General features: G+C 74.3%; 113 protein-coding genes and 3 tRNA genes (1 of these 116 running past the window's edge). 60 read left to right on the top strand and 56 right to left on the bottom strand.

Annotated features, from left to right (window positions below; genetic code table 11):
- On the bottom strand, nt 1–210 hold a 210-nt coding region (locus tag PHY01_RS26600; RefSeq protein ID WP_218030196.1), incomplete at its 3' end, for a hypothetical protein.
- Here PHY01_RS26600 and PHY01_RS17005 point away from each other — a divergent pair.
- Nucleotides 188–958: a carboxypeptidase-like regulatory domain-containing protein gene (locus PHY01_RS17005; RefSeq protein WP_141279851.1), complete on the top strand. Its 771-nt coding sequence runs from the start codon at nt 188–190 to the stop codon at nt 956–958. The genes PHY01_RS26600 and PHY01_RS17005 overlap by 23 nt on opposite strands.
- A gap of 9 nt (nt 959–967) precedes the next feature.
- Nucleotides 968–1810: an alpha/beta hydrolase gene (locus tag PHY01_RS17010; protein ID WP_246085962.1), complete on the top strand. Its 843-nt coding sequence runs from the start codon at nt 968–970 to the stop codon at nt 1808–1810.
- A gap of 106 nt (nt 1811–1916) precedes the next feature.
- On the opposite strand, the gene PHY01_RS17015 is transcribed toward PHY01_RS17010, so the two are convergent.
- On the bottom strand, nt 1917–2618 hold the full coding sequence (locus PHY01_RS17015; protein WP_141279855.1) for an acetoacetate decarboxylase family protein: 702 nt from the start codon (nt 2616–2618) through the stop codon (nt 1917–1919).
- Between the two features lie 219 nt (nt 2619–2837).
- On the opposite strand from PHY01_RS17015, the gene PHY01_RS17020 reads away from it, so the two are divergent.
- Together PHY01_RS17020 and PHY01_RS17025 are read left to right on the top strand one after the other, a co-directional pair.
- Entirely contained in the window at nt 2838–3332 is a 495-nt protein-coding gene (locus tag PHY01_RS17020; RefSeq protein ID WP_170183857.1) for a cysteine dioxygenase, read from the top strand.
- On the top strand, nt 3329–3694 hold the full coding sequence (locus PHY01_RS17025) for a rhodanese-like domain-containing protein (RefSeq protein WP_141279857.1): 366 nt from the start codon (nt 3329–3331) through the stop codon (nt 3692–3694). The genes PHY01_RS17020 and PHY01_RS17025 overlap by 4 nt, the downstream gene beginning before the upstream one ends.
- Here the strand turns inward: PHY01_RS17025 and PHY01_RS17030 are convergent.
- Entirely contained in the window at nt 3691–4881 is a 1191-nt protein-coding gene (locus tag PHY01_RS17030) for an acyl-CoA dehydrogenase family protein (RefSeq protein ID WP_141279859.1), read from the bottom strand. The genes PHY01_RS17025 and PHY01_RS17030 overlap by 4 nt on opposite strands.
- 80 nt (nt 4882–4961) lie before the next feature.
- Here PHY01_RS17030 and PHY01_RS17035 point away from each other — a divergent pair, with 80 nt between their 5' ends.
- The gene (locus PHY01_RS17035) at nt 4962–5381 is read left to right on the top strand and encodes a hypothetical protein (RefSeq protein WP_141279861.1); all 420 of its coding nucleotides are present in this window, start codon (nt 4962–4964) and stop codon (nt 5379–5381) included.
- A 6-nt stretch (nt 5382–5387) separates the two neighbouring features.
- Here PHY01_RS17035 and PHY01_RS17040 read toward each other — a convergent pair whose 3' ends face one another.
- Complete coding sequence (locus PHY01_RS17040) at nt 5388–6170, bottom strand: phosphotransferase enzyme family protein (RefSeq protein WP_141279862.1); 783 nt, start codon at nt 6168–6170, stop codon at nt 5388–5390.
- Nucleotides 6160–7110: a sugar-binding transcriptional regulator gene (locus PHY01_RS17045; RefSeq protein WP_141279864.1), complete on the bottom strand. Its 951-nt coding sequence runs from the start codon at nt 7108–7110 to the stop codon at nt 6160–6162. The genes PHY01_RS17040 and PHY01_RS17045 overlap by 11 nt, the downstream gene beginning before the upstream one ends.
- A gap of 132 nt (nt 7111–7242) precedes the next feature.
- Here PHY01_RS17045 and PHY01_RS17050 point away from each other — a divergent pair, with 132 nt between their 5' ends.
- The 4 genes from PHY01_RS17050 to PHY01_RS17065 are packed head-to-tail and all read left to right on the top strand — an operon-like array spanning nt 7243 to nt 11385.
- Nucleotides 7243–8598 (top strand): ABC transporter substrate-binding protein, encoded by a 1356-nt coding sequence (locus PHY01_RS17050; RefSeq protein WP_141279866.1) that lies wholly within the window; start codon nt 7243–7245, stop codon nt 8596–8598.
- Nucleotides 8595–9521 carry a carbohydrate ABC transporter permease gene (locus PHY01_RS17055; protein WP_141279868.1) on the top strand — a complete coding sequence of 309 codons (927 nt, stop codon included), beginning with the start codon at nt 8595–8597 and terminating at the stop codon, nt 9519–9521. Before PHY01_RS17050 ends, PHY01_RS17055 begins: the two co-directional genes overlap by 4 nt.
- Nucleotides 9518–10402, top strand: a complete 885-nt coding sequence (locus tag PHY01_RS17060; RefSeq protein WP_141279870.1) for a carbohydrate ABC transporter permease — start codon at nt 9518–9520, stop codon at nt 10400–10402. The genes PHY01_RS17055 and PHY01_RS17060 overlap by 4 nt, the downstream gene beginning before the upstream one ends.
- Nucleotides 10399–11385, top strand: coding sequence for a zinc-dependent alcohol dehydrogenase family protein (locus PHY01_RS17065; protein WP_141279872.1), 987 nt, complete (start codon nt 10399–10401; stop codon nt 11383–11385). The genes PHY01_RS17060 and PHY01_RS17065 overlap by 4 nt, the downstream gene beginning before the upstream one ends.
- A gap of 31 nt (nt 11386–11416) precedes the next feature.
- Here the strand turns inward: PHY01_RS17065 and PHY01_RS17070 are convergent, their stop codons facing one another.
- From PHY01_RS17070 to PHY01_RS17095, 6 genes are all read right to left on the bottom strand, one after another.
- Nucleotides 11417–12304 carry an endonuclease domain-containing protein gene (locus PHY01_RS17070; RefSeq protein WP_141279874.1) on the bottom strand — a complete coding sequence of 296 codons (888 nt, stop codon included), beginning with the start codon at nt 12302–12304 and terminating at the stop codon, nt 11417–11419.
- A 115-nt stretch (nt 12305–12419) separates the two neighbouring features.
- On the bottom strand, nt 12420–16271 hold the full coding sequence (gene hrpA, locus PHY01_RS17075) for an ATP-dependent RNA helicase HrpA (protein ID WP_246085976.1): 3852 nt from the start codon (nt 16269–16271) through the stop codon (nt 12420–12422).
- Nucleotides 16272–16762: 491 nt separating this feature from the next.
- Complete coding sequence (locus tag PHY01_RS17080) at nt 16763–17023, bottom strand: DUF8836 family protein (RefSeq protein WP_141279878.1); 261 nt, start codon at nt 17021–17023, stop codon at nt 16763–16765.
- A gap of 472 nt (nt 17024–17495) precedes the next feature.
- Nucleotides 17496–17966, bottom strand: coding sequence for a GNAT family N-acetyltransferase (locus PHY01_RS17085; protein WP_170183858.1), 471 nt, complete (start codon nt 17964–17966; stop codon nt 17496–17498).
- Entirely contained in the window at nt 17963–18769 is an 807-nt protein-coding gene (locus tag PHY01_RS17090; RefSeq protein WP_141279882.1) for a serine hydrolase domain-containing protein, read from the bottom strand. The genes PHY01_RS17085 and PHY01_RS17090 overlap by 4 nt, the downstream gene beginning before the upstream one ends.
- Nucleotides 18762–19427 (bottom strand): SDR family NAD(P)-dependent oxidoreductase, encoded by a 666-nt coding sequence (locus PHY01_RS17095; protein ID WP_246085963.1) that lies wholly within the window; start codon nt 19425–19427, stop codon nt 18762–18764. The genes PHY01_RS17090 and PHY01_RS17095 overlap by 8 nt, the downstream gene beginning before the upstream one ends.
- Before the next feature lie 14 nt (nt 19428–19441).
- On the opposite strand from PHY01_RS17095, the gene PHY01_RS17100 reads away from it, so the two are divergent.
- A complete protein-coding gene (locus tag PHY01_RS17100; protein WP_141279886.1) occupies nt 19442–20266 on the top strand; it encodes a DUF72 domain-containing protein in 825 nt (274 codons plus the stop codon).
- Here the strand turns inward: PHY01_RS17100 and PHY01_RS17105 are convergent.
- Complete coding sequence (locus tag PHY01_RS17105) at nt 20230–21402, bottom strand: MFS transporter (protein ID WP_141279888.1); 1173 nt, start codon at nt 21400–21402, stop codon at nt 20230–20232. The two genes, PHY01_RS17100 and PHY01_RS17105, sit on opposite strands and share 37 nt — an antisense overlap.
- Nucleotides 21403–21489: 87 nt before the next feature.
- Here PHY01_RS17105 and PHY01_RS17110 point away from each other — a divergent pair, with 87 nt between their 5' ends.
- Nucleotides 21490–22365 (top strand): LysR family transcriptional regulator, encoded by an 876-nt coding sequence (locus tag PHY01_RS17110; RefSeq protein WP_170183859.1) that lies wholly within the window; start codon nt 21490–21492, stop codon nt 22363–22365.
- On the opposite strand, the gene PHY01_RS17115 is transcribed toward PHY01_RS17110, so the two are convergent.
- The 6 genes from PHY01_RS17115 to PHY01_RS17140 form a co-directional block, all read right to left on the bottom strand.
- Nucleotides 22272–22949: a UbiX family flavin prenyltransferase gene (locus PHY01_RS17115; protein WP_281283657.1), complete on the bottom strand. Its 678-nt coding sequence runs from the start codon at nt 22947–22949 to the stop codon at nt 22272–22274. The two genes, PHY01_RS17110 and PHY01_RS17115, sit on opposite strands and share 94 nt — an antisense overlap.
- An 8-nt stretch (nt 22950–22957) precedes the next feature.
- Nucleotides 22958–24304 (bottom strand): UbiD family decarboxylase, encoded by a 1347-nt coding sequence (locus PHY01_RS17120; protein WP_170183860.1) that lies wholly within the window; start codon nt 24302–24304, stop codon nt 22958–22960.
- Nucleotides 24301–25074 carry an SDR family NAD(P)-dependent oxidoreductase gene (locus PHY01_RS17125; protein WP_218030197.1) on the bottom strand — a complete coding sequence of 258 codons (774 nt, stop codon included), beginning with the start codon at nt 25072–25074 and terminating at the stop codon, nt 24301–24303. Before PHY01_RS17125 ends, PHY01_RS17120 begins: the two co-directional genes overlap by 4 nt.
- Nucleotides 25071–26435, bottom strand: coding sequence for an MFS transporter (locus tag PHY01_RS17130; protein ID WP_246085964.1), 1365 nt, complete (start codon nt 26433–26435; stop codon nt 25071–25073). Before PHY01_RS17130 ends, PHY01_RS17125 begins: the two co-directional genes overlap by 4 nt.
- Nucleotides 26432–27628: a cytochrome P450 gene (locus PHY01_RS17135; protein WP_246085965.1), complete on the bottom strand. Its 1197-nt coding sequence runs from the start codon at nt 27626–27628 to the stop codon at nt 26432–26434. Before PHY01_RS17135 ends, PHY01_RS17130 begins: the two co-directional genes overlap by 4 nt.
- 67 nt (nt 27629–27695) lie before the next feature.
- Nucleotides 27696–29303 carry an acyl--CoA ligase family protein gene (locus PHY01_RS17140; protein WP_141279894.1) on the bottom strand — a complete coding sequence of 536 codons (1608 nt, stop codon included), beginning with the start codon at nt 29301–29303 and terminating at the stop codon, nt 27696–27698.
- A gap of 96 nt (nt 29304–29399) precedes the next feature.
- Between PHY01_RS17140 and PHY01_RS17145 the strand changes: the two genes are divergently transcribed.
- Nucleotides 29400–30044: a class I SAM-dependent methyltransferase gene (locus tag PHY01_RS17145; protein ID WP_141279896.1), complete on the top strand. Its 645-nt coding sequence runs from the start codon at nt 29400–29402 to the stop codon at nt 30042–30044.
- Here the strand turns inward: PHY01_RS17145 and PHY01_RS17150 are convergent.
- The 4 genes from PHY01_RS17150 to PHY01_RS17165 form a co-directional block, all read right to left on the bottom strand.
- Entirely contained in the window at nt 30028–30219 is a 192-nt protein-coding gene (locus PHY01_RS17150) for a ferredoxin (RefSeq protein ID WP_141279898.1), read from the bottom strand. The two genes, PHY01_RS17145 and PHY01_RS17150, sit on opposite strands and share 17 nt — an antisense overlap.
- Before the next feature lie 55 nt (nt 30220–30274).
- Entirely contained in the window at nt 30275–30958 is a 684-nt protein-coding gene (locus PHY01_RS26905; protein WP_246085966.1) for a sortase domain-containing protein, read from the bottom strand.
- The gene (locus tag PHY01_RS27690) at nt 30955–31173 is read right to left on the bottom strand and encodes a hypothetical protein (RefSeq protein ID WP_141279900.1); all 219 of its coding nucleotides are present in this window, start codon (nt 31171–31173) and stop codon (nt 30955–30957) included. The genes PHY01_RS26905 and PHY01_RS27690 overlap by 4 nt, the downstream gene beginning before the upstream one ends.
- Nucleotides 31174–31359: 186 nt before the next feature.
- Nucleotides 31360–33237, bottom strand: coding sequence for a propionyl-CoA synthetase (locus tag PHY01_RS17165; RefSeq protein ID WP_141279902.1), 1878 nt, complete (start codon nt 33235–33237; stop codon nt 31360–31362).
- 186 nt (nt 33238–33423) lie between these two features.
- On the opposite strand from PHY01_RS17165, the gene PHY01_RS17170 reads away from it, so the two are divergent.
- Nucleotides 33424–33906, top strand: coding sequence for a BLUF domain-containing protein (locus PHY01_RS17170; RefSeq protein ID WP_141279905.1), 483 nt, complete (start codon nt 33424–33426; stop codon nt 33904–33906).
- Between the two features lie 34 nt (nt 33907–33940).
- Here PHY01_RS17170 and PHY01_RS17175 read toward each other — a convergent pair whose 3' ends face one another.
- Nucleotides 33941–34852: a LysR family transcriptional regulator gene (locus PHY01_RS17175; RefSeq protein WP_141279907.1), complete on the bottom strand. Its 912-nt coding sequence runs from the start codon at nt 34850–34852 to the stop codon at nt 33941–33943.
- A 116-nt stretch (nt 34853–34968) separates the two neighbouring features.
- Here PHY01_RS17175 and PHY01_RS17180 point away from each other — a divergent pair, with 116 nt between their 5' ends.
- Both PHY01_RS17180 and PHY01_RS17185 read left to right on the top strand, forming a co-directional pair.
- The gene (locus PHY01_RS17180; RefSeq protein ID WP_246085967.1) at nt 34969–36234 is read left to right on the top strand and encodes a Glu/Leu/Phe/Val dehydrogenase dimerization domain-containing protein; all 1266 of its coding nucleotides are present in this window, start codon (nt 34969–34971) and stop codon (nt 36232–36234) included.
- Nucleotides 36235–36476: 242 nt separating this feature from the next.
- Nucleotides 36477–37778: a GDSL-type esterase/lipase family protein gene (locus PHY01_RS17185; RefSeq protein WP_141279909.1), complete on the top strand. Its 1302-nt coding sequence runs from the start codon at nt 36477–36479 to the stop codon at nt 37776–37778.
- Here PHY01_RS17185 and PHY01_RS17190 read toward each other — a convergent pair.
- Nucleotides 37775–38146: a hypothetical protein gene (locus tag PHY01_RS17190; protein ID WP_141279911.1), complete on the bottom strand. Its 372-nt coding sequence runs from the start codon at nt 38144–38146 to the stop codon at nt 37775–37777. The genes PHY01_RS17185 and PHY01_RS17190 overlap by 4 nt on opposite strands.
- Nucleotides 38147–38186: 40 nt before the next feature.
- Nucleotides 38187–38408: a heavy-metal-associated domain-containing protein gene (locus PHY01_RS17195; protein ID WP_141279914.1), complete on the bottom strand. Its 222-nt coding sequence runs from the start codon at nt 38406–38408 to the stop codon at nt 38187–38189.
- Between the two features lie 192 nt (nt 38409–38600).
- Between PHY01_RS17195 and PHY01_RS17200 the strand changes: the two genes are divergently transcribed.
- The 8 genes from PHY01_RS17200 (at nt 38601) to mftR (ending at nt 42604) form a co-directional block, all read left to right on the top strand.
- Nucleotides 38601–38834: a hypothetical protein gene (locus PHY01_RS17200; RefSeq protein WP_141279916.1), complete on the top strand. Its 234-nt coding sequence runs from the start codon at nt 38601–38603 to the stop codon at nt 38832–38834.
- Between the two features lie 95 nt (nt 38835–38929).
- Nucleotides 38930–39002, top strand: a tRNA-Glu gene (locus tag PHY01_RS17205).
- Nucleotides 39003–39040: 38 nt separating this feature from the next.
- Nucleotides 39041–39114 (top strand) — tRNA-Asp (locus PHY01_RS17210).
- A gap of 33 nt (nt 39115–39147) precedes the next feature.
- Nucleotides 39148–39221: transfer RNA gene (locus tag PHY01_RS17215), tRNA-Phe, on the top strand.
- A 194-nt stretch (nt 39222–39415) separates the two neighbouring features.
- Nucleotides 39416–39844, top strand: a complete 429-nt coding sequence (locus PHY01_RS17220) for a BLUF domain-containing protein (protein WP_141279918.1) — start codon at nt 39416–39418, stop codon at nt 39842–39844.
- Between the two features lie 75 nt (nt 39845–39919).
- Nucleotides 39920–40483 (top strand): DUF7282 domain-containing protein, encoded by a 564-nt coding sequence (locus PHY01_RS17225; protein ID WP_141279920.1) that lies wholly within the window; start codon nt 39920–39922, stop codon nt 40481–40483.
- A gap of 159 nt (nt 40484–40642) precedes the next feature.
- Nucleotides 40643–41887 carry a GGDEF domain-containing protein gene (locus PHY01_RS17230; RefSeq protein ID WP_141279922.1) on the top strand — a complete coding sequence of 415 codons (1245 nt, stop codon included), beginning with the start codon at nt 40643–40645 and terminating at the stop codon, nt 41885–41887.
- A gap of 63 nt (nt 41888–41950) precedes the next feature.
- Nucleotides 41951–42604, top strand: a complete 654-nt coding sequence (gene mftR, locus PHY01_RS17235; protein WP_141279924.1) for a mycofactocin system transcriptional regulator MftR — start codon at nt 41951–41953, stop codon at nt 42602–42604.
- A gap of 22 nt (nt 42605–42626) precedes the next feature.
- Here the strand turns inward: mftR and PHY01_RS17240 are convergent, their stop codons facing one another.
- A complete protein-coding gene (locus tag PHY01_RS17240; protein ID WP_141279926.1) occupies nt 42627–43487 on the bottom strand; it encodes a hypothetical protein in 861 nt (286 codons plus the stop codon).
- A 585-nt stretch (nt 43488–44072) separates the two neighbouring features.
- Between PHY01_RS17240 and PHY01_RS17245 the strand changes: the two genes are divergently transcribed.
- Nucleotides 44073–44276: a cold-shock protein gene (locus PHY01_RS17245; protein WP_141279928.1), complete on the top strand. Its 204-nt coding sequence runs from the start codon at nt 44073–44075 to the stop codon at nt 44274–44276.
- A gap of 66 nt (nt 44277–44342) precedes the next feature.
- Here the strand turns inward: PHY01_RS17245 and PHY01_RS17250 are convergent, their stop codons facing one another.
- On the bottom strand, nt 44343–45251 hold the full coding sequence (locus PHY01_RS17250) for an NAD-dependent epimerase/dehydratase family protein (RefSeq protein WP_170183861.1): 909 nt from the start codon (nt 45249–45251) through the stop codon (nt 44343–44345).
- 274 nt (nt 45252–45525) lie between these two features.
- Between PHY01_RS17250 and PHY01_RS17255 the strand changes: the two genes are divergently transcribed.
- On the top strand, nt 45526–46044 hold the full coding sequence (locus PHY01_RS17255; protein ID WP_141279932.1) for a bifunctional DNA primase/polymerase: 519 nt from the start codon (nt 45526–45528) through the stop codon (nt 46042–46044).
- A 382-nt stretch (nt 46045–46426) separates the two neighbouring features.
- Nucleotides 46427–47674, top strand: a complete 1248-nt coding sequence (locus PHY01_RS17260) for a DUF445 domain-containing protein (protein ID WP_141280070.1) — start codon at nt 46427–46429, stop codon at nt 47672–47674.
- 7 nt (nt 47675–47681) lie between these two features.
- Here the strand turns inward: PHY01_RS17260 and crcB (PHY01_RS17265) are convergent, their stop codons facing one another.
- Nucleotides 47682–48035, bottom strand: coding sequence for a fluoride efflux transporter CrcB (gene crcB, locus PHY01_RS17265; protein ID WP_141279934.1), 354 nt, complete (start codon nt 48033–48035; stop codon nt 47682–47684).
- Nucleotides 48032–48445 carry a fluoride efflux transporter CrcB gene (gene crcB, locus PHY01_RS17270; protein WP_141279936.1) on the bottom strand — a complete coding sequence of 138 codons (414 nt, stop codon included), beginning with the start codon at nt 48443–48445 and terminating at the stop codon, nt 48032–48034. Before crcB (PHY01_RS17270) ends, crcB (PHY01_RS17265) begins: the two co-directional genes overlap by 4 nt.
- 113 nt (nt 48446–48558) lie before the next feature.
- On the opposite strand from crcB (PHY01_RS17270), the gene PHY01_RS17275 reads away from it, so the two are divergent.
- The 8 genes from PHY01_RS17275 to PHY01_RS17310 all read left to right on the top strand — a co-directional run bounded on the left by PHY01_RS17275 (nt 48559) and on the right by PHY01_RS17310 (nt 55484).
- The gene (locus PHY01_RS17275; protein ID WP_141279938.1) at nt 48559–49002 is read left to right on the top strand and encodes a helix-turn-helix domain-containing protein; all 444 of its coding nucleotides are present in this window, start codon (nt 48559–48561) and stop codon (nt 49000–49002) included.
- A gap of 5 nt (nt 49003–49007) precedes the next feature.
- Nucleotides 49008–49715 carry a hypothetical protein gene (locus tag PHY01_RS17280; protein WP_141279940.1) on the top strand — a complete coding sequence of 236 codons (708 nt, stop codon included), beginning with the start codon at nt 49008–49010 and terminating at the stop codon, nt 49713–49715.
- 99 nt (nt 49716–49814) lie between these two features.
- Nucleotides 49815–50117, top strand: a complete 303-nt coding sequence (locus PHY01_RS17285) for a DUF2516 family protein (protein WP_141280072.1) — start codon at nt 49815–49817, stop codon at nt 50115–50117.
- Nucleotides 50114–50662 (top strand): YbaK/EbsC family protein, encoded by a 549-nt coding sequence (locus PHY01_RS17290; protein WP_141279942.1) that lies wholly within the window; start codon nt 50114–50116, stop codon nt 50660–50662. Before PHY01_RS17285 ends, PHY01_RS17290 begins: the two co-directional genes overlap by 4 nt.
- Nucleotides 50663–50830: 168 nt before the next feature.
- Nucleotides 50831–53137 (top strand): endopeptidase La, encoded by a 2307-nt coding sequence (lon, locus tag PHY01_RS17295; RefSeq protein ID WP_141279944.1) that lies wholly within the window; start codon nt 50831–50833, stop codon nt 53135–53137.
- Nucleotides 53138–53255: 118 nt separating this feature from the next.
- Nucleotides 53256–54644 carry an FAD-binding oxidoreductase gene (locus PHY01_RS17300; RefSeq protein ID WP_141279946.1) on the top strand — a complete coding sequence of 463 codons (1389 nt, stop codon included), beginning with the start codon at nt 53256–53258 and terminating at the stop codon, nt 54642–54644.
- A 44-nt stretch (nt 54645–54688) separates the two neighbouring features.
- A complete protein-coding gene (locus tag PHY01_RS17305; protein WP_141279948.1) occupies nt 54689–55054 on the top strand; it encodes an ArsR/SmtB family transcription factor in 366 nt (121 codons plus the stop codon).
- On the top strand, nt 55038–55484 hold the full coding sequence (locus PHY01_RS17310) for an SRPBCC domain-containing protein (protein WP_141279950.1): 447 nt from the start codon (nt 55038–55040) through the stop codon (nt 55482–55484). Before PHY01_RS17305 ends, PHY01_RS17310 begins: the two co-directional genes overlap by 17 nt.
- A gap of 1 nt (nt 55485) precedes the next feature.
- Here the strand turns inward: PHY01_RS17310 and purU are convergent, their stop codons facing one another.
- On the bottom strand, nt 55486–56367 hold the full coding sequence (gene purU / locus PHY01_RS17315) for a formyltetrahydrofolate deformylase (protein ID WP_141279952.1): 882 nt from the start codon (nt 56365–56367) through the stop codon (nt 55486–55488).
- Nucleotides 56367–56873, bottom strand: coding sequence for a DUF2505 domain-containing protein (locus tag PHY01_RS17320; protein ID WP_141279954.1), 507 nt, complete (start codon nt 56871–56873; stop codon nt 56367–56369). The genes purU and PHY01_RS17320 overlap by 1 nt, the downstream gene beginning before the upstream one ends.
- A gap of 24 nt (nt 56874–56897) precedes the next feature.
- Between PHY01_RS17320 and PHY01_RS17325 the strand changes: the two genes are divergently transcribed.
- The 3 genes from PHY01_RS17325 to PHY01_RS17335 are packed head-to-tail and all read left to right on the top strand — an operon-like array spanning nt 56898 to nt 59338.
- A complete protein-coding gene (locus PHY01_RS17325; protein ID WP_246085969.1) occupies nt 56898–57911 on the top strand; it encodes a UDP-N-acetylmuramate dehydrogenase in 1014 nt (337 codons plus the stop codon).
- Between the two features lie 33 nt (nt 57912–57944).
- Nucleotides 57945–59099: a L,D-transpeptidase gene (locus PHY01_RS17330; protein WP_141279958.1), complete on the top strand. Its 1155-nt coding sequence runs from the start codon at nt 57945–57947 to the stop codon at nt 59097–59099.
- A 35-nt stretch (nt 59100–59134) separates the two neighbouring features.
- A complete protein-coding gene (locus PHY01_RS17335; protein ID WP_141279959.1) occupies nt 59135–59338 on the top strand; it encodes a hypothetical protein in 204 nt (67 codons plus the stop codon).
- A 3-nt stretch (nt 59339–59341) separates the two neighbouring features.
- Here the strand turns inward: PHY01_RS17335 and PHY01_RS17340 are convergent, their stop codons facing one another.
- Nucleotides 59342–60082, bottom strand: a complete 741-nt coding sequence (locus tag PHY01_RS17340; protein ID WP_141279961.1) for an SDR family NAD(P)-dependent oxidoreductase — start codon at nt 60080–60082, stop codon at nt 59342–59344.
- 14 nt (nt 60083–60096) lie between these two features.
- Nucleotides 60097–60339, bottom strand: a complete 243-nt coding sequence (locus PHY01_RS17345; protein ID WP_141279963.1) for a DUF2530 domain-containing protein — start codon at nt 60337–60339, stop codon at nt 60097–60099.
- 19 nt (nt 60340–60358) lie between these two features.
- On the opposite strand from PHY01_RS17345, the gene PHY01_RS17350 reads away from it, so the two are divergent.
- Both PHY01_RS17350 and PHY01_RS17355 read left to right on the top strand, forming a co-directional pair.
- The gene (locus PHY01_RS17350) at nt 60359–61816 is read left to right on the top strand and encodes an NCS2 family permease (protein WP_141279965.1); all 1458 of its coding nucleotides are present in this window, start codon (nt 60359–60361) and stop codon (nt 61814–61816) included.
- Between the two features lie 20 nt (nt 61817–61836).
- Nucleotides 61837–63105 carry an MFS transporter gene (locus PHY01_RS17355; RefSeq protein ID WP_141279967.1) on the top strand — a complete coding sequence of 423 codons (1269 nt, stop codon included), beginning with the start codon at nt 61837–61839 and terminating at the stop codon, nt 63103–63105.
- Between the two features lie 91 nt (nt 63106–63196).
- On the opposite strand, the gene PHY01_RS17360 is transcribed toward PHY01_RS17355, so the two are convergent.
- The 6 genes from PHY01_RS17360 to PHY01_RS17385 form a co-directional block, all read right to left on the bottom strand.
- Nucleotides 63197–63985 (bottom strand): glycoside hydrolase family 16 protein, encoded by a 789-nt coding sequence (locus PHY01_RS17360; protein ID WP_141279969.1) that lies wholly within the window; start codon nt 63983–63985, stop codon nt 63197–63199.
- A gap of 6 nt (nt 63986–63991) precedes the next feature.
- Nucleotides 63992–64576: a hypothetical protein gene (locus PHY01_RS17365; RefSeq protein ID WP_141279971.1), complete on the bottom strand. Its 585-nt coding sequence runs from the start codon at nt 64574–64576 to the stop codon at nt 63992–63994.
- 5 nt (nt 64577–64581) lie between these two features.
- Nucleotides 64582–65724 carry a VldE C-terminal domain-containing protein gene (locus tag PHY01_RS17370; protein WP_141279973.1) on the bottom strand — a complete coding sequence of 381 codons (1143 nt, stop codon included), beginning with the start codon at nt 65722–65724 and terminating at the stop codon, nt 64582–64584.
- A 3-nt stretch (nt 65725–65727) separates the two neighbouring features.
- Nucleotides 65728–66789, bottom strand: coding sequence for a serine/threonine-protein kinase (locus PHY01_RS17375; RefSeq protein ID WP_141279975.1), 1062 nt, complete (start codon nt 66787–66789; stop codon nt 65728–65730).
- On the bottom strand, nt 66786–67541 hold the full coding sequence (locus PHY01_RS17380) for a hypothetical protein (protein WP_141279977.1): 756 nt from the start codon (nt 67539–67541) through the stop codon (nt 66786–66788). Before PHY01_RS17380 ends, PHY01_RS17375 begins: the two co-directional genes overlap by 4 nt.
- A gap of 210 nt (nt 67542–67751) precedes the next feature.
- A complete protein-coding gene (locus PHY01_RS17385; RefSeq protein ID WP_141279979.1) occupies nt 67752–69260 on the bottom strand; it encodes a glutamate-cysteine ligase family protein in 1509 nt (502 codons plus the stop codon).
- A gap of 154 nt (nt 69261–69414) precedes the next feature.
- Between PHY01_RS17385 and PHY01_RS17390 the strand changes: the two genes are divergently transcribed.
- Nucleotides 69415–70227 carry a TrmH family RNA methyltransferase gene (locus tag PHY01_RS17390; protein ID WP_141279981.1) on the top strand — a complete coding sequence of 271 codons (813 nt, stop codon included), beginning with the start codon at nt 69415–69417 and terminating at the stop codon, nt 70225–70227.
- Between the two features lie 4 nt (nt 70228–70231).
- Entirely contained in the window at nt 70232–70798 is a 567-nt protein-coding gene (locus tag PHY01_RS17395) for a DUF2537 domain-containing protein (RefSeq protein WP_170183862.1), read from the top strand.
- Nucleotides 70799–70813: 15 nt separating this feature from the next.
- On the opposite strand, the gene sepH is transcribed toward PHY01_RS17395, so the two are convergent.
- From sepH to PHY01_RS17415, 4 genes are all read right to left on the bottom strand, one after another.
- Complete coding sequence (gene sepH, locus PHY01_RS27695) at nt 70814–72214, bottom strand: septation protein SepH (RefSeq protein WP_246085970.1); 1401 nt, start codon at nt 72212–72214, stop codon at nt 70814–70816.
- Nucleotides 72215–72427: 213 nt separating this feature from the next.
- Nucleotides 72428–73555, bottom strand: coding sequence for a phosphoserine transaminase (gene serC, locus PHY01_RS17405; protein WP_141279985.1), 1128 nt, complete (start codon nt 73553–73555; stop codon nt 72428–72430).
- Nucleotides 73556–73612: 57 nt separating this feature from the next.
- Complete coding sequence (locus PHY01_RS17410; protein ID WP_246085971.1) at nt 73613–73996, bottom strand: nuclear transport factor 2 family protein; 384 nt, start codon at nt 73994–73996, stop codon at nt 73613–73615.
- 5 nt (nt 73997–74001) lie between these two features.
- Nucleotides 74002–74355, bottom strand: a complete 354-nt coding sequence (locus PHY01_RS17415; protein ID WP_141279987.1) for a cupin domain-containing protein — start codon at nt 74353–74355, stop codon at nt 74002–74004.
- Nucleotides 74356–74450: 95 nt separating this feature from the next.
- Here PHY01_RS17415 and PHY01_RS17420 point away from each other — a divergent pair, with 95 nt between their 5' ends.
- On the top strand, nt 74451–77564 hold the full coding sequence (locus PHY01_RS17420) for an ATP-binding protein (protein ID WP_170183863.1): 3114 nt from the start codon (nt 74451–74453) through the stop codon (nt 77562–77564).
- Between the two features lie 49 nt (nt 77565–77613).
- Nucleotides 77614–78879 (top strand): MFS transporter, encoded by a 1266-nt coding sequence (locus tag PHY01_RS17425; protein WP_218030198.1) that lies wholly within the window; start codon nt 77614–77616, stop codon nt 78877–78879.
- A gap of 21 nt (nt 78880–78900) precedes the next feature.
- Here PHY01_RS17425 and PHY01_RS17430 read toward each other — a convergent pair whose 3' ends face one another.
- Complete coding sequence (locus PHY01_RS17430) at nt 78901–79974, bottom strand: citrate synthase 2 (RefSeq protein ID WP_246085977.1); 1074 nt, start codon at nt 79972–79974, stop codon at nt 78901–78903.
- A gap of 360 nt (nt 79975–80334) precedes the next feature.
- On the opposite strand from PHY01_RS17430, the gene pdxH reads away from it, so the two are divergent.
- Together pdxH and PHY01_RS17440 are read left to right on the top strand one after the other, a co-directional pair.
- A complete protein-coding gene (gene pdxH, locus PHY01_RS17435; protein ID WP_141279995.1) occupies nt 80335–80979 on the top strand; it encodes a pyridoxamine 5'-phosphate oxidase in 645 nt (214 codons plus the stop codon).
- A gap of 292 nt (nt 80980–81271) precedes the next feature.
- A complete protein-coding gene (locus PHY01_RS17440; protein WP_307723978.1) occupies nt 81272–82504 on the top strand; it encodes an MFS transporter in 1233 nt (410 codons plus the stop codon).
- A gap of 12 nt (nt 82505–82516) precedes the next feature.
- Here PHY01_RS17440 and speB read toward each other — a convergent pair whose 3' ends face one another.
- Complete coding sequence (gene speB / locus PHY01_RS17445; RefSeq protein WP_141279997.1) at nt 82517–83530, bottom strand: agmatinase; 1014 nt, start codon at nt 83528–83530, stop codon at nt 82517–82519.
- Nucleotides 83531–83641: 111 nt separating this feature from the next.
- Here speB and PHY01_RS17450 point away from each other — a divergent pair, with 111 nt between their 5' ends.
- The gene (locus tag PHY01_RS17450; protein ID WP_141279999.1) at nt 83642–84943 is read left to right on the top strand and encodes a citrate synthase; all 1302 of its coding nucleotides are present in this window, start codon (nt 83642–83644) and stop codon (nt 84941–84943) included.
- An 89-nt stretch (nt 84944–85032) separates the two neighbouring features.
- Here the strand turns inward: PHY01_RS17450 and PHY01_RS17455 are convergent, their stop codons facing one another.
- Both PHY01_RS17455 and PHY01_RS17460 read right to left on the bottom strand, forming a co-directional pair.
- Nucleotides 85033–86310: a TerD family protein gene (locus tag PHY01_RS17455; protein WP_141280001.1), complete on the bottom strand. Its 1278-nt coding sequence runs from the start codon at nt 86308–86310 to the stop codon at nt 85033–85035.
- Nucleotides 86311–86372: 62 nt separating this feature from the next.
- A complete protein-coding gene (locus PHY01_RS17460) occupies nt 86373–87509 on the bottom strand; it encodes an FAD-dependent monooxygenase (RefSeq protein ID WP_141280003.1) in 1137 nt (378 codons plus the stop codon).
- Between the two features lie 59 nt (nt 87510–87568).
- Here PHY01_RS17460 and PHY01_RS17465 point away from each other — a divergent pair, with 59 nt between their 5' ends.
- The 4 genes from PHY01_RS17465 to PHY01_RS17480 all read left to right on the top strand — a co-directional run bounded on the left by PHY01_RS17465 (nt 87569) and on the right by PHY01_RS17480 (nt 91703).
- Nucleotides 87569–88174, top strand: a complete 606-nt coding sequence (locus tag PHY01_RS17465) for a TetR/AcrR family transcriptional regulator (protein ID WP_141280005.1) — start codon at nt 87569–87571, stop codon at nt 88172–88174.
- A complete protein-coding gene (locus tag PHY01_RS17470) occupies nt 88167–89534 on the top strand; it encodes a cryptochrome/photolyase family protein (RefSeq protein ID WP_141280007.1) in 1368 nt (455 codons plus the stop codon). The genes PHY01_RS17465 and PHY01_RS17470 overlap by 8 nt, the downstream gene beginning before the upstream one ends.
- 409 nt (nt 89535–89943) lie before the next feature.
- Nucleotides 89944–90354 (top strand): sunset domain-containing protein, encoded by a 411-nt coding sequence (locus tag PHY01_RS17475; RefSeq protein WP_141280008.1) that lies wholly within the window; start codon nt 89944–89946, stop codon nt 90352–90354.
- A 161-nt stretch (nt 90355–90515) separates the two neighbouring features.
- A complete protein-coding gene (locus PHY01_RS17480) occupies nt 90516–91703 on the top strand; it encodes a glycoside hydrolase family 6 protein (RefSeq protein ID WP_246085972.1) in 1188 nt (395 codons plus the stop codon).
- On the opposite strand, the gene PHY01_RS17485 is transcribed toward PHY01_RS17480, so the two are convergent.
- The 3 genes from PHY01_RS17485 to PHY01_RS17495 form a co-directional block, all read right to left on the bottom strand.
- A complete protein-coding gene (locus PHY01_RS17485) occupies nt 91676–92905 on the bottom strand; it encodes an ABC transporter permease (RefSeq protein WP_141280013.1) in 1230 nt (409 codons plus the stop codon). The two genes, PHY01_RS17480 and PHY01_RS17485, sit on opposite strands and share 28 nt — an antisense overlap.
- Nucleotides 92902–93786, bottom strand: a complete 885-nt coding sequence (locus PHY01_RS17490) for an ABC transporter ATP-binding protein (protein ID WP_141280015.1) — start codon at nt 93784–93786, stop codon at nt 92902–92904. The genes PHY01_RS17485 and PHY01_RS17490 overlap by 4 nt, the downstream gene beginning before the upstream one ends.
- Nucleotides 93787–93858: 72 nt before the next feature.
- On the bottom strand, nt 93859–95739 hold the full coding sequence (locus PHY01_RS17495; protein ID WP_307723979.1) for a sigma-54-dependent Fis family transcriptional regulator: 1881 nt from the start codon (nt 95737–95739) through the stop codon (nt 93859–93861).
- A gap of 299 nt (nt 95740–96038) precedes the next feature.
- On the opposite strand from PHY01_RS17495, the gene PHY01_RS17500 reads away from it, so the two are divergent.
- The 9 genes from PHY01_RS17500 (at nt 96039) to PHY01_RS17540 (ending at nt 105757) form a co-directional block, all read left to right on the top strand.
- A complete protein-coding gene (locus PHY01_RS17500; protein ID WP_170183866.1) occupies nt 96039–97676 on the top strand; it encodes a ferritin family protein in 1638 nt (545 codons plus the stop codon).
- A gap of 112 nt (nt 97677–97788) precedes the next feature.
- Nucleotides 97789–98850 carry an FAD-binding oxidoreductase gene (locus PHY01_RS17505; protein ID WP_141280019.1) on the top strand — a complete coding sequence of 354 codons (1062 nt, stop codon included), beginning with the start codon at nt 97789–97791 and terminating at the stop codon, nt 98848–98850.
- Nucleotides 98847–100034, top strand: coding sequence for an aromatic/alkene monooxygenase hydroxylase subunit beta (locus PHY01_RS17510; protein WP_141280021.1), 1188 nt, complete (start codon nt 98847–98849; stop codon nt 100032–100034). Before PHY01_RS17505 ends, PHY01_RS17510 begins: the two co-directional genes overlap by 4 nt.
- Complete coding sequence (gene mimD / locus PHY01_RS17515) at nt 100031–100405, top strand: propane 2-monooxygenase effector subunit MimD (RefSeq protein ID WP_141280023.1); 375 nt, start codon at nt 100031–100033, stop codon at nt 100403–100405. Before PHY01_RS17510 ends, mimD begins: the two co-directional genes overlap by 4 nt.
- A 126-nt stretch (nt 100406–100531) precedes the next feature.
- Nucleotides 100532–102217: a chaperonin GroEL gene (groL, locus tag PHY01_RS17520; protein WP_141280025.1), complete on the top strand. Its 1686-nt coding sequence runs from the start codon at nt 100532–100534 to the stop codon at nt 102215–102217.
- Nucleotides 102218–103336 carry an amidohydrolase family protein gene (locus tag PHY01_RS17525; protein ID WP_141280027.1) on the top strand — a complete coding sequence of 373 codons (1119 nt, stop codon included), beginning with the start codon at nt 102218–102220 and terminating at the stop codon, nt 103334–103336. It begins immediately after the preceding gene.
- A 111-nt stretch (nt 103337–103447) separates the two neighbouring features.
- Nucleotides 103448–104770, top strand: a complete 1323-nt coding sequence (locus PHY01_RS17530; protein WP_246085973.1) for an MFS transporter — start codon at nt 103448–103450, stop codon at nt 104768–104770.
- A 99-nt stretch (nt 104771–104869) separates the two neighbouring features.
- Complete coding sequence (locus PHY01_RS17535) at nt 104870–105319, top strand: helix-turn-helix domain-containing protein (protein ID WP_141280029.1); 450 nt, start codon at nt 104870–104872, stop codon at nt 105317–105319.
- A 9-nt stretch (nt 105320–105328) separates the two neighbouring features.
- Complete coding sequence (locus PHY01_RS17540; protein WP_141280031.1) at nt 105329–105757, top strand: VOC family protein; 429 nt, start codon at nt 105329–105331, stop codon at nt 105755–105757.
- Here PHY01_RS17540 and PHY01_RS17545 read toward each other — a convergent pair.
- The 6 genes from PHY01_RS17545 to PHY01_RS17570 are packed head-to-tail and all read right to left on the bottom strand — an operon-like array spanning nt 105735 to nt 111298.
- Nucleotides 105735–106769: a gamma-glutamylcyclotransferase family protein gene (locus PHY01_RS17545; protein WP_141280033.1), complete on the bottom strand. Its 1035-nt coding sequence runs from the start codon at nt 106767–106769 to the stop codon at nt 105735–105737. The genes PHY01_RS17540 and PHY01_RS17545 overlap by 23 nt on opposite strands.
- A 20-nt stretch (nt 106770–106789) precedes the next feature.
- Entirely contained in the window at nt 106790–107686 is an 897-nt protein-coding gene (locus tag PHY01_RS17550; RefSeq protein WP_141280035.1) for a metal ABC transporter permease, read from the bottom strand.
- Nucleotides 107676–108905 (bottom strand): metal ABC transporter permease, encoded by a 1230-nt coding sequence (locus PHY01_RS17555; protein ID WP_141280037.1) that lies wholly within the window; start codon nt 108903–108905, stop codon nt 107676–107678. The genes PHY01_RS17550 and PHY01_RS17555 overlap by 11 nt, the downstream gene beginning before the upstream one ends.
- The gene (locus tag PHY01_RS17560; RefSeq protein WP_218030200.1) at nt 108905–109666 is read right to left on the bottom strand and encodes a metal ABC transporter ATP-binding protein; all 762 of its coding nucleotides are present in this window, start codon (nt 109664–109666) and stop codon (nt 108905–108907) included. The genes PHY01_RS17555 and PHY01_RS17560 overlap by 1 nt, the downstream gene beginning before the upstream one ends.
- Before the next feature lie 7 nt (nt 109667–109673).
- Nucleotides 109674–110609, bottom strand: coding sequence for a metal ABC transporter solute-binding protein, Zn/Mn family (locus PHY01_RS17565; protein ID WP_141280041.1), 936 nt, complete (start codon nt 110607–110609; stop codon nt 109674–109676).
- On the bottom strand, nt 110606–111298 hold the full coding sequence (locus PHY01_RS17570) for a metal-dependent transcriptional regulator (RefSeq protein WP_141280043.1): 693 nt from the start codon (nt 111296–111298) through the stop codon (nt 110606–110608). The genes PHY01_RS17565 and PHY01_RS17570 overlap by 4 nt, the downstream gene beginning before the upstream one ends.
- 100 nt (nt 111299–111398) lie before the next feature.
- Between PHY01_RS17570 and mtnA the strand changes: the two genes are divergently transcribed.
- Nucleotides 111399–112031, top strand: partial view of an S-methyl-5-thioribose-1-phosphate isomerase gene (gene mtnA / locus PHY01_RS17575; protein ID WP_170183867.1) — the 5' portion only. 309 nt of this gene lie beyond the right edge of the window; the window shows 633 of its 942 coding nt (coding positions 1–633); the start codon lies at nt 111399–111401; the stop codon falls past the right edge of the window.

Consider the following 112031-nt stretch of genomic DNA (forward strand, 5'->3'; position numbering starts at 1 on the left):
GGCGCCGACCGCGACCCCGGCGCCGACCGCGACCCCGGCGCCGACCGCGACCCCGGCGCCGACCGCGACCCCGGCGCCGACCGCGACCCCGGCACAGCCCTCCGCCCCGGCACCGCCCTCCGCCCCGGCACCGACCGAGACCCCGGCCGTCACCGAGGCCTCGGCCGGGACCGAGACCCCGGCCGCGGTGGAGGCGCCGGTCCCGACCACGTCCGAGCAGCCGGTCGAGTCGCACCTGACCGCACCCCCCGCGCCGACCGAGCCGACGTCACCGACCGAGCCGTCCTCCCGCCGCGCCCCCCGCGATCCGCAGCACCTGGCGGCCGAGCAGGCCGCCGCCGATCTCGCGCTGCTCCGGACGTTCGGCGACCCGTCGGCCCGTCCCGAGCGGGCACCGGTCGTCGCACTGGAGGGGGCCTCCCGACCCGAGGGTCCGCCGGCGGTCGGCGCGGCGCAGCCCGTCCGGTTCCGGGCGGTCCGCCGCGACGGCACGGCGGTCGCCGACGCCGCCGTCGCGCTGCTCGACGACCGCGGCCGCGAGGTCTCCACCGGCCGGTCCGGGGAGGGCGGGATGACCGCACCGCACCCCGGCAGCTACGTCGTCGTCGCGACCGCGCCCGACCACCAGCCCGGCGCGGTGGCGCTGACCGTCGGTGACGCCCCCGTCGACGTCGAGGTGCTGCTCGCCCGTTCCGCCGCGCTCGTCGGCACGGTGACCGGCGAGGACGGCCCGATCCGCGGCGCACGGGTGACCCTGGTGCAGGACGGGGAGGTCGTCGAGGTCGCGGAGACCGACGTCGACGGTGCCTACCTCGTCGCCGACCTGGCCGCGGGGGAGTACGCGGTGTCGGTGGCCGCCGCGGGCTGCGAGGCCGACGTCGTGCTCGTCGTCGTCACCGACGAGGCGGAGCGCGTGCACGACGTGGAGCTCGAGCCGGCCGGGGTGCCCGCCGGATAGGTTGTGCCGGTGACGGACACAGCGGATCGGGTCGAGGGCACGCTGCCCGGCGTCGGGGACGTCGAGCTGTTCTGGCGGGGCCGGCTTCCCGACGGGGAGCCGGCCGGGGTCCTGCTGGTCTGCCACGGCCTCGGCGAGCACTCCGGGCGCTACGGCAGCGTCGAGGACGTGCTCGTCCCCGACGGCTGGGCCGTCTACGGCCTCGACCACCGCGGCCACGGGCGGTCGACGGGTCGCCGTGCCCATCTCGACCGGTACTCCGACTGGCTCGCCGACTTCGACACCTTCCGCAGGCACGTCGCCGCGCGCCATCCCGGCCTGCCGCTGTTCCTGCTCGGGCACAGCATGGGCGGCCAGATCGCGCTGGCCTACGCGCTCGACCACGGCGCCGGGCTGGCGGGCCTCGTCCTGTCGGCGCCCGCGCTCGCCAGCAACGCGATCCCGAAGGCCGCCGTCCCGGTCCTCAGGCTGCTGGCCAGGGTGGCGCCCACGCTGCGCCCGGCCGGGATCGACGCCACGAAGATCAGCAAGGACACCGCCGTCGTCGCCGACTACCTCGGCGACCCGCTCGTGCACCACGGCCACCCGACGCTCGGCCTGTCCTCGGCGCTGTTCGCCCAGTTCGACGTCCTGCCCGGCCGGGCCCGTGAGCTGCGGATGCCGGTGCTCGTCCAGCACGGCACCGCCGACGTGCTCACCGACCCCGCCGGCACCCGCGCGCTGGAGCCGATGATCGGTTCCCCGGACAGCACGGTCCGTTGGTACGACGGGCTGTGGCACGAGATCTACCACGAGCCCGAGCGCGACCGTCCCCTCGGCGACCTGCGCGACTGGCTCGCCGCCCACCGCTGACGCCGGACTCGGGCACGGGAAACGGGGGACTCGCGGCCGGGGAACGGGGGACTCGCGGGGTCACCCCGCGAGTCCCCCGTTTCCCGGCCCCGAGTCCCCCGATCGCTCAGCGTGGGTGGGCGGTCGCCGGGTCCATGTCGAAGGCCACCCGCCCGGCCACGACGGTGAGGAGCGGGCGACGCGGGAGGCCGAGGGCGCGCAGCTCGTCGGCCATGGGGTGTCCGGAGCCCAGCGCCACCGACGCCCCGCGCCCGACCCGGATCCCGCCGATCCGCGCCCGCACGGCCGAGGCGAGGACGCCGCCGTCGTGCGGCGCCAGCGCCGTGACCGCGCCGCGCAGCGTGCCCGGCAGCCGCAGCGCGGCGTGCAGCGCGGCGGTCAGGACGGGGCGGCCGGTGTCGTCGGCGAGGTGACAGGTGGCGTCGGCGCCGTCGATGCCCAGCTCCGCCCGCGCGAGCCACTTCGGCAGCCCCCACAGCGCGCGCCCGGCCTCCATGGTGAACGTCTGCGTCACCGGGAGCTGGTGGATGTAGGTCCCGGTCCGGCCGCGGTGCCGGACCAGGAAGGCGACGCCGGCCTCGTCGTAGTCGCCCAGGTCGTTGACGCGGTAGTCGACCAGCACGAGGAACAGCGGCGTCCGCCCGGCCACCGACACCGGTTCCAGGCCGGTGCCGGTGAGCAGCGCGCGCACGCCCGCGGTCCGGACGAGGTAGGTGGCGCAGGCCGCGGAGGCCTCGCCGATCCGGACGGTGAACCGGAGCCGCCGGCCCTGGACCTCCCAGCTGCCGTCGTCGAGCTGAGTCGCCATGGCGCCATTGTGGACCCGTCGGACATTGCGCCGGACGCGTGTCCCACGCGATGGGAGCGGGTGGAGCCGCCGGGGCCGGTCGTGCTTTCCTTCGGGGCATGTCGCCCGCCGCCGTCCTCGGAGAGATCTGGGGCTGCCGCCGGGCCGACCACTTCGACCAGTGCTGTCGCGCGAGCTGACGATCCCGATCCGTCCGCTCCGCCCCCCACTGGAGTCCCCGTGCTGTCGCACGCCCCGCGTCGCCCCGCGCCCACGCCCCTGGCCCTCGCCGACCTGGTCGGCCTCACCCGTCGCGTCGCCGACGAGGTGCGTGCCGGGCGCCATCCCGTCGTCGTCGACCCGGAGCAGCGCTGGTACCGGCGCCTGCTCGGCGACGACTTCGTCGACGTCTGGCTGATCGGCTGGGCCACCGAGCAGGCCGCCGAGCTGCACGACCACGGCGGCTCGCTCGGCGCGCTCACCGTCGTGTCGGGCGGCCTGGTGGAGCGGCGCTGGGACGGCACGGTGATGCGGTCGCGCCCGTTGCGGGCGCGGCGCAGCGTCGGGTTCGGACTCGGGCACGTCCACGACGTCGGCAACCCGTCGACGGCGCCGGCGGTCAGCGTGCACGCCTACTCGCCGCCGCTGACCGCGATGTCCTACTACGCCGTGGACGGTGGCAGGCTGCGCCGCACGCGCAGCGAGCTGGTCGCGGCGGGGGAGGGCGTGGGATGACGATCGAGGAGATGCTGGCCGCGGCCCGCGCCCGGCTCGACCGCCCCGACCCGCCCCGCGCGGCCGAGCTGGTGGCCGACGGCGCGATCCTCGTCGACACCCGCCCCGGCTGGCAGCGCGAGCAGGAGGGCGGGATCCCGGGTGTGCTGGTCATCGAGCGCAACCACCTCGAGTGGCGCCTGGACCCCACCTCCGACGCCCGGATCCCGCAGGCCGTCGACCACGACGTCACCTGGATCCTGTTCTGCTCCGAGGGCTACAGCTCCAGCCTGGCGGCGGCGTCGCTGCAGGACCTGGGCCTGCGCAACGCCACCGACCTGGACGGCGGCTACCGGGCCTGGAAGGCCGCTTTCGGGGGTTAGGCGAACGCGCCGATGCCGGTGATGTCGCGGCCGACGATGAGGGTCTGCATCGTCTCGGTGCCCTCGAAGGTGTGGATGGCCTCGATGTCGGCCCAGTGCCGCACGACGTGGTGCTCCAGCAGGATCCCGTTGCCGCCCAACAGGTCCCGGGCCTCGGAGAGGATCTTGCGGGCGGTGCGGGTGTTGTGCATCTTGGCCAGCCCGGCGACGGTGGGGGACAGCCGCCCGGCGTCGGCGAGGCGGCCGAGCTGCATGCAGTAGAGCTGCATCGACGTCAGGTCGGCGAGCATGTGCACGAGCCGCTGCTGCACGATCTGGAACGAGGCCAGCGGCTTGCCGAACTGCTCGCGCGCCATGGCGTAGCGCATCGCCGCGTCGTAGCCGGCGGTGGCGTGGCCCAGCGCCATCCACGCGCAGATGCCGCGGGTGCTGGCCAGCACGCGCCCGCAGTCCTTGAACGAGTTCGCGTTCGCCAGCCGGTTCTCCTCCGGCACCCGGACGCCGGACAGCTCGATGTCGGCCTGCCACACCGACCGCAGCGACACCTTCCCCGGGATGACGGTGGCCGTGTACCCCTCCGCCGGGGTCTCCACGACGAACCCCTTGACGTCGCCGGAGTCGGTGTCGCGGGCCCAGACCGTGACGTAGTCGGCGATGGTCCCGTTGCCGATCCAGCGCTTGGAGCCGTCGAGGATCCAGTGGTCGCCGTCGCGGCGGGCGGTGGTCTCCAGCGCGATCGAGTCGGAGCCGTGGCCGGGCTCGGTGAGCGCGAACGCACCCACCTTGTCCAACGTGGACATGGCCGGGAGCCAGCGCTGCTTCTGCTCCTCGGAGCCGCACATCGCGATCGACTGCATCGCCAGCCCCGCGTGCACGCCGAGGAACGTGCCGAGCGAGCCGTCGCCGCGGTGCAGCTCCATGTGCACCAGGCCGCACGCCATCGGGCTCATCGCCGCGGCACCGTAGCCGTCGATGTCCTCGCCGACGATCTTCAGCTCGGGCAGCCTGCGGAACAGGTGCCACGGCAGCTCGGCCTTCTCCCAGTAGTCGCCGATGTCGGGCAGCACCTCGTCGTCGACGAACTTGCGCACCGCGATGAACTTCTCCCACTGCTCACCGGTGAACTGTTCGCGGACGGAGAAGAAGTCGGTACCCAGTGCTTCGCCCAAATGCGCGTATTCGGCCATTCGGGGATCGTGCCATCCGGGGCCCGACCGCGCACCGCGTCGCCCTTCCGGGCCGCCCGGTCGGGGAGCAGGATCGGCCCGTGGGCGTGGACCGGGCGGTGCGGGGCAGGGCGGTGCGGGGCAGGGCGGTGCGGGGCAGCGTCGCGACGGAGGGGTCGGTCGCGGTGCTCGGCAGCGCCGCCACGGCGGGCAGCGCCGGGGTGGTGGCCTCCTCGGCCACCGCGGGCAGCGTCGGGGTCGCCGCGGCCGCTGCGACGGCCGGGAGCGCCGGGGTGCTCGCGAGCGCGGCCACGGCGGGCGGCGTCGGCATCGTGGCGAGCGTGCTGACGATGCTGAGCGTCGGCCTGCTGGCCTGTGCCGGCTGCGTGGGCTGCGTGTTCTGCCGGCGGTGTGCCGGGTGCGTGGGCTGCATCGGGTGCGTCGACTGCGTGGGCTGTGTGGGGTGCGTGGGCTGTGTCGGGCTGCGCGGCGTGACCGGGCAGGTGGGGGCCGCGGCCTGACCGCGCTCAGGTCAGGGCCGCGGTGATCGCCCCGGACTCCCGCTCCAGCCAGGCCCGGGTGCGGTCGGCGCGGGCGCGGGCGCCGGGCGTCCAGTACTCGGCGAACCCGGGGACGCCGTTGCGGGCGCCGTCGCCGACCAGCGCGCACATCCACTCGTGGTGCCCGGCGGCGGCGGCCGCCAGCCGGGAGCGGCCGGCGTCGTCGAGGTCGTAGGCGTCGACGAGGATGCGCAGCCGGTCGAGCTCGCGGCGGCGCCGCCCGTCGGATGTGTCGACGGGGTCGCGCAGCGGTGCCCACAGCCGCGCGGTGCCCGCGACGTCCCACACCGGGTCGCCCGGGGCGGCGAGGTCGAAGTCGATCAGGGCGACGGCGTGCCCCCCGCGGAACACGACGTTGTCGAGGTTCGGGTCGTTGTGGGTGACGCCGCCCTCCGCGAACGGCTCGGGCACGGCCGCCGACCACGCGTGGGGGCGGGTGTCGAACCCGGCGACGGCGTCGTGGAAGCGCCGCAGCAGCCGACCGACGCTGCGCAGCGCCGCGTCCGTCAGGCCCCACGCCGGCGCAGGCGCCGTCACCGCCCGGCCGGGGATGTAGCTGAGCACCTCGCGCCCGTCGTCGTCGACGCCCAGTACGCGCGGCGCACCGTCGAAGCCGACGTCCTCGAGGTGGCGCAGCAGCGCGTGGACGGCGGGGGTGCTGCGGCGCTGCGGGCGGCGCACGGTGTCGCCCACGCGGTGCACCCGCCCGCGGTTGGCCGTGCCGCCCAGCAGCGGGATCTCAGGAGGCATCGGCGGCGGCGATCAGCGCGGTCGCGAGCGTGGAGTGGGTGACCAGGCTGTCGACGAGCCCCCCGCGCACGGCGGCGAGCGCGGCCTGCACCTTGCGCAGCCCGTAGACGATGCCGATCACCTCGGGCACCGCGCTCATCTGGGCGTGGGTGATGCCGATCATCCGGTCGGTCAGCGCGGCCGGGACGGCCGTGCCCGCGGCGTCGACCAGCACGCCCGAGACGTCGGCGCAGACGCCCGCGCGGGCCAGCGCCGCCCGCTCGGCCTCGCCGGTGGCGTCGTACAGCGTGGACTGCTCGGGCTCCCACGCCCCCACCCCCGCGACGGCGACGGTCACGGAGCTGATCAGCGAGAACGCCCGGGCCACCTCGGGCTGGCCCCGGAGCGCGCGGGCGGTGGCGGCGTCGGGCACGGCCATCGGGGCGTAGAAGAAGTACGCCGGCCCGCCGGAGACGCGGGCGACCTCGCGCACCAGCTCGATCGAGCTGTCGTCGACGCCCGGGCGGGCCAGCGCGCCGGTGAGCTGCACGACCGGCACCGGCGCCAGCTCCCGCAGCGCGGTGGCCATCGCCGAGACCGAGCGCGCCCAGGACAGCCCGAGCACGTCGTCCTCGCCGACGAGCTCGGTGAGCAGGTCGGCCGCGGCCGCGCCGAGGTGCTCGCGCAGCGCGGCGGGGTGCTCGTCGGGGGTGTCGGTGACGACGCAGTGGCGCAGGCCGAGCGCGCGCATGAGCCGCCCGGACAGCTCGACGTCGACGGTGCCGGGATGGCCGATCTCGATGCGCACCAGGCCGCTGGAGCGGGCGTCCTCCAGCAGCCGGGCGACCTTGAACCGGCTCAGGGCGAACTCCTCGGCGATCTCGACCTTGGACCGGCCGTCGAGGTAGTAGCGGCGGGCCACCGACGCGGTGAGGACGAGCTGGGCGGGGCCTCGGGGCATGGCGTTCTCCTGCTCATCTGAGCGCGCTGACGCCCATTCTTGCACAAGTCATTGACTGTACGTGAGCCCTGCCACACCCTGATCGTGTGATCGGACCAGCGCTCATCTGAGCGTTCGGCGGGGAGGGACGCGATGAGGCGGACACGAGCGGTACTGCTCACGCTGGCCGTGCTGGCCACCAGCTCCTGCGCGGGCTGGGGTGGGTCGGTGGGCGGGGGTGGGCCGGACAGCATCAACGTGCTGATGGTCAACAACCCGCAGATGGTGGACCTGCAGCGGCTCACCGCCGACAACTTCACCCGCGAGACCGGCATCACCGTCAACTTCACGGTGCTGCCGGAGAACGACGTCCGCGACAAGATCAGCCAGGAGTTCTCCAGCCAGGCGGGCCAGTACGACGTCGCCACGCTGAGCAACTTCGAGATCCCGATCTACGCCCGCAGCGGCTGGATCGCCCCGATGGACGAGTTCATCGCGAACGACCCGGGGTTCGACCAGGACGACATCCTCGCCCCGATGGTCACCTCGCTGACCGGCGACGACGGGCAGGTCTACGGCCAGCCCTTCTACGGCGAGTCGTCGTTCCTGATGTACCGCCGCGACGTCCTGGAGCAGGCCGGCATCACCATGCCGGCCAACCCGACGTGGCCGCAGGTCGCCGACATCGCCGCCCGCGTCGACGGCGCGCAGCCCGGCATGGCCGGGATCTGCCTGCGCGGCCAGCCCGGCTGGGGGCAGGTCTTCGCCCCGCTGACGACCGTGGTCAACACCTTCGGCGGCACCTGGTTCACCCAGGACTGGCAGGCGCAGGTCGACTCCCCGGAGTTCACCGAGGCCGTCCAGTTCTACGTCGACCTGGTCCGCGAGCACGGCCAGACCGGTGCCCCGCAGGCCGGGTTCACCGAGTGCCTCAACAACCTGATCCAGGGCAACGTTGCGATGTGGTACGACGCCACGTCGGCGGCGGGGTCGCTGGAGGCCGAGGACTCGCCGGTCCGCGGGCTGATCGGCTACGCGCCCGCGCCGGTCGTCGAGACCGACTCCGCGGGCTGGCTCTACGCCTGGTCGTGGGGCATCCAGGCGGCCAGCGAGCGCAAGGACGCGGCCTGGCGGTTCGTGTCCTGGGCGTCGGGCAGGGACTACGAGCGGCTGGTCGGCGAGCAGGTGGGCTGGTCGTCGGTGCCGGCGGGCAAGCGGGCCTCGACCTACGAGATCCCCGAGTACCTCGCCGAGGCCGGCGCGTTCGCCGAGCAAACGCAGGCGGCGATCGAGTCGGCCGACCCGCGCGACCCCGGCGTCCAGCCGCGGCCCGCGCTCGGCATCCAGTTCGTCGGCATCCCGGAGTTCCCGGACCTGGGGACGCAGGTGTCGCAGCAGATCAGCTCGGCGATCGCCGGGCAGGTGAGCGTGCCGGACGCGCTGGAACGCGGCCAGCAGCTCGCCGACGACGTGGCGGAGCGGTACCGGTCCCGGGAGGAAGGGTCATGACGACGACGCTGGAGAAGCCGCGGACGCAGCGCCCGGCGCTGCGCCGCAGCGGGGACTGGGCCCGCCGCGCCCCCCTGCTGCCCGCGCTGGTCTTCCTGATCATCGTGACGCAGCTGCCCTTCCTGGGCACGCTGGTGATCTCGTTCATGAACTGGAACGCCTACTACCCCGACGAGCGCGGGTTCGCCGGGTTCGACAACTTCGCGCGCGTGCTCACCGACGTCACCACCCGCGAGGCCATCGTCACCACGATCGTGCTGACGGTGTCGGTGGTGCTGATCAGCCTGCTGCTGGGCATGCTCGTCGCGCTGTTGCTGGACCGGGCGTTCCTCGGGCGCGGGATCGTCCGCACGATGATGATCACGCCGTTCCTGGTGGTGCCGGTCGCGGCCGCGCTGGTGTGGAAGCACGCGCTCTACAACCCGGAGTACGGCCTGTTCAACGGGCTGCTCACCGCGTTCCTCGGGCCGAACGCCCCCCAGCCGGACTGGGTCTCGACGCTGCCGCTGACCTCGGTCGTCGCCGCGCTGGTGTGGCAGTGGACGCCGTTCATGATGCTGATCATCCTGGCCGGGCTGCAGAGCAAGCCGCTCGACGTCATCGAGGCCGCCCAGCTCGACGGCTGCACGAACCTGCAGGTCTTCCGGCACATGACCTTCCCGCACCTGCGCCAGTACCTGGAGCTCGGCGGGCTGCTCGGGTCGATCTACATCGTCCAGAACTTCGACGCCGTCTTCACGATCACCTCCGGCGGGCTGGGCACCGCCAACCTGCCGTACACGATCTACCAGACCTTCTACAACGCCCAGGACTACGGCCGGGCGTCGGCCGCGGGCGTCGTCGTGGTGATCGGCACGATCCTGATCGCCACCCTGGCCCTGCGCACCGTGTCGTCCCTGTTCCGCGAGGAGGGTTCCCGATGACCGCGACCGTGGAGCGGGCCACGAAGACCCCGTCCGAGCTCGCCGTCGCGCCACCCCGGCGCAGGCGTTCGGGGGCGATGCTGGGCGTCGTCGCCTGGATCGTCGGCATCCTGTTCGTGGCGCCGGTGGTGTGGATGGTGCTGACCTCGTTCCACAGCGAGACCGACGCCGCCACCAACCCGCCGTCGCTGTTCGCGCCGCTCACCCTCGACGGTTACCTCAACTTCTTCGGCGCCTCGACGGGGGCGAGCCCGTGGCCGCCGCTGCTCAACTCGATGACGGCGAGCATCCTGTCGACGGTGCTGGTGCTGATCCTGGCGATCCCGGCGGCCTACGCGCTGTCGATCCGGCCCGTCCGCAAGTGGACCGACGTGCTGTTCTTCTTCCTGTCCACGAAGATGCTGCCGGTCGTGGCGGGCCTGCTGCCGGTGTACCTGATCGCGCAGGGCATCGGGATGCTGGACAACATCTGGCTGTTGATCGTGCTCTACACCTCGATGAACCTGCCGATCGCGGTGTGGATGATGCGCTCGTTCCTCGCCGAGGTGCCGGTGGAGATCCTGGAGGCCGCGGCCGTCGACGGGTCGTCGCTGGCGCACACGCTGCGCGTGATCGTCATGCCGATCGTGCTGCCGGGGATCGCGGCCACGTCGCTGATCTGCTTCATCTTCAGCTGGAACGAGCTGCTGTTCGCCCGGGTGCTCACGGCGACGGTGGCGCAGACGGCGCCGGTGTTCCTCACCAGCTTCGTCACCAGCCAGGGGCTGTTCCTGGCGAAGGTGTGCGCGGCCGCCGTGGTGGTGTCGCTGCCGGTGCTCATCGCCGGTTTCGCGGCGCAGGACAAGCTGGTGCAGGGACTGTCGTTGGGAGCGATCAAGTGAGAGCAGCCGTCATCTCCGCGGACCGGGTGACCGTGGAGAACGTCCCGGACCCGACGCCCGGGCCGCGGGAGGTGGTCGTCGCCGTCGCCGGGTGCGGGATCTGCGGCACCGACCTGCACATCGCCGACGGCGAGTTCGCTCCCACCCTGCCGGTGACGCCCGGGCACGAGTTCGCCGGCGAGGTCGTGGCGAGGGGTCGCGACGTCACCGAGATCGAGCTCGGGCAGCAGGTGGCCGTCGACCCGTCGCTGCACTGCGGCGAGTGCTACTTCTGCCGCCGCGGCCGCGGCAACCTGTGCGAGCGCTGGGCCGCCATCGGCGTGTCGACGACGGGCGGGGCGGCCGAGTACGCCGTCGCCCCCGTGGCCAACTGCGTGGTGCTGCCGCCGGGGGTCAGCCCGGCCGACGCGGCGCTGATCGAGCCGCTGTCGTGCGCCGTCCGCGGGTTCGACGTGCTCGCCCCGGCCCTCGGCGACCACTACCTCATCTACGGCGCCGGCACGATGGGGCTGATGATGATGGAGCTGGCCAAGCGGGCCGGCGCCGCGAGCGTCAGCATGGTCGACCTCAACCCCGCCCGGCTGGAGACGGCCAAGGAGCTGGGCTGCACCCACACCGTGACCAGCGCCGACGAGCTGGAGCAGCGGCGCGGCTGGGACGTCGTCATCGACTGCACCGGCGTCGTCGCGGCCATCGAGGACGGCCTGGGCCGGGTGATCCGCGGCGGCACGTTCCAGCAGTTCGGCGTGGCGAACGAGGACGCGGTGGCCCGCTTCTCGCCGTTCCGGGTCTATAACCAGGAAATCCGGATCGTCGGCTCGATGGCGGTGCTGCACAGCTTCGAGCGGGCCGCTGAGCTGTTCGCCGACGGGGTGCTGCGGCCGGAGATCATGATCAGCGACCGGAAGCCGCTGGAGGAGTACCCGGCGGCGCTGGAGCAGTTCCGGGCCGGGGTGGGGCGCAAGATCCAGGTCTGCCCCTGAGCCGGACGAGATCGACGTGAGGGCTGCCGGGTCACCCTGCGACAGCCCTCACGTCCATCCCGAGCGCCCGGGCGATCTGCCGGACGATCCGTCCGGGCTCGCCGTACACCTCGTCGGCGGTGTAGCGGTAGATCCGCCAGCCGAGGTCGAGCAGGTCGGTGCTGCGCGCGATGTCGCGCCGGACGCCCGCCGCCGTGGTGTGCGTGCCGCCGTCGTACTCGATGCCGATCCGGTGCAGCGGGTACGCCAGGTCCAGCCACACCGCCCGGCGTACCCGCTCGTCCTGCACGACCCACTGCGTGCGCGGTCGCGGGAGCCCGGCGAGCACCAGCAGCAGCCGCAGCCGGGTCTCCATCGGGGAGCCGGAACCCCGGTCGGCCAGGGCCAGCACCTCGGCGAGCCGGTCGGTGCCGCGCAGGCCGGGGTAGCGGACCGGGAGGTTGAGCAGGAGGTCGGGGGCGAACCCGTGGCGTCGGGCCAGCGCGTCGACGCCCATGACCCGGTCCACCAGCGCGCCACGCCGGGCCAGGTCGAACGCCGTCCGGTGCGGGAAGGTGCACCGCAGCGTGCCGACGGTGCGGATCTCGCCGGGCGCGAGCCGCTCGCGGCGCACGACGAGACCGGGGTGCGCGCGCTGCGCCCGGTCGGGAACGGTGACCTCGGCCGGGGCGTCGGCGGGCCCGCACGAGGCGTCGAGCACCTCGGCGGCGGAGTACCCGGAGAGCACGCCGCGCCCCTCGACGTAGCGGTACGCCGCCCGGGACCGGAGCAGCAGGTCTGGCGGTGACGCACCCGCCCGCACGTAGGTGTCGGGGAACAGCCGCAGGAACGACGGCCCGCGCAGCCGACCACGGGTGACGAGCCCGGCCGCGATCGCCGCCGAGCCACGGAACGCCTCGGGCCACCCGGGAACGGTCATCCCCGCAGCGTCGCGCACCGGCCGTCCACTGCGGGCCCGTTCGGAGAATCCCGGTCGAGATCGACACCAGGGTCGTCGTCCGGTCCCCGGGCAACCCTGACGTCGATCTCGACCGTCAAGGGCGGGGGAGGTCGTCGATCGTCTGCTGGATGCGCCGCACCGACACCGGGTAGCGGGTGCGCATCGGGTGGGCGTAGAGGCCCACCCGCAGCTCCTCGATCATCCAGCGGATCTCGCGCAGCTCCGGCCCGGGTTCGACGCCGGGCGGCAGCGCGGCCAGCTCGGCGGCGTACTCGTCGGCGGCCACCCGGACCTGCGCCGTCCACTCGGCGTCGCGGGCCGGGTCGACGCGCAGCTTCTCGATCCGGCGCTCGACCGCCTCCAGGTAGCGCACGAGGTCGCCCAGCCGGGAGGCGCCCGCCGCCGTCGCGAAGCCCGGTCCGACGAGCGCGGCGAGCTGGGCCTCGATGTCGGCCAGCCCGGCCGCGACGCCGGGCGTGCGGTGCGTATCGGTGAGCAGAGCCTGCACGCGCAGCCGCACGTCCAGCACCGCGCGGACGGCGTGCAGCACCTGCACCGTCGTCGACGCCAGCTTGTCCCGGAACACCCGCTGCAGCCGGAGGTAGGAGCGCTCGTCCCACGGCGGCCCGCCGACCGCGGCGATCAGGGCGTCGGCGGCGCACACGGTGCAGTCCTCCAGCAGGGCGGCGACCGAGCCGTGCGGGTTGCGCGACAGCGCCAGCTTCGCGGCGTTGTCGAGCCCGCGCTGCACCTGCCTGGCCGGAGACGGGGTGTCGAGCAGCAGCAGGCGGCGCGCACCGCGGTGGTGCGCGGGGTCGCGCTCGGCGGCGGTGGGGAAGACCCGCACGTCGACGCCGGTACCGCGGTCGACCAGCCCGGGGAACCCGGTGACGGTGTGCCGGCCGCGCACGATCGCGTGCTCGCGCGGCAGCGTGCCGATGGTCCACGTGACGAGCCCGGTGCGCTCCAGCTCGACGCCGGCCGCGGCCAGCTCGGCACGCACCTTCGGCGCCAGCTCGTGGCGCATCGCCTCCAGGTCGGTGCCCCGCATGACCTCGTCACCGGCCTCGTCGACCACCCGGAAGGTGACGGTCAGGTGCTCGGGCAGGCGGCCCAGCTCCCACGCCTCGCGCGGGATCGTCACGTTCTTCATCCGGCCCAGCTCGCGTTCCAGCCCGTCGAGCAGGGGTTCGTCCTGGTCGCGCAGCCGGGCGAGCACGGCGCGGGCGTGGTCGGGGGCGGGCGCGAAGTTGCGGCGCAGGCTCTTGGGCAGCGTCTTGATCAGCGCGGTGACCAGGTCCTCGCGCAGGCCGGGCACCTGCCAGGTGAACGGGGTGGGGTCGATCTGGTGCAGCGCGGCGACGGGCACGTCGACGGTGACGCCGTCGTCGCGCTTCCCGGGCTCGAAGGCGTAGGACAGCGGGAGCGTGAGCCCGCCCGCCTCGACGTGGTCGGGGTAGGCGGCGGCGTCGACCTCGGCGGCCTGCGCGGTGCGCACCATCTCCTCGGTGAGCAGGAGGTCGGGCTTCGCCCGCCGGTACCAGGAGTCGAAGTGCCGCCCCGACACCACGTGCTCGGGGATCCGCTCCTCGTAGAACGCGACGAGCGTCTCCTCGTCGATCACCAGGTCGCGGCGGCGGGCCCGCTGCTCCAGGTCCTCGGCGCGCTCGAGCAGCTCGCGGTTGGCGTGGAAGAAGCGGTGGCGGGTGTCCCAGTCGCCCTCGACGAGTGCGTGCCGGACGAACAGCTCGCGCGAGACCTCGGGGTCGATCCGCCCGTAGTCGACGGTGCGGTCGACGACGATCGGCACCCCGTAGAGCGTGACGCGCTCGACGGCGACGGCCGAGGCCCGCCTGCGCGACCAGTGCGGCTCCGAGTACGTCCGCTTCACCAGGTGCCCGGCCAGCGGCTCGACCCACTCCGGCTTGATCCGCGCGACGGTGCGGGCGAACAGCCGGGAGGTCTCCACGAGCTCCGCGGCCATCACCCAGCGCGGCCCCTTCTTCGCCAGCGCCGAGCCGGGGAAGATCATGAACTTGGCCCCGCGGGCCCCCAGGTACTCCTTGGTCTCCGCCTCGCGCAGCCCGATCTGCGACAGCAGCCCGGCGAGCACGGCGGTGTGGATCGCGTCGGCCGACGCCTCGGTGTCGTTGGGCGTCATCCCGGCGTTGCGGGCGGCGGAGCGGAGCTGGGCGTGCAGGTCCTGCCACTCGCGGATGCGCAGGTAGTGCAGGAACTCCTCGCGCAGCTGCCGGCGGAACCGGTTGCCGGTGAGCTCCTGGCGCAGCGTGGCGACGTGGGTCCAGAGGTTGCGGAAGGCGAGGAAGTCGCTGCCGTCCTCGGCGAAGCGGGCGTGGCGCTCGTCGGCGGCCTGGCGCTGCTCGGTGGGCCGCTCGCGCGGGTCCTGCACCGACAGCGCCGCGGCGATGACGAGCACCTCGCGCAGGCAGCCGACGCGGTCGGCCTCCACGAGCATGCGGCCCAGCCGGGGGTCGACCGGCAGGCTCGCCAAGGCGCGCCCGACGGCGGTCAGCGCCCCCTTCTCCAGCGCCCCCAGCTCGTGCAGCAGCGCGAGCCCGTCGTCGATGCTGCGCCGGTCGGGCGGGTCGACGAACGGGAACTCCGCGATCTCGCCGAGCTCCAGCGAGATCATCTGCAGGACGACCGAGGCGAGGTTGGTGCGCAGGATCTCCGGGTCGGTGAACGCGGGGCGGGCGTCGAAGTCGTCCTCGGCGTAGAGCCGGATGCAGATCCCGTCGGCGACGCGGCCGCAGCGCCCGGCGCGCTGGTTGGCGCTGGCCTGGCTCACCTTCTCGATCGGCAGCCGCTGCACCTTGAGCCGCCGCGAGTAGCGGGAGATGCGGGCCAGCCCGGGGTCGATGACGTAGCGGATGCCGGGCACCGTCAGCGAGGTCTCGGCGACGTTGGTGGCCAGCACGACGCGTCGCCCCAGCGACTCCTGCCGCGGCGCGAACACCTTCTGCTGCTCCGCGGTGGTCTGCCGGGCGTACAGCGGGAGGATCTCGATGCCGGGGAACTGGCGGCGCGCCAGCCCGTCGGCGGTGTCGCGGATCTCGCGCTCGCCGGGCAGGAACACGAGGATGTCGCCGGGGCCCTCGCGGCGCAGCTCGGTGACGGCGTCGGCGATGGCGGCGAGCTGGTCGCGGTCGGGATCGGCGTCCGGATCGTCCGGGTCGACGACGGGCCGGTAGCGCATCTCGACCGGGTAGCTCCGGCCGGAGACCTCGACGATCGGCGCCGGGCGGTCGGGCGAGGCGAAGTGCTGCGCGAACCGCTCCGGGTCGATCGTGGCCGAGGTGATGATCACCTTGAGGTCGGGGCGCCGGGGGAGCAGCTGGGCGAGGTAGCCCAGGATGAAGTCGATGTTGAGGCTGCGCTCGTGGGCCTCGTCGATGATCAGGGTGTCGTACTGGCGCAGCATCCGGTCGCCGGTGAGCTCGGCGAGCAGGATGCCGTCGGTCATCAGCTTGACCAGCGTGTTCTCCCCGACCTGGTCGGTGAAGCGCACCTTCCATCCGACGGTGTCGCCGATGTCGGAGCCCAGCTCCTCGGCGATCCGGGCGGCCACGGTGCGGGCGGCGAGCCGCCGCGGCTGGGTGTGCCCGATCAGCCCGCGGACGCCGCGCCCCAGCTCCAGGCAGATCTTCGGGATCTGCGTGGTCTTCCCGGAGCCGGTCTCGCCCGCGACGATGACGACCTGGTGGTCGCGGATGGCGGCGGCGATGTCCTCGCGGCGCGCGCTGACCGGCAGCGCCTCGGGGTAGGTGACCGCAGGGACCGCGGCGCGGCGGGCGGCCACCCGGGCCACGCCCTCGTCGACGGCGGCGGCGATCCCGGCCAGCGCCCGGCCGCGGGCGACCGGGTCGCGGGTGCGGCGGGCGGTGTCGAGCCGGCGGGAGAGGCGGTGCTCGTCGCGCAGGGACAGCTCCGGGAGGCGGGCCGCGAGGGCGTCGACGTCGACGTCACCGTCACCGTCACCGAACCCCGCGAGTCGGGACGATCCTGCGTCCGAGTCGTGCGGCACGTGCGACCCGGCCGCTGCCTCACCCCCGCGACGTCGACGCCCCGCGGCGTCCCGGCCGCCGCGTGCGGGCGACCCGCCCGGTGCCGGGTCGGCCGGTCGGCGCGCCCGGCGGGGGGACGCGCCCCGGCGCGACTCGGGGGACCGGTCGCCGCGGGGCTGGCGCACCGCGGGGCCGCCCTCGGCCGTCGACGGCGTGCCCCGGCCGTCCGCGTCGACGGCGGGGGAGTCGGACGTGCGGGGCCGCCTGCGGCGGGGTCGCCCGGACCGCGGCGGCTGTGGCCCGACGGCGGTGGGGCCACCGTCCTGCCGGCGGTCGGCGGAATCGTGGCCGTGCTGCAGGTCGGGGAGGGCGTCGGAGGGCATCGTCGAACCAGTGTGCCTGGGGCCGCGGCTCACGCGGAGCGCAGGGCGGGTGTGATCTCGTCGGCCGCCGGGGCGTCCGCGGCCGGGTGCTCCACGAGCGCGAGCACGCGGTTGGCCAGGAACCGCGCGGTCCGCACGACGGAGCCGCCGCGGGTGGTCTCGGCGACCTCGACGACGCCGCGCCCGTGCGTGATCCCGACCCGGCGCCCGGCCCGGGTGGCGACGATCTCGTAGGTCCGGGTGGTGCCGCTGCCGGCGTCGATGACGATCTCGACCCGATCGCCCTTCATGGGTGCGCTCCTGGGGATGTGGGGGGCGGCGTCGTGGGGGCCGACGCCGCCCGGGCAACCGCGTCCGGCGGTGGAGACGCCGGACGTGGCGGGTTCGTGGGGGTGTCCGGGCCGGGCGCTGGTCGCCTCTCGGCGCGTGGCGCACCCGTGGGTGGCGTTGTGGTGAGACCCGGGGACACAGGTCGCCCGGTCCGGACGAGTCGTACAACCACCTACCCCCCTCGGGTATTCCGGACCCGGTGGTCACGGGGCGGGTTCGTGGGGGGTGTCCGGGCCGGGCGCTGGTCGCCTCTCGGCGCGTGGCGCACCCGTGGGTGGCGTTGTGGTGAGACCCGGGGACACAGGTCGCCCGGCTCGGACGAGCGGTACAACGGCCCACCCCCGCCCGGCATTCCCGCACCGCCGTGATCATCGTTTGGGCGCGTTTCCGGCGAGATCCCGCCGGAAACGCGCCGAAACGGCGATCACGGGGTCACCGGGCGACGAAGCGGGTCACCTCGGTGCCGTGGCGGCCGGTCAGCGTGCCGTCCTCGACGAACCCCGCGGCGCGCAGCATCGCCGCCGACGCCGCGTGGTCGACGTCGGCGTACGCCGTCGGCAGGACACCGGGGAACCGGACGCGCACCATCGGCAGCAGCACGCCGAGCAGCCCGCGGCCGTGGCCTCGCCCCCAGTGCCGCGGCGCGAGCCAGATGCCGGTCTCGATCTCGGCGAGGTGGTCCAGCTCGCCGACGACCACCCCGACGACCCCGGTGCCGTCGCGGGCGATCAACCACAGGCCCTCGCCGCGCGCGCAGCACGCCATCCCGCGCCGGAAGCGGGCCCGCGCCGTCTCCGGGGTCCACGGCGTGCCGTCGCCGATCCGGGCGGTCACCCGCGGGTCGAGCGCGAGGGTCAGGAAGTCGTCCAGGTCGGCGTCGGTGCACGCGTCGAGGCCGATCACAGGGCGGCGAGCACCCCGTCGGTGAACGGCGGCCAGGCCTCGATCGCCCAGTCGCCGAAGTCGCGGTCGGCCAGCGCCACGCAGGCGGCACCGGCGTCCGGGTCGACCCACAGGAACGTGCCGGACTGCCCGAAGTGCCCGAACGTGCGCGGCGAGCTGTGCGCGCCCGTCCAGTGCGGGGACTTGCCGTCGCGGATCTCGAAGCCCAGCCCCCAGTCGTTGGGCTTCTGCCGCCCGTAGCCGGGCAGGATCCCGGCGACGCCGGGGAACGCGACGGTCGTGGCGTCGGCCAGGGTGTGGGTGAGCGTCGGCGCCAGCAGCTCGGCGGCGAAGCGGGCCAGGTCGTCGACGGTGGACACGGCGTCGGCGGCGGGGGAGCCGTCCAGCCGTGTGGCGGCCATGCCCAGCGGCTCGCACACGGCCTGGTGCAGGTACTGGGCGAAGGGCATGTCCGCGGCGTCGGCGACGGTGGCGCCGAGCACGTCGAAACCGGTGTTGGAGTAGATCCGCCGCGTGCCCGGCGCGGCCTGCACCGAGCCGTCGGCGAACGCGAGCCCGGAGGTGTGCGCGGCGAGGTGGCGCACGGTGGAGCCCTCGGGGCCGGCGGGCTGGTCCCACTCGATCGCGCCCTCCTCCACCGCCACCAGCACCGCGTAGGCGGTGAGCAGCTTGGTGACCGAGGCCAGCCGGAACTCCCGGCCGGTCTCGCCCGCGGTCACCGTGTCCGCGCCGACGACCGCCACGGCCACGTGGTCGACCGGCCAGCCCAGCGCCGCGTCGAGCGCCGACCGCAGGTCAGGCATCGCCGTACACCGGGATCGCCGCACCGCTGATCGGGGCGGCGTCGGGCCCGCAGAGGAACGCGATCACCTTGGCGATCGCCGCGGGGGCGACCGCGCGCGCCGCGAGGTCCTCGGACATCCAGCTGCGGTTGGCCGGGGTGTCGATCACCGAGGGGAGCACGGCGTTGACGCGGATCCGCCGCGGGCGCAGTTCGGCGGCGAGCAGCTGGGTCAGCCGGACGACTGCGGCCTTGCTCGTGGCGTGCGCGACCGGCGCGGGGCCCTCGACGGCGGTCTTCGACCCGACGGTGACGATCGATCCGCCGTCCCCGAACAGCCCCACGGCGGCCTGTGCCGTCCACAGCGCGGAGCCGAAGTTGGAGCGCCACAGCGACTCGAGCGTCTCCTCGTCGACATCGGCGAGCGAGCCCGGGGTGAAGCCGCCGGCCAGCCCGACCAGCGCGTCGCAGGCGACCGGGATCCGGTCGAACGCGTCCTGCACGGCCGCCCGCGCCGACAGGTCGGCGGCGAGGGCGTGCACCCCGTCCTGTCGGCCCATGGCGTCGAGGTGCTCGCCCGCCCGGTCCAGCGCCACCACCTCCCGGCCCCGGGACCGGAACTCGGCGACGACGGCGTGCCCGAGGGCGCCCGCGGCGCCCGTCACGATGACTGCATCCACGGCGCCCATCCTGCATGCTCCGGGGCGTGGCGCGGGCGCGGGTCGGTACGTCGGGGTGGCGGTACCCGCCGTGGCGCCGCACGTTCTACCCCGAGGGCCTCCCGCAGCGCCGCGAGCTGGAGTACCTGTCCCGGCGCGTCGACAGCATCGAGATCAACGGCTCCTTCTACGCGCTGCAGCGCCCGGAGAGCTACCGGGCCTGGGCCGCCCAGACGCCCGACGACTTCGTGTTCGCCGTCAAGGGCCCCCGGTTCGTCACCCATCTCAAGCAGCTGCGCGACGTCGAGGCCCCGGTGGCGAACTTCCTGGCCTCCGGCGTGCTCGCGCTCGGCCCCAAGCTCGGCCCGCTGCTGTGGCAGCTCCCGCCCCGGATGCGCTTCGACCGCGACCGGACGGCCGCCTTCCTCGCCCTCCTGCCGGCCACCACCGCCGCCGCGGTCGACCTCGCGGGCCGGCACGACGAGCGCGTCGAGGGCCGCACCCACCTCGCCACCGACGCCGACCGCCCGCTGCGGCACGCGATCGAACCGCGGCACGAGAGCTTCCGGGACCCGGCGTTCGCCGCCCTGCTGCGCGAGCACGGCGTCGCGCTCGTGCGGGCCGACTCCGCCGGGACCTGGCCGGTGTTCGACGAGCTCACCGCCGACTTCGTCTACGTCCGGCTGCACGGGCAGGACGAGCTGTACGCGAGCGGGTACACCCCCGAGGCCCTCGACGCCTGGGCCGCCCGGGTGCGGGAATGGCGGGACGGCGGCCGCGACGTCGTCGTCTACTTCGACAACGACGCCAAGGTGCACGCCCCCTACGACGCGATCGCGCTGGCCGACCGGCTCGCCTGATGCGCCACCAGCATCCGCCGGCCCAGCCCCATCAGCACCGCCGCGACCAGCATCGTCGCGGCGCCGGCCAGCCACGCCGTCGGGAACGAGGCGTGCGCGGCCAGGAACCCGAACGCCGCGGGCCCGGCGAAGCCGCCGCCGTACACGCCCACCTGCACGATCGACGTCGCCGCCGCGGGGGCCGACGGGTTGAGCCGCACGACGGCGAACTGCAGCAGCCCCGGCCACGCCCAGCCGAGCCCGAACCCCAGCACGGTGCCGATCACCAGCGCGGGCGTGCCGGGCACGGCGAGCAGCGCGAGCCCGCCCGCGCCGAGCACCAGTGATCCGGTGACGACGGCGACGTGCCCGCCGGAGCGCCGGTCGGCCGCCCAGCCGTGCAACAGCCGCAGCGTGAGCCCGACGACGCTGCCGAGGGTGAGCGTCAGACCGGCCGCGGCCGGGTCGATGCCCTGGTCGACGGCGGAGGCGACCAGGAAGATCCCCAGCGCCGACGACGACGCGGCGGCCAGCCCGGCCGCGACGCCGATCACCGAGAGCGCGCCCGTGGCCCGCTCGCCCGGGTTCGCCGGGGTCGGGGCGCGGCCCACCGTGTCGCGCGGGGCCACCAGCAGCGCGGCGAGCGCCAGCCCCGCGCCCATCACGAACGCCCAGCGCCAGCCCAGCGTCAGCGCGACGGCGGGCACCGCGGCCCCGGCCAGCAGCGTGGCCGCCGGGATCGCGGCCTGCTTGACGCCGAAGGAGAGCCCGAGCCGGTGCGCGGGCACGTACCGCGCGAGCGTCAGGTTCGCGGCGAGCTGGCCCAGCACGTTGCACCAGGCGCTGCCCAGCAGGATCGCCACGAGCGCGGGGTAGGAGCGGGCGAACAGCGCCACGGCCGCCATCACGAGGGCCGCGCCGAGCACCGCGAGCCGGCTCGTCGGGCCCGACCCGTACCGCTCGACCAGCCACCCGCACGGCAGCGAGGCGAGCGCGCTGACGCCGAAGAACAGGGCCACCACCAGGCCGAGCCCGGCCGGGTCGAAGCCCAGCTCGGCGGAGATCTGCACGGCCAGCCCGGCCGTGAGGAAAACCGGCAGCACCGACACCGTCGTGGTCGTGACGGCGCCCAGCACGGCCCTCGCACCAGGACTCATGTGAGCAATGCTAATGGGCACTTCAGGGCCTGCGGTACCGATCATGCGGAGGAAATGGTACGAAACATACGGTCAGGAGGTGGTCCGATGGAGCTCCACCAGTTGCGCTACTTCGTCGCCGTCGCCGAGGAGGGCAGCTTCACCCGCGCGGCGGCGCGGCTGTTCCTCGCCCAGCCGTCGCTGTCGGTGCAGATCCGCAAGCTGGAGCAGACCGTCGGGGCCGCGCTGTTCGAGCGCACCGGCCGCCGCGTCGTGCTCACCGCGGCCGGGGAGGTGTTGCGGGAGCACGCGGTCCGGGCGCTCGCCGAGATGGAGGAGGCCCGGGAGCGCGTCACCGCCGTCTCCGAGGCGCGGGGCGGGCAGGTCACCGTGGGCGTGCTGCCCAGCGTCGGTGCGCAGCTGCTGCCCGAGGTCGTCGCGCGGTTCCGGGCCGAACACCCCGAGGTCACCGTGCACCTGGTCGAGCACGACGTCTCGCGGGAGTTCGAGCAGATGGTGACGGCGGGCACGCTGGACCTCGCCGTCACCCGCATGCCCGCCACCTCCGCCGGGCTCGCCGCCCGCACCCTGGTGCGCGAGCCGGTCGTGCTGCTGGTCCCGCCCGGCCATCCGCTGCGCGGCCGTCCCGGCGTGTGGCTGCGCGACCTGCCGGACGCCGAGACCGTCGCCATGCGCCGCGGCTACGGCCTGCGCGACCTCGCCGACCGGCTGTGGGCCCAGGCCGGGGTCACGCCGCGGATCGCGCTGGAGACCGGGCAGCTCTCGATCGTGCGCGGCATGGTGCGCGCCGGGATGGGGGTGGCCCTGCTGCCGCGCCTGGCGCTGGGCCGCGACGACACCGACGTCGTGCCCGTCTGCGACCCGGGGGCCTACCGCGAGCTGGGTGTGGTCTGGCGGGAGACCTCGCTCGCCTCGGCCCCGATCGCGGCGTTCCTGGCGATGTTGCTGAAGTCCACCGGGTGAGACGGGGCTCCCGCGCGCCGGCCGTCCCCGCGCTGGCCGTCCCAGCGCTGCACGTGGTCGGTCTCGATGCCCAGCGCGTCCAGGGCCCGCCCGACGGTGTGGTCGACGATGTCCTCGATCGTGACGGGCCGCGTGTAGAACGCCGGCACCGGCGGCATCACGATCGCCCCGGACGCCGTGACGTCGGCCATCAGCCGGATGTGCCCGGCGTGCAGCGGGGTCTCGCGCAGCAGCAGCACCAGCGGGCGCCGCTCCTTGAGCACGACGTCGGCGGCGCGCACCACGAGCGTGTCGTCGTAGCTGGTGGCGATGCCCGAGAGCGTCTTGACGCTGCACGGCGCCACCAGCATCCCGGCCGTGCGGAACGAGCCGCTGGAGATCGGGGCGCCCAGGTCGCCGTCGCTGTGGACGACGTCGGCCAGCGCCCGCACGTCGGCCACCGTCCGGTCGGTCTCGTGGTCGATCGTGGCCCGGGCGGCCTTCGTCAGCACCAGGTGGGTCTCGACGTCGGGAAGCTCGCGCAGCATCTCCAGCGCCCGGATCCCGTAGACGGCCCCCGACGCGCCGGTCAGGGCCACGATCACGCGCCGGATCATGCGAGGCCCAGCTCGAGCAGGTGCGAACGCAGCCGCTCCGCGTCCGGCGGGGCCACCCGCATCTGCCGGTGGGCGTCACGCTCGGCGGCCGGCACCGTGGCGTCGATGCCCAGCTTGGCCGTGGTGCCGCCGCGCGCGGAGGGGTCCAGGCTGCTGCCCTTCGCCCGGGGCACGACCAGCAGGTCGCGGTCGGCCTGCACGCGGGTCGCCACGGCCCAGCCGATCTGCTCGTCGTCGAACACGTCGACGTCGTCGTCCACCACCGTCACCGTCTTGACGGTCGCGGCCGCGGTGAACAGCGTCAGCATCGCCGTGGTCGCGGCCCCGGGTGCGGGGTCGCGCAGCGCCACCGCGGCGTCGAAGCGGCAGGAGCCGTGCTCGGGCAGGCGCAGGCCGGCGACGTCGAGCCCGGCCCGGCGCAGCGCCCGGACCAGCAGTGCCTCGCGCGGCAGCCCGCCGGCCAGGAAGTGCTCACGGCCGCCGGACAGGATCGTCTGGAAGAGCGCGTCGGTGCGGTGCCACGCGGCCTCCAGCTCGATCACCGGCGCCGGCCCGCCCGGCCCGTAGGTGCGCGGGAACTCCCCGAACGGGCCCTCCGCCGCGCGGCGCCCGGCGCGGAACCGGCCCTCCAGGACGAACTCCGCGTCGGCCGGGACGACCGCGTCGACGGTCGGTGTGCGCGTGACACGCAGCGGCGACGGCAGCAGCGCCGAGGCCACCTCCAGGTCGTCGAGGTCGCGGTCCGGGGGTGACTGGCTGGCCAGCAGCAGCGCCGGGTGCACCCCGACGACGATGCCGACGTCGAGGTCGCGGCCCTCCGCCTCGGCCCGGGTGAAGATCGCCCGCAGCCGGCCGGGCAGCAGCAGCGCCCGCAGCTCCCGCTCGCCGACGGCCAGCATCCGGTTGATCGACAGGTTCGTCGTGCCGCTGGACGGGTCGCGGACCGACAGCAGCGCCGAGGTCAGGTACATCCCCGCGTCGTGCTCGTGCTGGCGGGTGAGCGGCAGCGCGGAGAGCAGGTGCTCGCCGGTCAGGCGCTCGGCGAGCACCGGGGCGTCGGCGACCTCGACGCACGCGCGGGGCCGGTCCAGCGCGTCGGCCATCCGGTCGGCGGCGTCGCGGGTGGCGCAGCCCAGCGCGGGGCCGAGGTGGTCGCGGCCGATCATCGTGTTGCCCACCAGCGGGAAGCGCGCGCCGCGCACCGCGTCGAAGCGCACCGCGCGACGGCCGTCGGCCGCCTCCAGCACGGCGGCCACCTCCTGGTCGGGGTCGACCGGGGACGCCAGCACGCCGAGGTCGCCGCGCCCGGCCAGCTCGGCGAGCCAGGTCCGGAGATCGCTCACGTGAACACGCCACCGCCGTCGACGACGACGGTCTGCCCGGTGACGAACCCGCTCGACGGCCCGGCCAGCCACAGCACCGCGCCGACCAGGTCGTCCGGCGCCATCTCGCGGCCCAGGGCCCGGCCCCGCGCGGCCATCGCGATGTAGTCGTCGGTGTTGAGGGTGCGCGAGGCCTCGTCGCTGACCAGGCCGGGCGCCACGGCGTTCACGGTGATCGCGTCCGGGCCGAGCTCGCGCGCCGCGGCCCGGGTGAGGCCGTCCACCGCGGCCTTGGACGCCACGTAGTGCGCGAACCCCGGCGCGCCCATCCGCGCCACCGTCGAGGAGATGTTGACGATCCGGCCGCCGCCGCTCTCGCGCATCAGCGGGGTGACGGCCTTGATCGCCTGCCAGGTGCCGCGGACGTTGACGGTCAGCACGCGGTCCCACTCGTCGTTGGCCAGCGCGGTGAGGTGGCGCTTGCCGCCGAGCCCCTGGTAGATCGCGGCGTTGTTGACCAGCGCGTCGATCCGGCCGAACTCGCGGCGGGCGGTGTCGACCGTCGCCGCCCAGTCGTCGTCGGAGGTGATGTCGGCGGTCACGAACACCGCGCGGCCGGGCCCGGCGGCGGTGGCCTTCTCGGCCAGCTCCGTGCCGCGTTCCGCCAGCGGCGCGACGTCGGCGGCGACGACGAGCGCGCCCGCCGCGGTGAGCGAGGCGACGTAGCGGCCGCCGATCCCGCCCGCGGCACCCGTCACGACGACGACCCGGCCGGAGTGTTCGCTGGTCACGATGTGGTTCCTTCGAGTCGGGGGGAGGGGGTGGTCTCGTCGATCGGGTCCGGGCGCTCCAGCGCGCCGCGGGTCTCCGGCGACAGCGCCGCGCCCACCAGGAAGATCCCGACGCAGGCGGCCAGGAAGATGGCCAGGCGGCTCGGGATGTCGGCGACGGTGGGGCTGGCGAGCGTCACGAACGTCGTCATCAGGCCGCCGATCGCGAAGCCGCCGTTCCACACCAGCGCCGTGGCCGTGGCGCGCAGGCGGGTGGGGAAGCGCTCGTTGAGGTAGATCGGCACCGCGGCGTAGGAGGCGTTGGCCAGGACGGTCAGCAGCAGGCCGTAGAGCAGCAGGGAGCCGGTGTCGTCCGGACCCAGCCCGCCCAGCGCCAGCACCAGCAGCGGCAGCGCGACCACGTTCACCGCGCCGATGCCGAGGAACACCTTGCGCCGCCCGATCAGCTCGGACAGGTGCCCCACGAGCAGCGCGACGGGCAGGATCGCGAGGCTCGTCCAGACCAGCAGCATGCCGCGCGGCCCGGAGGGCACCTCGTTGACGCTCGCGAAGTACGTCGGCAGGTAGCCCGAGGTGAGGTAGTACTGCGCACCGGCGCCGATCACCAGCGCCAGGCTGGTCAGCAGCACCGGCACCCGGCCGGGGGCGACGAGGTCCCGCGCCCGCGCGGGCCGCACGTCGGCCCGGGGCGCCGCGGCCGCGGCCTTCCAGATCGGCGACTCCTCCAGGAACCGGAACAGCGCCAGGCTCAGCAGCGACGCCGCGAGGCCGGTGAAGAACATGACCCGCCAGCCCCACACGGCGAACTGCTCGCCCGGGTAGGCCGCCGAGACGCCGAGGAACACCAGCGAGGCGATCACCGCGCCCAGCCCCGCGCCGCCCCCGCCGACCAGCCCGGACACCAGCCCGCGCCAGCGCTGCGCCACGGACTCGGTGCCCAGGGTGTGCGTCGAGGCCACGACGCCGCCGACCAGCAGGCCCTGCACCAGCCGCAGCGCCACGAACAGCACCGGGGCCAGCACCCCGACGGCCGCGTAGGTGGGCAGTGCGCCCATCAGCGCCGTCGCGACGCCGACACCGGTGATCGTCACGATCATGCTGCGACGCCTGCCGACGCGGTCGGCGTAGCGGCCGAACACCGCGCCGCCGAGCGGCCGCATGACCAGGCTGACGCCGAACGAGGCGTAGGTCGCCGCGAGCTGCAGGGTCTGGCTCTCGGCCGGGAAGAACAGCGGCCCGATCGTCGAGGCCACGTAGAGCAGGATGAACAGGTCGAAGAGGTCGAACGCGAACGCGACCGTCGAGGCCGCACCCGCCGTGATCATCTGCCGGGGCGTCGGCTCCGCCGCGGGGGCGCTCACCACGTCACCGGCAGCGTCCGGACGCCGAGATGGCGTCCCCCGCCCTCGAGCGGATCGGTGCGTTCGACCGTGCCGTCGACGCGGAAGCCGGGGATGCGGCGCAGCACGGTCTCCACGGCGATCCGGATCTCCGCGCGCGCCAGCGCCATGCCGGGGCAGGTGTGGATGCCCGCGCCGAACGCGACGTGCCGGTTGGGGCGGCGGTCGATGACGACCTCGTCGGCGCGGTCGAACACCTCGGGATCGCGGTTGGCCGAGGCGAACAGCAGGACGACGCGGTCGCCCGCCTTCATCTCCTGACCGGCCATCGACGTGTCGCGGGTGAGGTTGCGGGGGAACCAGTGCAGCGGTGTCTCGTAGCGCAGGATCTCGTCGACCGCGGTGACGACGAGCCGCGGCCGCTCGATCAGCTGCTCCTGGACCTCGGGGTGCTCGGCGAGATAGAGCAGGGTGTTGGACAGCCCGAGCGCGGTGGAGTCGTGCCCCGCGTAGGTCAGGATGAACATCATGTTGGCCAGCGTCGGGTCGTCGGCGCCGTGCTCGGCCTGCACGAGGTGGGTGATGAAGTCGTCCTGCGGGTCGCGGCGGCGCTGCGCGAACAGCTCCATCCAGTAGGCGCAGACCCGGTCGATCACCTCGCGGCCCTTCGGCCCGCCGGCGTGCTCCAGGAACTCCAGGGAGTAGCCGCGGATGTCCTCCGCGCGCTGCGGGTCCAGGCCGTAGAGGTGGGTGATGACGTCGAGCGGCAGCGGGACCGCCAGCTCCTCGACGAGGTCGGCCGATCCGCGGTCGACGAACCCGTCCACCATCGCCTCGACGGATCCCCGGATCATCGGCTCCATCGCCTTCGCGGCGGCGCCGCTGGTCAGCGGGGCGATCAGCTCGCGGAACCCGGCGTGCTCGGGCGGGTCGTAGTCGATCGGCGGGAACCGGCTGTCGGAGACCGGTGGCAGGTAGACCCCACCCGTGGACGAGTAGGTCTCGTGGTCCAGCGCGGCGGCCCGCACGTCCTCGTAGCGCGACAGCGACCAGTAGCCGCCGTGGTTCTCACCGCGCGAGACCGGGCAGCTCGTCCGGAGCTCGTCGTAGAGGGCGTAGGCGCGTTCGGGGGAGAGATCGGGCGAGTGCGGGTCGAACACCGGACAGGTGGACCCGACGGCCGATGACGGGGCCGGTGAGGCGACGTCGGTCATGTGGCGAGTCTGTGACCGCCGTCGCCCCCGGTCGATGCGCAGCCCGCTATGGCTGCGATAGCGGCGGCTACCCGCGGATGCGGTGGGTCTCCCCGCCCCACTCCTTCTCGCGCAGCTCGAACTTCTGCACCTTGCCGGTGGAGGTCTTCGGCAGCTCGTCGACGATCTCGACGTCGCGCGGCGCCTTGTACCGGGCGATCCTCGACTTCACGTGCTCGATCAGCTCGTCGGGCGTCGCGTCCTTCCCGTCGGCCAGCACCACGAACGCCTTCGGCCGCTCGCCGAACTTCTCGTCGGGCACGCCGATCACCGCGGCCTCCAGCACCGCCGGGTGCGAGACGACGGCCTGCTCGACCTCGACCGTCGAGATGTTCTCCCCGCCCGAGATCACCACGTCCTTCGCGCGGTCGCGGAGCTCGACGTAGCCGTCGGGGTGCATGACGCCCAGGTCGCCGGAGTGGAACCACCCGCCCGCGAACGCCTTCTCGGTGCCGGCGGCGTCCTCGTAGTAGCCCTTCATGACGTTGTTGCCGCGCATGACGATCTCGCCCATCGTGACGCCGTCGGCGGGCACGTCGGCCATGTCCTCGTCCACCACGCGCAGGTGGTCGGCGCACAGCATCCCCACGCCCTGCCGGGCCTGCAGCGACGCGCGCTCCTCGGCGGGCAGGTCGTCCCATGCCCGCTGGTACTGGTTGACCGAGTACGGCCCGTAGGTCTCGGTGAGCCCGTAGACGTGCACGATCCGGAAGCCCATCTCCTCCATCTGCAGGATCGTGGTCGGCGACGGCGGGGCCCCGGCCGTGGTGATCACCAGCTGGTAGTCCAGCGTGACGGCCTCGGGCGCCCGCATGATCGTGGTGACGACGGTGGGGGCGCCGTTGAGGTGGGTCACGCCGTGCTCGGTGATCTGCTGCCAGATCACGTCGCCGCGCACCTCGCGCAGGCACACGTGGGTGCCGCCGATGGCGGTGAGCGCCCAGGGGGTGCACCAGCCGTTGCAGTGGAACATCGGCAGCGTCCAGAGGTAGACGCTGTCCGGGGTGTGCGCGGAGTGCACGATCTCGCCGAAGGAGTTCAGGTACGCGCCGCGGTGGTGGTACATCACGCCCTTGGGCCTGCCCGTGGTGCCCGAGGTGTAGTTGATCGCGATCGTGCCGTCCTCGTCGTCGACGGACCAGGGGAGCGGCTCGTCGCTGCCGCGGGCGAGCAGGTCGTCGTAGCGCACCCCGCTGCCGATCCCGTCACCCGGCGCGGCGGGGTCGACCACCGTGACGATCTCCTCGACGGTCTTGAGCTCGTCGGCCACCGGCGCCACCGTCGGGTACAGCGCGGCGTCGACGACGAGCACCTTCGCCCCGGAGTGGTCGAGGATGTAGCGCACCTCCTCGGTGGACAGCCGCGTGTTGATCGCGACGAGCACCGCGCCGGCCAGCGGCACCGCGAAGTGCGCCACCAGCATCTCCGGGACGTTCGGCAGCAGGTAGGCGACGCGGTCGCCCGGCGCGACGCCCGACCCGCGCAGCGCGTGCGCCACCCGCGTGGCCTCGGCGGCGAACTCCGCGTAGGTGTGGCGGCGTTCGCCGTAGACGATCGCGGTCTTGTCCGGGTACACCTCGGCGGACCGGCGCAGGAACGCCAGCGGGGTCAGCGGGGTGTTCCAGACGGTGTTCATCGGGGGCTCCTTGCGACGGGTGGGGTCGATCCTGCGTCCTGCGCAGCGGCGCGGCAACCGCCGGACCCGCTCGCCCGGCCCGGCAGACTCGGACGGGTGGACGAGATGATCGAGGCGAACCGCCGCAACCGGGACGCCCGCGTCCCCGTCCACCTCGACGGCGGCTACGACCTCGACGCCCTGCGCTCCGGGCGGCAGCGGCTCGCCGACTTCGAGTACGCCGCGATCGAGGTGGACGGCCGCGACGTGCTGCACCTGCAGTGCCACCTCGGCACCGACACGATCTGCCTCGCCCGGCACGGCGCCCGTGCCGTGGGCCTCGACCTCTCCGGTGCCTCGGTCGAGGCGGCCCGCGCGCTCGCCGCGGAGTGCGGTGTGGGCGTCGAGTACGTGCGGAGCGACGTGTACGGCGCCGCCGACGACCAGCCGGGCCCGGGCGTCGTGCTGGACTGGCCCTACCTGCCGGCCGGGCCGCTGCGCACCGAGTCGGCCGTGAGCTACGACGGCACCGGGGAGCTGGCCGGTGACACGGTCTCCTTCGAGTGGACCCACGGCATCGGCACGCTGCTCGACGCCGTGCGTGCGGCCGGCCTGGACCTCACCGGTTTCGCCGAGCACGACGTGAGCCCGTGGCGCCGCTGGCCGGACATGCGCGACCTCGGCGGCGGCTGGTGGGGCTGGCCCGAGGGCACCCCGCGCCTGCCGCTGCTGTTCTCCCTGCGGGCTAGCCGACCAGCTTGATCGCCGCCCGCGGGCAGGCCTGCACGGCCTCCTCGAGCTTGGGCCGCAGCTCCTCGCCGGGGTTCTCGTCGAGGATGTACAGGAAGTCGTCGTCCCGGACCTCGAACACCTCCGGGGCGATGCCCATGCACACGGCGTTGGACTCACACAGGTCGAAATCCACCTCTACCTTCATGCCGCCATCGTGCACCGCGACCCGCCCGGCCGTCACCGAAGGCGACCCTCAGCGATCAGCGGACGCCGGCCAGCCGGGCCCACACGACCACGTTGTCCGGGTACGGGCCGTCGCCGCGGTCGAAGACCCCGCCGAAGGTGATCAGACGCAGCTCCGGGCCCGCGGTGTCGCCGTAGACCTCCCCGGCCGGGAACGCCTCGCGCGGCACCCGCTCCACCCGGTAGACGGTGAACACCGCGTCGGTCCCGTCGGAGCGGCCCACGCTCACCTCGTCGCCGGCGGCCAGCTCACCGAGCCGGGCGAACGGTCCCGCGGCCCCCGCGACGCCCACGTGCCCGGCGATCACCGCGGGCCCGGCGGCGCCCGGCGTCGGGCCGCGGGTGAACCAGCCGGTGGTGGCGGCGTCGTCCGGTGCGGCGAGCACGCCGCCCGCGTCGGGGGCGAGCGCGACGATCCGGTCGGTGCGCACGCCGATGGCCGGTACGTCGAGCCGCGCGGGTGGTGACTGCTCCAGCCGGTCGACGGCCCGCAGCGGTTCCGCGGCGGGGGCCGCGGCGGGCACCGGCACGACCGCGGGGGCCTGCGGCGAGGCGGCCAGCGGCACGACCGAGCGCGTCACGGGCATGCGGAACGCCGCGGGCGTGGCGGTGGGCGGGGCGGTGCACCCGGTCAGCACCACGGCTCCCACCAGCACGGCGCCCACCAGCACGGCGACGGGGCCGGCCGCCCGGCGGCTCACGGCGCGGGGACCCGCGCGGTGAGGGCGGGGGTCGTCATCGGGCCGTCGGCGGGCATCTCGGCCCGCGCGACCGCGGGGCGGCCGTGGGGCGGCTCGGGCGCGTCGGGCGGGTCGGGCGGGGAGAAGGCGACGGCGGTGCCGGCCATGCCGACGACGAGCGCGCCGCTCAGCGCGGCGCACAGCGCCGCGGCACGGGTACGACGGTGCACATCCATGAGAGTCGGGGATCCTCTCGGGGCAACGACAGGGCGTACGCGCCGTCGTGGGGGAGCGCCGGCCGCGCATCCCCGTCATCGCTCACCGTCACCGGGCGTTACCCGATCGGGTGGACATTCGTCCCCGGACGGGCCGAACGGCACCTCCGGCCCGTCGAGAGGACCGGAGGTGCCGTTCGGCGCGGGTCAGTCGCGGCGCAGGACCGGGCGCAGGGCGTCGAGCACGGAGGCGTCGTCGATGGTGCCGGGCACCGGCTCGTCGACGCCGTCGGCGATGCCGCGCATGGTCTTGCGCAGGATCTTCCCCGACCGGGTCTTCGGCAGCGCCGCCACCACGGCGACATCCCGGAGCGAGGCCACGGCGCCGACCTGGTCGCGCACCATCTGCACCAGTTCGGCGCGCAGCTCGTCCTCGGCCCGCTCGACGCCGGCCTTGAGCACGACGAACCCGCGCGGGATCTGCCCCTTCATCTGGTCGGCGACGCCGATCACCGCGCACTCGGCGACGTCGGGGTGCGAGGCGAGCACCTCCTCCATGCCGCCGGTGGACAGCCGGTGCCCGGCCACGTTGATCACGTCGTCGGTGCGGCCCATGACGTAGACGTAGCCGTCCTCGTCGATCCGCCCGCCGTCACCGGTGAGGTAGTAGCCCTCGAACGCCTTCATGTAGGAGTTGACGAAGCGCTCGTCGTCGTTCCAGAGCGTGGGCAGCGAGCCGGGCGGCATCGGCAGCTTGACGACGATCGCGCCGTCGGTGCCGGCCTCGACCTGGCGGCCTGAGGTGTCGACGACCTGCACGTCCCAGCCGGGCAGCGGGGTGGTCGGGGAGCCGGGCTTGACGGGCAGCAGCTCGATGCCCGCGGGGTTGGCCACGATCGGCCAGCCGGTCTCGGTCTGCCACCAGTGGTCGATGACCGGGATCTCCAGGAGCTCTGCGGCCCACTTGTAGGTCTCCGGGTCCAGCCGCTCGCCCGCGAGGAACAGGTACTGCAGCGACGAGAGGTCGTACTTGCGGGCGTACTCGCCCCGCGGGTCCTCCTTCTTGATGGCCCGGAACGCCGTGGGCGCGGTGAACAGGCTCTTCACCCCGTGCTCGGCGACGACCCGCCAGAACTGCCCGGCGTCGGGCGTGCCGACCGGCTTGCCCTCGTAGAGCACGGTGGTGGCCCCGACCAGCAGCGGCGCGTAGACGATGTAGGAGTGGCCGACGACCCAGCCCACGTCGGACGCGGTGAAGATCGTCTCGCCGGGCCCGACGGCGTAGACGTTGGGCATCGACCAGTTCAGCGCCACCGCGTAGCCGCCGCTGTCGCGCACCACGCCCTTCGGCTTCCCGGTCGTGCCGGAGGTGTAGAGGATGTAGAGCGGGTCGGTGGCCTTGACCGGCACGCAGTCGGCCGGGGTGGCGTCGGCGACGGCGGCCGCCCAGTCGACGTCGCGCTCGCCCATCGCGGCCTCGACCTGCGGGCGCTGCAGGATGACGCAGCGCTCGGGCTCGTGCGAGGCCAGCTCGATCGCCTTGTCCAGCAGCGGCTTGTACTCGATGACCCGCTTGCCCTCGATGCCGCAGGACGCCGAGACGATCACCTTCGGGGCGGCGTCGTCGATACGGACGGCCAGCTCCTTGGGGGCGAACCCGCCGAACACCACGGAGTGGACGGCGCCGATCCGCGCGCAGGCGAGCATCGCGATGGCGGCCTCGGGCACCATCGGCAGGTAGACGACGACGCGGTCGCCCGGCCCGACGCCCAGCCCGGCGAGCACGCCCGCGAAGCGCGCCACCTCGTCGCGCAGCTCGCGGTAGGTGAAGGTGCGCTGCGACTCGGTGACCGGGGAGTCGTGGATCAGGGCGGGCTGGTCGCCGCGCCCGGCGTCGACGTGGCGGTCGAGCGCGTTGTGGCAGACGTTGAGCTCGCCGTCGGGGAACCACCGGTAGAACGGGGGCCGCGAGTCGTCCAGTGCCGTGGTCGGGGCGGAGTGCCAGTCGATCCCGGCCGCGGCGTCGAGCCAGAACCGCTCGGGGTCCTCCACGCTCGCACGGAACAGTTCCTCGTACACACCCACGTCAGTCCTCCTTGGCGTTCGCTGAGCGCACCCTAGTGCGGCGTCCGGACCGGCTCACCTCGTCCTCGCAGGCCCGCGGCCTCCCGGAGCCCGTTCAAGATCGACATGTGGCCCGTGTCACATCGCGTTACGGTTTAGAACGCCGGTCATCGTGTCCGGTGCAGTACACGAACAGGAAGGCCTCTCATGGCCGACACTGCTGTCGCCCCGTTGTTCCGGCTCGTCTATCGCAGTCAGCTGACCATCTCCCCGGCGGAGCGCCGGACCGAGATCGAGGCGATCCTGCAGAACTCCCGCGCGAAGAACGTCGAGCGCGGCATCACCGGCGCCCTGCTCGTCTGGCAGGACTACGTCGTGCAGACCCTGGAGGGTGACGAGGGGGTCGTGCGCGGCCTGTACGAGAAGATCGCCGCCGACGAGCGGCACGAGGCCGTCACGCTCCTCGAGGCCGCGCCGGTGGAGAGCAGGGCCTTCGCGCGCTGGTCGATGGCGCGCGTGTCCGACGACGACCAGCCGGCGGGCATGCCGGTGCTGACCAACACCAACGCCGGCGACGCTCCCGAGCCGGGCCACGACACCCGGGAGGCCGACCCCGTGATCAGCGCGATGCGCGGTTACGCCACGGGGACGCGTCCGTCGAACCCGCACATCGGCCGCACCGTCCTCTGACGCTCGTCCGCGTTCGGTGACCCGCCGGTGCGGGTCAGCGCGCACCGAGGCCGCGCGCGGCGGCCTCGGTGCGCACCGCGTCGATCACCAGCTGCAGCGAGGTGCGGCGGGCGGTCCCGGTGCGGTAGGCGATCGACACCGTCCGGGTGATGGGCTCGATCATCGCGCGGACGTCGACCCCCGGTGGGCACAGCGCCAGGCCGAGGTCGGAGACGAGCGTGACGCCCAGCCCGGCCGCGACCATGGCCAGCGCGGTGGACTGCTCGCCGACCTCGTGCTCGACGCGCGGCTCGAACCCGGCGCGCTGGCAGGCGATGCGCACCGCGCGTCCGAAGTGCGAGCGCGGCCCGGAGAGGATCCACGGGTGGTCGGCGAGATCGGTCAGCACGACGGTGGGCGCCGCGATCGTGCCGGGCGGGACCGCGGCGTGCAGCCGCTCGTCGGCGATCACCGCGCGCTCCAGCCCGGTGTCCCAGGCCATGGGGTGGCCCGAGTAGTCGATGACGAAGGAGAAGTCGAGCGCGCCGTCGCGGACGGCGCCCGCGGTGTCCTCGGGCGCCAGCTCGCGGGTGCGGACCCGGATCCCGGGGTGCTCGGCGGCCAGCTGTGACAGTGCCGCGGGCAGCAGTCCGGACGCGACCGACGCCCACACCCCCGCCGTGAGCCGCACCGAGACCGTGGCCTGCGCCTCCTCCAGGGCCAGCGTCGCCCGCTCGACGGCCCCCAGGATCTCCTCGGCGTGGTCGGCCAGCACCAGGCCGGTGTCGGTGAGCCGGACCCGCCGCCCCAGCCGTTCGAACAGGGAGCTGCCGACGTCACGCTCGAGCTGCGCGAGCTGCTGCGACACCGCCGACGCCGTGTAGTGCAGCGCCGCCGCGGCGGCCGTGACGGTGCCGCGGCGGCGCAGCTCGCGCAGCATCCGCAGGCGCTGCAACGAGAGGTCCACACGGGCCAGCGTAAGCACCCGTGAACGACGGTGTGCAGGTTCCGTAACTGGACGCACCGCGCGGGGCGCACCCACGCTGGGGCCACCGGCCGACCAGACGAGGGGAGTGGTGCGACATGACCACGACGCAGGACCCGATGATGCCCGTGCAGCAGCCCGGACAGCCGGTCGCCGCCGCGCCCGTGACACGCGACGCCGGGGTGGTCGACCAGGACCCGTTGATCCGCCTGACCTGGACCGACCCGGTCACCGGAACCCGCGGCTACCTGGTCGTGCACCTGCTCGTGTCGGGGCTGGCCACCGGCGGCACCCGGATGCGCGCGGGCTGCACGCTCTCCGAGGTCGAGGACCTCGCCCGCGGCATGGCCGCGAAGACCGCCGTGTTCGACCTGCCCGTCGGCGGGGCCAAGGGCGGCATCGACATCGACCCCAAGGACCCCCGCGCCGTCGACGTCCTCACCCGCTTCTGCGAGGCCATGCGCCCCTGGCTGGACGGCTACTGGGTGACCGCGGAGGACCTGGGCGTCCCGCAGCACCTGATCGACGACGTCTTCGCCCGCATCGGCCTGGGCCAGAGCTACCACGCGGCGATCACCCGCTCGGCCGACCCGGAGGCCACGATGCGCCGGGTCCGGGCCGGGCTCGACGCCCCGGTCGAGGGCGGCCTGCTCGGCGACGTCATCGGCGGCTACGGCGTGGCCCAGGCCTGCCTGGCCGCCGCGCAGACGTGGAGCTGGTCGCTGCCCGGCACGACCGTGGCGATCCAGGGCGTCGGCACGATGGGCGGCGCCGCCGCCTTCTACCTGCACGAGGCCGGGATGCGGGTCGTCGCCGTCGCCGACGCGGCCGGCACGCTGTACCACCCCGGCGGCCTCGACGTCCCCGCGCTGCTGGAGCTGCGCGACGAGTTCGGCGAGATCGACCGCACCCGGGTGCCCGCCGACGTGCAGCGCCTGCCGCGCGCCGCCGTGATCGCCACGGCCGCCGACATCCTGATCCCCGCCGCCATCTCCTACGCCCTCACGCCCGACAACTCCTTCGACGTGGCCGCCAAGGTCGTCGTGGAGGCGGCCAACACCGCCACCACCCCGGAGGCCGAGGCGATGCTCACCGCGCGCGGCATCCCGGTGCTGCCGGACTTCGTGGCCAACGCCGGCGCGGCGGCCTGGGCGTGGTGGCTGCTGCTGGGCTACGTCGACGACGACCCGGAGACCTCGTTCCTGCGCCTGCGCACCGAGATGCGGGCGAAGGTCGGCCTGCTGCTGGAGCGCTGGATCGTCGACGGGACCCCCCCGCGGCACACCGGCTGGGCCTGGGCGGCGGCACGGCGCGCGGCACTGGCGAGCGACCCGCACGGGGCCCCGCCCGTCGTCATCCCCTGATTCACCTGCCCGGGTGGTGAGGGACCACCCGGCGACCTCACGACGTCACTCACGGAGAGTGAATCCGGCTTGACGTCACGTGACCACCCGATCGGCCGACTCACGATCGGGTGGTCCCGCTCGTTCGACCCTACGTAACGGATCGCCTACTACCCGTTCGAGCAACGTGTGTCGTCACGTTCGCGGCGGGGGCGGCGATGACACTGCGGAACGGTCGGAGCGAGGGGTCGGTGGGGCGGGCGATGCGGGCACGGTCTCGGGTGCGCAACGGGGTGCGCGGGCTGCTCGCCGCGGCCGCGATGGTCTGCCTGCTCGGGGCCTTCGCCCTCACCGAGCGCGTCCCGGAGCCCGTGGGGACGGGCGTCGCGGGGGCGCTGGGTCCGGACTGCGCACCCGCCTGGGCCGGTGCCTGGCACGCCGCGGCGCAGCCCGTGCCCGCCGACCCGGCGCTGGCCGGGCGCACGCTGCGGATGGTGGTGACGCCCCAGGTCACCGGTTCCCAGGTGCGGGTGCGCCTGTCGAACGCCTACGGCACCACGCCGATGCAGGTCGGCACGGTGTCCGCGGCCTGGTCCGACGGCGCCGCGGGCCTCGTGCCCGGCACGATGCGACCGGTCGCGTTCGACGGGGCGCCCGCGGTCACGGTGGCGCCGGGTGCCGACGCCGTCAGCGACCCGGTGGCGCTCGTCGCCGAGGCGGGTCGTCCGCTCGCCGTCAGCCTGTTCCTGGTATCCCCGCCCGACGTGCTCACCCAGCACGGCGTGGCGCTGCAGACCTCCTACCTCTCCGGGCCCGGCGACGTCGCCCTGCTCGACGGCGGCGGCGCGTTCGACACGCCCGTCACCTCCTGGCTGGTGCTCACCGGCGTCGACGTCCTGGCGCCACGGCCGGTCAACACGGTCGTCACCATCGGCGACTCGATCACCGACGGCGTCGGCGCGGGGCCGGGGGAGCGCTGGTCCGACGCCCTGGCGCAGCGCCTCACCACGGTGGGCGGACCGGCGGTCATGTCCGTGCTGAACGCCGGCATCTCGCGCAACCAGCTGCTCGCCGACGCCCCGCTCGTCGACGGCGACTCGCCGCTGTCGCGCTACGACCGCGACGTCGGCGCGGCGTCCGACGTGGTGCTGCACATCGGCACCAACGACATCGCGGCCGGCCGCTCCGCCGACGAGATCGTCGCGGGGATGGTCCGGTTCGCCGACCGCGCCCGCGCGAGCGGCACCCGCGTCGTGCTCACCACGATCACCCCGTCGGCGGCGGGGGCGCACGGCACGCCGCAGGCGATCGCCACGCGCGACGCCGTCAACGGCTGGGTGCGGGCGCACGGCGCGGAGCACGCCGACGCGGTGGCCGACTTCGCCGCGGCGGTCGCGGACCCCGCGGCCCCGTCCCGACTGGCCCCGGCCTTCGACTCCGGCGACGGCCTGCACCTCTCGGCCGCGGGCCACCGCGCGCTGGCCGGCGCGCTCGACCCGGCCGTGCTGACCGGCAGCCCCTGCCTCGACGGCGGCCCCAGCCGGGTGCTCGCGTCCGGACCCTAGGGGCCGGGCCGGCGGCCGAGCCTGCTCAACGGCCCGCGCCTGCGCTTCTCGGCCTGCTCGACGACGGCGAGCGGCCCGGTGGGGGTGTCCTCCCGGTCGAGCCGCTCCACGACCCAGTCGACGGCCAGGGCGCCCGGCGACACGCCCCGCTCCTGAGCGATCCGGCGCAGCTGCTCGATGCGCAGCGCGGGCAGCCGCAGCGCGAACACCTGCGCCGAGCCGAAGCGGCCGGTCAGCTCGGTGGCGTGCTCCTCGGCGCCGGGTGCCAGCGCGGCGAGGTAGGAGTCGAGCTCGGGATCGTGCGCGTCCGGCTCCGGGGCGTCGGAGAACCGTGCGGGGCGGCGGCGCGCTCGGCGGTCGGACGGCATGCCCGGCACCCTACGGGGCCGCCGGACCGGGCCGCGGGACTCAGCCGACGAGCTCGAACCCGGCCTCGGAGACGGCCGCGGCGATCTCGCCGCGCTCCACGTCGCGGTCGGCGAGCACGGTGACCCGGCCGCTGCCGAGGTCGACGTCGACGGCGCTGACGCCCTCGATCTCGGTGACCTCCTCGGTGACCGACATCACGCAGTGCTGGCAGGTCATGCCGGTGACGGTGACGTGGGTGCGGAACGGTGCCTCGACAGCCATCGGACCTCCTCGAACGGGCTGGCGGACATGGTGGCAGAGGGCCTCGCCGCCCAGCGCACCGGCGGCCCGTCGACCCCGCAGGGTCACGGTCGTGGCGGTCCGGTCACCCGGGAAGGGGCATGCGCGGGCGTCACCCGATAGGTAACGTCTCGGTCACGGTCACGGGGGTGGCCACGGGGGCGGGAGGCATGGATGTCCGGTGGAATCGGCAGCGCGCGGCGGGAGTCGTCCGACGGTGCGGTCTCGGGGTCGATCCCGAGCCAGCGCACCGCCTCCGACGCCTACCGCGTCAGCGACGACCAGCTGCACGCCGCGCGCAAGGTGGTGGCGGAGAACTCCTCGGGCTCCGAGGACCTGCGTGAGCTGCTCGACATGCTGGGGCTGATCTCCTCCTCCCCGGACCTGCCCCCGCCGGTCAGCCGCTGACGGCACCCCGGTGCGGGGGGCGTACGGGGGTGTCCTATGCTTGGCGGGCTCCCAACGGACTGTCGTTGACGGCTAGGACGGCTTCGGCGGTCCGAGTCCCCATCGTCTAGTGGCCTAGGACTCCGCCCTTTCAAGGCGGCAACGCGGGTTCGAATCCCGTTGGGGGTACGGTTACACGGCACCACCGCAGTACGGTTCCACAGCAAGGCCCAGTGGCGCAGTTGGTTAGCGCGTCGCCCTGTCACGGCGAAGGTCGCGGGTTCGAGTCCCGTCTGGGTCGCTCCACGGCACGGTGCATGGCACCGTGCCTCCCGGCCAGGTAGCTCAGTTGGTACGAGCGACCGCCTGAAAAGCGGTAGGTCGGCGGTTCGACCCCGCCCCTGGCCACACCTTCTCGGCCCCGCGCTCCCGTCGGCGCCGGTATCGCCCTCCCGTCGCAAACTGAGACTCCGGCGATCTAGCTCATCGCTGACGCTGCGAGCGCGACTGTGACGTCACACACGCGGGCTGCAGCCGCGGTTCTGCAACGGAGCCCGTACCTCGTGCGCGGCCCCGAGTCGCCCACCGAGGAGGTCGCGAGCATGACGTTCCGCCTGATCTACCGGAGTCACAACCGGATTCCGGTCCCGCAGCGCAAGAGCGAGCTCGGAGCGATCTTCAGCGTCGCCCGCTCGCAGAACAAGAAGGCCGACATCACGGGTGCGCTGCTGATCAGCGGAGACTGGTTCGTCCAGGCGCTGGAGGGTGACGAACCGGCGGTGAAGGCGCTCTACGACCACATCGAGAAGGACCGGCGGCACGAGCGGCTCTCCGTGGTCGACGCCCAGGACGTGGACGAGCGGGTGTTCTCCCGGTGGTCCATGGCGCGGGTCTCCGAGGACGGCGAGCCCGACATCCCGCTGCTCATGAACGTCGACAAGGGCGGTGCCTCTCCGGCGGCGCCACGCCCGACCACTCCCGAGCAGGACGCCGTCCTGGACCGGATGCGCGCGGCCCTCCGGGAGGCGTAGGGCCCCGGCGCCGGATGAGACCCGTCTCAGGATCAGCTCAGACGGGTCTCACCCCGCGCCGGTGAAGTGATCGTCATGAAGAAGACGACGACGCTCCTCGCCCTCGCCGCCGGCACCGCCCTCCTCACCGCCTGCGGCTCGGGCGCCGACACCCCGATCGCCCCGGTCGCCGCACCGCAGGTCGCCGTCCCGTCCTCCGCGGGCCAGGCCGCCGACACCTCCTCCGCGGCCGCCTCCGGGGCCGGGCGGCTGGCGGCGGTGCCGGACCCGGGGGCCTCGGTCGAGGTCGACGACCAGACCGGCGACGGGCGGACGGTCGTCGTCCGCGAGGTCCGGCTCTCCGGCGGCCCGGGCTGGGTCGTGATCCGCACCGACGACGACGATGACGACGGCCGGGTGCTGGGCGCCGCCCCGGTGCAGTCCGGCCGCTCCGGGCCGGTCACCGTGACGCTGACCGAGCCCGTCCCCGGATCCGGGGACGACGACCTCACCGCGGTGCTGCACCTCGACGACGGTGACGGCGTGTTCGACGAGCGGACCGATCCCGCGGTCCTCGACGAGGACGACGACGACGGCGACCGCGACGACGCCCGCGGCGACGACGTCGAGGACGACGACTTCGACTACCGCATCGCCTGACGCCGTCACCCCGTGGCGGCTACGATCGCCCGCACGGGGGACCTCACTCGGGTCCGGCCGCCGGACGAGGGGAAGCTGGGGGGCATGCCACCGTCACCGGATGGACCATTCGCGGCGGCCCACTGGGCCATCTGGTCCATCCCCCGTCGGCTCGCCGTCATGCTCCTGGCGGTGGAGGCGCTCGCGGTCGCGGTCGTGGTGGTCAACGGACTCGTCGCGCCCCCGGACGTCACCGTCACCGGGCTCTGGACCCTCGCCGTCCTCACCGCCGCCGGGGTGGTCCACACCGAGGCGGCGCGGGGGGTCGAGCGGATGCGGCGGCGCGTCGACCGCACCCCGCACCTCGACCTGAGCTCGGTCTGGACCTTCGCCGCCGCGCTGCTGCTGCCCGGCTGCCTGGCCACGGCCGTGGTGCTGCTCGTCTACCTGCACCTCTACCTGCGCGTGTGGCGGCCATCGGGCTTCCCGCCGTACCGCGTCGTGTTCAGCACGACGACGGTCGTGCTCGCCGTGCACGCCGCGTCCCTCGTCTCGGGGCTGGGCGGCGGGGACGGACCGTTCGGCTCCGCCCGCGGGCTCGTGTTCGTGGCGCTGGCGGTGCTCGCCTACGGGCTGGTGAACCTCGTGCTCGTCGTCGCGGCGATCCGGATCAGCGGACCGGCCACCACCTGGCGCCGGGCCGTCGGCCACCGCGACGAGCTGCTCCTGGAGCTCACGACCCTCACCCTCGGCGTGGTGGTCGCGGCGGCGGTGTCGCGGTTCGGGCCCGCGCTGGCCGTGCTGGTGCTGCCGCCGCTGATCGTGCTGCACCGCACGGTGCTGGTCCGGCAGCTGGAGGAGGCGGCGAGCACCGACGCGAAGACCGGGCTGCTCACCGCGGCGGCCTGGCGCCTGCGCGCCGATCTGGCGCTGCGCACCGCCCGGCACTCCGAGGGCACCGTCGCCGTCCTGCTGCTCGACGTCGACCACTTCAAGCTCGTCAACGACCGCTACGGCCACCTCGCCGGCGACCAGGTGCTGGCCGACATCGGCGCGGCCCTGCGCGCCGAGGTGCGCGACCGCGACCTCGTGGGGCGCTTCGGCGGCGAGGAGTTCGTCGTGCTGCTGGCGGCCGCCGACTCCGGCGACCTGCGCACCGGCGCGGGCGCCGTGGCCGACCGGATCCGACGCCGGATCGACGGCCTGCGCACCGAGGTCGCCACGCCGGACGGGCCGGTCGTCCTCGACGACGTCTCGGTGTCGGTCGGCGTGGCCGGCTACCCGGCCGACGGCGCCGATCTCGACGAGCTGCTCGAGGTCGCCGACGCCGCGCTCTACGCGGCGAAGGCCGCGGGCCGCAACCTCGTCCGGCACGGCCTGCACGCCGTCGACGATCCCGAGGAGCGGCCCGGGCACGGGTCCTGACGCGGGCCCGTCGTGGCACGATCTGGGGTGGGCGTCGAGCAGGAGGCGCCCGAGGAAGGGTCGATGTCCGCCACGCACCCCGGGGCTGTCACGGCCGGGTCCCGCCGGGCCGGTCGGCGTCCCGTCACGTCCCGGGTCGAGATCGAGCACATCGCGCTCGACATGTTCACCCGCCGCGGTTTCGACACGACCACCGTCGACGACATCGCCGCCGCGGCCGGCATCGGGCGCCGCACCGTCTTCCGCTACTACGCCTCCAAGAACGACATCCCCTGGGGGGCGTTCGACGAGCAGCTCGACCGGATGCGGGCCACCTTCGCCGCGCTGCCCCCCGACCTCCCGGTGATGGACGGCGTGCGGGCCGCCGTCCTCGACTTCAACGAGGTGCCCGCCGAGGAGCAGCACTGGCACCGCCGCCGGCTGCGCCTGATCCTCGACACGCCCGCGCTGCAGGCCCACTCGACGCTGCGCTACGCGGCCTGGCGCCGGGTCGTCGCCGACTACGTGGCGGCGCGGCTCGGGACGTCGAGCGACGACCTCGTGCCCCAGGCGGTCGGGCACGCGAGCCTCGGTGTCGCGCTCGCGGCGTACGAACGCTGGCTCGACCACGGCGACGGCGAGCTGCGCGACCTGCTCGACGCGGTCTTCCGCGCGCTCGGCCCTGGCCTCGCGGGCCCGCTCGCCGGCGAGGCCCGCCCGGCCGCCGAGGGCGGCTGACGGGCGGGCCGGGGGAGCAGGATCAGCCGGCGACCGAGGGTGCGGCGCCGGTGGGCAGGTCCGGTGCGGGCAGGGCCGGGGCGGCCGGGACCGCCGGGAGGGACGCGGCCGGGTCGGGCACCGCGGGTGCCGGGGCACCCGGCTCGGGCAGCGCCGGAGCGACGGCCGTGGGGTCGGGTACCGCGGGGACGTCACCGGGCAGGTCGCCGACCGGTGGGCAGCCGACGGGCAGCCCGGTGGCGGGGTCGACGACCGACGGGTCGATCGCCGCCGGGTCGACCGGAGCGGCGGGCAGCGCGGGCGCGGCCGGGACGTCGGCGGGCAGCGCGGGGGCGCCGGGCAGCGCGGGTGCGGCCGGGACGTCGCCGGGCAGGGCGGGGGCGGCCGGGACGCCGGCGGGCGGGGCCGGCACGGCGGCGCCGGGGTCGGTCGCGGCCGGGTCGGCCGGTGCGATCGCGCAGGGATCGGGGACCTGCTCCCCGGCGACCGGCAGCGCGGGCACGGCAGCGGGCACGTCGGCGGGCACGGCGGGCAGGGGGGCGGCGGGCAGGGGAGCGGCGGGCACGGCGGGGACGGCAGCGGCGGGGAGGGGAGCGGCCGGTGCCGGCGGCAGTGCGGGGGCGGCGGGTACCGCGGCGAGGCCGCCCGGGACCGGGACGACGGCGGGATCGGCGGGCACGGTGCCGCCCAGCAGGTCGGGGAGCAGGTCCTGCAGGGTCACCAGCAGCCCGTTGAGCAGGCCCCCCACCGGGGTCGGCGGGTCCGGCACCTCCGGTATCACCTGCGCCGGTGTGGCGGCGTACGCACCGGTGGCGCCGATCACGGCGAGCGCGCTGCTCGCCGTGACGACGACGATCGCCTGGGCAATTCTGCGACTCCGCACTGGAGCCTCCCCGAATGAGTCGACGGACGTGACGGCCGGAATGATGCGCGGGCCCCGATGGCGACGCCAGAGGCCCGCGCGGCGCCGGTGGGGCGTCGCGCACCCGGTACACACCCCGTTCGGTGATGCCCGGCGGGTCCACCACCGGATCGGGGGAACACGGTGGGGTGGCGACACGCCGTCACCCGTCCGACGCGCCGGTTCGGACCCGCGGTGCCCTCCGGTGGGGCGTCGGCGATCACCCGTCGAGGTAGGAGTTGGTCGACATCCCCCGAAAGATCAAGATCGTCACCTTCCGTAGGTGTGTCGGCCCGCATCTCTCACTCTGGGTGAGCGCGTTGTCGCAGGTCCCGGGGCCGTACCGTGATCTTCGGGCGGCGCTTCCGGGGTCGCCGTGAGGGTCCCGTCGCGTGATAGGTTCTCGCGCGGTTGCAGTCGTGTCTTCCTCGCTCGCCCGAGAAGCGTCCGTTGGAGAGTGACGGTGGGCTTCACGGGCGTCGGACGCTCGCCGTTCCGTGTCCCCGCCACGCAGCCCCCGGTCGGCACAGTGCCGGCAGGGTCCGCTTCACGTGTGGGAGAACAGGTATGCCGCAGGGCACCGTCAAGTGGTTCAACGCCGAGAAGGGCTTCGGCTTCATCGCGACCGACGACAACGGTCCGGACGTCTTCGTCCACTACTCCGCGATCCAGACGGACGGGTTCCGTACGCTCGAGGAGAACCAGCGGGTCGACTTCGAGTCGAGCCAGGGTGCCAAGGGCCCGCAGGCCGACACGGTCCGCCCGATCTGAGGTCCCCCGAGACCTGTTCCGGAGCCGGCGATCCCCCCGGGGTCGCCGGCTCCGGCGCGTCCGGGGTCAGACCCGGCCGGTCCACCGCGCCGTCAGCGCGAGACCCTCGACCACCCCGCGCGGGCTGAACCCCAGCGCCCGCGCCCCGCGGTCGTCGACGCGGACCGGCGGGAACCGGCCGTAGACCTCCGAGCGCCGGGCGAAGGTCGCCGCCCCCTCACCCAGTGCCGAGCCGGGCGGCAGGACGTCGACCATCGCCCCGCCGACGTGCCCGGCGAAGGTGTGCAGCACCCGCCCGAACGTCGCGGTCTCCCCGCACAGCACGTACCGCCGCCCGGGCGTCCCGCGCTCGAACGCCAGCAGGTGCCCCAGCGCGGCGTCCTCGGCGAGCACCCAGCCCACCGTCGCGTCGACGACGGCCGGCACCTCGCCGCGCGCGGCGGCCAGGAACAGCCCGTTGTAGGAGTGCGGCCCCTGCGGGCTCGGGCCGTAGATGTTGACCGGGTTGACGACCACCGTCTCGATCCCGGTCGCGGCCAGGACGATGCGCTCCGCCTCCGCCTTGCTCGTCGAGTACGGGTCGGTCAGGGCGGGTGGGCCGACCGGCTCCTCGGCCACCAGCCCGTCGGCGTCGATCACGGCGGCGCTGCTGCTGGTGAGGACCAGCCGCCGCACCCCCGCCGCCGTCGCCGCGTCCAGCACCGCCCGCGTGCCCTCGACGTTCGCCCGGCGCGTCTCCTGCGGCGAGTGCCCGACCGAGCCCGCGAGGTGCAGGACGCCGGTGCAGCCGTGGGCGGCCCGGGTCAGCGCGTCGACGTCGTCCAGCGGGGCGACGGCGAGCCCCACCCCGGCCGGTAGCAGGGCCCGCGCGCGGTCGACGTCGCGGACGGCGGCCCGCACCGCCAGCCCCCGCCGCACGGCCACGTCGACGAGCGCGCTGCCCAGGAACCCGGTCGCCCCGGTGACCATCAACATGGGGTGATCCTGGCAAGCGACCGGGTGTGCGCGCAGCCGCTGGTCGACGGCGGCCGGACGGCGACCGGTTCCGCCCACCGATCGGAGTAGCCGTCGGCCCGCCGGTCCGGACCGGTCGCCCGCTGCCCACCGGTCGCCGTCGCGTGCTCGACGGGAGGATCTCCCGCTCGTCCCGAAGTCACGCACGGTCGCCGAACCACGGCATTCCGTGCGTCTCCCGGGCCGATTCCTGGTGTTGAGTGTCACAGGTACATCGACGCGGGGAGAGTGGGACATGTCGGGCTGGGACAGCTACCGCACGGTTCACGGTGCGGAGCTGCGCGCGGCGGCGCGGGAGTTCACCGTTCACGGGTGGCCGGTGGCCGAGGAGTCGGCCACGGCGCTGCGCCTCGTCACGGGCACCACGCTCGACGTGCTGGAGGTGCCCGCCGCCGTCGGCCGCGGCATCTGTGCCCAGCTCCGGGCGGTGAACGTCGTGGTCCCGGTGGCGGGCACGCCCACCGGGTCGTGGTGGTACCCGATGGCGCCCGGTGCGGTGCCGCCGTCGGATCTGCTCGAGGCGCCGGGCGTCGTCCTGCACTCCGCGGGTGGCTCGGTGCTCGCGCCGCCGTCGCAGGTGCCCGACGGCTGGGTGCACTGGCGGGTCGCCCCGGCACTCACCGGCTACCTGCTGCCGCCGGCCGAGCTGATCGTCCCCGCCGCTACGGAGAGTGTTCGTTGGCGAGTCGACCACGAGAGGCATCCGGGCGCCCAGCGGCCCGCCGCTGCCGCCGTGGCCGGGATGCGGTTCTAGCGGGGACCGCGAGAGGGCCGGACCGGATCGGTCCCGCTGCCGCGGCTCGTCGAGCCGCGCCGGGGCCGCCGGGCATCCGGTGAGGTGCGGCGCCCGGAGGGGGCACTTCCCCCTCCCGGCGCAGCCGCACCCCGAACTCTGGCCGGGGCCGGTGGATCACCATCGGCCCCGGTCATGACCAGGACCCGCCGGACGCGATGATGCCTCCCGGAGCCGTGGGGGCAACACGTCTCCGGGAGGCATCGACCGGAGCGCGTCCGGTCGCACGGGGGTTCGCGTCCGCGGGCACTATGGGTTCGTGCAGACCCCGCAGAACACCCGAACGGCGGCATCCGCGCCGCGTACCCGGCCGGTGGTGGAGGTCGGCCTCGGTATCGGGTCGATGGACCCCACCACCAAGGCGCGCGACCTGCGGCGGATGAAGTCGCTCGCCACCGGCCTGCTGCTGCTGGCCGCCGTGATCTTCCTGGCGTCGCGCTGGTGGGAGTCGGCCGACGGCCCGGTGTGGATCAGCTACGTCCGGGCCACCGCCGAGGCCGCGATGGTCGGCGCGCTGGCCGACTGGTTCGCCGTCACCGCGCTGTTCCGCCGACCGCTCGGGCTGCCGATCCCGCACACCGCGATCATCCCCACCAAGAAGGACATGATCGGCGACAGCCTCGGCGACTTCGTCGGCGAGAACTTCCTGGCCGAGGACGTCGTGCGCGACAAGCTGGCCCGCGTCGAGGTCGCCACCCGGGTCGGCGACTGGATCGGGCAACCGGCCAACGCCGACCGGGTCACCGCCGAGCTCGCCACCGCCGCGCGCGGCGTCGTCACGGTGCTGCGCGACGAGGACGTGCAGGCCGTCATCGAGCAGGTGCTGGTGCGCAAGCTGATGGAGAAGCCGGTCGGCCCGCCGCTGGGCACCGTGCTGGAGGGGATCCTGTCCGACCAGTCGCACCACCGGCTCGTCGACCTCGTCATCGACCGCGCCTACGACTGGGTCTCGCAGAACCAGGAGATGGTGCTGCGGGTGGTGCACGAGCGTGCGCCGTCGTGGTCGCCGCGCTTCGTCGACGACCTGATCGCCGACCGCGTGTTCCTGGAGGTCCAGACGTTCGCGTGGGCCGTCAAGACCGACCCGGCGCACCCGCTGCGTCTCGCCGTCGACCGCTACCTCGACGAGTTCGCGGCCGACCTGCAGCGCGACCCGGAGACCATCGAGCGCGCGGAGAAGATCAAGCACCAGATCGTCGGGCACCCGGACGTGCAGAAGTTCATCGGCGGTGCGTGGGGCGTGGTGAAGGGCCTGATCCTGGACGCGGCGGCCGACCCGTCGAGCGAGCTGCGGCTGCGCGTGCGTGACGGCCTGCTGTCCTTCGGCAGGCGGCTGAGCGCCGACGCCGCGCTGCGCGAGAAGCTCGACGGCTGGCTCGCCGACGCGGCGGGCTACGTCGTGCGGCACTACCGCGGCGAGATCACGACGCTGATCACCGACACCGTCTCGCGCTGGGACGCCGAGGAGACCAGCCGCAAGGTGGAGCTCCAGGTGGGCCGCGACCTGCAGTTCATCCGGATCAACGGCACCGTGGTCGGGGCGCTGGCCGGGCTGGCGATCTACGCGGTGAGCCAGGCGCTGTTCGGCTGAGCGCCGCTCAGGTGAGGCCGTTCCCCAGCCACAGCCCCAGCCCGGCCGCGGCGAGCCCCACCACCACCGAGCCGACGGCGTTGAGCGCCGCCGCGCCGCGACGGCCCCGTTCCGCGAGCGACATCGTCTCGAGGGCGAAGGTCGAGTAGGTGGTGAGGGCGCCGCAGAAGCCGGTGCCGACCAGGGCGACCACCTCCGGCGACGCGGCCGCCCCGACCACGACACCCAGCACGAGCGAACCGGCCGTGTTGACGGCGAACGTGCCCCACGGCGAGCCGTACCGGGCCTGCACCACCCGGTCGACCGCGTAGCGCAGCGGCGCCCCGACGGCCGCCCCGAGCACGACCAGCAGCGCGGTCACCGCGACGCTCCGGTGGCGGCGCGGGCGAGCCGGATCCCGAGCCAGGTGGCGGCGAGGGCCGCGACGAGCGTGCCGGCGACGTAGGCGGCGGCCGCGACGGGCCGCCCGGCGGCCACCATCAGGTGCGCGTCGACGGCGTAGGTGGAGAACGTCGTGTAACCGCCGAGCACCCCGGTGCCCAGCGTCGGGCGGACCAGCGGGTGGACGGGGCGCCACTCCGTCACCAGCACGATCAGCACCCCGATGAGCAGGCAGCCGGAGACGTTGACCGCGAAGGTCGCCCAGGGCGGGGCGCCCGGCGCGTGCGGGAGGGCGAGGCCCAGACCGTGGCGGGCGAGTGCGCCCACGGCCCCGCCGACCGACACCGCGACCAGCACGGGCGCCTGGCCGGCGAGCGGCGCGGTGGTCATCCGCGCACCGTACCCGGGTGTGGCAGACGCCACGCCACCTGCGCAAGCAGTCCGCTTGCAACTGCTAGCACCGCCGGGTAGCGTCGCTGGGGACAGGGACGGAGGTGAGCGGCATGAGTACGAAGGGCAAGCCCGAACGGGTCGGGCAGGTCGTCGAGCAGGTCGGCCACGTCGTCGAGCACGCCGGTCACGCCGTCGGTCAGACCGTCGAGGGCATCGGCGCCTACATCCGCAGCCAGCGCGAGCTGGCCGACGTGTCGATGCGCCAGCTCGCCCGCACGGCAGGCGTCAGCAACCCCTACCTCAGCCAGATCGAGCGGGGCCTGCGCAAGCCGTCGGCCGAGATCCTGCAGCAGATCGCGAAGGGTCTCCGCATCTCCGCGGAGGCGCTGTACGTGCGAGCCGGGATCCTCGACGAGCGCCCGGCGAGCGTCGTCACCGACGCCGTGCTCGCCGATCCGACCCTGACGGAGCGCCAGAAGCAGGTGCTCCTCGACATCTACGCCACCTTCCGCCGGGAGATCGACACCGTCCCCGGACCCACAGACAAGGAGTGATCGACATGGCTGTTCAGCTGCCCACCTCGACCGATGTCCGCAAGGCCCGCGCCCAGGCCGCCGAGCGTGCCGAGGTCGCCCGCACCCCGCTGCTCGCCGTCCTCGGTGCCGGCGACTACGCGTACACGACCGTCACCAAGGCCGTCGTCGACGCCCGCGCCCGCGCCGAGGAGGCCGCCAACCGCGCCTCCGAGCTGCCCCAACGCCTCTCGCCCGAGGGTCTGCGCCGTCTGGTCGCCGACCTGCGCGCCGACGCCGAGGAGCGCTACACCGGTTTCGCCGAGCGTGGCGAGAAGACCTGGGGCCGCATCCGCAAGCAGCCGCAGGTGAAGAACGCCATCTCCACCATCGAGACCTACACCGACAAGCTCGACGCCCGCGTCGACGTCCTGGTCGACGACGCGCACGACGCCGCCGAGAAGGCGCTGTCGACCGTCACCCGCCAGACCCGCTCGGTCGGCGAGAAGACCGCCCGCGCCACCCAGCGCCTCGCGGCCGAGACCGCGGAGACCGTCGCCGAGGTCGCCCAGGACGTCTCCGACGACGTCGCCGAGGCGGGCAAGGACGCCGCCGCCGCGATCAACGAGGCCGGTGACGAGGCCGCCGGCACCACGCGTTCGGTGACCCGCAAGGCCGCCAACCGCACCGCGCCGAAGACGGCCACCCGCAAGCCGGCCACCCGTCGCACCACGAACGGCTCCGCCTCCAGCTGATCGCCGTCCGCCCCACCACCGCGCCCCCGGAGCCTCCCGCGCCCCGGGGGCGCTGTGCTGCGTGCCGGCCCCGGGTACATTGGCCTCGTGTACGAGTTCCTGGATGTCCTGGATAACTACATCCTGTGGGGCATCGGGCTGCTCGCGATCCCCGTCGGCGGCTACGCGTTCGTGCACGCGGTGATGCAGCGGGCCGACGCGTTCACCGCCGCCGACAAGCTCACCAAGCCCGCCTGGCTCGGCATCACCGGCGCGAGCGTGCTCATCCTCGTCGTCTTCTACGGGGGGCTCGGCAGCAGCGGTTCGCTGTTCTGGCTGGCCGCGCTCGTGGCGTCGCTGGTGTACATCGTCGACGTGAAGCCGGCGATCGTCGGCGTGCAGGGCGGCGGACCGCACTGGTGAGCTGGCCCGTACTGGGCACGCTCGTCGGCGTGCCCGCACTCGACCGCCCCGACCTGCTCGCCGACCCGGTCGCCCGTGCGCTGAAGGAGCTCGACCCGGCCGACGCCGCACTCGTCGGCGTCGCGGAGATCGACCCCGCGCTCGCCGACACCGCGGAGTTCTGCGCCGCCTACGGCTCCCCGCTCGACGGCTCCGCCAACTGCGTGGTCGTGGCCGGGCGCCGCGGCGAGATCACCCGCTACGCCGCCTGCCTGGTGCTCGCCAGCACCCGCGCCGACGTCAACGGCCTGGTCCGCAGGCGGCTCGACGCCCGCAAGGCCTCCTTCGCCCCGATGGACGACGCCGTGACGATCACCGGCATGGAGTACGGCGGCATCACCCCGGTCGGGCTGCCCGAGGACTGGCCGGTGCTCGTCGACGCCGCGGTGGCGGCCGCGCCCGCCGTCGTCATCGGGTCGGGGGTGCGGCACTCGAAGCTCGCGCTGCCCGGTGCGCTGGCCGCCCGCCTGCCCCGCGCCGAGGTGCACGGGTCCCTCGCCCGCTGACCCGCGAGTCGGGGCATTCGTGCGACCGAGATGTGCCACCGGGTGCGGGGCCGGTGACCGCACAGGGCCGACGACTCGCACGCACGGATGTCCCGACTCGCGGGTTCGCTGGGAGCGTACTTCCTTGAACGCTGGAACAAGTTCAACGGTGTAACGGTTGGACGGGACATGACAGAGACGCTGAAGCTGCCGGTGCTTCCGCTCGCCGACTCGGTGGTGCTGCCCGGCATGGTGGTTCCCGTTCGACTCGACAACTCCGAGGTCCAGGCGGCGGTCGACGCGGCACAGAGCGTCGACCGCAAGGTGCTGGTGGTTCCCCGCCTCGACGGCAAGTACGCCACCGTGGGCACGATCGCCGTCCTCGAGCAGGTCGGCAGGCTCCCCAGCGGGGAGAAGGCGGCAGTGGTGCGCGGCGAGGGCCGCGCGCGGATCGGTTCCGGTGTGACCGGGCCGGGCGCGGCGCTGTGGGTGGAGGCCGAGCCCGTCGAGGACGGCCCGGTCACCGGCCGCGCCACCGAGCTCGCCAAGGAGTACAAGGCGCTGGTCGTCGGCATCCTGCAGCAGCGGGGCGCCTGGCAGGTGATCGACTCGGTGCAGCAGATCACCGACCCCGGCCAGCTCGCCGACACCGCGGGGTGGGCCTCCTACCTCGACGTGGCGCACAAGGCCCAGCTGCTCGCCGAGACCGACGTGGTGACGCGGCTGGAGCTGCTCGTCGAGTGGACCCGCGCGCACGTCGCCGAGCAGGAGGTCTCCGAGAAGATCTCGCACGACGTCCGCGAGGGCATGGAGAAGACCCAGCGCGAGTTCCTGCTGCGCCAGCAGCTGGCCGCGATCCGCAAGGAGCTGGGCGAGGGCGAGCCCGACGGGTCCGACGACTACCGCGCCCGCGTGGAGGCCGCCGACCTGCCCGAGCACGTCCGCACGGCCGCGCTCACCGAGGTGGGCAAGCTGGAGCGCGCGAGCGACCAGAGCCCGGAGTCGGGCTGGATCCGCACGTGGCTCGACACCGTCCTCGACATCCCGTGGACCTCGACCACCGAGGACTCCACCGACCTGAAGGCGGCCCGGGAGATCCTGGACGCCGACCACGCCGGCCTCGACGACGTCAAGGAGCGGCTGATCGAGTTCCTCGCCGTCCGCGCCCGGCGCGACCGCAAGGGCATGGACAAGGTCGGCGGCCGCGGCTCCGGCGCGGTGCTCTCGCTCGTCGGCCCGCCCGGGGTCGGCAAGACCTCGCTGGGCGAGTCGGTCGCGCACGCGCTCGGCCGCAAGTTCGTCCGCGTCGCACTGGGCGGCGTGCGCGACGAGGCCGAGATCCGCGGGCACCGGCGCACCTACGTCGGCGCGCTGCCGGGCCGGATCGTGCGGGCCATCCGTGAGGCGGGCTCGATGAACCCGGTCGTGCTGCTCGACGAGATCGACAAGGTCGGCAGCGACTTCCGCGGCGACCCCACCGCCGCGCTGCTCGAGGTGCTCGACCCGGCGCAGAACCACACGTTCCGCGACCACTACCTCGAGGTCGACCTCGACCTGTCCGACGTGCTGTTCCTGGCCACGGCCAACCAGTTCGAGACGATCCCCGGCCCGCTGCTCGACCGCATGGAGGTCGTGACGCTCGACGGGTACACCGAGGCGGAGAAGGTCGCCATCGCGCGCGACCACCTGCTGCCCCGGCAGATCGAGAAGGCCGGTCTGGACGCCACGGACGTGGAGTTCACCGACGTGGCCCTGTCGATGATCGCGGCCGAGTACACCCGCGAGGCGGGCGTGCGGCAGCTGGAGCGGGGCCTGGCCAAGGCGCTGCGCAAGGTCGCCGTCGCGCTGGACTCGGGCAAGGAGGCGCCGATCCACATCGACGCCGACGCGCTCGTCACGTTCCTGGGGCGGCCGAAGTTCACCCCGGAGTCGGCCGAGCGCACCTCGGTGCCCGGCGTGGCCACCGGGCTGGCGGTCACCGGGGCCGGTGGCGACGTGCTGTTCATCGAGGCCACCTCGATGGACGGCGAGGCCGGGCTGATCCTCACCGGTCAGCTGGGCGAGGTCATGAAGGAGTCCGTCTCGATCGCGCTGTCCTACCTGCGCTCGCGCGGGCTGGCCGGCGACCTGGCGACGCGCAAGCTGCACGTCCACGTGCCGGCGGGCGCGGTCCCGAAGGACGGGCCGAGCGCGGGCGTCACGATGACGACGGCGCTGGCCTCGCTGGCGAGCGGTCGGCCGGTGAAGGCGTCGGTGGGCATGACCGGTGAGGTCACGCTGCAGGGCAAGGTCCTGCCGATCGGCGGGGTCAAGCAGAAGCTGCTGGCCGCGCACCGGGCGGGCCTGACCGACGTCATCATCCCGAAGCGCAACGAGCCCGACCTCGACGACCTGCCCCAGGAGGTGCGCACGGGTCTGCGCATCCACCCGGTGGCCGACGTCGCGGAGGTGCTGGAGCTCGCTCTGGAGCCGGCTGCGGTGTCCGCCGCGGCCTGACGCGTCGCACGACGAGGCACTCCCACCCGGGGAAATCGGGTGGGAGTGCCTTTCGCGTATCTGGCGGGCGTCCCGGCGCCTCCTTCGGAGACGTGTTCCGAGACCCGAGGGAGCAGTCATGACCCGAGCCGACACCTTCGACGAGCTGCGCGCGGCGATGGACGGGAGCGTCCTCGTCCCCGGCGACCCGGACTACGACGGGGCGCGCCTGATCTGGAACGGTGCGATCGACCGCTACCCCGCGGTGGTGGCGCGGTGCACCTCGCCCGCCGACGTCGCCGAGGCGCTGGCGTGCGCGCGGGACCGGGGCCTGGAGGTGGCGGTCCGCGGGGGCGGGCACGGCTACTGGGGGGCCGCCGTGCCCGAGCAGGGGCTGATGATCGACCTGAGCCCGCTCGACGGCGTCGTCGTCGACCCGGTCGCCCGCCGCGCGCGCGTCGGTGGCGGGGCGAAACTGGCCCAGCTCGACGCCGCCTGCCAGGAGCACGGCCTCGCCGTCCCGGCCGGGACGGTGAGCCACACCGGCGTCGGCGGTCTGACGCTGGGCGGCGGGTTCGGCTGGCTCACCCCCCTGCACGGGCTCTCGATCGACAACCTCGAGTCGGCCGAGGTGGTGCTGGCCGACGGCACCTGCGTCCGGGCGAGCGCCGACGAGCACCCGGACCTGTTCTGGGCGCTGCGCGGGGGCGGGGGCAACTTCGGTGTCGTCACCGAGTTCGAGTTCCGACTGCACCCCGTCGGCCCGATCGTGCACCTGGGGATGCTGTTCGTGGAGCAGGACCGGGCGGCGCACGCCATCCGGACGGCCCGCGACGCGTTCGGCTCGGTGCCCACCGGGATCAGCCCGGGCATCGCGGGCATCTGCGCACCTCCCGCGCCGTTCGTGCCGGAGCGGCACCACGGCGCGCCCGGCGTCGCGGCGATCATGGTGGGCTTCGGGACGGCGGAGGAGCACGCCGCCGCGCTGGCCCCGCTGCGGGAGGCGCTCGACCCGCTGTTCGAGGTCGTGATGCCGCTGCCCTACGTCGCGCTCCAGCAGATGCTCGACGAGGGCACGTTCTGGGGCATCCGGGCGTACACGAAGGGGCTCTACCTCGACGAGCTGCCCGACGCGGCCGTCGACGTCCTCGCCGACCGGTTGTCGACCCGCACGTCGCCGCTGTCGGAGCTGCTGATCTTCCCGTTCGGCGGTGCGTACGCCGAGGTCGCCGACGCCGACACGGCCTTCGGGGGCAGCCGCTCCATGCGCTACGTCGTGGCGATCGAGGGCATGGCGCCCGACCCCGAGGCCTACCTCCGGGAGCGGCAGTGGGTCCGCGACACCTGGGACGCCTTGCGGCCGGCGGCCGTGGGTCCCGGGACCTACGTGAACCTGATGTCGGAGGCCGACGAGGGCGCGCTGCGCGCGGCCTACGGGTCGGAGAAGTACGAGCGGCTGTCCCGGATCAAGGCGCGGTACGACCCGGGCAACGTGTTCTCCGTCAACGCCAACATCAAGCCCGCCTGACGGCCCCGTTGCCCGACGCGTAACTGGTGTGTTACACATTCCCGGTGCTCGCGCTCGCCGCCCTCGCCGACCCGGTCCGCCGGGAGATCGTCGAGCTGCTCGCCGTCGGGGAGTGCACGGCGGGGGCGATCGCGCAGCGGTTCCCGGTCTCGCGCCCGGCGGTCAGCCGGCACCTGCGGGTGCTGCGCGAGGCGGGCCTGGTCACCTCGCGGGTGACCGGCCGGAACCGCCTCTACGCCCTCGACCGGGCCCCCCTCGCCGAGCTCGACGGCTGGCTCGACGGGTTCCGCCCGCTGTCGCCGGCGGGCGGGCCGGCCGGGCGCCTGGACGCACTGGACACCGAGATACGCCGCGGCAGGCGGCAGCGCCGCGCGGCCGGAGCAGGAGACGTCGATGACCGCACCGCATGAGATCGTGCTGCGCAAGGAGTTCCCGGACCCCGTCGAGGACGTGTGGTCCGCCGTCACCGACTCCGAGCGCCTCGGTCGCTGGTTCGGCACCTACACCGGTCGCGGCCGGGTCGGGGGCACCGTCGAGCTCACCGTCACCGGCGAGGTCGACGCGGGCGGCGAGATCGCCGCGCCGGTCACGGTGACGATCCTGGAGTGCGACGCCCCGCGCCGGCTCGTCGTCGACATCCCGGAGAGCGCGACCAGCTCGTGGCGGGTGGCCGTCGACATCGCGCCGGACGGGGACGGGTCGGTGCTGGTGTTCACCCAGCGGGTCGCCGACGGTGTCGACGCCGCCGACGTCACCGCGGGCTGGCGCTGGTATCTCGACCGCCTCGAGGCCGCGCTGCACGGCACCGCCCGGCCCGAGTGGGCGGCCTACGCCCCCTGACCTACCGGAACACCACGGTCTTGTTGCCGTGCACCAGGATCCGGTCCTCCAGGTGCCAGCGCAGGCCCCGGGACAGCACGAGGCGCTCGATGTCGCGGCCGCGGCGGACCATGTCCTCCGCCGTGTCGCCGTGGTCGACCCGGATGACGTCCTGCTCGACGATCGGGCCCGCGTCGAGGTCGGCGGTGACGTAGTGGCAGGTCGCCCCGATCAGCTTGACGCCGCGGGCGTAGGCCTGGTGGTAGGGGCGCGCGCCGACGAAGGACGGCAGGAAGCTGTGGTGGATGTTGAGCGCGCGGCCCGCCCAGCGCTCGCACAGGTGGGCGGGGAGCACCTGCATGAACCGGGCCAGCACGATGGCGTCGGGGGAGTGGGCGTCGACGGCCTCGCGCACCTTCTCGAACGCCTCGACCTTGCCCGCCTCCCGGCGCGGGTCGCCCGCCGCCGGGAACGGCACGTGGTGGAACGGCACGCCGTGCGCCTCCACGATCCCGGCGAGTGCCTCGTGGTTGCCGACGACGGCCTCCAGCCGCACCGGCAGCTCCCCGCTCGACGCCCGGCCGAGCAGGTCGTGCAGGCAGTGCGTCTCCTTGCTCACCAGCACGACGGCGCGCTTGGGCTCCGCGGTGTCGGCGACCGTCCACTGCGCCTGCGGGCCGATCTCCGCGGCCACGGCGGCGAACCGCTCGCGGAGCCCGTCGGCGTCGAAGGGCAGGGAGTCGGCGCGCACCACCTGGCGGGTGAAGAACCAGCCCGTCCCGGGATCGGAGTGGTAGGCCGCCTCCACGATCCAGCCGCCCGCGTCGGCGAGGAAACCCGCGATGCGCGCGACGATGCCGGTGGTGTCCGGGCAGCTCAGCGAGATGACGAAACGGCGGTCCATCAGCGGTGGCTGCCCGCCAGCCACTCCAGCGTGAACGCCGTCTCCGCGGCGAGCAGCTGCTGCACCTGGTCGGCGATCACCGCCTCGATCTTCCCGCCGAGGAACGGCACCTTGACGGTGACGTCGGCCCGCACGACCAGCTCGCTGCCCGTCGCCGTGTCGTGCAGCCGCAGGGTGCCGACGGCGGAGGCGGGCGTGCCGGGGATCTGCACGTCGACCTCGCCCGCCCACTCGCCGGGGGACCGCCGGTGCAGCGACTCGGTGCGCTGGATGACCAGGTTCCCGCTGACCAGCGAGCTGACGACCGACGGCAGCGCGGCCTGGTCGACGCCGTGCCGGATCGTGTACCGCCCGCCGTCGTCGGTGGCCTCGTGCTCCAGCACCTTCGCCCCGGGGCCGCCGAGCTGCGTCAGCCGGGCCCGCAGGTATCCCTCGTCGAGCATCACCGCGGCGACGTCGTCGGCGCGGTGCTGCGACGACGACCGGTAGTCGATCTGTCGTGACATGGACGGAGGCTACCGTTGCGCCCCGTGCCCCCGACCGAACTGGCGTCGCTCACCACCCTGCGCCTCGGCGGCCCGGCCCGTCGGCTGGTGGAGGCCACCACCGCCGAGGCCGTCGTCGAGGCGATCCGCACCGCGGACGACCCGGTGCTCGTGCTGGGCGGCGGCTCGAACCTCGTCGTCGACGACGCCGGCTGGCCCGGCACCGTCGTCCACGTCGCCACCACCGGGCGGCGCACCGAGCGCCGCCCCGACGGCTCGGTGCTGCTCACCGTGGAGGCGGGGGAGGACTGGGACGCCGTCGTCGCCGCCACCGTCGCCGACGGCCTGGGCGGGCTGGAGTGCCTGTCCGGCATCCCCGGGCGCACGGGCGCCACGCCGGTGCAGAACGTCGGGGCGTACGGCGTCGAGATCGCCGAGCTGCTCGTCGACGTCGACCTCTACGACCGGCGCACCGGCACCGTCCGCGCCCACGTACCCGCCGCCGACCTGGGGCTCGCCTACCGCACGAGCACGCTCAAGGGCCGCGACGACGCCGTGGTGCTGCGGGTGCGCCTCGCCCTGCCCGGTGGCGGCGACAGCGCCCCGATCCGGTACGCCGAGCTGGCGCGCACGCTCGGTGTCCAGGCGGGGGAACGGGTGCCCGCGGCCGTCGCGCGGGAGGCGGTGCTGGAGCTGCGCCGGGGCAAGGGGATGGTGCTCGACGCCGCCGACCACGACACCTGGAGCGCCGGTTCCTTCTTCACCAACCCGGTCGTCGACGAGGCCGCCGCGCCGGACTCGGCCCCCCGCTGGCCCGCGGGGGAGCGGGTCAAGCTGCCCGCGGCGTGGCTGATCCAGCACGCCGGGTTCGCGCGCGGGCACGCCGGTCCGGGCGGTCGCGTCGCGCTCTCGACCAAGCACGTCCTCGCGCTCACCCACCGCGGCGGCGGCAGCGCGGCCGACCTGCTCGTGCTCGCCAGGGAGGTCCGCGACGGCGTGCGGGCCACCTTCGGCATCGACCTCGCGCCGGAGCCCGTCCTCGTCGGCTGCCGGTTGTAGCCTCGGGACGGACCGGCACCCGGGAGGACGACGATGCGACGGGCCCTGATCGCGACGGCCGTGTTCCTGGTCGGCGCGCTGGGCGTCGCGACGGTCACCTGGGTCGGTGCCGCGGGGTCGACCGCCCCGCCGGTGCCGGGCGTGTCGGTCGTCCACGAGCCGGCCGTGGGGGCCACGGACGTCGGCCCGGCGGCGCCGGCCACCGTGTCCGTCGCCGGCGGCACGCTCGACGCGGTCGCGCTCACCGGCCCGGACGGCGCGGCCGTCGAGGGCGCCCCCGGCGACGGCGGCGCGTCCTGGAGCACGACGGCCGACCTCGCCTACGACACCACCTACACCTGGTCGGGCACCGCGCGCGGCCCCGACGGCCGGGCGGTCCCCGTCGACGGGGCGTTCACCACCGTGGCTCCCGCCGACGTCGTGCGCGGCGTGCTCGACATCGGCGACGGCCGCACCGTCGGGATCGCCGCGCCGATCGGGATCCAGTTCGACGCGCACGTGGAGGACCGGGCGGCGGTCGAGCGCGCGCTGTCGGTGCGGACCTCCGTGCCCGTCGAGGGGTCGTGGGGCTGGCTGCCCGACGAGAACGGCGGGTCGCGGGTGCACTGGCGGCCCGCGGAGTACTGGCCCCCGTACACGCAGGTCACCGTCACCGCCGACCTGTTCGGCGTCGCCTACGGCGGCGGCGCCTACGGTCGCGCCGACGTCACCTCCACCTTCTCGATCGGGCGCGCGCAGATCGTGCGGGCCGACGTGAACAGCCACCGGATGCTGGTGTTCCGCGACGGCGAGCAGGTGGCCGACTACCCGGCCAGCTACGGCCTGTCCGGCGACCCCGACCGCACCACCCGCTCCGGGATCCACGTCGTCACCGAGCGGTTCACCGACAAGCGGATGGTCAGCGAGCGCTACGGCTACGACCTCGTCGAGAAGTGGGCGGTCCGGATCAGCAACAACGGCGAGTTCATCCACGCCAACCCGGCGTCGTCGGCGGCGCAGGGCTCGTCCAACGTCACCCACGGCTGCGTCAACCTCTCCACCGCCGACGCCCGCGCCTACTACGACACCGCGCTCTACGGCGACCCGGTCGAGGTCACCGGCACCGACGTGCCGCTGGCCGAGCGCGACGGCGACATCTGGGACTGGACGCTGTCCTACGACCGGTGGCGGGGGCTGTCCGCACTCTGAGTTTCGCCGGTGCGCCCCCGCGGGTACCGGCCCTCATGAGCTCCCCCGAGGACAGGGCCCGCACCCGCGCCGAACCGCTGCCCGAGGAGGCGGCCGCCGAGACCGGCGACGAGGACCGCGAGGCCGGGGCCGCGGCGATCCTGGCCGAGAGCGAGCAGCGCCTGGCGCAGGCGGCGGACGCCGACGCCCCGGCCGACGCCGCCGACGAGCACCGCACGACGCCCGAGACCTCGCGCTGACCCCTACGAGGGCTCGCGGTACGCCCGCATCGGGGTGGCCTGCGCGCGGGGCTTGAGCACGATCTGGTCCAGGTTGACGTGGCTCGGGCGGGTGGCGGCGAACGCGATGACGTCGGCCACGTCGTCGGCGGTGAGCGGAGTGATGCCCCGGTACACCTCGTCGGCCCGGGCCTGGTCGCCGCCGAAGCGGACGAGGGAGAAGTCGGTCTCGACCATCCCGGGCAGGATCTCGGTGAGCCGCACCGGCTGCCCGAGCAGCTCGCCGCGCAGCGTGCGGTGCAGCATCGCCTGGGCGTGCTTGGCGCCGGTGTAGCCCGCGCCGTTGTCGTAGGGCTCCAGCGCCGCGATCGAGGTGACGGTGACGATGTGCCCGTCGCCGGAGGCGAGCAGCGCGGGGAGCAGGGCCTTCGTGACGCGCAGCGTGCCGATGACGTTGGTCTCGAACATCCAGCGCCAGTCCTCCTCGTCGGCCTCCGCGACGGGTTCGAACCCCTTCGCCCCGCCGGCGTTGTTGACCAGCAGCCGGCACTCGGGCACCGCGGCGGCGAACGCGGCCACCGACTCGGCGTCGGTGACGTCGAGGCGTACCGCGGTGCCGTCGATCTCCTTCGCGATCTCGGCGCAGCGGTCGACGCGGCGCGCACCGAGGACGACGTGGAAGCCGGCGGAGGCCAGTGCGCGGGCGGTGGCGGCGCCGATGCCCGAGCTGGCTCCGGTGACGACGGCGACGGGAGGGGTGCTCATGGGAGGAAACTAGATCAGTCGTCGAGGCCCTGCTGCGCGCCCCGGGAGCCGCGCCGGGCGGCCGCGCGCTGCCAGCGGAAGATCCCCCAGCCCACCCCGCCCAGCGCCGCGCCCGCCACGCAGGTCGCGAACGGGACGCCCGGGGCCTGTCCGGTGGCCAGGAGCCCGGCCGCGCCGAGCGCCCACAGCGCCGATCCCGCGCCGACGACCGTGGTCATGTCGGACAGGTGGCGGGGCAGGGGCGGGGGATCGGCCACGCAGTCAGCGTAGTGATCGATGTCGACCTACGGTGTCGCCGTGATCGAGCGCTTCTTCCGCGTGGCCGAGCGCGGTTCCACCGTCCCCCGCGAGCTGCGTGGCGGTCTCGTCACCTTCGTGACGATGAGCTACATCATCGTGCTCAACCCGCTGATCCTCGGCAGCTTCGCAGCGGACGGTCCGGGGGCGAAGGCCGACGTCACCGGCGCCGTGCTGAGCGTGCCCCAGGTCGCGGCCGTCACCGCGCTGGTCGCCGGGGTCATGACGGTGATCTTCGGGCTGGTCGCGAACTACCCGTTCGCGATCGCCACCGGGCTGGGCATCAACACCCTCGTCGCGGTGACGATCGCGCCACTGGTGACGTGGCCGGAGGCGATGGGGCTGGTCGTCGTCAACGGCCTGGTGATCGTGCTGCTCGCCGTCACCGGGTTCCGCACGGCGGTGTTCGACGCGGTGCCGCCCGAGTTGAAGGCCGCGATCGCCGTGGGGATCGGGTTGTTCATCGCGTTCATCGGGCTGGTCGACGCCGGGTTCGTGCGCCGGATCGCCGACGCCGCGAACACCACGGTGCCGGTCGGGCTGGGCATCGGCGGGTCCATCGCGTCCTGGCCGACGGCGGTGTTCGTCCTCGGCCTGCTGGTGACCTCGCTGCTGGTGGCCCGTGGCGTGCGGGCGGGGATCCTGCTCGGCGTCGCGGTGACGACGGTGGTCGCGATCGTCGTCGAGTCCGTCGTGCGCGTCGGGCCGTCGATGGGGACGAACCCGCAGGGGTGGGCGCTGTCGGTGCCCGCCCTGCCGGACAGCGTGTTCGGGGTGCCGGACCTGTCCCTGGTCGGTGCGGTGTCGTTCGGGGCGTTCGCGCGGCTCGACGTCGTCACCGTGGCGCTGCTCGTGTTCACCCTCGTGCTCGCCAACTTCTTCGACGCGATGGGCACGATGACCGCCCTGGGCAGGCAGGCCGGGTTCGTCGGGAAGGACGGCCAGCTGCCCGGCATCGGGCGGGCGCTGATCGTCGAGGGTGCGGGGGCGGTGGCCGGAGGGGCGGCGTCGAGCTCGTCGAACACGGTGTTCGTGGAGTCCGCGTCGGGGATCGCGGAGGGGGCGCGGACGGGGCTGGCCAACGTCGTCACCGGGGTGCTGTTCCTGCTCGCGATGTTCTTCACCCCGCTCTACGCGATCGTGCCGATCGAGGCGGCGGCACCGGCGCTCGTGGTGGTCGGGGCGCTGATCATGCGGCAGATCTCCGAGATCGACCTCTCCGAGTTCCGGGTGGCCCTGCCGGTCTTCCTGACGATCGTGGTCATGCCGTTCACCTACTCGATCGCCAACGGCATCGGCGCCGGGTTCGTCAGCTGGGTGCTGCTCGCCGCGGCCACCGGCCGGGCGCGGTCGGTGCACCCGCTGATGTGGGTCGTGGCTGTGGCGTTCGTCGCGTACTTCGCCGTGGGCCCGCTGCGGGCACTGCTCGTCGGATAGTTGTTGTAGGCTAAGTAGACGTGACCGCCACCGTCGACGCCCCTGCCCCGCGGTCGACGTTCGCCTCGCTGCGGGTCCGCAACTACCGGTTCTTCGCCGCCGGGCAGATCGTCTCCCTGGCCGGCACCTGGATGCAGCGGGTGGCCCAGGACTGGCTGGTCCTCGACCTCTCCGGCGGCAGCGCCACCGCGCTCGGCATCGCCGCGGCGCTGCAGTTCTCCCCGACGCTCGTGCTGTCGCTGTGGGGCGGCGTGCTCGCCGACCGCCTCGACAAGCGCCGCGCCCTGATCGTCCTGCAGACGGGGATGGGGGTGTGCGCGCTGGTCCTCGGCACCGCCGTCGTCACCGGGGTGGTGGCCCTGTGGCACGTCTACCTGCTCTGCCTGCTGCTCGGCTGCTTCTCCGCGCTCGACGTGCCGGTGCGCCAGGCCTTCGTGCCCGAGCTCGTCGGCGACGCGCAGCTCGGCAACGCCGTCGCGCTGAACTCGCTGACCTTCAACCTCGCCCGGATCGTCGGCCCGTCGGTGGCCGGGGTGCTCATCGCCGTGACCGGCACCGGCTGGGTGTTCCTGATCAACGCGGCCAGCTTCGCCGCGGTGATCGCCGGGCTCGCGCTGATGGACCCCGCGCGGCTGCACCGCGTGACGCCGGTGCCGCGCGCCCCCGGCCAGCTCCGTGAGGGGCTGCGCTACGTCCGCGGCCGGCCCGACCTCGTCGCCGTCCTGGCGCTGGTGTTCCTCGTCTCGACCTTCGGCATCAACTTCTACCTGACGCTCGCGCTGCTGGCGCGCAACGTGTTCGGCCTCGGTGCCGACGCCTACGGGCTGCTCACGACGCTGCTCGCCGTCGGGTCGGTGGGGGGTGCGGTGCTCGCGGCGCGGCGGCTGCGGCGTCCCCGGCTGCGCCTGGTCACCGGGGCGGCGCTCGCGTTCGGGGTGCTCGTGACGCTGGCCGGTCTGATGCCGACCTACCTGCTCACCGGGGTGGTCATGGTGCCGCTCGGGTTCGCCGCGCTGACGTTCACGACCGCGGCGAACTCGGCGGTGCAGCTCTCGGTGGAGCCCGCGATGCGCGGGCGGGTGATGGGGCTCTACATCCTGCTGTTCCTCGGCGGGACGCCGGTCGGGGCACCGCTGCTGGGGTTGCTCGCCGAGAGCTGGGGCGGCCGCTCGCCGCTCGTGCTCGGCGGGGTGGTCACGGTGGCGTCGGTGCTGGTGGTGACGCTCGTGCTGGTGTGCCGCGGCGGTGGACCGAGGGCCCTCTTGCGCCGGGAACCAAGCTTAGGCTAACCTCATGCACGTCGCTTCGTGGTGGGAGCGGCGCGTCAGTTCGGGACGGTATCGGGGCCCTGGCCGGTTGGCCAGGGCCCCGATCCGTGTGTCAGCCCGGCAGGGCGTACCGGGCGACCCGGTCGACCTGCATGCTCGACGCCCGCACCTCGCCGGTGCCCTCGGGGAACCAGTCCAGCTGCACGCACAGGTGCATCGGCCCCGGGGGGAACGCCCCGGTGTCGGTGGTGCGGAACCACTGCTCGCCGTCGACGGACGCGGTGATCGCCTCGGGGGTCCACTCCACGGCCCAGTCGTGCCACTGCGTCGCGTCGATCTCCACCTCCCCGGTGACGGGCGGGCCGTCGCCGTGGTGGAGGAAGAACCCGGTGCGCTGCCGGGTGGGGTCCTGCATCTCGACGACGTCGATCTCCCCGTCGGCGGGGTCGCCGGAGTCCGGCCACAGCAGCACCACCGCGTCGTAGGAGGGGTCCGAGACCGGGGCGCGCACGCGCGCCTCCCACCGCCCGTACCGCTGCCCCGGTGACCAGCACATCCCCGCCGTGGTGCCCTCGGCGTCGCCGGTGAGCGTCAGGACGCCGTCCTCGACGGTGGCCGCCGACGGGGAGCGCATACCCCGGCCGGCGTGGCCGGGGCCGTCGTAGAGCTCCCACTGCGCGAGGCCCGAGGAGAAGTCGTCCTCCTGGGCCGGGGTGCCCCAGTCGACGGGGGCGGGGTCGACGGGGGCGGGGTCCCGGGTGGGGGTGGCGGTGGCCGTCGGGGGCGCGTCGCGCGGGGCGGGGTCGGTGGCGCCCGTGCCGGGGGCGAAGACGATCAGCACGACGGCGATGCCGGTCGACAGGTAGCGCCGGATCAGGTCCTCGATCTCGTCGACGGTCACGGCTGCTCAGTCCTCCCCGGCCCGCAGGTCGGGGTTCTCGGGGGTCTCCGCGGCCACCAGCCAGCGGCCGTCGGGCTGCCGGGCGACGACGACGGTGGTCGTGAACACGGAGGCGTCGCCTCCCGTGCGGGTCTCGACGGCGGCGAGGTAGCCGCGTCGACGGTCGGCCCGGTCGGCCGCCTCGAGCTCGAGGCTGCGGACCGAGGCGGCGCGGCCGGTGCCGGGCGGGGGCGGGTCGACGACGAGCACACCGATCGTGGCGGCCGCCGTGCCCGGCACCGCGTACGGCGCGGCCCGCAGGTGCGTGCGACCGCCGTCGGCGGCGTCGATCCCGTGCGCGGCCTGCAGGTAGGCGCGCACGACGGCCTCCGGGTCGGTGAGCGTGACGCCGGGGTCGGGCGGCGGGGCGTCGGCTCCGCGCACGACCGGCGCGGACCCGAGCGCCGCGCGGTCCTCGGCGTCCACGACGGGGCCCGGGACGGGGTCGCCGCCGCTGGGCGCCACCGAGCCGGACCCGGTGAGCAGCAGGGCGCCGACCGTCACCAGCACGGTGGCGGCCGCGGCGAGCAGCGGCAGGCGGAATCGGGACACGGCGGTCACTCCCGGTAGCTGACGTGGATGTGGTCGTAGTGACCACCGGTGGCGTTGCGGGTGTCGTAGACCCCGCCGCCGGTGTAGCGCCGGCCCCAGCCGTCCTGGTCGGCGACGCCCGGGTCCCAGTACCGGCCCTGCCAGATGAGGTACTTCACGGCGAGGGCGTCGGCGTGGGCGCGGTACCAGTCGGCGACCTGCCATCCGGCGTCGAGCGCGGCGTCCGCGGCGAACTCGCCCGGTTCCCCGGGGAACAGGTCGCAGGCCTTGCCGCGGGGGTGGTCGCTGCGCGGGTTCCAGGCGTGCTCGTCCCAGCAGCCCGCGCTGCGGATCACCGGCCCGTCCGACCAGCCGCCGAACGCCGCCGACATCGCCTCCAGCCCGTGCGCCGCCGCGCCGGTGAGGCAGCCGTCGCCGGTGGGATCGGTGCGCTCGCAGCCGGTGTCGCCGCCCGTCCACGGGGCCGGGACCGCCGGATCGGCTGGCGGCGCCTCCGGGTCGGGCCCCGGCGGCTCGCCGGAGAACCGGGCGACCTCGGCGCGCACCGCGTCGACGTAGCGGCGGACGACCTCGGCGCAGCGCTCCCCGCAGCCCGCCTCGCCCGCCTCCGGGATCCCGGTGGCGCTGCCCGCGACGCGCCCGCACCCGGCCAGGTGGCAGACGAGCACGGCGTCGAGCGGGTCGGCGGTCTTCCCGGTGTCCTCCAGGTGCCGGGCCACGGCCCGCAGGTTGGTGCAGATCCACGGCACCGCGACGCGCAGGTGGGCCTCGACGTCGAGGACCTCGTCGTCGGGCGCGGGCGGGTCGGCCGACCAGGGCGTGCCCCCGGCGGCGACCCAGTTGTCCCGGCCGAACTGGTAGAGCCCGGCCGGGCCGCCCGCGGCGTCACCGGTGAGTGCGGGGTCCCAGCCCGACTCCACCTGCACCTGCGCCACCACCCACACCGGCGGCAGCTCGGGGCAGCCGGTGGCGGTGAGCTCACCGATCAGCGGCAGCCACTCGCGGGCCGCCTCCGGGACGGCCGCGGCGTCGACGCCCGGTACGGGGTCGGCGGGCTCCGGGGCGGGCGCGGCACCGAGCAGCAGGAACCCGGCCAGCGCGGCGAGTGCCACCGCGAGCGGGCGGTGCAGGGGAGGGGTCGGGGACATCGCTCAGCCGGCCAGCGCCGATTCGAGCGCGTCGTCGTCGAGCCCGTCGTCGTCGAGCGCGGCGTGGTCGACGGGGGCGTGGCCGACACGGGCGTGGTCGGGAGACGTGTGGCCGACGGGGTCGGATCGCAGCCGCAGCGCCCGCCCGTGCACCGGAACGGGCGCGGCCGCCGTGGACCGGCGCAGCGGGACGGGGGCGGGTGGGGCCACCCGCAGCGGCACCGGCGCCCGCTCCACGGCCCGCAGCCCCCGCCACAGCGCCCCGTCGTGGACGGCCGGTACGGGGGTGACGGGCACGCGGGCGACGGGTGCGGGAACGGCGAGCAGCGGGGCCGGGACCGGTGCGGGGACGACGGGCCCGGGGGGAACGGCCCGGGCGCGCGGGCGATCGGGACGCGCGGGCGGTCGGGGGACGGCAGGGGGCGGCCCGGCGGCCGCTGACACCCCGGAGGCCGCTGACACCCCGGCGGCCGGTGACGGGCCGGTGGACGGCCGGGTCGGCACCGCGCCGGGCCGCGACGGGTGGGGCGGGACGGGCCGCGACGGGCGGGCCGGGACGGCGGCGACCGGCGGGCGGGGGGACCGCTCCGCAGAGGCCCGGCCCGACGGGCCCGGACCAGGGGCGGCGCCGCGGTGGTGCGCGCCGGACCGGACGAGCACCCCCGACCGCAGCACGGCCGCGGTGACGGCGAGCAGCGCGTCGACGAAGGCCTGCATGCGGGCCGGCCTGCGGCCCGGGGCCACGGCCAGCAGCCCGGCGACCTCCGGGGCGTCGAGGCCGTGCCACGCCGCGACGTCGGGCACCGTGACGACCGCGCCGAACCGTCCGGCGATCCGGTCGAGCCGGGGCGGGCGGTCGGCCACGACGGCGAGCACGGGGCAGGACAGGCCTGCGACGTGGGCGAGGGAGTCGACCCGGCAGACCAGGACGTCGGCCACGGCCCCACCGGCCGGCCGGCCTCCGCGCGCGAGCCCGCCGTCGACGCCGTGCAGCGCGCGGGCCAGCGTGGTCGTGCCCACCCCGGCCGCGACGCCGGCGAACACGGGCGGCCGCAGCCCGCTCACCACGCGCTCCCCGGGGCGACGAGGGGGTCGTCGTCGGCGAGGGAGTGGTCGTCGGCGGACGGTGCCGCGGGCGGCCCCGGCGCGGGTTCCTCACCGAGGGTCTCCTCCCACGCGTCGACGACGAGCCGGCCGCCCTCGACCGTCACCGGCACGTTGATCCGGATCCAGTACGACGCGCAGCCGCGCCAGCCGCGCCCGGTCGGTGCGGGGGCGACGGCGGGCACGCCGGCGACCTCCGGCTCGGGCTCGGGCGACGGGTCGGGTCCGTGCTCGCCCACGGCGCGGTAGGGCGTGACGCGCACCCGGACGTCGACCAGCACGCGGCCCTCGCCGTCGGGCCGCACGAGCCCGGGCAGCGCGAACTCCGCGCGCTGGCGGCCCGACCCGCTCCACCCCAGCCGGGCCGGGTCGCGCCCCGGGGTGGGCAGGTAGTCGCGCAGCACGCGGCCGCGCCGGGCGGGGTCGTCCTCGTCCCAGGACAGGTAGTCGACGGCGAACGCGCCGGCCAGCGCGGCGGCCTCGGCCGGGTCGGGGCGGGACGCGGCGACGGCGGGGATCGGGGGGAAGCCGTACGGGTCGGTGGGCGGGTCGTCGGCGGCGGTGGGACCGGCCGTCGCGGGCCGCGGCGCGGGCGGGGGACCGGCGGCGGGCCACGCGGGCACCGGCCAGGCGCCCGACGGCGATCCGTGGGCGGGCGCCGGGTAGGGCGGCGGCTCGGGGGCGGAGCGGCCGAAGAGGCGGAAGCGGGACACGGCCGTCACCGCGGCGGGCCGGGACGGCGGGCGGGTCGCGTGGGCATGGCTCCCCCGGGGAACGGCGCACGGCACCGCGCCGCGGGCAGACGGGGCGCGGGGTCGGACGGGCGGCGGCGGCCGGACGGCCGCGTTCAGGACGGACGGGACACTAGGAACCGGCCGCCGCGCCCGTGGGCGTTCGCGGAAAGTGTGTGCGGGAGCGAACGGTCAGCCGGGGACCGGCCAGTCGTGCACCGGCTCGTTGGCCGCCGACGACTCCAGGTAGCGCGTCAGCATCCCGCGCAGCGCGGCCGGCCGGTCGGCGCCGCGGGCCTCCAGGGCGGCGACGGTGTCGAGCTGCCACGACGCGCCGGTGCGCCGCTGCACGCAGCGCCGTTCGATCACCCCGAGGTAGCGCTCGGCGACGTCGGCCGAGACGCCCCAGCGCGCCAGCCCGTCGGCCGCCTGCGGCAGCAGCTTGCGCAGCACCAGCTCGTCGGGCCGGATCCAGCCGTTGCCCGGCCAGTACAGGGGGCCGTCGAGCCCGTGGCGGGCGGCGGTCGTGAAGTTCTCCTCGGCCGCCTCGAACGACATCGAGCTCCACAGCGGCCGGTCGGCCTCCACCAGCTCGCGCAGCAGGCCGTAGAAGAACAGCGCGTTGGCCACCATGTCGACGACCGTGGGCCCGGCCGGCAGCACCCGGTTCTCCACCCGCAGGTGCGGCACGCCGCCCGCGATGTCGTAGACGGGGCGGTTCCAGCGCCAGATCGTGCCGTTGTGCAGCCGCAGCTCGTCGAGGCCGGGGGCGATGCCGGCGGCCAGCTCGGCGAACGGGTCGTTGTCCTGCGCCACCGGCATCAGGGCCGGGAAGTAGCGGGTGTTCTCGGTGAACAGGTCGAGCACCGAGGTGATCCAGCGCTCGCCGAACCAGACCCGCGGGCGCACGCCCTGGTTGCGCAGCTCGGGCGTGCGCACGTCGCAGGACTGCTCGAACAGCGGGATCCGCGTCTCCGCCCACAGCCGCGAGCCCAGCAGGAACGGCGAGTTGGCGCCCACGGCGAGCTGGACGCCCGCGAGGCACTGCGCGGCGTTCCAGTAGGCGGCGAACGAGTCGGGCGGCACCTGCAGGTGCAGCTGCATCGACGTGCAGGCGGCCTCGGGGGCGATCGAGTCGAAGTCGGCGACGAGGTGGTCGGGGGCCACGTCGTGGCGGCCCGACGGGTCGTCACCGGCGATGTCGAGGCGGATCGGCTCGCCGCGCGCGGAGAGCATCTGCTCGTTGAGCATCGTGTACCGCGAGTCGGGGGACAGGGCCTCCGCGACGAGGTGCCGCTTCTCCAGCGTGGGCAGGATCCCGATGACGGCGAGCCGCGCGCCGTGCTCCAGCGCGGACGAACGGGCGGTGGCCAGCTCGTCGAGCAGCTGACGTTCCAGGCGCCGCCAGTGGTCGCCGGGCAGCGGGCGCGGCGGCAGGTTCAGCTCGAGGTTCCAGCGGCCGAGCTCGGACTGGAAGTCGCTCGTCCCCATCGACTCCAGGACGGCGGCCCCGGACGGGGACGGCTCCAGGTCGTGGGCGACGAGGTTGAGCTCGACCTCCAGGCCGGTCATCGGCTCGTCGCGGGCGAAGGTGTGCTCCTTGAGCATCACCGCCAGTGCGTCGAGGCAGCGGTGCACCTTGGCGCGGTAGTTCTGGCGGTCCCGCCGACTGAACGTGGTCCGGTCGACGTCCTGGCCCATACGTGCCACTGCCTCCTCGCCCCCCGGGCCGAGCCCGGTCCGGCGGTGGCCGAACGGGCGAGTGGTCCACCGTGACACACGGCTACGGCTGCCGCTACGGCCGACCGGATGAGGCGAGATCGACGTTGACAAACCACCTGCGACCATCCCCCGTGTGGCCACCATCCTCCCCGTCGCCGATCCGGCGGACCCCCGACTGGACGACTACCGCGACCTCACCACCGCGGACCGCCGCCCGGACCGGCCCGGCGGGCGCGGGCTCGTCATCGCCGAGGGGGTGGTGGTCGTCCGCCGGTTGCTGGCCTCGCCCTACCCCGTCCGGTCGCTGCTCGGGGTCCCCCGGCGGCTCGACGAGCTGGCCGGTGACCTCTCCGGCGTCGACGTCCCGGCCTACGCGGCCGACGCCGACACCATGGCCGCGGCGGTGGGGTTCCACCTCAACCGCGGGGTGCTCGCCGTCGCCGATCGCGCCGCACCGGTCGACGCCGGGACGCTGGTGCGCGGGGCCCGTTCGGTCGCCGTGCTGGAGGGCGTCAACGACCACGAGAACCTCGGCTCGCTGTTCCGCAACGCCGCCGCTCTGGGCGTCGACGGGGTGCTGCTCGGGCCGCGCTGCGCCGATCCGCTGTACCGGCGCAGCGTCCGGGTCTCGATGGGGCACGTGCTGCGGGTGCCCTTCGCCGAGCTGACGGGGGCGTGGCCGGCCTCGCTGGACGTGCTGCGCCGCGCCGGGCTGCGGGTCGCGGCGCTCACCCCGGAGCCCGGGGCCGTACCGCTCGCGACGGCCGGGCTGGGCGGGCACCGGGTCGCGCTGCTGCTGGGGGCGGAGGGGCCGGGCCTCACCGACGAGGCGCTGGCCGCGGCCGACCTGCGGGTGCGGATCCCGATGGCCCCGGGGGTCGACTCTCTCAATGTGGCAACGGCCGCCGCGGTCGCGTTCCACGCCGTCGGCGCGGTCGTATCCTGAGCCGGTGTTGCGGGCCGCGGGGGGCCGGGCGGAACTCGGGGACCGCCGGCCGGAGGACCCGCCCCTACCCGACGAGCTCCAGATCGCCCTGCGCGAGTGGGCCGCCCTCGCCGTGGCCGCGGGCCGGTCGGGCGTGGCCGACGAGGGTGAGCTGGTCCGGCGCCGGGGCCGTCAGCTCGCCTCGCGCGTCGCCGGGGTGCGCGGGCGCCCGGTCGAGTACGTCGACCCGCTGAGCGGCGCCGTGGAGTCGGTCGGGGCGGTGGTCCTGCCGCGGGCCGGGCGCAGGCGGTCGCTCGCCGTCGAGCCGGCCGGGCCGACGCCCTGGGTCACCGGGCTGCCGATCGCGGGGTTCTTCGCCGTGTTCGTCGCGATCGGGGACATCCAGCTCAGCAGCGCGTTCGCCGAGGCGTTCGGGCTGCTGTGGGTACCGGCCAACCTGCTCGTCGGACTCGGGCTCGCCCCGTCGCTGTACCTGCTGCGCACGGTGCCGTTCTGGCGGTGGCCGGTGTTCGGGACCGCCGTCGGGCTGGCGGTGGCGTGGGTGGTGCTGCTCGGGTCGCTGCTGGGCTGAGCCCCGCCCCGCGCGTCAGCGCTGGCCGCGCACCCCGAGCAGGACCTCGTCCCACGAGGGCATGACCGGCTTGCCCTTCTTGGTGCGGCGCGGGGCCGGCTCCGCGGGCGTGGCGGGGGTCTCCGCCTCGGCACGGCGCTGGGCGGGCGGGGCGTGCTCGGTGGCCGGGCCCTCGTCGACCTCCGGAGCCTCGACCGGGGCCGTCTCCGCGGGGGGCTCGGGCGCCGGGGGAGCCACCGCGGGCTCCACGGCGGCGCTCTCGGCCGCTGGGTGCTCGGCAGCTGGGTGCTCGGCAGCCGGGTGCTCGGCCACCGGGGGCTCGGCCGCGGGCGGCTCGACGGTCGGCCCGTCGGCGGCCTGCCCCGTCCGCCCGGTGGCGGTCGGCCCGCCGGCCGGGACGGCGGGTGCGGCGCGGTCGACACGCGAGGGGGCATCGACCCGGCCGGGGAGGCCGCGGTCGAGGGCCTGCTCCAGGGCCGCGGCGCGCGCGGACACGGTGCGGTCGGGGGCGGTGCGGTCGGGGGCGGTGCGATCAGGGGCGGCGCGGTCGGGGACCGGTCGGTCGGCGACCGGGCGGTCGGGCAGGGTGCGCTCGACCGCCGGCCGGTCGGCGGCGGGTCCGTCGGCGGGAGGCCGGTCGGTGGCGGGCCGGTCGCCGGGGGTGCGGTCGAGCGGCGCGCGCCGCTCGACACCGCGGTACTCCGGGGCCCGGTGGTCACCCCGGTCGCGGACGACGTCGGACCCGGTCGCCCGCAGCTCGGCGGCGGGCTGGGGATCGGGCGAGGGCTCCTCGGGCCGGGCGATGTCGATCACCGGGCCGACCGGGCGCAGCGGCCGGGCGGGCAGACCCTCGACCAGGTCGGAGGCGTGCTCGTCGACGGCGGTGACGGTGCCGCCGTGCGCCCCCGGCTGGAAGGTCCAGTGCGCCCGGTTGTCCGAGCGCCCGGCCCGCCAGGACAGGGCGACGAGCCACTTGCCGTCCTCGCCCTTCCAGGAGTCCCACTCGGCCTCGGTGTACTCCTGGCCGCGCAGGCCGAAGGTGTGGGCGACGACGTCGCCGAGGGTGCGCACGTCGGGACCGTCGGCCCGCACCGGGTGCGCCCGCTGGGCCACCTCGGCGGTGCGGGACCGCTCCAGCAGCACGGGGTAGGCGAACCGTTCGATCTTCTGGATGGGCACGCCGGCCGCCGACGCGACCTGCTCCACGGACGCTCCGGCGCGGATACGGGCCTGGATCTCACGTGGGCGCAACTGGCTCTCCAACTCGATCGCGATCTGCCCGAGCCGGGTCATGTCCCCCCGGGCGGCGGCGCGCAACTGCTCGTCGGCGGGGACGGTGAAGCGCTCGCGGCGTCCGGAGTCCTCGAGGACGACGTCGCCGCCCTCGGTCATCCCCACGACCCGCAGCGCCCGCATCCGCGGCCTCCCACCCGTTCTTCACGACTCTCCCCGTCCGGGTGACGGTAGATGCCGAATCGCAACCCGCGACGGAGGCGCGCCGACGCGGCTCCACCCCGTCTGACGTCGTGCGGAACCCGTCGCGGACCGCTGAGTACGCAGCGTGCCATGGACGTCACGCCAGGTAAAGCTGAGGCAGGAGTTACGGATGTGACTACCCACCGCAACAACTCAGCTCCGGTGCTGCACCACCCAGTCGATGCAGGCCGTCAGCGCCTCGACGTCGGCCGGGTCGACGGCCGGGAACATGCCGATGCGCAGCTGGTTGCGCCCGAGCTTGCGGTAGGGCTCGGTGTCGACCACCCCGTTGGCCCGCAGGACCTTCGCGACCGCGGCGGCGTCCACGGAGTCGTCGAAGTCGATCGTGCCGACGACCTGCGAGCGGTGCGCCGGGTCGGTGACGAACGGGGTGGCGTAGTCGGACTTCTCGGCCCAGTCGTAGAGCCGGCCCGAGGAGTCGGCGGTGCGGGCGACGCACGCGTCGAGGCCGCCGAGGCCGTTCATCCAGTCGATCTGCTCGGCCATCAGCACCAGCGTGCCGAGGGCCGGGGTGTTGTAGGTCTGGTCCTTGAGGGAGTTGTCGACGGCCGTGGCGAGCGAGAGGAACGGCGGGATCCAGCGGTCGGACGCCGCCAGCTCGGCGACGCGCTCCAGCGCGGCCGGGCTCATCAGCGCGAACCACAGCCCACCGTCGGCGGCGAAGCCCTTCTGCGGGGCGAAGTAGTAGGTGTCGGCCTGGGTGATGTCGACGGGCAGGCCGCCGGCGCCGGAGGTGGCGTCGATGACGACGAGCTGCCCGTCGAGCGCCTCGGCGGGCCGGACCACGGGCACCGACACCCCGGTGGAGGTCTCGTTGTGGGCCCAGGCGAGCACGTCGCACGACGCGTCGGCCTGCGGCTCGGGCGCACCACCCGGGTCGGCCGCGACGACCACCGGGTCGGCCAGGAACGGCGCGCCGCGCGTCGACTCGGCGAACTTGGCGGAGAACTCGCCGTAGGTCAGGTGCAGGGCGCGCTCGCGGACCAGCCCGAACGCGGCGGCGTCCCAGAACGCGGTGGACCCGCCGTTGCCCAGGACGACCTCGTAGCCCGCGGGCAGCGAGAACAGCTCGGCGAGCCCGGTCCGCACGCGGGAGACCAGCGCCTTGACCGGCTTCTGCCGGTGCGAGGTGCCCATCAGGTCCCCCGCGGCGGCGAGCGCGGCCAGCTGCTCGGGCCGCACCTTGGACGGGCCGCAGCCGAAGCGTCCGTCGGCGGGCAGGAGGGCGGCGGGGATCTGCAGGTCGGTCGAGGCGGTCACGCCCGCCAGTCTCGCAGCCCGCCGCCCGCCCGGTCCGGTGACGTCGGGTGGGGCCGGTCACCCCTTGACGTAGGCGAGCTTCTCGGCCACCAGCCCGTCGCGGACGGTGAAGAGGTCGACGCCGCGGACGTGCCCGCCGTCGAAGGCGTACCGCCAGCGCACCACCACCCGGTCGCCGGCGGGGATCACCTCCTCGGTGGTGAACACCCCGTCCGGGGACGCCGCGAACAGCGCCTCCCAGGCCCGGCGGACCGCGGCCGGGCCCTCGTGGCGCACGCCGTCGGGCGGTGAGGTGTCCTCGAAGACGCAGTCCGGCGTCATCGCGGCCATGATCGCGTCGACGTCCTGCGCGTCGAACGCCGTGCCGAAGCGGTCGACCGCGGCCACGGCTTCTGCGGTGTCCGCGGCTTCTGCGGTGTCCACGACCTGGGCGGTGTCCACGACCCTCACGCCTTCGCGTACTCGGACGCGCCCCACCAGTCCACGACGACCACCGGCTCGTCGCCGACGACCCAGGCGTCGTGGCCGGACGGCAGCGCCGTGACCTGGCCCGGGACGGCGTCGAACTCGGCGCCCTCGGCCGTGCGGACGCGCAGCCTGCCGGAGACGTGGTACTGGAAGTGCGGCGCCTCGCACAGGTCGGTGCCCGCGACCGGCGCGACGTCGGTCGACCAGCGCCAGCCCGGCTGGAGGGTGAGGCGGCCGATGTCGGCCCCGGCGATGCGGAGCAGGTCGAGGCGGCCGTGGGGGAACTCGCGGGTCTCGGTGGGGCTCGCGAAGTCCTGCTGCTCGTAGTCCATGGTGACCTCCCGGGTTCGTGGTGCGGGTCTCGTGGTGTGCGGCGAGGGTAGGAATCCGACCTTGCGGTTCGTTGGCGGTACGCGACGATGACCGCGTGCCGGGCGTGCATCTGCAGCTGCTCGGGCGGTTCCAGGTCCGCCGCGGGGGCCGGGAGGTGCCGCCCGCGGCGTTCGGCGGGCGCAAGGTCCGGACGCTGCTGCGGGTGCTGGCCGTGCGGCGCCCCGACCTGGTGCCGCACGAGGTGCTCGCCGACGCGCTGTGGCCCGACCGGCTCCCGGCCGACCCGGCCGCCAACCTCGGTGTCCTGGTCAACCGGGCCCGCCGGGCCCTGGGCGACCCGGCCCTGATCGTCACCGGCACGGGCGGGTACGCGCTCGGCGACTGCGCCGTCGACGTCGCGGAGTTCCTCGCCGCCGTCGAGGAGTCCCGGACGGCGACGACCGCCCCCGCCGTGCTGCGGGCGGCGTCGGCGGCGCTCGCGCTGTGGGGCGACCCGCTGCCCGAGGACACCTACGCGGAGTGGGCGCGGGGCCCGCGCGAACGCCTGCGACGCGCGCGCGTCGACACCGCCGAGCGCGCGGCGGGGGCCGCGCTGGAGCTCGGCGACCCCCGGCGGGCCGCGGTCTGGGCGGCCGACGCGGTCGCGGCCGAGCCGCTGCGGGAGTCGGCGACCCTGCTGCTGGCGCGGTCGCTGGCCGCCGCGGGCGACCCGGCCGCGGCACTGGCCCGGCTCGCGGAGCTGCGTGACCGCCTCGTCGAGGAGCTGGGCGTCGACCCCACCCCGGCCGTCGACGACCTGCGGCTGGCCCTGCTGCGCGGCTCCGGCCCGGCGGCGGTGCGGGCGCCCGCACCCGCCCCCCGCCCCGCGTTCGGGGAGCCGGTCTTCGCCGGCCGCGACGACGAACTCGACCGGCTCCGCGGGGCCGTGGACGCGCGCGAGGTCGTCGGGCTGGCCGGGGTCGCGGGGGCGGGGAAGTCGCGGCTGCTGGCCGAGCTGGCGCGCACCTGCGGGGTCCCGGTGCTGGCCGCCAGGGCGTTCCTGCCGGAGCGGGCCGAGGCGTGGGGGCTGGCCCGGTCGGTGCTGCGCGAGGCGCTGGCCACCGACACCGCCGTCGCCGACGGGCTGGCGCCGCGGGTCCGGGCGGCGGTCGAGGGCCTGGTGCCGGAGTGGGGCGACGGCACCACCGCCGCCGTCGACGGGGAGAGCCGCCGCGCCCTGCTGCTCGCCGGCGGGGTGCGGGTGCTGGAGGCGGCGGCGGGCACGGGCGCGCTGCTCGTCGTCGACGACCTGCAGTGGGCCGACCCGAGCAGCCTGGTGCTGCTCGGGTCCGCACTGGCCCGGCTGCCGCAGTTGGCCGCGGTCATCGCGTTCCGCGGCGACGAGCTGGCGCCGTCGGTGATGGCCGAGCTGCGCGGCTCCCGACCCGGCGACGACGTCGTGCTCGGCCCGCTCCCGGTGGCCGCCGTCGGCCGGATGGTCGGCGACGGCGACCTGGCCGCGGCCGTCCTCGGGGCCACCGACGGCACCCCGTTCGCCGTCACCGAGGTGCTGCGCGAGCTGGTGCGCCGCGACGCGGTCGTGGCCTCCGCGGACGGCTGGCGGCCGCGCACCCCCGACGTCCTCGCGCTCGCCGCCGAGCTGGGGCGCGAGGGGCAGCGCCGGGCCCTGCGCCGCCGCGCCGCGCGCCGGACCGGGCCTGCCGCGGACGTGCTCGCGGCCGTGGCGCTGCTGGCCAGGGAGGCCCCGGCGTCGACGATCGCGCCCGCCTGCGGGCTCGACGCCCGCGCCGTCCTCGACGCGCTGTCCGCGCTGGCCGCCGCCGGCCTGGTGCGCCTGGGCGAGCGCGGCTGGGCCACCGCGCACGACCTCGTGGCCGAGACCGTCACCGCGGGGCTGGATGCCGGGACCCGCGGGCGGCTGCACGGCCTGCTGGCCCGGGCGCTGGAGGCGGACGACGCCGACCCCTCGGAGATCGCCCGGCACCACCGCGACGCCGGTGACGCCGCGGCCGCCGCGGCCGCCTACGCCCGGGCCGCGGAGGCCGCGCTGGCCGCGCACGCCACCCGGGAGGCCCGCACCGTCGCCGACGCCGGGCTCGCGCTGGACCCGCGGCCCGCGGTGCGCGCCGATCTGCTCGCCGTCCGCGCCGAGGCCGCCGCCGGCACCCACGCCGCGCTGGAGGACCTGCGGGCCGCCCTCGCGGTGACGGGCCCGGGGCCGGTGCTGGCGCGGCGGATGTCGCGGCTGGCGATGCTCACCTTCGGGGCGCAGGACCCGGAGCGGGCGGCCGAGCTGGCCGAGCTGGCGATCGTCGAGGCGGGCGCGGACCCGCGGGCGCGGGCCGCCGCGCTGGAGACCGCGGCGATCCTGGACATGAACCTCGGGCGGCCCGACCGCGGGACCGAGCGGGCCGGGGCCGCGCTCGCGGTCTACCGCGCCGACGGCGACGCGGCCGGCGTCGCCCGGATCCTGGACGGCCGGGCGATGGCCACCTTCCTCGACGGCCGGATCGCCGTGGGCGTCGAGACGTTCGGGCGGGTCGCGGAGCTGTTCGGCGACTCCGGCGAGCTGCTGCGGGTGGTCACGCCGCGCTCCACCCGGGGCCACGGGCTGGTGTTCCTGGACCGGCCCGCCGAGGGGCTCGCCGAGGCCACGGCGGCCCTGCAGCTGGCCCGCGACCTCGGCGCCCCCGAGCGTCAGGCGTACGCGCTGTGGCACCGCTCGGAGGCGCTGTCGGCGCTCGGACGGGCCGCGGAGGCCGGTGCCGACGCGCGGGAGGCGCTGGCGCTGGCCCGCGAGGTCGACCACCGCGGCTGGACGGCCACCGCGCACCGCGCGCTGGGCATCGCGCTCGTCGCGGCGGGGGAGCTCGACGACGCCGCGGCCGCCTTCGGCGCGTCGGCCGCGGCGGCGGGGGAGTCGTTGACGCTGTTCGCCTCGTGGGCGGCGGCCCGCACGGCACTGGTCGCGTTGGCCCGCGGCACCCTCGACGGCGTCGAGCGGGCGGTGGCCCGCGCGCTGGCGACCGGCCCGCCGCTGGGGCACTTCGAGGCCCGGCTGGCCGAGGTGGAGCTGCTGGCCGCACGCGGCGACCCCGCGGTGGCCGCCCGGGCGGCCGCGGCACTCGCGGCCGCCCGCGACGGTGGTCACGCCGTGTCCGTCGCGCGGTTGGCCGGGCTGTCGGCGGCGGCCGGTGTGCCGCACTGATCGCCGCGGGGGGTTCCGCCCGGCGGCCTCGTCGTGAATGCTGGGTTGCATGACAGGACTCAGCGCGCCGGTGCGGCGCGTCCACCCGGCATGGTGGGTCGCCGCCGTCACCTTCCTGGCGCTGGTGGGGGCGGCCGGGTTCCGCGCCGTCCCGGGCGTGCTGATGGACCCCCTGCGCGACGAGTTCGGCTGGTCGGTCACCACGATCTCGGCCGCGGTCGCCGTCAACATGGCCCTCTACGGCCTCACGGCCCCGTTCGCCGCGGCGCTCATGGAGCGCTTCGGCATCCGCCCGGTGATCACCGCCGCGCTGGTGGTCGTGGCGGCGGGCAGCGGGCTGACGGTGTTCATGACCGAGAGCTGGCAGCTCGTCCTGTGCTGGGGGGTGCTGGTCGGGCTGGGCACAGGTTCGATGGCGCTGGCACTGGTCGCGACCGTCACCGGGCGGTGGTTCGTGGCGCGGCGCGGCCTCGTCTCCGGGGTGCTGACGGCCGGTGGCGCGGCCGGGCAGCTGGTGTTCCTGCCGGTCGTCGCGCTGGTCGCGGAGTCGTCGGGGTGGCGGGCCGCCGCGCTCGGCGTGTCGGTCGCGGCGCTGGCCGTGGTGCCGGTGGTGCTGCTCGTGCTGCGCGAGCGCCCGCGCGACCTCGGCGTCACGCCCTACGGCGGCACCGCGGCCGACGACCGGGACCCGATCCGGACGGGGGCGGGCCGCACCGCCGTGCGCGCCCTGCTCGACGCCGCCCGCACGAAGCCGTTCTGGTACCTCGCCGCCGGCATGATGATCTGCGGCGCCACCACGATGGGCCTGATCCAGCCGCACTTCATCCCCGCCGCCCACGACCACGGGATGCCGCAGACGGTGGCCGCGGGCCTGCTCGCGCTCGTCGGCCTGTTCGACATCGCGGGCACGATCGCGTCGGGCTGGCTCACCGACCGCTACGACCCGCGGGTGCTGCTGCTGGCCTACTACGTGCTGCGCGGGGTCTCCCTGGCCGCGCTGCCCGCGCTGTTCGGACCCGACATCCAGCTCACCATGGTGGCGTTCATCGTCTTCTACGGCCTGGACTGGGTGGCCACGATCCCGCCGACGATGGCGCTGTGCCGGGAGATCTTCGGGGCCCGGGCGCCGGTGGTGTTCGGCTGGGTGTTCGCCAGCCACCAGGTCGGCGCGGCGCTGATGGCGCTGGGCGCGGGCGTGGTGCGCGACCAGGTCGGGGCCTACGACCTGGCGTGGCAGATCGGCGGGGCGCTGTGCCTGCTCGCCGGGGTGCTGTCGCTGCTGGTGCGCCGCGAGCCGGTGGGTGCGAGGTCCTGACCCCGCACCCACCGGGCGGTCTCAGATCGCGTCCCAGCCCTCGACGTCCTGCGGCCGGCGCGGGCCCGGCCCGATGTACTGCGCGGACGGGCGCACGAGCTTGTTCTCGCGCTTCTGCTCCAGGATGTGCGCCGACCAGCCCGCGGTGCGGGCGCTGGTGAACATCGCGGGCATCATGTGCGGCGGCACCTGCGCGAAGTCCAGGATGACCGCCGCCCAGAACTCGACGTTCGTCTCGATGGGGTGGTCGGGCCGCCGCTCGCGCAGCTCGGCCAGCGCCGCCTGCTCCAGCGCGACGGCCACCTCGTAGCGCGGCGCGTTCAGCTCGCGGCAGGTGCGGCGCAGCACGCGGGCCCGCGGGTCCTCGGCCCGGTAGACCCGGTGCCCGAAGCCCATGAGCTTCTCCTTGCGGTCCAGGATGCCCTTGACCAGCCCGGTCGGGTCGTCGGTGCGCTCGACCTCCTCCAGCATCGGCAGCACGCGCGCGGGCGCGCCGCCGTGCAGCGGGCCGGACATGGCGCCGATCGCGCCCGACATCGCCGCGGCCACGTCGGCGCCGGTGGAGGCGATGACGCGCGCGGTGAACGTCGAGGCGTTCATGCCGTGCTCGCACGCCGACACCCAGTAGGCGTCGATGGCCTTGGTGTGGGCCGGGTCGGGGTCGCCGCGCCAGCGCGTCATGAAGCGCTCGGTGATCGTGGTGCACTCGTCGATGCGGGCCTGCGGGACCGCCGGGACGCCGATCCCGCGGGCGGACTGCGCCACGTAGGACAGGGCCATCACCGAGGCGCGGGCCAGCTGCTCGCGGGCCTCCTCCTCGGGGGTGTCCAGCAGCGGCCGGTAGCCCCAGTAGGGGGCCAGCATGGCCAGCGCGGCCTGCACGTCGACGCGGACGTCACCGGTGTGCACGGGGATCGGGAACGGGTCGGCCGGGGGCAGGCCGGGGCCGAACCGGCCGTCGACGAGCAGGGCCCAGACGTTGCCGAAGCTGACCTTCCCGACCAGGTCCTCGATGTCGACGCCGCGGTAGCGCAGGGCGCCGCCGTCCTTGTCGGGTTCGGCGATCTGGGTGCGGAAGGCGACGTGGCCCTCCAGGCCGGACTTGAAACCGGGTGGGGGCGGGGGGACCGCCTCCGCCTGGGCTGCGGTTGCCGGCGCGGTCGGCGCCGTCGGCGCAGTGGACACGCGTCCTCCTCGTGTGATCGCCCGACTGCGGACACCCCGGTCGACACCGGTGGCGTCGTCGGCCGGAGCACGCACAGATCCGGATCGGGTGCCCCGGACGTGCGCGAACCGCGTCCGGTCCGCGCGGGTGGGCGCGGGCGGGCACGGTTGGCGTCACACTGCCCGCGCGATGGGGCGGAGGCAACACGGCAGGCGGGTGGGATCGGTCACCGGGATTGTCCGGGCCGTCGCGGGCACCTACCGTCACGGCGGGGTGACGGGAGGCGGTCGATGACCGATCAGCTGGCGGGCATGCGCGTGGACTACCGGTCCGCCGGGCTCGACGTCGAGGACCTGGCGCCCACCTGGCACGCGCAGCTCGCGGCGTGGCTGGCCCAGGCCGAGGCCGACGGGGTGGTGGAGGCCAACGCGATGGTGCTGGCCACGGCGGGGGAGGACGGCCGCCCGACGTCGCGCACGGTGCTGTGCAAGGGACTCGACGCCCGCGGCGTCGTGTTCTTCACCAACTACACCTCCGCCAAGAGCCACGACCTGCGCGCGACGCGCTTCGCGAGCGCCACCTTCCCCTGGTACGCCCAGCACCGGCAGGCGCACGTGCGCGGCACCGTCGAGGCGGTCACGGCGGAGGAGACCGAGGCCTACTGGGCGACCCGCCCGCGCGGCTCCCAGCTCGGGGCGTGGGCGTCGGCGCAGTCGGTGCGCGTGCGCGACCGGCGCGTCCTGGACGACGCGCTCGCGGGCGTCACCCGCCGGTTCGGGGACGGCCCGGTGCCCGTGCCGCCGCACTGGGGCGGTTGGCGGATCGTGCCCGACCAGGTCGAGTTCTGGCAGGGCCGCACGAACCGGATGCACGACCGCCTGCGGTTCGAGGCCGACCGCGACCGCACCTGGACCGTCCGCCGCCTGGCCCCGTAGGCCGTGATCGGTGGTCCGGAACGGGATGCGGCTCCCATGATCACCGTCCTGGAACCGGGTGCGGGCTCAGGCCTGCCCTCCGTTCCCAGACGCCGATCATGACTCACCCCGCACCCGTCGATCGTCCGTTTCGTACGGATCGTGCCGGGTCGTGACCGTCGCGCGCCACATCTCCCGGACTCCCGCCCGACCCGCGTGGTAAGTCTGGGGCGTGCCCGGCCCGGAACCCCCCACCGTCCCGACGGCGGGGAACCACGGGGCCCCTACCCGGCGCCTGGCCCGGCTGCGGAGCGTGCTGGCCGACACCCGCCCCCTGCGGACGCCGTCCTACCGCAGGCTCTGGCTGGCCGGGGTCGTCACGATCATCGGGGCGCAGCTCTCGGTCGTCGCCGTGCCCACGCAGATCTACCAGCTCACCGGGTCCTCGGCCTGGGTCGGGCTGACGGGACTGTTCGGGCTGGTCCCGCTGGTCGTGTTCGGGCTGTGGGGCGGGGCGATCGCCGACGCCGTCGACCGGCGCACGCTGCTGCTGGTCACCGGGGCCGGGATCGCGGTGAGCTCGCTGCTGCTGTGGGTCACCTCGGCCACCGGCATCGGCGGGGTGTGGCTGATCCTGGTGCTCTTCGCGGTGCAGTCGGGCATGCTGGCGGTCAACCAGCCCACCCGCAACGCGGTCATCCCGCGCCTGCTCCCGGCCGAGCAGCTGCCCGCGGCCAACGCGCTGAACATGACCGTCGCCCAGATCGGGGCCATCGCGGGCCCGCTACTGGCCGGGGTGCTCATCCCGGTCATCGGGCTGCCGACGCTCTACCTGCTCGACGCGATCGCGCTGCTCGCCACGCTGTGGGCCACCTGGCGCCTGCCCCCGGTGCCGCCCGAGCCGCGCCCGGCCGGGGCGCCGAGGCGCCGGGCCGGGCTGCGCGAGGTCGTCGACGGCTTCCGCTACGCCGCCGCCTACCCGGTGCTGCTGGTGTCGTTCCTCATCGACATCGTCGCGATGGCGTTCGGGATGCCGCGGATCGTGTTCCCCGAGATGTCGCAGACGGTCTTCGGCGACCCGCCGGGCGGTGGTCCCGCGCTGGGCCTGCTGTTCGCGGCCATCCCGATCGGCATGGTCGTGGCCGGGCTGTTCTCCGGCTGGCTGCACCGCGTGCGGCGCCAGGGGGTGGCGGTCACCGTCGCGATCTGCGTCTGGGGTGTCGCCGTCGCGCTGTTCGGGCTGACCAGCTCGCTGTGGCTGGCCGTGCTGTTCCTGGCGCTCGGCGGGGCGGCCGACCTCGTCAGCTCGGTGTACCGGTCCTCGATGCTGCAGTCGGTGGCCACCGACGAGATGCGCGGGCGGATGCAGGGCGTGTTCATCGTGGTGGTCGCGGGCGGCCCGCGCGTCGCCGACATGTGGCACGGGCCCGCGGCGGCGGTGGCCGGCCCGGGGCCCGCGGTGGTGGCCGGTGGCGTGGCGGTGGTCGTCGGGGCGTTGCTGGTCGTGCGCCGCTACCCGGCGTTCTGGCGCTACCGCGGGCCCTGACCGACCGGCGGCTCAGCGACCGTCCAGCAGCGGGCGGCGCGGGTCCCACACCGTGCCGTCGACGGCGTCGCGGCGGCGCCGGGCCATGCCGGAGAGCACCTCCAGCACCACGCGGTTGGCCAGCAGGGACGTGACGTCGGCGTGGTCGTGGGGCGGCGACACCTCCACCACGTCGACGCCGACGACCGGCAGCTCGTGGGCGAGGCGGCGCACGGCGTCGAGCAGCTCGCGGGCGGTGAGGCCGCCGGGCTCCGGGGTGCCGGTGCCGGGGGCGTGGCCGGGGTCGCAGACGTCGATGTCGACGGAGAGGAACACGCCGTCGCAGTCGTCGACGGCGATCGCGGAGGCCTCGGTGAGGCAGGTGTCCAGCCCGCGGGCGACGATCTCGGTCATCTCGTAGGAGCGCATCCCCTGCGCGGCCATCCAGGACAGCGTCTCCGGGCCCGGCCAGTACCCGCGCAGCCCGATCTGCAGGAACCGGTCGCCGCGCAGCACGCCGGACTCGATGAGCCGGCGCATCGGCTGTCCGTGCCCGACCAGCGAGCCGAACTCGACGTCGCCGGTGTCGGCGTGCGCGTCGAAGTGGACCATCGAGACCCGCCCCTGTCCCAGATGCTGGGCGACCCCGGCCGCGTCGGGCCACGCGATCGTGTGGTCTCCGCCGAGCACCAGCGGGACGGCTCCGGCCGCCGCGATCGCGTACACCGCGGCCTGCAGGTCGCGGACCGAGCGCTCGGCGTCACCGGAGAACATCTCGACGTCCCCGGCGTCGTGCACGGCGAGGTCCGCCAGGCCGTCGACGCGCAGGGCCAGCGAGGGCCGCGAACCGTCCTGCGGCAGGTAGCAGGACTGCCGGATGTGCTGCGGGCCGAACCGGGCGCCCGGCCGGTGCGAGGTCCCGCCGTCGAACGGGGCACCCAGGACGACGACCGCGGCACCGGCGTAGGACGCGGGGTCCGACCAGTCGCAGCGGGGCACGCCGAGGAAGGTGATGTCGGGGCCGAACTGCGTGCCGTAGCGGGCCATCGGGGGTGCTCCTGACGTGAACCGGGCACCTCTGCCCGGCGTACCGTGGGCTGGGCGCACTAGCGTGACGCTCAACAGACTTGGACCACGCGAGTGTGAGGGAACCTCCACATGGCCGACCAGAGCGACGCCGCCGTACTCCGCTACCCCGGCGGTGAGCACGAGATGGCGATCAGCACCCCCACCGAGGGTGCGCCCGCCTTCGACGTCTCGAAACTGCTGTCCACGACCGGGCTCGTCACGCTGGACCAGGGTTTCGGCAGCACCGCAGCGTGCACGTCGGAGATCACCTACATCGACGGCGACGCCGGGATCCTGCGCTACCGCGGGTACCCGATCGACCAGCTCGCCGAGAAGTCGACGTTCCTGGAGACCAGCTACCTGCTGATCTACGGGGAGCTGCCCACCCAGGAGCAGCTGTCGGCGTTCACGAACAAGGTGAGCCGGCACACCCTGCTGCACGAGGACCTCAAGCGCTTCTTCGAGGGCTTCCCCCGCGACGCGCACCCGATGCCGGTGCTGTCGAGCGCGGTCAGCGCGCTGTCGACCTTCTACCAGGACGCGCTCGACCCCTTCGACCACGACGCCGTCGAGCTCTCCACCGTGCGCCTGCTCGCCAAGGTGCCCACGATCGCGGCGTACGCCTACAAGAAGTCGATCGGCCAGCCGTTCCTCTACCCGGACAACTCGCTGGGCCTGGTCGAGAACTTCATGCGCATGACGTTCGGCTTCCCGGCCGAGCCCTACGAGATCCAGCCCGAGGTCGCCCGCGCCCTCGAGGTGCTGCTGATCCTGCACGCCGACCACGAGCAGAACTGCTCGACGTCGACGGTGCGGCTGGTCGGCTCGTCGCAGGCCAACCTGTTCGCCTCCATCTCCGCCGGGATCAACGCCCTGTTCGGCCCGCTGCACGGCGGCGCCAACCAGGCCGTCCTGGAGATGCTGCAGAAGATCCAGACCGAGGAGGGCGGCAACGTCGACTCCTACGTCGACCGGGTCAAGAACAAGGAGGACAAGGGCGCCCGCCTGATGGGCTTCGGGCACCGCGTCTACAAGAACTACGACCCGCGGGCGAAGATCGTCAAGCAGCAGGCCGACGGCATCCTCAAGACCCTCGGCGTCACCGACCCGCTCCTGGACATCGCCATGGCGCTGGAGGAGAAGGCGCTGGCCGACGACTACTTCATCGAGCGCAAGCTCTACCCGAACGTCGACTTCTACACCGGCGTCATCTACCGGGCCATGGGCTTCCCGACCAAGATGTTCACCGTCCTGTTCGCCCTCGGCAGGCTCCCCGGCTGGATCGCGCACTGGCGCGAGATGATCGAGGACCCGGGCACCAAGATCGGCCGCCCGCGCCAGCTCTACACCGGGTCCCCCGAGCGCGCCTACGTGGGCATGGGCGAGCGCTGAGCCCCCGCCCCCCGGTGTGAATTGCAGGAAGGCCACCTTCACGCAGCTAGGTTGCGTGAAGGTGGCCTTCCGGCAATTCCGGGGCGGGCTCAGCCGGGCTGGCAGCGGCCCGCGTAGGTCGTCAGACCGAGGCCGTGGCGCTTCTTGCTCCGGCCCACCGGCCCGTTCCTGGGCTTCTGCACCCACCGGCCCTGCGTGTCCAGCCCGGGCATGCGCTCGCTGAGCATGCGGCTGTAGCGCGTCTCGCCGTCGACGGTGAGGATCCCGTCCCGCACGTCGATGTGGGCGACGGTGGCCCAGAACGAGTTCCTGCCGTTGCCGACGTGCACCAGGATCTCGTCGGCGTCGGGCCCCGGCTTCCCGTCGCGCCCGGCCCGGCCGTACCGGATCGCGATGCGCGGCCGGCCGAACGCGTCGATCGCCCCGCCCCCGTTGTCGACGCTCTGGTAGACGTTGACGAGCACGTCACCGTTCTCGGTGGGGGTCATCTCCACCTGCTCGACGGCCGGTGCGCCGCCCCGGCCCGGGCCCGTGCTGTCGCCGAAGTGGTGGATGTGCGGCCAGGTGGCGAGATCCCCGCGGTGGCCCTCCTCCCCGCTGATGACGACGAACTCGCCGGTCTCCTCGTTGCGGCAGAAGAAGTAGACGTCGAGGTCGCCGGTGCCGTAGCGGGTGACGTTCCCGTCGCGGTCGTAGACGGCCCCGCGCCCGTCCCACTCCAGCCCGACGGTGAGCACCCAGCCCGCCTCGCCCCGGCTCTTGCGCAGGTCGATGCGGGCGGTGCGGTCGGGGGAGTCCTTCGTCAGGGAGATCGACACCTTCTCCGTCCGCACCGGCTCGACCGGCGGTGCGGGCCGGTCGACGGGTGCGGCCTCCGGCTCGTCCACCTCGATGCCGTGCTCGCCGGCGAACGCGGCCAGGCCCGCGCTGTAGCCCTGACCGATCGCGTCGAGCCGCCAGCCCGCCCCGCGCCGGTACAGCGCCACCATCTGCAGGACGGTCTCGCTGCCCAGCCCGGCGGGGGTGAACGTCAGCTCCTGGCCGGGGCCGCGCACGCCGACCACCATCTCGCCGACGTCGCCGAAGCGCGCCCCCTGCGCCTCCGTGCTGCCGGTGACGAGCACGCGCTCGACGTCGGCGGGCACGCCGGACAGGTCGATCTCGACGGCCCCGTCGCCGGTCAAGGCCACCCCGTCGCGGCGCGGGTTGTTGAAGAACACCAGGTCGTCGTCGGTGCGGACCCGCCCGTCGGCGCCGAGCAGCACCGCGGCGACGTCGACCAGGCCCGCGGCCCCGGGTGCGGTGCCGATGTCGACCACGTACCGCGCGGCGGTCAGGTCCGTCCGCGATCCCTTCGACACGTCCACGGGTCCCCCTCCGGTCCGGCGTCGCGACCGAATGTGCCACAGCGGACGGCGAGGGTCGGCGCCTACGGCGGGGCGAAGCGCAGCTGCCCGGCCAGCGCCCGGGTCGACAGCGCCGACGGGACGAGTCGCAGCACCGCGTCCCGGGCCCGGCCCGCGGGGCCGCGCAGGCCGAGCAGCCGGTGCATGCGGGCGGCCTGGTGCTGCAGGGCGGTCGTGCGGCGGCGGCGCAGGGCGTCGTAGCGGGCCCACGCGGCCGCGACCCCGTCCGCCGTGGCACCGGTGAGCACCGCCCCGAGCGCGGCCGCGTCCTCCAGCGCCTGGCAGGCCCCCTGGCCGAGGTCCGGGGTCATCGCGTGCGCCGCGTCGCCGAGCAGCGCGATCCGGCCGACGGCGAGCGCCGGTAGCGGGGTCACGAGCTGCGCGGTCTCCACCACGTGGACGTCCGCGGGTGCGGTCGCGTCGATCAGTGCGGCGACGCACGGGTGCCAGTCGGCGCGCCGCCCGCGCAGCCAGCGGTGCCGCGCCACCGGCTCGTCCGGGGCGGCGTCGTGCCAGGTGGCGTACCAGTACACGTCGCCGTCGGACATCGGCATGCAGCCGAAGCGGTCACCGGTGCGGTGGTCGAGCAGCTCGCCGGGGGTGAGCTCCGCCCCGGGCGCGACGCCGGTCGCCACGGCCCGCGCGGCGGTCTCGCCCGATCCGCGCAGCCCGGGATGGGCCGGGAACAGCGCCGACCGCAGCCGGCTGCCCGCCCCGTCGGCGACCACGACGGCGTCGGCCCGCCGGCCGTCGACGGTGACGCCGTCCGGGACCTCCCGCAGCTCCGCGACGGGACGGCCGGTCACGACGGTGCCCGCGGGCAGCGTCGCGCCGAGCAGCCGGTGCAGCCAGGGCCGGGGCAGCACGGTCATCGGAGCGCCGACGAGTGCGCGCAGTGCGTCCTGGTCGGTGGCCAGCAGCGCCCGCCCGTGCCGGTCGCGGATGCCGCCGTCGGTGAACGGGACGGCCCGCTCGCGGACCGGCCCGCCGAGCCCGAGCGCGTCGAGGGCCAGCACGCCGTTCGGCATGATCGCGATGCCCGCCCCGGTCTCGCGCAGCCCGTCGGCCCGCTCCAGCACCGTCACCGCGTGCCCGGCGCGGTGGGCCGCGACCGCCGCGGCCAGTCCGCCCAGCCCGGCCCCCACCACCGTGATGTCCATCGACGCCTCCCTCTACGCTTGTAGAGACCGTACCGGCTCTACAGAAGTAGAGGAAGACCGTGAGCGACCGGCGTACCGAGATCCTCGACGCGGCCCTGCGCGTGCTGGCCGAGCAGGGGATGCGCGGCCTCACCCACCGGGCCGTCGACGCGGCGGCCGGCATCGCCGCGGGCAGCACCTCCTACTACCTGCGCAGCCGGGCGGCGCTGGTGTCGGGCTGCGTGGAGCGGCTGCTGGAGCTGGACCTGGAGCGCGAGCTCCCCGACCTCGGCGCCGCCACCGACCTCCTCGACGGCCTCGTCGCCGTCGCCGTGTCGATGGCGACCACCGGGCGGCACCGGACCCTGGCCCGCTACGAGCTGAGCCTCGCCGCCGTCCGTGACCCCGAGCTGCGGGCCGCACTGCTCGGCGGGGGCGACACCGTCCGCCGTCTCGGTGCCGCGCTGCTCGCCCGCGCGGGCGCCGCGGACCCGGCGGCCGCCGCCGGGGAGCTCGCCGCGGTCGTCGACGGGCTGGTCCTCACGGTCCTGGTCCGCGGTCCCGACGACCCCGCCGGGCTCGCGGCGCACCTGCGGCCGCCGCTGGCGCGGGCCCTGGCGTCGCTGCTCGGACCCGTCGCCGCGCGAACGGGTGCGCCGGCGGATAGCGTCGCGCCCCATGAGTGACACCGCGGTCGTCTGGTTCCGCCGTGACCTCCGAGTCCGCGACCAGCCGACGTTCCTCTCCGCCGCTCCCCGGGCGCTCGCGCTGTTCGTGCTCGACCCGGCCCTGCTGACGCCCTCCGGTGCCGCGCGCGCGACCTTCCTGTTCCGGGCGCTGCGCTCGCTCGACGAGTCGCTCGGCGGTCGGCTGCTCGTCGTCGAGGGCGACCCGGTCGAGGTGGTGCCGCGGGTCGCGGCGGAGGCCGGGGCCGACGCCGTGCACATCGCCGCCGACTACGGGCCCTACGGCACGGGCCGCGACGAGGCCGTCGGGAAGGCGCTGGCCGAGGACGGGCGCGAGCTGGTGCGCAGCGGCTCGCCGTACGCGGTGGCCCCCGGCCGGGTGCGCAAGGGCGACGGCGACCCGTTCAAGGTGTTCACCCCGTTCCGGCGGGCCTGGGCCGAGCACGGGTGGCGCGGCCCCGCCGACACCGACGCGTCGACCGTCGAGTGGATCGAGCCGAAGGGGCTCGGCGGGGTGGCGATACCGGACGACGAGCCGGTCGACGCCGAGCTGCCCGAGGCGTCCGAGGACGCCGCCCTGCAGCGCTGGCGCGACTTCCTCGACGACGGCGTCGGCGACTACTCCGCCGCCCGCGACCGGCCCGACCGGCCGGGCACCTCCCGGATGTCGGTGTACCTCAAGTACGGCCTGGTGCACCCGCGCACGCTGCTGGCCGACCTGGCGCGCAAGCGCAGCGAGTCGGCCGAGACCTACCGCACCGAGATCGCCTGGCGGGACTTCTACGCCGACGTCCTGCACCAGCGGCCCGACTCCGCCCGCAAGAACTACGACCGCTCCTTCGACGCCCTGCCGACGGCCTCCGGTGCCGCCGCGCGCCGCGCCTTCGAGCAGTGGTGCGACGGGCGCACCGGCTTCCCGATCGTCGACGCCGGGATGCGGCAGCTGCGGGAGCAGGCGTGGATGCACAACCGCGTCCGCATGATCGTCGCCAGCTTCCTGGTCAAGGACCTGCACCTGCCGTGGTGGTGGGGTGCACGGCACTTCATGCAGCTGCTCGTCGACGGCGACCTCGCCTCCAACCAGCACGGATGGCAGTGGACGGCGGGCAGTGGCACCGACGCCTCGCCGTACTTCCGGGTGTTCAACCCGATCACGCAGGGCGAGAAGTTCGACCCCCGGGGCGACTACGTCCGACGCTTCGTGCCCGAGCTGCGCGACGTCGAGGGCAAGGCGGTGCACCAGCCGTGGAAGCTGCCCGACGGGGTCCCCGAGGGCTACCCGGAGCCGATGGTCGACCACAAGGCCGAGCGGCTGGAGGCGCTGTCGCGGTTCGACCAGGTCAAGGCCGCCCGGCGGTGAGATCCGGGCCGACGATCACGGGCGGTACGGTCGTCGGCACGCACGCGAGGGGAGCAGACCCGTGACCGACGCCCACCCGTCCCGCCGCCGCTGGATCGTCCCGGCGGCCCTCCTGCTCGGAACCGGGGCCTGGGTGATCGCCCGGCGCCGCGCGGCCGGGCCGACCGCCGTCCCGCCCCGCCCGCCCGCCCCCGCCCCGGTGGCGGGCCGCCCGGCCACGCCGAACCCCGTCCCGCCCCCGCCTGCCACCCCGTCACCGCAGCCCGCGGCCTCGTCGGCCCCGCGTCCGGCCCCGGCCCCGCGCCTGGCCCCTCCCCGCCCACCGCTCCCGGCGGCCGGGCCCCCGGCGGCCCCGGCACCGGAACCGGCGCCCGCGCCATCGCCGGCGCCATCGCCATCGCCGGCGCCGGTGCCGGCGGACGCGGTGGCGCCGGACGCGGTGGCGCCGGACGCGGTGACCTCGGACCCGGTGACCTCGGACCCGGTGACCCCCGCCCCGCCCGCCGCCGCGGAGCCCGAGACCCCACCCGCCACCGTGCGACCGGCCGCCGCCCGCCGGCCGTCGCCCAGGCCCCGTCGTCCGGCAGCGGACCCCGACCGGCCCGGCCCGTTCGGGCCCGCGTCGGCCGCGCCGCTGCCCGACGGATCGGCGCCGGGCCCGGAGTTCACCATCAAGGGCAACGCCGGGTCGATGCTGTTCCACCCGCCGTCGAGCCCGTACTACGGCCGGACCAAGGCCGAGGTGTGGTTCCGCACCCCGGAGGACGCGATCGCCGCCGGCTTCACCGCCTACGCTCCGCGACGGAAGGCGACGCGCTGACCGCTGTCGTTCACCCTTCCGTGTAACGCCGCGGCATCCGCGACGGATCTACCCGTCGGATGTCGACGAGTGACGGGAGCGAGAGCGTGGCCGGTGTGTCCCGGCCGGCCGCTCCGGGCCGCGGTCCGGAGCGGGTCGGCGCTCCGCACGGCGTGTCTCCCGTGCGGCTCCTGGAACGCCCCGCGGTGCCGGCCCCACGCCTGCCGCTGGACCTGGCCGCCCAGGTCGAGGCGCACCGCAACCTCGGCGCCGCGCTCGGCGCGTCGGCGGGCATCGCGCTGCCGGCGCAGCGGCGGCGCCGGTTCCGCCTGCTCACCGTGGAGCTGCCCGCGCTGGTCGTGGCGGTGGTGATCGCGGCGATCGGCATCGCGGTCTCGGGCGGCACGCCCGCCCCGGCGCCGCTGGCGCGCCAGGTCGGCTGCGTCCAGGACCCGGTCGCGGGCGGCTGCGTGGTCCCGGAACCGGTGGCGCAGGCGGGCGCGCTCTACGTCGACCCGACCACCCCGGCCGCCCGCCAGGTCGACGAGTGGGCGGCGCAGGGCCGCACCGCCGACGCCGATGCGCTGCGGGCCCTCGCCGATCGCCCGGTCCCGTTGTGGCTCACCGGGGGCGCCGACACCACCGAGCGGGTCGCGGCCTACGTCGACCGCGCCGCGGCGGCCGGGGCGCTGCCGCTGTTCGTGGCCTACAACATGCCCGACCGCGACTGCGGAAGCTTCTCCGCGGGCGGGGCGGCCGACGCCGCGGCCTACCGGTCCTGGGTCGCGGCCGTCGCCGAGGGGCTCGGGGGAGCGGAGTCCGTCGTCGTGCTCGAGCCCGACGCGGTGCCCCACCAGCTCACCGGGTGCGTGGGGGAGGACGGGGAGCGCTACGACCTGCTCGCCGGGGCCGTCGACGCGTTCACCGCGGCGGGCGCGCGGGTCTACGTCGATGCCGGCAACCCCGGGTTCACCGGCGACCCCGCGGCCACCGCCGACGCGTTGCGGCGCGCCGGGGTCGAGCGGGCGGCGGGCTTCAGCCTCAACGTGGCGAACTTCTACTCGACCGGGGCGAGCGTCGCCTACGGCACGGCGATCTCCGAGGCGCTCGGCGGCGGCGTGCGGTTCGTGATCGACACCAGCCGCAACGGCGCCGGCCGCCTCCTCGACGCCGCCGACGGTGCGCCCACCTGGTGCAACCCCCCGGACCGGATGCTCGGCACGGCGCCCACCCTGGACACCGGCCTGCCCCTCGTCGACGCCCTGCTGTGGATCAAGCGGCCCGGGGAGTCGGACGGATCCTGCCGGCCGGGGGAGCCCGAGGCGGGTGGCTGGTTCCCCGACTACGCGCTCGACCTCGTGGACGGCTGAGGGTCGGCCGGCCCGGCCGCCGGCCGCCCGAGCGCCTCGCGCAGCCCGACCCGGGCCCCGGTGCGCAGGATCGAGTTCTCGTAGACCCGCCCGGCCACCCGCACCACGACCACGACGGCCACCAGCGCGATGAGCGCGGACACCCCCACCTCCCACAGCGGCGCCACCCCGAGCGCGTAACGCGCCGGCATGACCGTCTGCGACAGGAACGGGACGAACGACAGCACCGCCGCGAGCTCGTTGCGGGGGTCGTTCGGGAGCAGGTTGACCACCAGGATGAACGGGATCATCAGGACGAAGATCAGCGGCGTGACCACCGAGTTCAGCTCCTCCTGCCGCGATACGGTGGAGCCGATCGCCGCGTAGAGGGCGGCGAAGAGGAAGAACCCGATCAGGTACCAGAGCACGACCATCGCGAACATCCCGGCCGCCGCACCGGGCACCGTGAGCAGCCCTCCGACGGCCGCCGCGACCGTGCCGATCACGCCGAGGATCACCAGCTGCAGCAGCCCGACCGCGCCGAGGCCGAGCACCTTGCCGGCGAGCAGCTGCCAGGGCTTGATGGTGGCCAGCAGCAGCTCGACGACCCGGCTCTGCTTCTCCTCGACCACGCCCGTCGCGACCAGCTGCCCGTACCCGGACAGCGAGATGAACAGCAGGACCGTGCCGATGATGGCCAGTGCCAGCTGCTCGCCCCGGTTCGGGTCGGCGGGCACGAGCGTGTCGACCGCGACCTGCGACTGCTGCGCCAGCTGCGCGGCGTCGACGCCGGACTCGGCCAGCGCGCCCGCCAGCGCCTGCTGCTGGACGGCGGTGCCGACCACGGCCTGCAGCTGGGTGTCGACGGTGTCGCGGCCCAGGAGCTCGTAGCCGCCCGCCGAGCCGGTGAGCAGGGCGTCGAGGTCCCCGGTGTCGACGCGCTCCCGCCCGGGGCCGTCGTCGACCGGCTCGATCCGCAGCGCGACGTCCTGCGTGGCCGCCGCCGCCTCGATCGCGGGCTGCAGCGACACCGTCTCCGGCGTGACGCCCAGCGACGGGTTCGACGACTGGCCCGCGATGAAGCCGCCCAGCAGCGCGATGCCGCCGAACAGCCCCAGGGTGACGAGCAGCCCGATCACGAAGCTGCGCGAGCGGACCTGCGTGGTGAACTCGCGGCGCGCCACGAGGAGCAGCGCCTGGTTCGCACTCAACGGCGCGCTCATGCCGACGCCCCCGACTTCACGACGTCCCGGTACAGCTCGGTCAGCGGCGGTCGCCATCGCCGGAACTCGTGCACCGGCCCCGCCGCCAGGGCCGCCTTGAGCACCTGCTGGTCGTCGGTGCCGGGGGCGAGGCGCACCCGGGTGCCGTCGACGGAGAGCACCCCCGGCACGTCGGCCGCCCAGCCGGCGGGCGGGCCCTGCACGTCGAACGCCGTGCTCCCGTCGCGCTCGCGCAGCTCGGCCACCGAGCCGACGGCCACCATGCGGCCGCCGGCGATGATCCCGATCCGGTCGCACAGCCGCTCCACGAGCTCGAGCTGGTGGCTGGAGAAGATGACGGGCACGCCCGCGTCGGCCTTGCGGCGCAGCACCCCGCTCATCACCTCGACGGCGGTGGGGTCGAGACCGGAGAACGGCTCGTCGAGAACCAGCACCTCCGGGTCGTGCACCAGTGCCGCGGCGAGCTGCACCCGCTGCTGGTTGCCCAGCGACAGCTTCTGCACCTCGTCGCCCAGCCGGTGCCCGACGTCGAGCAGCTCCGTCCAGCGCTGCACCGCCGCCCCGGCCTCGGCCGCGGGCAGGCCGTGCAGCCGGGCGAGGTACGTCAGCTGATCGCCGACCTTCATCTTCGGGTACAGCCCGCGCTCCTCGGGCATGTACCCGATGCGACGGCGCACCTCGGCGTCGACCGGCCGGCCCTGCCAGACCACGTCGCCCGCGTCGGCCGACAGCACGCCGAGCACGATCCGCATCGTCGTGGTCTTGCCGGCGCCGTTGCTCCCGACGAACCCGAACACCTCGCCGGGCCGGACCGAGAAGCTCACGTCGTCGAGCGCGTGAACCCGGCCGAACCGCTTGGAAACCCCCCGGATGTCCAACATGGCCCCGACCCTAGCGACGGGCCCCGGCGATCACCCGTGTCAGATGTCATCACCGTCGATGACAGCCGCACGTCAACCGGTGGTGGGCATCGAGATCCCGTATCCGCGGATCTTGCGGTAGATCGTGGCCCGCGACATCCCCAGGTGCCGGGCGGCCTCGGCCTTGTTGCCGGACGCGTCGAGCAGGGCGTCGACGATGGCGTCGCACTCGATCGCCTCCAGCGGCGTGAGCACGCGCCGGGTGATGGCGCGGCACTCCGCGGGCAGGTCGGCGGGGGAGACGATGCCGGTCCGCCGCCGGGCGACGACCTTGCGCAGCACCTGGTACAGCTGCTCGATGTTGCCCGGCCAGCGGTTGCGCATCAACACCCGCATGGCCTCGGGGGAGCACGTCAGCTCGGCCCCCCGGGTCAGCCGCGCGATGAGGTAGGGCACCAGCTCGGAGACGTCCTCGACGTGGTGGCGCAGCGGCGGCACCTCGACGGTGCTCGGGAAGTGCGCCAGCAGCTCGCCCAGGTGCTCGGGCGACCCGGTGCCGGCGGTGACCGTGGCGACCACCCACGGCCGCTCGGGATCGGTGGTGTCGCGGTGCTCGTCGAGCACGTCGCACAGGGCCTGGACACCCTCGGCGTCGAGCCGGTCGACGTGCGCGAGCACCAGGGTGCCGCCGCCGGTCTGCAGTTCCTCCGCGACGTCGGCGAACCAGCGCGGCCCGGCGTCCTCGGCGTCGAGGACCCGCAGGTGGGCGGCGGGGGTGCGCCCCTGGTGGGTGGCCCGCGCGATCGTCGTCTTGCCGGTGCCCGGCTCACCCTCCAGCACCAGCCACTCCCGCGCACGGAAGTGCCGGTCGACGGCCTGGCAGCACTTCGCCCACAGCGCGCCCGACCCGACGGCGGCGGGCAGGGTGGGTGTGGCGGCGGTCGAGCGAGGGGTGGGCACCGCACCGTTGGTGATCAGCTGCACCTGGGCGATGCCGCCCGCGCGGTTGCCCTCGGTCCAGCTCGGGCGGAGCTGGATGCGCGCGGTGTTGCCACTGGGCAGGTCGACGAGCACCTGGTGGCGCTGGCCCGCCTTGAGCGCCTCGCCCGCCTCGGCCAGCAGCGGGCCCTGGTCGGACGGGTCGAACAGCTCGCGCGCGCGGTCGTTCATCATCAGCAGGTCGTCACTGAGCGCGAACACCGCGCCCCGGCCCCGCTGGCAGGCGATCAGGTAGTCGTGCAGCAGCGCCAGCTCGCGGCGGCCGGACTGCTCCAGCAGCGTCTCCTCGATGCGCTTCGCCACGGTGGACGCGATCGCGGTCATCATCATGTTGGCGTCGCTGCGCCAGCACGTGAGGTCGACGACGCCCATCACCTTGCCGCTCACCGGATGCCGGATCGGGGCACCGGCGCACGCCAGGTCCTCGAGGTGCTCGGCGTAGTGCTCGTGCCCGAAGACCTGTGCCGGGCCGCGGCCCTCCAGCGCCGTGCCGATGCCGTTGGTGCCGACGTAGCGCTCGGCGTAGCTGAACCCGGGGGCCAGCCAGATGCGGTCCAGGTGGTGGGTGAGCCCACCGTCGCCGCTGCGGCGGTCGAGCACCACGCCGTCGGAGTCGGTGAGGATGAGACTGACGGGCTCGCTGATCAGCTGGTCGGCGACCTCGCGGATGATCGGGCCGGCCGCACGGGTGAGCACCGAGTCCATCGAGATGTCGGAGTCGTAGGGCAGCTCGAGCCGCTCGGCGTCGACGTCGTAGTGCCGCGAACGCGTCCACGACGCCAGGATCGGCTCGCGCACGACCCCGGGCTCCACCTCCTCGTCGACGAGGAAGGACGTCCGGGCGCGGGCGAGCTGCTCGGAACCCGGATCGGGGATGTTGCGTACCTGTCCTGGGCGCGTCGAACCGGTGCGGCGGTCGTACGCCGCACGCAGGGAGGCGCTGAGGTCGACTACGCGCTCGTCCGGGTGGTCCAACCGGTTGCCCTTCTCGGAGCTGCTGTGGTCCGCGGCGGTGGCCGGTGTGCCTATGGACCGTACAGCCGCACTGCTCCGAGTGGTAGAGGACGGTGCGCAACGCAAGACAATCTCATAATGAGACCGCAGCCCGCCGCTCGGAGAGGTGTGATTCCCGGCACGGAGAGAGCAGCTCCGGGGCCCGCAAGCCCCCGGCCGGCCGTGACCTCCGCGTTCTCACTCCGGTGCCGAGACGCCCGCGCTCGTGTCGGCAACGAGGAAACCACCACCGTGAGGAGACGACCTTGAGTCGGCAGAGTTTGGCCAAGGCTCACCAGAAGATCCAGGAGCTCTCCTGGGAGCCGCAGTACCACGAGCCGTACATGAAGTACGGAACCGACTACACCTTCCGCAAGGCCGCGAAGAAGGACCCGCTCAAGCAGGTCCTGCGGTCCTACTTCCCCATGCAGGAGGAGAAGGACCACCGCGTCTACGGCGCGTCCGACGGGGCCATCCGCGGAAACATGTTCCGGCAGGTGCAGGAGCGCTGGCTGGAGTGGCAGAAGCTGTTCCTCAGCATCATCCCGTTGCCGGAGGTCTCGGCCGCGCGGTCGATGCCGATGCTGTTCCACGTTGTGCCCAACCCGGAGCTGCACAACGGCCAGGCCATTCAGATGATCGACGAGGTGCGCCACTCGACGATCCAGCAGAACCTGAAGCGCCTGTACATGAACAACTACATCGACCCGGCGGGCTTCAACAACAGCCTGCGGAACTTCCACAGCGACTACTGCGGCACCATCGGCCGTCAGTTCGCCGAGGGGTTCATCACCGGTGACGCGATCACCGCGGCCAGCATCTACCTGACGATCGTCGCCGAGACGGCGTTCACGAACACGCTGTTCGTGGCCATGCCGGCCGAGGCCGCGGCCAACGGTGACTACCTGCTGCCGACGGTGTTCCACTCGGTCCAGTCCGACGAGTCGCGCCACATCTCCAACGGTTACGCCACCCTGCTGATGGCCCTGTCCGACGAGGACAACCGCCAGCTCCTCGAGCGCGACCTCCGCTACGCGTGGTGGAACAACCACCGCGTCGTCGACGCCGCCATCGGTACCTTCATCGAGTACGGCACGAAGGACCGCCGCAAGGACCGTGAGTCCTACGCCGAGATGTGGCGCCGCTGGATCTACGACGACTACTACCGCTCCTACCTGGTGCCGCTCGAGAAGTACGGCCTGGTCATCCCGCACGACCTGATCGAAGAGTCGTGGAAGCAGATCTGGGAGAAGGGCTACGTCCACGAGGTCGCGCAGTTCTTCTGCACCGGTTGGCTCGCCAACTACTGGCGCATGGACGGCATGACCGACACGGACTTCGAGTGGTTCGAGTACAAGTACCCGGGCTGGTACGACAAGTACGGCGCATGGTGGGAGAACTACAACCGCCTCGCCACCCCGAACGGTCACAACCCGATCGTGTTCGAGGACGTCGACTACGTCTACCCGGCCCGCTGCTGGACCTGCATGGTCCCGTGTCTGGTGCGTGAGGACATGGTCATGGCCGACATCGACGGCGTGACGCGCACGTACTGCCACGAGGTCTGCCGCTGGACCGATGTCGAGGCCTTCCGTCCCACGTACCAGGGTCGCGAGACCCCGAACATGGGCCGCCTGGTCGGACACCGTGAGTGGGAGACGCTCTACCACGGCTGGAACTGGGCCGATGTGGTCACGGACATGGGCTTCGTCCGGGACGACGGCAAGACGATGACCGCCCAGCCCCACCTCGACCTGAACCCCAAGAAGATGTGGACGCTGGACCACCTGCGGCGGTGCCCCCCGCTGCAGAGCCCGAACGTGTTGATCAACGGGCTGGACGCTGCCGGCAAGGCCGCGTTCCAGGCTGATTACAACCGTCAGGGCCCCGCCGGACGACCGGCACCCGCGAGCGCCTGAGCGCGGGTCAGGTGAGGGGGGAGGGCCGACGACTCCATCGTCGGCCTTCCCCCTGCTCAGGCCAGCCTCAGCAGTTCACACAGGTCCACCGGCGAAAGGCGCAAGACAGCTAATGGGTGAGAAGCACATCGTCAGGTTCGAGCCGGTGGGCATCGAGATCGAGGTCGACGAGGACCAGAACATTCTCCGCGCCGCAGCCGAGAACGGCGTCCAGCTCATGCACGGATGCAAAGAGGGTCAGTGCGCGGCGTGCAAGTCGTTCGTCCTCGAAGGCGACATGGACGACATCGAACTCGACAAGTACTCCACGTTCGCGTTGCCGGACTCCGAACGTGAAGAGGGTCAGACCCTCCTCTGCCGGGCACACGCGTACTCGGACCTGGTGATCGAGCTCCTCCAGTACGACGAGGAGATCATCCGGTCGGGGCTGCCGCTGAAGAAGGGCGTGGCCGAGGTCGTCTCGAACGAGTCGGTCACCCACGACATGCGGCACCTCGTCCTCAAGTTGATCGAGCCGGAAGAGATCAAGTTCTTCCCGGGCCAGTACCTGGACATCACGGTACCGGGCACGGATGAGAGCCGCTCGTTCTCGATGGCGAACGTCCCGGGCCGCGAAGGCGTGTTCGAGTTCGTCATCAAGATCTACCCGGACGGCCTGTTCTCGGAGTTCCTCGACAAGAAGGTGCAGATCGGTGACCGGCTCGATGTGGAGGGCCCCTTCGGGACCTTCACGCTTCGGGAGAGTCGGACCTCGCCGATCATCTTCGTGGGCGGTGGAGCGGGAATGGCCCCGGTGCTGGGTCTGCTGCGCTCGATGGCGGAACGCGGGACCGACCGCAAGCCGATCTTCTACTACGGAGGCCGGCGTTCGCGGGACCTGTGTTTCGAGAAGGAGCTCCGGGAGCTGGAGGAGAAGATCCCCGGCTTCCGGTACGTCCCGGCGCTCTCCGAGCCTGCCGGTGACGACGAGTGGGACGGCGAGGTCGGGCTCATCACCGATGTCGTCGAACGGCTCGAGCCCGATCTGAAGGGTCGGGACGCGTACGTGTGCGGGCCTCCGCCGATGGTGGATGCGGCGCTGGCGAAGCTCACGGCACTCGGTGTACTCGAGGCGAACATCTTCTACGACAAGTTCACCACCACCGGTGAACCGGAAGGCGAGGACAGCCCATGACCACTGCTCAACGTCCCGAACGCAGTGTCCCGAAGCCACAGTTCACGGATGCGGAGGCAGGCGCGCAGGAGTTCCCGGACTCCGGTGCGAGCGCACGTCGGTACAACTACTACAAGCCGGCGAAGCGTAAGCAGACCCACTACGAGGACGTCACGGTCGACGTCCAGCCCGACCCCCGCCACTACCTCGCCCAGGGGTGGATCTACGGCTTCGCCGACGGCAGCCGCGGATACCCGCTGACCTGGACGAAGCTCAAGGCCTGGGGCGTCGACAAGCCCGAGCCGGAGAACGGCGTCGGCACCGGCAACAACCACGTCGAGGAGTGGCCCGCCCACGGCTGGCACGAGTTCCGGGATCCCAACGAGGAATGGGAGATGACGTTCTACCGCTACAACGCGAACGTCGTCCGCCAGACCACCCAGAACGTCGAGAACGCCCGCCAGGCGAAGGCCTTCGACAACTGGACCGCGAACTGGAAGACCTTCGTCGAGCGCAACGTCGGCGCGTGGATGCACATCGAGCACATCCTCGGCCTGTACGTCTTCGCCGCGATCAACCGGTCCTGTCCCACCAACATGCACAACACGGCGATGGTCGTGAACAGCATGCACAAGATCCGTTTCGCGCAGGACCTCGCGCTGTACAACCTCACGCTCTCCGAGGAGATCGAGGGCTTCGACGGCACGGCGCACCTCGACGCGTGGAACAACGACGCCGAGTGGCAGGGCATCCGCAAGGTCGTCGAGGCGCTCACGGCCGTCGACGACGACTGGGGTGAGATGGCCTTCGCCACCAACGTGGTGTTCGAGCCGCTGCTCGGTGAGCTGTTCCGCAGCAACCTGGTGCAGCAGGCCGCGGCCGGCAACGGCGACTTCGTGACCCCGACCGTCATCGGCGCGGGCGAGTACGACTACTCGCAGCGCGACCTGCGCTGGACGCAGGCGTGCTTCGGCCCGCTGACGCAGGACAAGGAGTTCGCGGCCTACAACAAGGAGCTCATGCAGGGTTGGCTCTCCAAGTGGGTCCCCCGGTGCCTGGAGGCGGCCCGCGCGATGCAGCCGCTGTGGAGCCAGCCCGACGCCAAGCCCCCGCGTTTCGAGGACGCCCTCGACCGGGCCAAGAGCCGCTTCGCCGGCATCGTGACCGAACTCGGACTGGAGCCCCCGAAGGAGCTGTCGCAGTGACTGGTTTCAAGACCGCAGAGAGCCCGTTCAAGGCGAACAACACCGCCAGCAACATGGCCGGCGTGACGCTGATGAACAACCAGGTCGGCGTGGTCGTCGCGGACGTCATGGACAAGCAGGAGAACGTGACCATCACGCACCTGCCGTCCATGATCCGCGTGGACTGCGTGGGCCGGATGGACTTCGTCTACGACGAGATCTCCGAGGCACTGGGCGAGGAGGAGGGCTTCTACGACGCCTCCGAGTTCGAGGAGAACATGTCCACGCACTACGGCAAGATGATCCACATGGATGACCGGACCGTGATGTTCGGGAATCTGGAGGAGGCCGCCGAGTTCATCGGCGACATGCTGCCTCCCGAGGTGAAGTAGCACCTCTCGGCTCACTGTTCCCGGGTCGCCGTTCGCGCACGCCGGTGCGGACGGCGGCCCGGGCCGCTGTTCTTTTCCTCTCGCATCACCCGCGCACATGTTGAGAAACGTCTCCAGGAGGGCCCCGTGGCCAAGGAACTCAAGTTCGGACAGGAAGCCCGCGATCTGCTCAAGGCGGGCGTGGACCAACTCGCCGAGGCCGTCAAGTCCACCCTGGGCCCGAAGGGCCGCAACGTCGTCCTCGAGAAGATCACCGGCACGCCGGAGGTCACGAACGACGGTGTGACCATCGCACGGGAGATCTACCTCAAGGACCCGTTCGAGAACATGGGGGCGCAGATCCTCAAGGAAGCCGCCATCAAGACGAACGACATCGTCGGTGACGGCACGACCACGGCCACCGTCATGGCACAGGCCATCGTCCGCGAGGGCATGAAGGCCATCCAGGCCGGCGGCAACCCGGTGCTGGTCAAGCGGGGCATCGACATCGCGGTCGGCGCGATCGTCGAGCACCTGTCCACCGTCGCCCACCAGGTCGACAGCCTGGAGCACCTCTCCCGCGTCGCCGCCATCTCGGCCAACGACGACGAGTCGATCGGCCGCGTCGTCGCGCAGACGCTGCACACCGTCGGCGACGACGGCGTCATCTCCGTCGACGACGGGCCCGTGCTCGGCCTGTCGGTCAACTTCGTCGAGGACTTCGAGTTCGACAACGGCTACGTCTCGCCCTACCTCGTGACCGACCCCGGCTCGATGATGGCGATCCTCGACGACGCCTACATCCTGATGAGCGCCGAGAAGATCACCGACGTGCGCTCCCTGATGCCGGTGCTCGAGAAGATCATGCGCGACCCCCGGCCGCTGGTGATCATCGCCGAGAAGGTCGAGGGCTCCGCCCTGCAGATGCTGGTGCACAACCACGTCAACGGGCACCTCAAGGTCACCGCGATCCAGGCGCCCGGCTTCGGTGAGAAGCGCGTGCACATGCTGGAGGACATCGCGGCGCTGTGCGGCGGCAAGGTGCACTCGAAGGCGTCGTCGTTCTCACTGGAGCAGATGACCGCCGAGCACCTCGGCCGGGCCTCGCAGGTCCGCGCCACCAACGAGCACACCGCGATCATCGGCGGGCAGGGCGCCAAGGAGTCCGTCGAGCGCCGGCTCTCGCAGCTGCGCGCCGAGATGAACCGCGCCAGCATCGGCACCGACGAGGACTGGCTCAACGACCGCATCGCGCGGCTGTCGGGCAAGGCCGCGATCATCTCCGTCGGTGCGCCGACGAACGCGGAGCTCAAGGAGATCCGGCACCGCGTCGACGACTCGCTGCAGGCCACCCGCGCCGCCATGGCCGAGGGCATCGTCGCGGGCGGTGGGTCGGCGCTGCTGCACTCCGAGCCCGCCCTCGACGCGCTCGACGTCAGCGGCGACTACCGGATCGGTGTCGAGATCGTCCGGGCCGCGCTCACCGAGCCGGTGCACCTGATCTCCACCAACGCCGGCTACGACGGCAACGACACCGTCAAGCAGGTGTCCGCGCTCGGCGTCGACGAGGGGTTCGACGCCCTCGAGGGCCGGTTCGGCAACATGATCGAGATGGGCATCATCGACCCGCTGCGGGTCGTGCGCTCGGCCCTGCAGAACGGCGCGTCCGTCGCCGGCCTGATCCTCACCACCAACTCGCTGGTGGCCGAGGAGCAGACGCCGTGGAACAAGGCGCTGATGACCGAGTACGGCCCCCTCGACGACGGTATCCCGCAGCCCTCGCCCGACTCGAGCACGCCGCAGTCGCTCGGGCTCGGCCCGCAGGTGGGGTAGATGTACGACGTCGACGGCGAGACCTACCTCGTGGTCGACGCGCAGGTGCACGCCTGGGATGCGAGCCCGCACAACCAGGCCGGACCTGCGGGTGAGCTGTTCGCCGCCGACCTCCTGCGGCGGCACCGGGAGCTCGACGGCTCCGCGGTGCCGCTGCCGGAGGTCGAGCGCGTCACCGAGGACGGGCTGACCCGGGACGTGTTCGACGGCGGGTACGTCGACCGGGCGGTGCTGCAGCCGGTCGTGCTCGGGGAGTTGTTCGTCCTCGGTTTCTCCCCGGTGGCCTGGCACGCCGAGCTGGCCGCGCGGATGCCGGGGCGGTTCGTGCTCAGCGGAGAGCTGGACCCGGACGCCGGTCAGCCCGGCGCGCGGGGGATCGCGGCGAAGGTACGCCGCTGGGACATGCGCGGCCTGACCTTCTGCGAGTCCCGGCGTCCGGGTGGCCGGATGGAGCTGCGGGAGAGCTGGCTGCGCCGGGCGCTGACCCGCTGCACGGCGTCCGGTGCGGGCGTCGTCCATCTCGGGGTCGCGCCGTCGGCCGGACCGGCGCCGTGGCGCCGCTGGCGCGCCGCGGCTGGCCAACGCCGGCACGGCACGGCGCCGCGCCTGCCCAGCTGGGCCGAGCCGGTGCGCTCGGGTTCCGCGCTGCCGGTGCGTACGCGGCCCGTGCAGCGCGTCCCGTCGGCGGGTTTCGACGTCGCCCACTTCCGGGAGCTCGCCACCGCCCTGCCGCGCACCTCGTTCGTGCTGGGGGCGGGGTGCCTTCCTGCCGAGCAGCTGTGTCGGCTGGCGCGGCTGCCGAACGTGCACGTCGTGCTCACCGAGCTTCTGCCGTGGATCGCGGTCACCGACACCCGCGTCGAGTTCGGGCGGGCGTTCGGCGAGCTGCTGCTGGCGTTCGGACCGGAGCGGTTGCTGTTCGGCAGCGGCTACCCGCTCGTGCGCCCGGGAAGGCTGGTGGAGCAGTTCGCGGCGTACCGCTTCCCCGACGAGCTCCGCGGCCGCTACCGCGACCTCGACACCGATGCGCGGCGGGCGATCCTGGGCGGCAACGCGGCCCGGCTCTACGGCATCGAGGGTGGTCGGCTGGCCCCGGCCGTGGTGGCGCGGCGGGGGTAGCCAGCGGTTGCAGGGGCTTCGATCGGCTCTTAGCGTGGTCGGCCAATCGGGGGAGGCTCCATGAGCAGCTCAGACATGCCGGAATCGTCCACAGTGGACGAAACGGACATAGTGACCAGGACCGAGGTCGACGAGCCGACGGTGCGCAAGGCCGTCGGTGCCGCGGCGATGGGCAACCTCGTCGAGTGGTTCGACTACGGGATCTACAGCTACGTCGTCGCGTACATCACGCTCAACCTCATCCCGGGCGGTGATCAGGAGAACGCGGGCCCCGTCTTCGCGCTCGCCATCTTCGCGGTGGCCTATCTGGTGCGCCCGCTCGGCGGCATCATCCTGGGCCCGCTCGGCGACCGGATCGGCCGCAAGAAGGTGCTGGCGCTGACGATCGTGGTGATGTCGGCGGCGAGCTTCTGCATCGGCCTGCTGCCCACCTACGCCGCGATCGGGATCGCGGCGCCGATCATGCTGATCCTGCTGCGCATCGTGCAGGGCTTCGCGACGGGCGGGGAGTACGGCGGGGCGGCGGCGTTCATCGCCGAGTACGCCCCGGACAGGCGCCGCGGGTTCTACTGCAGCTTCCTGGAGCTCGGCACGACCGGTGGCTTCGTCCTCGCGGCCGGGATGGTGACCGCACTGCAGGTCACGCTGTCCGAGGCCGACATGAACTCGTGGGGCTGGCGCGTCCCGTTCCTCATCGCCGGTCCGCTGGGCATCGTCGGGCTCTACCTGCGAAGCAAGCTCGAGGACACCCCGGCGTTCCTCGCACTGGAGGAGAAGGCGCAGGTCTCGGAGTCGCCGCTGCGTGACGTGCTGACCAAGCACTGGCGGCCGATCCTGGTCTGCATGGGCCTGGTGCTGTTCTACAACGTCGCGGTCTACACGATCCTGTTCTACATGCCGACCTACCTGGAGTCGACGACCGGACTCGACTCCACCACGGCGCTGCTCTACATCCTCGGCATGATGATCCTGATCATGATCGTGATCATCCCGGTGGGTGCGCTGTCGGACCGGATCGGCCGCAAGCCGTTGATCCTGGGGTCGTGCATCGGCTTCATCGTCCTGTCCTACCCGGCTTTCCTGATGCTCGACTCGGGCACGGCGCTGGGGACGGTCAGCGGCCTGCTGATCCTCGGGCTGCTCCTGGTGATGCTGCTCGGCACGATGTCGGCCACCCTGCCCGCGCTGTTCGACACCGACGTGCGCTACGGCGGCTTCTCCATCGGCTACAACATCTCCACGTCGGTGTTCGGGGGCACGGCGCCGGCGATCCTCGCCCTGCTCGTCCTCTCGACCGGGAACAACGCGAGCCCCGGCATCTACGTCGCCGTCGCGTCGCTGATCTCGCTCGGGGCGGTGCTGCTGGTGAAGGAGAGCGCCGGGAAGCCGCTGCCGGGCTCGGCGGCGTCGGTCATCCGCGAGAAGGTCGCCTGACCCGCCCGCACACACCTCCCGGGGCTCGCACACAGGTTCTGCCCTGTGTGCGAGCCCCGCGGCCTGTGTGCGGGCTCCGCGCCGTCGTATGTTGACGTGGTGAGTGCGCCGCCGAGACAGGCCCCGGGCGACCTGCTGGTGCACCTGCGCCGGGCTCGCGACCACGCCGACCTCCACTACGCCGAGACGCTGGACCTCGCCGCGATCGCGGCCGTCGCCGGGATCAGCAAGTTCCACTTCCAGCGCCTGTTCACCGCCACCTACGGCGTGTCGCCCGCGGCGTACCTGTCGCGGCGCCGGGTGGAGCGGGCGCAGGACCTGCTGCGGTCCACCAACCTCACCGTCACCGAGGTCTGCCATGCGGTGGGGTTCTCCAGCCTCGGGTCCTTCTCGGCGCGGTTCAGCGAGCTGGTCGGGGAGTCACCGAGTGGGTTCCAGCGGCGCTGGGCCGCGGCCGGCCCGCCCCGGATCCCGGGGTGTTTCGTGTTCATGTGGGGGTTGGCCGAGCGCGCAAGCGAGGAGAAGCCGACCGGCCCGGAGGCCTCCTAGCCTGGGTGGATGATCACCGGAGTCTCCATCGTCAGCGTCTTCGTCACCGACATCGACGCGTCCAAGGCCTTCTACATCGACGTCCTCGGTTTCGTCGAGAACAGCGACATCACCCTCGCCAACGGCTACCGCTGGTGCGCGGTCAACCACCCGGACCATCCCCTGCCGGTGGTGACGTTCGCCGTCCCCGGTCCACCGCAGTCGCCCGAGCTGTCCGCCGCGATCACCCGGTCGCTCGACGCCGGCACGATGCACGGCCTGGGGCTCAACGTCGACGACTGCCGCAAGACCTACGAGGAGCTGCGGGCGAAGGGCGTGGAGTTCGTCCAGGAGCCCGCGGAGCGCCCGTACGGGGTCGAGGCGGTGGCCCGGGACAACTCGGGCAACTGGATGGTGCTCGTCGAGCCGAGGGCGTTCAACGCCGCGGACTTCGGCTGACGGCGGCGGCCCAGCCGGGTCGGAACCCGTCGGTCGGGGAGCGCCAGGCGTAGGCCCAGGCGACGGTGCCGTCGGTCAGGACGGTGCGGACGCGCTGGTAGTCCGGGCCCTCGTAGGCGTCCATCGCGGGGAACGCGGCGACCGGTTCGCGCAGCTCGATGAGCGTGCCGGGAGTGGTGCCGGTCCCGTCGGGGAGCCAGGCGGGGTAGCCGCGGCCGGTGTCGAGCACCGCTCCGGGGGCCGTGGCGGGGCGGGTCGTGCCGGTGGCGAACGGCTCGACGTAGTGCCACGAGATCTGTCCGGGCTGCAGCAGGCCGTAGGCGAACAGGGCGGTCGGCCACTCGTCGGGACGGGGCGCGCCGATGACGGTCGGGGCGTCGAGGCCGTCGGTCCCCGGCCCGCCGACGAGGCCGTGGGCCACCGACTGCGGTACGTCCGCGCACCGCACCGGTGCGCCGTCGACGAGGAGCGGGGCGCGGGCGGCCGAGTGCCCGACGTAGACCCACGGTGCGTCGACGCGGGAGCCGTCCTCGGTGTGGACGGTGCCGGTGTGCAGGCGGGCGAGCCGGAAGCGCTCGTCGCGGCCCTCGCAGCGGTCGAGCACCGCGACCTGCTCGGGCGTGGCGAGCCAGACCGCGTGCTCCTCGGTGACGTCGGGCGCGGCGGCGAGCACCGCGGGCCGCCGGCCGTCGCGGGCGCGCAGCCCGGCCGCCCACACGGCGGCGACGCCGGTGGTGCGGGCGCGCAGGGCGACCACCGGGTCCGGGCCCAGGCCCAGCTCCCGCCGCAGCCAGGTGATCTTGCTCGGGCACCGGTTGGAGCCGTAGGCCAGTACCGGGATCCGGGCCGCCGCCGGGACGGCGCCGCGGGCGGCGAGCCACCCGTCGAGCGGGACGTCGCCGACGCGCCACGGGCCGGGCGTGATCGGGTGCGACCGTCCGTCGGCGTGGGCGAACGACGTGGACGGCGTCGCGCCCGGGTAGGGATCGGCGGGGAACGCGGAGTCGAGCACGACCCGACCGTAGCCACGACTCAGGGGCGCGGAGCCGGCGACTCGCGGGGGGTGGTGCGGCGCAGGCGGCGGGTGAGCAGGCCGTGCTTCGGGGACAGCAGCAGGGCCACGACGAAGCAGGCCGAGCAGACCAGGCCCATCGCCCCGGCGATCGAGCTGTCGTAGGTGACCGCCAGCGCGTGGCCCGCGACCGCTCCCACCCAGCCGACGCCGACCGCGAGGGCGACCATGACGACCAGCCGGTCGGTGAGCAGGTACGCCGTGGCCGCGGGGACGATCAGCATCGTCACGACCAGGATGGCGCCGACGGCCTCGAACGCCGCCACCGCCGTGACCGCGACGGCCACCAGCAGCAGCCGCGACAGCAGCTGTGGGCGCAGCCGGACGGTGGCGCCGAAGGCCGGGTCGAACGTGGTGGCCTTGAGCTCCTTCCACAGCAGCGTGACCATCGCCAGGTTGAGCAGCACCACCACCGCCAGCGTGACGGCCGCGCGCGCCACGCCCACCCCGCCACCGAGGTCGACGGAGTCGAACGGGACGAAGGCGATCTCGCCGTAGATGGTGGAGTCGAGGTCGAGGTGGATGCCGTCGGCGTAGCGGGTGACGCCGAGGACCCCCAGGGAGAACAGGGCCGGGAACACCAGCGCGATCGCGGCGTCCGACGCCATCAGCCCGGTGGCGCGCAGGGCATCGATGCCCAGGACGCACAGCACCGCGAACGCCGCCGCCCCGACCACGACGGGCAGCGGGGCGCGGGTCTGCCAGACCAGCCACACCGCGACGATCCCCGGCAGCACGGCGTGACTGACGGCGTCCGACAGCAGGGCGATCCGGCGCAGGACGAGGAACGGGCCGAGCAGGCCGCACGCGGTGGCGACCAGCCCGGCCACCACGACGATCACGACGTCATCGGACACGACGCCCCCTGTCGACGACGAGCACGGAAGGCGACGCCCCAGCGACGGCGCCCCCCGTGCTCAACCTGCGCAGCTGCTCGACCGCATCGTCGCCGAGGCTGCCGCGCAGGTCGGTGGGATCGGGCTCCCGGGCGTCGGGCAGCTCGACGAGTGCGCCGTGCTCCAGCCAGGCCGACCACAGCGCACGGCGCTGCGCCAGCTCGTCGGCGGCGCGCTGGCCGGCGGGGGTCAGGCCGGTGTCGTCGAGCAGCCCGGCGCGGCGCAGCGAGAGCCGGGCGAGCCGGTCGGACAGCGAGCGCACCGGCGCGTCGGGAGCGGCGCCGGACTCCCGGGCGAGCACGGCGTCGCGCAGCACCCGGCGGCGCCGGGCGGCCAGGCGGGCGGCGCGCCACAGCACCCCGCGACCGGGGGCCAGCAGCACCGCCAGCAGCGCCAGCGCGAAGCCGACGAGCACGATGACCGGCCCGGTCGGCAGCTCGGAACGGGTGGCGGCGAGCGACCCGGTGATCCCGACGACCGCGCCGACGACGCCGGCCAGCGGCAGCACGAGGACGAACCGGTCGGCGAGCTGGCGGGCGACCACCGTGGGTACGACCAGCATCGCCACCATGAGGATCGCGCCGACCACCCGCACCCCGATGACGACGGCGACCACCAGCAGCCCCGTCATCAGGACCTCCAGCGCACGCACCGGGAGCCCGACGGAGCCGGCATAGGAGGGGTCGAACAGGGTGGTCGTCAGCGCCCGGCGCAGCACCCCGACTACCAGCAGCCCGAGGCCCCCGAGCACCGCCATCACGACGACGTCGCTCTCCAGCAGGCCCGCGGCCTGGCCGAACAGGTACTTCTCCAGGCCGGCCTGGTCGGCGTCGGCGGTGCTGGCGATGTGGGTCAGCAGCACGACACCGAGGGAGAAGAAGCCCGAGAGCACCACGCCGATCGCGGTGTCGGGCTTGATGCGGCCGGTGCGCTCGATGCCGACCATCAGCAGCGCGGCGACCAGCCCGGCCGCTGCGGCCCCGACGAGCAGGCCGGGGACGTCCTTCACCCCGGCCACCAGGAACGCGACGCAGACGCCGGGCAGCGTCGAGTGCGCCACCGCGTCGCCGACGAGGCTGCGCTGCCGCAGTACCGCGAACGTGCCCAGCACGCCGCTGGTGACGCCCAGCACGAGCGCGCCGAGCACCACGACGGTGTCGGTGTAGGGCAGGCCGAACATCAGCCCGCCCAGGCCACGGCCTCGTCGGGCACGCCGTACGCGCTGCGCACCGCGCTCGCCGTCAGCACCTCGGCGGTGGGGCCGCAGCCCAGCGCGCGCACGTTGAGCAGCAGCGTCCAGTCGAACGAGGCCCGCACCTGCGCCATGTCGTGGTGCACGACGATCACCGAGCCGCCCTCGTCGCGGATACCGGCGAGCAGCTCCAGCAGGTCGGACTGGGTGCGGGCGTCGATGCCGGCGAACGGTTCGTCCATGACGAGGACGGGGGCCTGCTGGGCGAGAGCGCGGGCCAGGAACACCCGCTGGCGCTGCCCGCCCGACAGCTGCCCGATCTGGCGCTTACCGTATGCGGCCATGCCGACGCGCTCCAGGCACTGCGCGGCGATCGCGCGGTCGGCCCGGCCCACCCGGCGGAACCAGCCGGTGGCCCGGTAGCGGCCCATCGCGACGACCTCGCCCACGGTGATGGGGAAGTCCCAGTCGACCGACTCCCGCTGCGGCACGTACGCCACGTGCTCCAGCGCCCCCGGGCCCTCGACGTCGTCGATCAGGACCCGGCCCGCGTCGGCGGGGACGAGGCCGAGCGCCGCCTTCAGCAGCGTCGACTTGCCCGCCCCGTTGGGGCCGACGATCGCGCAGAGCCGCCCGGCCGGGAAGTGGGCGTCGACCTCCCACAGCACGGGGGCCGACCGGTAGGAGACGGTCAGCGACCGGACCTCCAGCGCATGGCCGGTGCGGGTCCTCGGGGCGGGTGCGGGCATGAACATCTCAGCTTCCCAGTCCGTCGGCGATCAGGTCGGCGTTGGCGCGGAGCATCCCGACGTAGGTGCCCTCCGGAGTGCCGGGCGAACCGGCCGCGTCGGTGTAGAGCTCCCCGCCCACGGTGACGGTGGCGCCGCGCTGCGCGGCGGCCGCGATCAGGGCGTCGATCGTCTGGCGCGGCACGCTGGACTCGACGAACACCGCCGGCACGCCGCGGGCGGAGATCAGCTCGGCGACCCGCTCGACGTCGGCGGTGGTGGCCTCCGCGGCGGTGGAGATGCCCTGGATGCCGGCCACCTCCAGGCCGTAGCGGCGGCCGAAGTACTCGAAGGCGTCGTGCGAGGTGACCAGCAGCCGTCGCTCCGGCGGGATCTGCGCCATCCGCTGCGCGACGTAGGCGTCGAGCTCGGTGAGCTCGGCGAGGTAGGCGTCGAGGTTGGCGGCGTAGTCGGCGGCGCGGGCCGGGTCGCGCTCGGACAGCGTGGTGGCGATCGTGCGGCTGACCTGCTTCCACAGCTCCACGTCGAACCAGACGTGCGGGTCGTACTCCTCGTCCGTGCCGGGGGCGGGGGCGAGCAGCTGCGCGCGCGGGATCTCCTCGGTGACGGCCCTGGTGAGCTGGCGCGCGGCGAGCTCGTCGAGCAGCTCGGCCATCCGGCCCTCCAGCTGCAGCCCGCCGTAGAAGATCACGTCGGCGTCGCGCAGCGTCTGGACGTCGCCCGCGCTCGCGCGGTAGAGGTGGGGGTCGACGCCGGGGCCCATCAGGCCGGTGACCTCGACGCTCGCCCCGCCGATCCGCTCGACGGTGTCGGTGATGAAGTTGGTGGTGGTGGTGACGCGGACCGGGCGGTCGCCGATCGGCTCGTCGCCCGACGCGGCCGTGGACGTGCAACCGGTGAGCAGGGCCAGGCCGACGACGGCGGCCGCGATCAGGCGCCTCATGCCACGACCCGGCCGTGCACGAGGTGGGTGAGCGGGTCGCCCAGTGCGTGCTCGATGGTGCCGATGCGGACCCACAGGGGGCCGCCGAAGGGCTGTCGTCCGGTCACGTCGATCCTCACTCCGGGGTGGATCCCGAGGTCGGCCAGGTAGCGCAGGGCGGCACTGTCGCGGTCGTAGACCCGCTCGACGTCGAACGCCGAGCCGGCGGGGGCGGCGTCGAGGCGGACCCCCCAGTCCTCGTCGAGCCCGCCGGTGCCGCGGGGGATCGGGTCGCCGTGCGGATCGCGCTCGGGACGGCCCAGGTGGCGGTCGATGCGGTCGAGCAGCCGGTCGGACACCGCGTGTTCCAGGGCGTCGGCCTCGGCGTGCACCTCGTCCCACGGCACGCCCAGCTCCTGGGCGAGGAAGGCCTCCAGCAGGCGGTGACGGCGTACCACGTCGCGGGCGTGGGCGGCGCCGTGGTCGGTGAGTGCGGCGAGGTGGCCGTCGGTGCGCCGGAGCAGGCCCGCGGCCGTCAGCCGCTTGAGCATGATCGAGACGGTGGGCGCGCTGACGTGCAACGCGTCGGCCAGCGCAGAGGTGCTGACCGGCTCGCTGCGCCCGGCCCGCACGAAGACGACCCGCAGCGTGTCCTCCACCGCGGAGGTGTGCGGCAGCGCGCAGCAGTCGAGCACTCGATCGCCGATCATTAGTCTCCTCTAACTACCGGTTGCAGCGAGGCTAACCGATGCTCTACCCGATCCCAACCCGGGTGATCGTCGCAACTTGCGACATAGGGTCACGGGTGTGCTGCCACGGACGATCGACTGGGACCCGGGCGGCCACGTCGTCCTGGTCGACCAGACCGCCCTGCCCGCACTGCGGACGACCGCGGTCGCCGACGTCGACGCGCTCGTCGACGCGATCCGCAGGCTGGTCGTGCGCGGGGCGCCGGCGCTCGGCGTCGCCGGGGCGCTCGGCGTCGCCCTGGCCGCGCGCACGCTCGACGGCCCCGCGCTCGACGCGGCCTGCGACCGGCTCGCCGCCGCCCGGCCCACCGCGGTGAACCTCGCCGTCGGCGTCGCCCGGGCCCGGGCCGCGCTGCCGGGCGGGCCCGACGCCGTGCTCGCCGCCGCCCTGGCCCTGCGCGACGAGGACATCGCCGCCTGCCACGCCATCGGCGACCGCGGGGCCGACCTGCTCACCGCGCTGTGCGGCGAGCGCCCGCTGCGCCTGCACACCCACTGCAACGCCGGCGCGCTGGCCTGCGTCGAGTGGGGCACCGCGCTGGGTGTGGTGCGCTCGCTGCACGCGCGGGGACGCGTCGCGCACGTCGTCGCCGACGAGACGCGCCCGCTGCTGCAGGGCTCGCGGATCACCGCGGTCGAGCTGGCCGCGATCGGCGTCGCGCACCACGTCGTCGTCGACGGGGCGGGGGCGTCG

The organism is Pseudonocardia hydrocarbonoxydans (assembly GCF_006539565.1).
Lineage (GTDB): Bacteria > Actinomycetota > Actinomycetes > Mycobacteriales > Pseudonocardiaceae > Pseudonocardia > Pseudonocardia hydrocarbonoxydans.

Coding starts and splice junctions, on each gene's coding strand:
- PHY01_RS17015 (WP_141279855.1), bottom strand. CDS start 2,618: ATGGCGACTCAGCTCGACGACGGCAGCTGGGAGGTCCAGGGCCGGCGG.
- PHY01_RS17025 (WP_141279857.1), top strand. CDS start 3,329: ATGACGATCGAGGAGATGCTGGCCGCGGCCCGCGCCCGGCTCGACCGC.
- PHY01_RS17030 (WP_141279859.1), bottom strand. CDS start 4,881: ATGGCCGAATACGCGCATTTGGGCGAAGCACTGGGTACCGACTTCTTC.
- PHY01_RS17040 (WP_141279862.1), bottom strand. CDS start 6,170: ATGCCTCCTGAGATCCCGCTGCTGGGCGGCACGGCCAACCGCGGGCGG.
- PHY01_RS17045 (WP_141279864.1), bottom strand. CDS start 7,110: ATGCCCCGAGGCCCCGCCCAGCTCGTCCTCACCGCGTCGGTGGCCCGC.
- PHY01_RS17050 (WP_141279866.1), top strand. CDS start 7,243: ATGAGGCGGACACGAGCGGTACTGCTCACGCTGGCCGTGCTGGCCACC.
- PHY01_RS17055 (WP_141279868.1), top strand. CDS start 8,595: ATGACGACGACGCTGGAGAAGCCGCGGACGCAGCGCCCGGCGCTGCGC.
- PHY01_RS17060 (WP_141279870.1), top strand. CDS start 9,518: ATGACCGCGACCGTGGAGCGGGCCACGAAGACCCCGTCCGAGCTCGCC.
- PHY01_RS17070 (WP_141279874.1), bottom strand. CDS start 12,304: ATGACCGTTCCCGGGTGGCCCGAGGCGTTCCGTGGCTCGGCGGCGATC.
- PHY01_RS17080 (WP_141279878.1), bottom strand. CDS start 17,023: ATGAAGGGCGATCGGGTCGAGATCGTCATCGACGCCGGCAGCGGCACC.
- PHY01_RS17090 (WP_141279882.1), bottom strand. CDS start 18,769: ATGCCTGACCTGCGGTCGGCGCTCGACGCGGCGCTGGGCTGGCCGGTC.
- PHY01_RS17100 (WP_141279886.1), top strand. CDS start 19,442: ATGCTCCGGGGCGTGGCGCGGGCGCGGGTCGGTACGTCGGGGTGGCGG.
- PHY01_RS17105 (WP_141279888.1), bottom strand. CDS start 21,402: ATGAGTCCTGGTGCGAGGGCCGTGCTGGGCGCCGTCACGACCACGACG.
- PHY01_RS17110 (WP_170183859.1), top strand. CDS start 21,490: ATGGAGCTCCACCAGTTGCGCTACTTCGTCGCCGTCGCCGAGGAGGGC.
- PHY01_RS17135 (WP_246085965.1), bottom strand. CDS start 27,628: ATGACCGACGTCGCCTCACCGGCCCCGTCATCGGCCGTCGGGTCCACC.
- PHY01_RS17140 (WP_141279894.1), bottom strand. CDS start 29,303: ATGAACACCGTCTGGAACACCCCGCTGACCCCGCTGGCGTTCCTGCGC.
- PHY01_RS17150 (WP_141279898.1), bottom strand. CDS start 30,219: ATGAAGGTAGAGGTGGATTTCGACCTGTGTGAGTCCAACGCCGTGTGC.
- PHY01_RS27690 (WP_141279900.1), bottom strand. CDS start 31,173: ATGGATGTGCACCGTCGTACCCGTGCCGCGGCGCTGTGCGCCGCGCTG.
- PHY01_RS17170 (WP_141279905.1), top strand. CDS start 33,424: ATGGCCGACACTGCTGTCGCCCCGTTGTTCCGGCTCGTCTATCGCAGT.
- PHY01_RS17180 (WP_246085967.1), top strand. CDS start 34,969: ATGACCACGACGCAGGACCCGATGATGCCCGTGCAGCAGCCCGGACAG.
- PHY01_RS17185 (WP_141279909.1), top strand. CDS start 36,477: ATGCGGGCACGGTCTCGGGTGCGCAACGGGGTGCGCGGGCTGCTCGCC.
- PHY01_RS17190 (WP_141279911.1), bottom strand. CDS start 38,146: ATGCCGTCCGACCGCCGAGCGCGCCGCCGCCCCGCACGGTTCTCCGAC.
- PHY01_RS17195 (WP_141279914.1), bottom strand. CDS start 38,408: ATGGCTGTCGAGGCACCGTTCCGCACCCACGTCACCGTCACCGGCATG.
- PHY01_RS17200 (WP_141279916.1), top strand. CDS start 38,601: ATGTCCGGTGGAATCGGCAGCGCGCGGCGGGAGTCGTCCGACGGTGCG.
- PHY01_RS17220 (WP_141279918.1), top strand. CDS start 39,416: ATGACGTTCCGCCTGATCTACCGGAGTCACAACCGGATTCCGGTCCCG.
- PHY01_RS17225 (WP_141279920.1), top strand. CDS start 39,920: ATGAAGAAGACGACGACGCTCCTCGCCCTCGCCGCCGGCACCGCCCTC.
- PHY01_RS17230 (WP_141279922.1), top strand. CDS start 40,643: ATGCTCCTGGCGGTGGAGGCGCTCGCGGTCGCGGTCGTGGTGGTCAAC.
- mftR (WP_141279924.1), top strand. CDS start 41,951: ATGTCCGCCACGCACCCCGGGGCTGTCACGGCCGGGTCCCGCCGGGCC.
- PHY01_RS17245 (WP_141279928.1), top strand. CDS start 44,073: ATGCCGCAGGGCACCGTCAAGTGGTTCAACGCCGAGAAGGGCTTCGGC.
- PHY01_RS17250 (WP_170183861.1), bottom strand. CDS start 45,251: ATGTTGATGGTCACCGGGGCGACCGGGTTCCTGGGCAGCGCGCTCGTC.
- PHY01_RS17255 (WP_141279932.1), top strand. CDS start 45,526: ATGTCGGGCTGGGACAGCTACCGCACGGTTCACGGTGCGGAGCTGCGC.
- PHY01_RS17260 (WP_141280070.1), top strand. CDS start 46,427: ATGGACCCCACCACCAAGGCGCGCGACCTGCGGCGGATGAAGTCGCTC.
- crcB (WP_141279936.1), bottom strand. CDS start 48,445: ATGACCACCGCGCCGCTCGCCGGCCAGGCGCCCGTGCTGGTCGCGGTG.
- PHY01_RS17275 (WP_141279938.1), top strand. CDS start 48,559: ATGAGTACGAAGGGCAAGCCCGAACGGGTCGGGCAGGTCGTCGAGCAG.
- PHY01_RS17280 (WP_141279940.1), top strand. CDS start 49,008: ATGGCTGTTCAGCTGCCCACCTCGACCGATGTCCGCAAGGCCCGCGCC.
- lon (WP_141279944.1), top strand. CDS start 50,831: ATGACAGAGACGCTGAAGCTGCCGGTGCTTCCGCTCGCCGACTCGGTG.
- PHY01_RS17300 (WP_141279946.1), top strand. CDS start 53,256: ATGACCCGAGCCGACACCTTCGACGAGCTGCGCGCGGCGATGGACGGG.
- PHY01_RS17310 (WP_141279950.1), top strand. CDS start 55,038: ATGACCGCACCGCATGAGATCGTGCTGCGCAAGGAGTTCCCGGACCCC.
- purU (WP_141279952.1), bottom strand. CDS start 56,367: ATGGACCGCCGTTTCGTCATCTCGCTGAGCTGCCCGGACACCACCGGC.
- PHY01_RS17320 (WP_141279954.1), bottom strand. CDS start 56,873: ATGTCACGACAGATCGACTACCGGTCGTCGTCGCAGCACCGCGCCGAC.
- PHY01_RS17330 (WP_141279958.1), top strand. CDS start 57,945: ATGCGACGGGCCCTGATCGCGACGGCCGTGTTCCTGGTCGGCGCGCTG.
- PHY01_RS17335 (WP_141279959.1), top strand. CDS start 59,135: ATGAGCTCCCCCGAGGACAGGGCCCGCACCCGCGCCGAACCGCTGCCC.
- PHY01_RS17340 (WP_141279961.1), bottom strand. CDS start 60,082: ATGAGCACCCCTCCCGTCGCCGTCGTCACCGGAGCCAGCTCGGGCATC.
- PHY01_RS17350 (WP_141279965.1), top strand. CDS start 60,359: ATGTCGACCTACGGTGTCGCCGTGATCGAGCGCTTCTTCCGCGTGGCC.
- PHY01_RS17370 (WP_141279973.1), bottom strand. CDS start 65,724: ATGTCCCCGACCCCTCCCCTGCACCGCCCGCTCGCGGTGGCACTCGCC.
- PHY01_RS17385 (WP_141279979.1), bottom strand. CDS start 69,260: ATGGGCCAGGACGTCGACCGGACCACGTTCAGTCGGCGGGACCGCCAG.
- sepH (WP_246085970.1), bottom strand. CDS start 72,214: ATGCGGGCGCTGCGGGTCGTGGGGATGACCGAGGGCGGCGACGTCGTC.
- PHY01_RS17415 (WP_141279987.1), bottom strand. CDS start 74,355: ATGGACTACGAGCAGCAGGACTTCGCGAGCCCCACCGAGACCCGCGAG.
- PHY01_RS17425 (WP_218030198.1), top strand. CDS start 77,614: ATGACAGGACTCAGCGCGCCGGTGCGGCGCGTCCACCCGGCATGGTGG.
- pdxH (WP_141279995.1), top strand. CDS start 80,335: ATGACCGATCAGCTGGCGGGCATGCGCGTGGACTACCGGTCCGCCGGG.
- speB (WP_141279997.1), bottom strand. CDS start 83,530: ATGGCCCGCTACGGCACGCAGTTCGGCCCCGACATCACCTTCCTCGGC.
- PHY01_RS17450 (WP_141279999.1), top strand. CDS start 83,642: ATGGCCGACCAGAGCGACGCCGCCGTACTCCGCTACCCCGGCGGTGAG.
- PHY01_RS17460 (WP_141280003.1), bottom strand. CDS start 87,509: ATGGACATCACGGTGGTGGGGGCCGGGCTGGGCGGACTGGCCGCGGCG.
- PHY01_RS17470 (WP_141280007.1), top strand. CDS start 88,167: ATGAGTGACACCGCGGTCGTCTGGTTCCGCCGTGACCTCCGAGTCCGC.
- PHY01_RS17485 (WP_141280013.1), bottom strand. CDS start 92,905: ATGAGCGCGCCGTTGAGTGCGAACCAGGCGCTGCTCCTCGTGGCGCGC.
- PHY01_RS17490 (WP_141280015.1), bottom strand. CDS start 93,786: ATGTTGGACATCCGGGGGGTTTCCAAGCGGTTCGGCCGGGTTCACGCG.
- PHY01_RS17505 (WP_141280019.1), top strand. CDS start 97,789: ATGGGTGAGAAGCACATCGTCAGGTTCGAGCCGGTGGGCATCGAGATC.
- PHY01_RS17510 (WP_141280021.1), top strand. CDS start 98,847: ATGACCACTGCTCAACGTCCCGAACGCAGTGTCCCGAAGCCACAGTTC.
- PHY01_RS17525 (WP_141280027.1), top strand. CDS start 102,218: ATGTACGACGTCGACGGCGAGACCTACCTCGTGGTCGACGCGCAGGTG.
- PHY01_RS17540 (WP_141280031.1), top strand. CDS start 105,329: ATGATCACCGGAGTCTCCATCGTCAGCGTCTTCGTCACCGACATCGAC.
- PHY01_RS17555 (WP_141280037.1), bottom strand. CDS start 108,905: ATGTTCGGCCTGCCCTACACCGACACCGTCGTGGTGCTCGGCGCGCTC.
- PHY01_RS17560 (WP_218030200.1), bottom strand. CDS start 109,666: ATGCCCGCACCCGCCCCGAGGACCCGCACCGGCCATGCGCTGGAGGTC.
- PHY01_RS17565 (WP_141280041.1), bottom strand. CDS start 110,609: ATGAGGCGCCTGATCGCGGCCGCCGTCGTCGGCCTGGCCCTGCTCACC.
- PHY01_RS17570 (WP_141280043.1), bottom strand. CDS start 111,298: ATGATCGGCGATCGAGTGCTCGACTGCTGCGCGCTGCCGCACACCTCC.